Source organism: Serratia sp. H1w, assembly GCF_000633355.1.
In the GTDB taxonomy this organism is placed as follows: domain Bacteria; phylum Pseudomonadota; class Gammaproteobacteria; order Enterobacterales; family Enterobacteriaceae; genus Chania.
Genome location: NZ_AYMQ01000059.1, coordinates 1 through 81915 on the forward strand (window position 1 = coordinate 1; position 81915 = coordinate 81915).

Annotated in this window: 88 protein-coding genes and 2 pseudogenes; 45 read left to right on the plus strand and 45 right to left on the minus strand. The window is 54.4% G+C overall.

The features are described from left to right. Nucleotides 1-51 precede the first annotated feature (51 nt). The 28 genes from U869_RS0114885 to U869_RS0115020 form a co-directional block, all read right to left on the minus strand. Nucleotides 52-879, minus strand: coding sequence for a hypothetical protein (locus U869_RS0114885; protein WP_025121723.1), 828 nt, complete (start codon nucleotides 877-879; stop codon nucleotides 52-54). After that, nucleotides 876-3170: a phage tail protein gene (locus tag U869_RS0114890; RefSeq protein ID WP_025121724.1), complete on the minus strand. Its 2295-nt coding sequence runs from the start codon at nucleotides 3168-3170 to the stop codon at nucleotides 876-878. The genes U869_RS0114885 and U869_RS0114890 overlap by 4 nt, the downstream gene beginning before the upstream one ends. After that, nucleotides 3170-3376: a hypothetical protein gene (locus U869_RS0114895; RefSeq protein WP_025121725.1), complete on the minus strand. Its 207-nt coding sequence runs from the start codon at nucleotides 3374-3376 to the stop codon at nucleotides 3170-3172. Before U869_RS0114895 ends, U869_RS0114890 begins: the two co-directional genes overlap by 1 nt. 10 nt (nucleotides 3377-3386) lie before the next feature. Then, entirely contained in the window at nucleotides 3387-3620 is a 234-nt protein-coding gene (locus U869_RS0114900; RefSeq protein WP_025121726.1) for a hypothetical protein, read from the minus strand. A 10-nt stretch (nucleotides 3621-3630) separates the two neighbouring features. Beyond that, the gene (locus tag U869_RS0114905) at nucleotides 3631-4443 is read right to left on the minus strand and encodes a phage BR0599 family protein (RefSeq protein ID WP_025121727.1); all 813 of its coding nucleotides are present in this window, start codon (nucleotides 4441-4443) and stop codon (nucleotides 3631-3633) included. After that, nucleotides 4424-5617 (minus strand): hypothetical protein, encoded by a 1194-nt coding sequence (locus tag U869_RS0114910; RefSeq protein WP_025121728.1) that lies wholly within the window; start codon nucleotides 5615-5617, stop codon nucleotides 4424-4426. The genes U869_RS0114905 and U869_RS0114910 overlap by 20 nt, the downstream gene beginning before the upstream one ends. Continuing rightward, nucleotides 5617-8898 (minus strand): phage tail length tape measure family protein, encoded by a 3282-nt coding sequence (locus U869_RS0114915; protein ID WP_025121729.1) that lies wholly within the window; start codon nucleotides 8896-8898, stop codon nucleotides 5617-5619. Before U869_RS0114915 ends, U869_RS0114910 begins: the two co-directional genes overlap by 1 nt. A 37-nt stretch (nucleotides 8899-8935) precedes the next feature. Next, nucleotides 8936-9061, minus strand: a complete 126-nt coding sequence (locus tag U869_RS32780) for a hypothetical protein (RefSeq protein WP_255329588.1) — start codon at nucleotides 9059-9061, stop codon at nucleotides 8936-8938. Between the two features lie 53 nt (nucleotides 9062-9114). Then, nucleotides 9115-9582: a DUF6631 family protein gene (locus U869_RS0114925; RefSeq protein ID WP_369795074.1), complete on the minus strand. Its 468-nt coding sequence runs from the start codon at nucleotides 9580-9582 to the stop codon at nucleotides 9115-9117. Continuing rightward, nucleotides 9579-10340: a hypothetical protein gene (locus tag U869_RS0114930; protein ID WP_025121731.1), complete on the minus strand. Its 762-nt coding sequence runs from the start codon at nucleotides 10338-10340 to the stop codon at nucleotides 9579-9581. The genes U869_RS0114925 and U869_RS0114930 overlap by 4 nt, the downstream gene beginning before the upstream one ends. Further along, on the minus strand, nucleotides 10327-10536 hold the full coding sequence (locus U869_RS0114935) for a hypothetical protein (protein ID WP_025121732.1): 210 nt from the start codon (nucleotides 10534-10536) through the stop codon (nucleotides 10327-10329). Before U869_RS0114935 ends, U869_RS0114930 begins: the two co-directional genes overlap by 14 nt. Beyond that, nucleotides 10524-10970, minus strand: a complete 447-nt coding sequence (locus U869_RS0114940) for a hypothetical protein (RefSeq protein ID WP_025121733.1) — start codon at nucleotides 10968-10970, stop codon at nucleotides 10524-10526. The genes U869_RS0114935 and U869_RS0114940 overlap by 13 nt, the downstream gene beginning before the upstream one ends. Further along, nucleotides 10967-11491, minus strand: a complete 525-nt coding sequence (locus tag U869_RS0114945; RefSeq protein WP_025121734.1) for a gp436 family protein — start codon at nucleotides 11489-11491, stop codon at nucleotides 10967-10969. The genes U869_RS0114940 and U869_RS0114945 overlap by 4 nt, the downstream gene beginning before the upstream one ends. Nucleotides 11492-11502: 11 nt before the next feature. Next, nucleotides 11503-11724, minus strand: coding sequence for a hypothetical protein (locus U869_RS0114950; protein ID WP_029987802.1), 222 nt, complete (start codon nucleotides 11722-11724; stop codon nucleotides 11503-11505). Nucleotides 11725-11729: 5 nt separating this feature from the next. Continuing rightward, on the minus strand, nucleotides 11730-12668 hold the full coding sequence (locus U869_RS0114955; RefSeq protein WP_025121736.1) for a hypothetical protein: 939 nt from the start codon (nucleotides 12666-12668) through the stop codon (nucleotides 11730-11732). Between the two features lie 32 nt (nucleotides 12669-12700). Continuing rightward, complete coding sequence (locus tag U869_RS0114960; RefSeq protein WP_025121737.1) at nucleotides 12701-13063, minus strand: hypothetical protein; 363 nt, start codon at nucleotides 13061-13063, stop codon at nucleotides 12701-12703. Further along, complete coding sequence (locus tag U869_RS0114965; protein WP_029987803.1) at nucleotides 13060-14196, minus strand: hypothetical protein; 1137 nt, start codon at nucleotides 14194-14196, stop codon at nucleotides 13060-13062. Before U869_RS0114965 ends, U869_RS0114960 begins: the two co-directional genes overlap by 4 nt. Before the next feature lie 232 nt (nucleotides 14197-14428). After that, nucleotides 14429-14992, minus strand: coding sequence for a phage virion morphogenesis protein (locus U869_RS0114970; RefSeq protein ID WP_025121739.1), 564 nt, complete (start codon nucleotides 14990-14992; stop codon nucleotides 14429-14431). Further along, nucleotides 14992-16254 (minus strand): PBECR2 nuclease fold domain-containing protein, encoded by a 1263-nt coding sequence (locus U869_RS0114975; RefSeq protein WP_025121740.1) that lies wholly within the window; start codon nucleotides 16252-16254, stop codon nucleotides 14992-14994. Before U869_RS0114975 ends, U869_RS0114970 begins: the two co-directional genes overlap by 1 nt. After that, complete coding sequence (locus U869_RS0114980; RefSeq protein WP_025121741.1) at nucleotides 16244-17755, minus strand: DUF935 domain-containing protein; 1512 nt, start codon at nucleotides 17753-17755, stop codon at nucleotides 16244-16246. Before U869_RS0114980 ends, U869_RS0114975 begins: the two co-directional genes overlap by 11 nt. Further along, the gene (locus U869_RS0114985) at nucleotides 17752-19458 is read right to left on the minus strand and encodes a hypothetical protein (RefSeq protein WP_025121742.1); all 1707 of its coding nucleotides are present in this window, start codon (nucleotides 19456-19458) and stop codon (nucleotides 17752-17754) included. The genes U869_RS0114980 and U869_RS0114985 overlap by 4 nt, the downstream gene beginning before the upstream one ends. Beyond that, nucleotides 19458-20015: a phage protein Gp27 family protein gene (locus tag U869_RS0114990; RefSeq protein WP_025121743.1), complete on the minus strand. Its 558-nt coding sequence runs from the start codon at nucleotides 20013-20015 to the stop codon at nucleotides 19458-19460. Before U869_RS0114990 ends, U869_RS0114985 begins: the two co-directional genes overlap by 1 nt. A 1-nt stretch (nucleotide 20016) precedes the next feature. After that, the gene (locus U869_RS0114995) at nucleotides 20017-20313 is read right to left on the minus strand and encodes a hypothetical protein (RefSeq protein ID WP_025121744.1); all 297 of its coding nucleotides are present in this window, start codon (nucleotides 20311-20313) and stop codon (nucleotides 20017-20019) included. Further along, nucleotides 20310-20621: a DUF2730 family protein gene (locus tag U869_RS0115000; RefSeq protein ID WP_025121745.1), complete on the minus strand. Its 312-nt coding sequence runs from the start codon at nucleotides 20619-20621 to the stop codon at nucleotides 20310-20312. The genes U869_RS0114995 and U869_RS0115000 overlap by 4 nt, the downstream gene beginning before the upstream one ends. A gap of 110 nt (nucleotides 20622-20731) precedes the next feature. After that, entirely contained in the window at nucleotides 20732-21154 is a 423-nt protein-coding gene (locus U869_RS0115005; RefSeq protein ID WP_025121746.1) for a hypothetical protein, read from the minus strand. Continuing rightward, complete coding sequence (locus U869_RS0115010; protein WP_025121747.1) at nucleotides 21144-21875, minus strand: transglycosylase SLT domain-containing protein; 732 nt, start codon at nucleotides 21873-21875, stop codon at nucleotides 21144-21146. The genes U869_RS0115005 and U869_RS0115010 overlap by 11 nt, the downstream gene beginning before the upstream one ends. 2 nt (nucleotides 21876-21877) lie before the next feature. Then, a complete protein-coding gene (locus U869_RS0115015; RefSeq protein WP_025121748.1) occupies nucleotides 21878-22243 on the minus strand; it encodes a putative holin in 366 nt (121 codons plus the stop codon). Nucleotides 22244-22550: 307 nt separating this feature from the next. Then, a complete protein-coding gene (locus U869_RS0115020; protein ID WP_025121749.1) occupies nucleotides 22551-22877 on the minus strand; it encodes a hypothetical protein in 327 nt (108 codons plus the stop codon). 247 nt (nucleotides 22878-23124) lie between these two features. Between U869_RS0115020 and U869_RS0115025 the strand changes: the two genes are divergently transcribed. Then, complete coding sequence (locus U869_RS0115025; protein WP_025121750.1) at nucleotides 23125-23892, plus strand: DNA adenine methylase; 768 nt, start codon at nucleotides 23125-23127, stop codon at nucleotides 23890-23892. A 24-nt stretch (nucleotides 23893-23916) separates the two neighbouring features. On the opposite strand, the gene U869_RS30045 is transcribed toward U869_RS0115025, so the two are convergent. Together U869_RS30045 and U869_RS30685 are read right to left on the minus strand one after the other, a co-directional pair. Beyond that, nucleotides 23917-24354 (minus strand): zinc-ribbon domain-containing protein, encoded by a 438-nt coding sequence (locus U869_RS30045; protein ID WP_025121751.1) that lies wholly within the window; start codon nucleotides 24352-24354, stop codon nucleotides 23917-23919. A 427-nt stretch (nucleotides 24355-24781) separates the two neighbouring features. Next, nucleotides 24782-25168 (minus strand): helix-turn-helix domain-containing protein, encoded by a 387-nt coding sequence (locus tag U869_RS30685; RefSeq protein ID WP_071998242.1) that lies wholly within the window; start codon nucleotides 25166-25168, stop codon nucleotides 24782-24784. Between the two features lie 87 nt (nucleotides 25169-25255). On the opposite strand from U869_RS30685, the gene U869_RS0115040 reads away from it, so the two are divergent. The 17 genes from U869_RS0115040 to U869_RS0115120 all read left to right on the plus strand — a co-directional run bounded on the left by U869_RS0115040 (nucleotide 25256) and on the right by U869_RS0115120 (nucleotide 34581). After that, nucleotides 25256-25453, plus strand: a complete 198-nt coding sequence (locus tag U869_RS0115040; RefSeq protein WP_025121752.1) for a DNA-binding protein — start codon at nucleotides 25256-25258, stop codon at nucleotides 25451-25453. 65 nt (nucleotides 25454-25518) lie between these two features. Continuing rightward, a complete protein-coding gene (locus tag U869_RS0115045; protein WP_025121753.1) occupies nucleotides 25519-25827 on the plus strand; it encodes a helix-turn-helix domain-containing protein in 309 nt (102 codons plus the stop codon). An 11-nt stretch (nucleotides 25828-25838) separates the two neighbouring features. Then, the gene (locus U869_RS0115050) at nucleotides 25839-26792 is read left to right on the plus strand and encodes a hypothetical protein (RefSeq protein ID WP_025121754.1); all 954 of its coding nucleotides are present in this window, start codon (nucleotides 25839-25841) and stop codon (nucleotides 26790-26792) included. Beyond that, nucleotides 26785-26991, plus strand: a complete 207-nt coding sequence (locus U869_RS0115055; RefSeq protein WP_025121755.1) for a hypothetical protein — start codon at nucleotides 26785-26787, stop codon at nucleotides 26989-26991. The genes U869_RS0115050 and U869_RS0115055 overlap by 8 nt, the downstream gene beginning before the upstream one ends. Continuing rightward, entirely contained in the window at nucleotides 26988-27302 is a 315-nt protein-coding gene (locus tag U869_RS0115060) for a hypothetical protein (RefSeq protein ID WP_025121756.1), read from the plus strand. Before U869_RS0115055 ends, U869_RS0115060 begins: the two co-directional genes overlap by 4 nt. A 2-nt stretch (nucleotides 27303-27304) precedes the next feature. Further along, on the plus strand, nucleotides 27305-29092 hold the full coding sequence (locus tag U869_RS0115065; RefSeq protein ID WP_025121757.1) for a DDE-type integrase/transposase/recombinase: 1788 nt from the start codon (nucleotides 27305-27307) through the stop codon (nucleotides 29090-29092). A 9-nt stretch (nucleotides 29093-29101) separates the two neighbouring features. Further along, nucleotides 29102-30265, plus strand: coding sequence for an ExeA family protein (locus U869_RS0115070; protein WP_025121758.1), 1164 nt, complete (start codon nucleotides 29102-29104; stop codon nucleotides 30263-30265). Next, nucleotides 30266-30550: a hypothetical protein gene (locus U869_RS29430; RefSeq protein ID WP_025121759.1), complete on the plus strand. Its 285-nt coding sequence runs from the start codon at nucleotides 30266-30268 to the stop codon at nucleotides 30548-30550. It begins immediately after the preceding gene. Nucleotides 30551-30565: 15 nt separating this feature from the next. After that, on the plus strand, nucleotides 30566-30859 hold the full coding sequence (locus tag U869_RS0115080; protein WP_025121760.1) for a hypothetical protein: 294 nt from the start codon (nucleotides 30566-30568) through the stop codon (nucleotides 30857-30859). Further along, nucleotides 30859-31092, plus strand: a complete 234-nt coding sequence (locus tag U869_RS0115085; protein WP_025121761.1) for a hypothetical protein — start codon at nucleotides 30859-30861, stop codon at nucleotides 31090-31092. Before U869_RS0115080 ends, U869_RS0115085 begins: the two co-directional genes overlap by 1 nt. Before the next feature lie 23 nt (nucleotides 31093-31115). Next, nucleotides 31116-31640: a host-nuclease inhibitor Gam family protein gene (locus tag U869_RS0115090; protein ID WP_025121762.1), complete on the plus strand. Its 525-nt coding sequence runs from the start codon at nucleotides 31116-31118 to the stop codon at nucleotides 31638-31640. Next, nucleotides 31637-31822 carry a hypothetical protein gene (locus U869_RS0115095; RefSeq protein WP_025121763.1) on the plus strand — a complete coding sequence of 62 codons (186 nt, stop codon included), beginning with the start codon at nucleotides 31637-31639 and terminating at the stop codon, nucleotides 31820-31822. Before U869_RS0115090 ends, U869_RS0115095 begins: the two co-directional genes overlap by 4 nt. A gap of 126 nt (nucleotides 31823-31948) precedes the next feature. Then, nucleotides 31949-32731: a DUF2786 domain-containing protein gene (locus tag U869_RS0115100; protein ID WP_369795075.1), complete on the plus strand. Its 783-nt coding sequence runs from the start codon at nucleotides 31949-31951 to the stop codon at nucleotides 32729-32731. Between the two features lie 3 nt (nucleotides 32732-32734). Then, nucleotides 32735-33493 (plus strand): hypothetical protein, encoded by a 759-nt coding sequence (locus U869_RS32400; protein ID WP_025121765.1) that lies wholly within the window; start codon nucleotides 32735-32737, stop codon nucleotides 33491-33493. Beyond that, nucleotides 33486-33800, plus strand: coding sequence for a hypothetical protein (locus tag U869_RS0115110; RefSeq protein WP_025121766.1), 315 nt, complete (start codon nucleotides 33486-33488; stop codon nucleotides 33798-33800). Before U869_RS32400 ends, U869_RS0115110 begins: the two co-directional genes overlap by 8 nt. Next, on the plus strand, nucleotides 33797-34204 hold the full coding sequence (locus U869_RS0115115) for a gp16 family protein (RefSeq protein ID WP_025121767.1): 408 nt from the start codon (nucleotides 33797-33799) through the stop codon (nucleotides 34202-34204). The genes U869_RS0115110 and U869_RS0115115 overlap by 4 nt, the downstream gene beginning before the upstream one ends. Before the next feature lie 11 nt (nucleotides 34205-34215). Next, nucleotides 34216-34581: a Mor transcription activator family protein gene (locus U869_RS0115120; RefSeq protein ID WP_025121768.1), complete on the plus strand. Its 366-nt coding sequence runs from the start codon at nucleotides 34216-34218 to the stop codon at nucleotides 34579-34581. Nucleotides 34582-34689: 108 nt separating this feature from the next. On the opposite strand, the gene U869_RS0115125 is transcribed toward U869_RS0115120, so the two are convergent. From U869_RS0115125 to U869_RS0115160, 9 genes and pseudogenes are all read right to left on the minus strand, one after another. Next, nucleotides 34690-36288 (minus strand): fimbria/pilus outer membrane usher protein, encoded by a 1599-nt coding sequence (locus U869_RS0115125; RefSeq protein WP_025121769.1) that lies wholly within the window; start codon nucleotides 36286-36288, stop codon nucleotides 34690-34692. Between the two features lie 50 nt (nucleotides 36289-36338). Next, nucleotides 36339-37073 (minus strand): molecular chaperone, encoded by a 735-nt coding sequence (locus U869_RS0115130; RefSeq protein WP_025121770.1) that lies wholly within the window; start codon nucleotides 37071-37073, stop codon nucleotides 36339-36341. Nucleotides 37074-37144: 71 nt separating this feature from the next. Continuing rightward, the gene (locus U869_RS0115135) at nucleotides 37145-37720 is read right to left on the minus strand and encodes a fimbrial protein (protein WP_025121771.1); all 576 of its coding nucleotides are present in this window, start codon (nucleotides 37718-37720) and stop codon (nucleotides 37145-37147) included. A gap of 130 nt (nucleotides 37721-37850) precedes the next feature. Then, entirely contained in the window at nucleotides 37851-38354 is a 504-nt protein-coding gene (locus U869_RS29440; RefSeq protein WP_157834736.1) for a helix-turn-helix domain-containing protein, read from the minus strand. Nucleotides 38355-39062: 708 nt separating this feature from the next. Next, nucleotides 39063-41258: a TonB-dependent siderophore receptor gene (locus U869_RS0115145; protein WP_025121773.1), complete on the minus strand. Its 2196-nt coding sequence runs from the start codon at nucleotides 41256-41258 to the stop codon at nucleotides 39063-39065. Nucleotides 41259-41284: 26 nt separating this feature from the next. Next, nucleotides 41285-42613, minus strand: a complete 1329-nt coding sequence (locus tag U869_RS0115150; RefSeq protein ID WP_025121774.1) for a lysine N(6)-hydroxylase/L-ornithine N(5)-oxygenase family protein — start codon at nucleotides 42611-42613, stop codon at nucleotides 41285-41287. Further along, nucleotides 42610-44358 (minus strand): IucA/IucC family siderophore biosynthesis protein, encoded by a 1749-nt coding sequence (gene iucC / locus U869_RS0115155; protein WP_025121775.1) that lies wholly within the window; start codon nucleotides 44356-44358, stop codon nucleotides 42610-42612. The genes U869_RS0115150 and iucC overlap by 4 nt, the downstream gene beginning before the upstream one ends. Then, nucleotides 44355-45194 (minus strand): annotated as a pseudogene (locus U869_RS32560) (GNAT family N-acetyltransferase); the annotation flags it as partial. The pseudogene U869_RS32560 and the gene iucC, both read right to left, overlap by 4 nt. Beyond that, a pseudogene (locus U869_RS0115160) lies at nucleotides 45183-46871 on the minus strand (IucA/IucC family siderophore biosynthesis protein); the annotation flags it as partial. The pseudogenes U869_RS32560 and U869_RS0115160, both read right to left, overlap by 12 nt. Nucleotides 46872-47004: 133 nt before the next feature. On the opposite strand from U869_RS0115160, the gene U869_RS0115165 reads away from it, so the two are divergent. The 5 genes from U869_RS0115165 to hpxK all read left to right on the plus strand — a co-directional run bounded on the left by U869_RS0115165 (nucleotide 47005) and on the right by hpxK (nucleotide 52962). Further along, entirely contained in the window at nucleotides 47005-48231 is a 1227-nt protein-coding gene (locus U869_RS0115165; RefSeq protein WP_025121777.1) for an MFS transporter, read from the plus strand. 1 nt (nucleotide 48232) lies between these two features. Further along, nucleotides 48233-49111 carry a siderophore-interacting protein gene (locus U869_RS0115170; protein ID WP_025121778.1) on the plus strand — a complete coding sequence of 293 codons (879 nt, stop codon included), beginning with the start codon at nucleotides 48233-48235 and terminating at the stop codon, nucleotides 49109-49111. A gap of 294 nt (nucleotides 49112-49405) precedes the next feature. Further along, entirely contained in the window at nucleotides 49406-50248 is an 843-nt protein-coding gene (locus U869_RS0115175) for a MurR/RpiR family transcriptional regulator (protein ID WP_025121779.1), read from the plus strand. 192 nt (nucleotides 50249-50440) lie between these two features. Continuing rightward, a complete protein-coding gene (locus U869_RS0115180) occupies nucleotides 50441-51685 on the plus strand; it encodes an alanine--glyoxylate aminotransferase family protein (protein ID WP_025121780.1) in 1245 nt (414 codons plus the stop codon). After that, nucleotides 51682-52962: an allantoate amidohydrolase gene (gene hpxK / locus U869_RS0115185; protein WP_025121781.1), complete on the plus strand. Its 1281-nt coding sequence runs from the start codon at nucleotides 51682-51684 to the stop codon at nucleotides 52960-52962. The genes U869_RS0115180 and hpxK overlap by 4 nt, the downstream gene beginning before the upstream one ends. A gap of 97 nt (nucleotides 52963-53059) precedes the next feature. Here hpxK and U869_RS0115190 read toward each other — a convergent pair whose 3' ends face one another. Continuing rightward, a complete protein-coding gene (locus tag U869_RS0115190; RefSeq protein WP_025121782.1) occupies nucleotides 53060-53833 on the minus strand; it encodes an amidohydrolase in 774 nt (257 codons plus the stop codon). After that, nucleotides 53821-54981 (minus strand): pyridoxal phosphate-dependent aminotransferase, encoded by a 1161-nt coding sequence (locus U869_RS0115195; RefSeq protein WP_025121783.1) that lies wholly within the window; start codon nucleotides 54979-54981, stop codon nucleotides 53821-53823. The genes U869_RS0115190 and U869_RS0115195 overlap by 13 nt, the downstream gene beginning before the upstream one ends. A 100-nt stretch (nucleotides 54982-55081) precedes the next feature. Here U869_RS0115195 and U869_RS0115200 point away from each other — a divergent pair, with 100 nt between their 5' ends. The 3 genes from U869_RS0115200 to U869_RS0115210 are packed head-to-tail and all read left to right on the plus strand — an operon-like array spanning nucleotide 55082 to nucleotide 56921. Next, entirely contained in the window at nucleotides 55082-55696 is a 615-nt protein-coding gene (locus U869_RS0115200; protein WP_025121784.1) for a methylthioribulose 1-phosphate dehydratase, read from the plus strand. Next, the gene (gene mtnC, locus U869_RS0115205) at nucleotides 55693-56379 is read left to right on the plus strand and encodes an acireductone synthase (protein ID WP_025121785.1); all 687 of its coding nucleotides are present in this window, start codon (nucleotides 55693-55695) and stop codon (nucleotides 56377-56379) included. The genes U869_RS0115200 and mtnC overlap by 4 nt, the downstream gene beginning before the upstream one ends. Continuing rightward, nucleotides 56379-56921: an acireductone dioxygenase gene (locus U869_RS0115210; protein ID WP_025121786.1), complete on the plus strand. Its 543-nt coding sequence runs from the start codon at nucleotides 56379-56381 to the stop codon at nucleotides 56919-56921. The genes mtnC and U869_RS0115210 overlap by 1 nt, the downstream gene beginning before the upstream one ends. Nucleotides 56922-57062: 141 nt before the next feature. Here U869_RS0115210 and mtnA read toward each other — a convergent pair whose 3' ends face one another. After that, nucleotides 57063-58091 (minus strand): S-methyl-5-thioribose-1-phosphate isomerase, encoded by a 1029-nt coding sequence (mtnA, locus tag U869_RS0115215; protein ID WP_025121787.1) that lies wholly within the window; start codon nucleotides 58089-58091, stop codon nucleotides 57063-57065. A 143-nt stretch (nucleotides 58092-58234) separates the two neighbouring features. Between mtnA and mtnK the strand changes: the two genes are divergently transcribed. Next, nucleotides 58235-59434 carry an S-methyl-5-thioribose kinase gene (gene mtnK, locus U869_RS0115220; RefSeq protein WP_025121788.1) on the plus strand — a complete coding sequence of 400 codons (1200 nt, stop codon included), beginning with the start codon at nucleotides 58235-58237 and terminating at the stop codon, nucleotides 59432-59434. A 70-nt stretch (nucleotides 59435-59504) separates the two neighbouring features. Here the strand turns inward: mtnK and fadE are convergent, their stop codons facing one another. Then, nucleotides 59505-61952 carry an acyl-CoA dehydrogenase FadE gene (gene fadE / locus U869_RS0115225; RefSeq protein WP_025121789.1) on the minus strand — a complete coding sequence of 816 codons (2448 nt, stop codon included), beginning with the start codon at nucleotides 61950-61952 and terminating at the stop codon, nucleotides 59505-59507. A gap of 256 nt (nucleotides 61953-62208) precedes the next feature. Between fadE and lpcA the strand changes: the two genes are divergently transcribed. Next, complete coding sequence (gene lpcA / locus U869_RS0115230) at nucleotides 62209-62790, plus strand: D-sedoheptulose 7-phosphate isomerase (protein ID WP_025121790.1); 582 nt, start codon at nucleotides 62209-62211, stop codon at nucleotides 62788-62790. A 204-nt stretch (nucleotides 62791-62994) separates the two neighbouring features. Beyond that, entirely contained in the window at nucleotides 62995-63795 is an 801-nt protein-coding gene (locus tag U869_RS0115235; protein WP_025121791.1) for a class II glutamine amidotransferase, read from the plus strand. On the opposite strand, the gene dpaA is transcribed toward U869_RS0115235, so the two are convergent. Beyond that, on the minus strand, nucleotides 63733-64503 hold the full coding sequence (dpaA, locus tag U869_RS0115240) for a peptidoglycan meso-diaminopimelic acid protein amidase (protein WP_025121792.1): 771 nt from the start codon (nucleotides 64501-64503) through the stop codon (nucleotides 63733-63735). The two genes, U869_RS0115235 and dpaA, sit on opposite strands and share 63 nt — an antisense overlap. 545 nt (nucleotides 64504-65048) lie before the next feature. On the opposite strand from dpaA, the gene U869_RS0115245 reads away from it, so the two are divergent. The 10 genes from U869_RS0115245 (at nucleotide 65049) to U869_RS0115290 (ending at nucleotide 74550) form a co-directional block, all read left to right on the plus strand. Continuing rightward, a complete protein-coding gene (locus tag U869_RS0115245) occupies nucleotides 65049-66398 on the plus strand; it encodes a Na(+)-translocating NADH-quinone reductase subunit A (protein WP_025121793.1) in 1350 nt (449 codons plus the stop codon). A gap of 3 nt (nucleotides 66399-66401) precedes the next feature. Then, the gene (locus U869_RS0115250) at nucleotides 66402-67643 is read left to right on the plus strand and encodes an NADH:ubiquinone reductase (Na(+)-transporting) subunit B (protein WP_025121794.1); all 1242 of its coding nucleotides are present in this window, start codon (nucleotides 66402-66404) and stop codon (nucleotides 67641-67643) included. Then, a complete protein-coding gene (locus U869_RS0115255; protein ID WP_025121795.1) occupies nucleotides 67633-68427 on the plus strand; it encodes a Na(+)-translocating NADH-quinone reductase subunit C in 795 nt (264 codons plus the stop codon). The genes U869_RS0115250 and U869_RS0115255 overlap by 11 nt, the downstream gene beginning before the upstream one ends. Next, nucleotides 68420-69049, plus strand: coding sequence for an NADH:ubiquinone reductase (Na(+)-transporting) subunit D (locus tag U869_RS0115260; protein WP_021181926.1), 630 nt, complete (start codon nucleotides 68420-68422; stop codon nucleotides 69047-69049). Before U869_RS0115255 ends, U869_RS0115260 begins: the two co-directional genes overlap by 8 nt. Before the next feature lie 6 nt (nucleotides 69050-69055). Continuing rightward, nucleotides 69056-69652 (plus strand): NADH:ubiquinone reductase (Na(+)-transporting) subunit E, encoded by a 597-nt coding sequence (gene nqrE, locus U869_RS0115265; RefSeq protein ID WP_021181925.1) that lies wholly within the window; start codon nucleotides 69056-69058, stop codon nucleotides 69650-69652. A 15-nt stretch (nucleotides 69653-69667) separates the two neighbouring features. Continuing rightward, the gene (gene nqrF, locus U869_RS0115270; protein WP_025121796.1) at nucleotides 69668-70891 is read left to right on the plus strand and encodes an NADH:ubiquinone reductase (Na(+)-transporting) subunit F; all 1224 of its coding nucleotides are present in this window, start codon (nucleotides 69668-69670) and stop codon (nucleotides 70889-70891) included. Nucleotides 70892-70915: 24 nt separating this feature from the next. Beyond that, nucleotides 70916-71932: an FAD:protein FMN transferase gene (locus U869_RS0115275; protein WP_232785366.1), complete on the plus strand. Its 1017-nt coding sequence runs from the start codon at nucleotides 70916-70918 to the stop codon at nucleotides 71930-71932. A gap of 7 nt (nucleotides 71933-71939) precedes the next feature. Next, the gene (gene nqrM, locus U869_RS0115280; RefSeq protein WP_024483649.1) at nucleotides 71940-72167 is read left to right on the plus strand and encodes a (Na+)-NQR maturation NqrM; all 228 of its coding nucleotides are present in this window, start codon (nucleotides 71940-71942) and stop codon (nucleotides 72165-72167) included. A gap of 235 nt (nucleotides 72168-72402) precedes the next feature. Next, entirely contained in the window at nucleotides 72403-73461 is a 1059-nt protein-coding gene (gene dinB, locus U869_RS0115285) for a DNA polymerase IV (RefSeq protein ID WP_025121798.1), read from the plus strand. An 87-nt stretch (nucleotides 73462-73548) separates the two neighbouring features. Beyond that, nucleotides 73549-74550 (plus strand): MFS transporter, encoded by a 1002-nt coding sequence (locus tag U869_RS0115290; protein WP_025121799.1) that lies wholly within the window; start codon nucleotides 73549-73551, stop codon nucleotides 74548-74550. A 38-nt stretch (nucleotides 74551-74588) separates the two neighbouring features. Here the strand turns inward: U869_RS0115290 and pepD are convergent, their stop codons facing one another. After that, entirely contained in the window at nucleotides 74589-76049 is a 1461-nt protein-coding gene (gene pepD, locus U869_RS0115295) for a beta-Ala-His dipeptidase (protein ID WP_025121800.1), read from the minus strand. Nucleotides 76050-76386: 337 nt separating this feature from the next. Between pepD and gpt the strand changes: the two genes are divergently transcribed. The 6 genes from gpt to uraH all read left to right on the plus strand — a co-directional run bounded on the left by gpt (nucleotide 76387) and on the right by uraH (nucleotide 81825). After that, complete coding sequence (gene gpt / locus U869_RS0115300; protein WP_021805588.1) at nucleotides 76387-76845, plus strand: xanthine phosphoribosyltransferase; 459 nt, start codon at nucleotides 76387-76389, stop codon at nucleotides 76843-76845. Nucleotides 76846-77008: 163 nt separating this feature from the next. Continuing rightward, nucleotides 77009-78256 carry an esterase FrsA gene (frsA, locus tag U869_RS0115305; protein WP_025121801.1) on the plus strand — a complete coding sequence of 416 codons (1248 nt, stop codon included), beginning with the start codon at nucleotides 77009-77011 and terminating at the stop codon, nucleotides 78254-78256. A gap of 60 nt (nucleotides 78257-78316) precedes the next feature. Then, nucleotides 78317-78718 carry a sigma factor-binding protein Crl gene (gene crl / locus U869_RS0115310; protein WP_025121802.1) on the plus strand — a complete coding sequence of 134 codons (402 nt, stop codon included), beginning with the start codon at nucleotides 78317-78319 and terminating at the stop codon, nucleotides 78716-78718. Nucleotides 78719-78827: 109 nt separating this feature from the next. Then, entirely contained in the window at nucleotides 78828-79931 is a 1104-nt protein-coding gene (gene proB / locus U869_RS0115315; protein ID WP_025121803.1) for a glutamate 5-kinase, read from the plus strand. 9 nt (nucleotides 79932-79940) lie between these two features. After that, entirely contained in the window at nucleotides 79941-81194 is a 1254-nt protein-coding gene (proA, locus tag U869_RS0115320; protein WP_025121804.1) for a glutamate-5-semialdehyde dehydrogenase, read from the plus strand. A gap of 220 nt (nucleotides 81195-81414) precedes the next feature. Then, entirely contained in the window at nucleotides 81415-81825 is a 411-nt protein-coding gene (gene uraH / locus U869_RS0115325; protein ID WP_025121805.1) for a hydroxyisourate hydrolase, read from the plus strand. Nucleotides 81826-81915: the final 90 nt, after the last annotated feature.

An 81915-nucleotide genomic window follows, 5' to 3' on the forward strand; every position in this document is an offset into this window, starting at 1 on the left:
TCACCGACCGTCGTCAGAATTGAATAATGTTGAGTACCCATAACTGCTATCTCACTCTTTCGGTTTTGGATAAATAGTAATTATCTCGCCATTTAACGAGGCGGTATTATAAATAATCTCTGTTTGTGTTGTCACTGTAGCTTCTACTGGCGCGATGCTGGTTACTCGACCAAACCTGCCTAATTCATCATCCGCGGCTCTGGTTGAGTCCAACATTAAAACAGCATTTGTTTCCAGTCCTGCTAACGATGTGCTGTTATTAATCAGTGCCATTGACGAAATTGGGTCAAACTCAAGCTTATAGAGCTCAACCAATACTGGTATGCTGTTTTCGGCCAGATTGATACCCTCATAGCGCAACGCCAATTGCTCTGGTTTCTTCGTATACAGAGCCGTATTGACATTCCCTGCATAGGTATAAAACACGGATACAGGCTGCACGACAGGAGTCATCAAAAACTCTATGGTTCCAAATAGTGTATCAACGGTGTAGTCAACATCGACTTTCAACCCATCAATCACCAGACGGCGAATATTTGGATAGCGTAATGAATAACGCCCTCCTGCAACAACATTGGTTAATACTTCAGTCCAACGGCCACCCTCAGCTGCAACAACGTTACCTTGCAATATTACGGAAAGATTTTCTGGACTATGCTCATGCCAAACAGCACTCACTGAGCCTGATTGCTCGATAATATGGTACTGGGATACCGCCAGTTGACCACCAAAAGACTGTTTTGTAGTTTTGCGGTCAACTACCAAAGAGATAGTGAGTTCGGAAACATCACCGGCCCAGCGCCAATTTAATGAGGAGCCATCGTTGAGCCTGCGGGCTAAATACACTTTACCCTGGCCATAATAGTACGTTTCATTCATGGCTCGTCCTCTGGCTCTGGCGGCTCAATCGGAACGACGGGAATATACCAGCCACGCGGGAGAATAGCCTGGTAACGATACAGCGATTCTATGCCATCTCGTGTACTACTGAGCGTCAGGATATGCACAGCAGCACCGATGGTAATAATACCGGCTGACTCATACGGCAGTTCAACGCTCTCTTCTGTTGTCTCCAATGACCAAACGACCTCTGACGAGTCCTGGTGAGTGAGCGTAATGGTGTATGCCACGCCAGGCTCAGGACCAATGCTTCCTTCAGTACAATCAAATAACCGATCTGCCTGTAATACACGGTCACGGTGCGCATACGAAAGTACGTAGATACTTGCCCGCTCAACGACTGAAGGGTAGCTGATGCCGTTCACCCGAATATCGCCGGGTATATAGGGACGAAACTGGCGTTGGTTCATCTGTACACTGGATATTGGCGCTAGCGAGACATCCAATGTGGCAATACTGGTTCGAGTTAGCAGGCGCACGTCGACCGATTCGCCAGGCATGTATTCTTGGCCATCGGTTTCGACAACACTCCCCAAGTACCGCAGACGTGAGTTGGCAGCATGCTGGCGCGGTAAGGTATCTGCACAGCCACGGCCAACGATCAGTTTGCCAGTGGCCAGGTCAACGGCGTCAACGCGGACAACCTCATTATCAATGATGACTCCGCTGCCAATAGCGGGCGGGAACGTCATTGAAACATGCAGTTCTGTGTCCAAGGGGCCTGCCTCAGACAGCAATACGGCGGTGGCTGTCCAGTCGCCACGGCCCCGATCGGCAAACTCAGCACCGGCAGCGCGAGACTGCAGATGATAGTTGACTGAGAACGACGTCGGCGCGGTGGCCATCACCCCCAGATAACACGCTTCTGGACTGACGAACGACAGGTCAGCAGCACTCAGTGTTGCCGCCAGGCTGAAATACGGCAGCTCGACCAACTGCATATCGGTGACCGGTACTGCGGTTTTATCTGGCGGTGTCCAACCACTGCCTTGCTGGCCGCTGCTGTAGGATGTGGCCGGAAGCCCGAATACATCCTGCACCGCCGTGATGGTCAATGCCCCAGTGTCGGCCTCGTCAATCTTGCTGACGCGCAGCACCATATTGACGATGTTACGGTCGGGCAGCGACACCCGAAAACAGCTTGCCGGTGTTAGTTGGCCACCGCGCCGGTCAAACTGAATAACCAGGCGAGTTATCCCGGCAGAACCTACCTCCAGATCGCGCTGTGCGACCCTGGCCGCGAGGTCATGCGTCGGGATGGCCTTGTACTCAACGCTGCTGCTGATAAGTCCTACAGACTGGATGGAACCCAAGTTTTGCGCCCGGACTTCGCCGTCTGAATTGGTGACCGGGTCATGATAGGTCACCGTGATTTCATTAGCGGCAGTATCCGAACTGGTGCTGTCATCGTCCTGCACGGCGATGATGCCGTTGTCATAGGTAAACAAGGGTAGGTCATCCGGGTTGTAGTCATCGCGGATGAGTTTCAGCGTCGTCTTCCCCGTGGACAGGTCACCGTACTGGGCTGCACCGATATGGTCCAGCATCTGCTGGACGAATGTGTCCAGGCTGTCCTGGCGATTGTAGCGAAAACACAAACCAAACCCTTCGGCATAGAGTTGGTCAGCAGCATAACGGTAGCTGTCCAGGTCGAGATCTTCATTCAGCAACAACCCTCGGCCCCAGTCGCGATTGGTCGCGCATTCAACCAATATATGCGCCGGGTTCATCGCATGGATAGCCCGTAGATTAGCGATAACATCCTGTGTCATTTCGTCCTGGCCATCAATCTGAGCCTGCGTGTTCTCAAGACGTATCAGGCACTTTTCTGGGTACCAGACGATATCGCGATCCCACCCTTTAGTCGTTCGGCGATTACGATAAGCCCAGGGCTTTGGGCTGGCGCTGTAGCAACTGATCAACCCACTGAAGAAGGTAGTGACCATGCCACGAAACCCCGGAACCAGACCGGATAAGAGCTTCAGGACATTCGGGGTCGGTACCTGGTCGGCTTCCCCCATCGCGACTTCGAATATCCCTTGAATGCCACCTTCACCGCCTGTGTCGTCACCGCCAAACAGGTTCGGCTTATCGATAAATATGGAGGTGCTACTGGAAAGCTGCCCTTCATAACCTGCAAACACGGTCTTTTTATCCGCAGTAATAGCGACAATCTCATTGATTGGCCCACGCCCAAGACCCGCGTGGATATCCCAGGAATAGCGGTATCCAACCGTAACCTTGCCGCCACCACCTTTGCTGCCACCCATTATTTTGCGTCTCCGTTATCTGCCGCTGCTTGTGCCTGTTCAACAACGCGTATCGCCAGTGCATCGCCGGTGGCCATAAGAAGGTCTGACTCAATGCCTCCGTTAGCGATAAACGCTTCGACATCGAGGTTATAGCGGGTGAAGAACGAACGAAGCCCCCAGGCACAACCGCCAGCAGCGCGAATGTGTTCCATCGTGATCAGCATGTTGTGCTCCTTATTTGCGAATGGCGTCATAGCGATAGTTGCCATAACCGAGAACGAACCAGTCTTCTGTCCAGCAATCGCCGAAAAAAACGCACTGTGGGGTTCCCTCTGTTGGCTGTGGCATTTCCCAGTCATCTTCCGTGGCAGCTTCTGGCGTGGTGTTCTTGGGTTTCGGAGCCAAGGCTCGGCTAATCAGGTATGACGCCACGAGGGTGGCCACGAACTTGGCGACTGCAAACCACATAGTTACCTCCTCAGAACAGTTTGATAATGGTGTAAGGGCTTTTGCCTGGCATGTGGGGTGTCCCGCCGTAATTCAGGTGATTGGCGAACTTGGCTGCACAGACGTCGATTGTGCGGTTGCAACCGGGGTACAACGTCACCGCCTGACCAACGGACAATCCCACTGTGCCGCCAAGCAGCCCTATCTGGTTGCCGTTTTGCGCTTTCATTCCACGCCGCTCAATGACCCCATCGACAATCCACTCGATATAGCCCCCTGAGAAATGGTCTTCAGCCAGTCCGCCAGGCAAATTGACGGTCACACCGGCACCGTCCAGCGCCTGGATGGTTGCGCCAACGGCGAACTGTTGTTGATTGACTTTGCAGTTATGGTCGTAAAGGGCATAAGGACAGGCTCGGTTCCAGGTCAGACGTAACCCAACCTGGTTGAATGTGCTCGCCAGGCTGGACGTCAACATGCGGGCGCGATCAATGGCTTCGCGTTTCACTTCTTTAACCGTACCCACCCAGACGGTGCGGAACTCAGCAGCCGTATCATCAATATGAAAACGGTGAATGCGGATGCGCAGCGGGCTGCTGGGCGGGATGCCCCGGAACAGTTGCACCACTGCATTGTCGACCGGAGCGGTAATGTCCAGGCTGTTGCCACTACCGGCGCTCAAGCCGTTGTCGCTGATGGCGGTTTGCGTCCAAATATGGCCACCGACCTCGATATCACGGTCAGCATTGGTGTAGCGGTAAAACACCACATTGCCCCGGATAAACTCATAGAGCGTAACGGGACGGCCATCGGCGGTTGAATACTCAAACTGATTCCAGCTCATCTCTGATCCCCCTGAATGTGGTTGAAACGGTGGCTAGGCCATCGGCATCGGTGACGTGTTGCCAGGCAACTGAGTCGGACTCCTGGCGACACAGCGTCAGGTAAGAGATGGAAACGATTTGCTCCATGGCGACAGTGATGTGGGCACCGTCGAGCGCTAGGCGCTCGACGCCATAGTTGATGATGGCCACACCGGTGATCCGGCGATAGAGACAGGTGCCGTCAGCCAGCTCAATACGCAGATCACAACGGCCATTGACCACACCAAGCTCGGCGAACGCCGCATACTCGACCTCAATCATGCCGTTCGCCAGCCCAGAGGCCGGGGTAAAGTCGTTGCTGCCGCTGGATACCCAGATTGCCCGCTGACGGCCACGCAGGAAGTAGAACAACCGGCGCAGTGCTGCCTGTTTCTCACGCCCGACGGATACCCAGTGGTGGTTCATCAACGTGAAAGCACGACGGGCGGTGTCCGTGCGAACGGGAATACCGGAGCCGTTGTCCAGTTCTTGCAACAGTCGCAGGTATTGACCGGTAACCGGCTCGTTCCAGTCTGAGGTCGGTTCCAGCACCGGATGATTACGGTAAACGGGTAATGCCTGGATGCTGTCGCTGTTGGCGTTATGCTCGGTCACCCGGAAACGGATCTGAGCCGAGAACAGACTGTCGGTGTGCCGGGTCAGTGACGGCGGGTCGGTGAGCACTGCAGGGCGCAATGGATACACACAAGACCCTGCTGGCCAGGTCACCGGCAGCGGTGTAGCCAGGGTGATCGCTGACATTGAAATGCCGGTAACGATCGCCAGGCCAACGTCAGCTGACAGACCCAGACCAGACATCAGCAACACCGAACCGCCAACGGTAAAATCACGGCCCACGGTAGGAACGGTAATATAGGTAGCACCGGCTGGGTGATCGACATCCAGCACGGCCACATCGGCGAATACCGGCATGGCCCACTCGGCAGCACCGGCAATGAACAGGGCATTTTCAAACCGCTGCTTGTCGTTGTTACCAACCAGGATACTGAACTCAAAGATGCGCCGGGGAGAGAGACGGCGGGCAATCCGTTGCTCTGCACCCGTAGGTGATGGCAGAACGTCGGTCTTCCACTCCAGCGTTTCAGTGATGCCACCTTGCCAGTTCGGCTCGGCCAACCAGGGTAAACGGCTCATCACTTCATCCCCATCATTTGACGGATCGTAGGGGCGTTAGCCTGGAGGAATGTCATGGCTGCACGTTTACCGCTCAGGCTATTAAATCCGGCAGACATCGCATCACCAGCATTAAAGACCAATGTTTGCTGGAAAAGTGGTTGCTCAGGCACGGTAGCCGCCGGGCTAGCCGCTTTAGTTTCCGGCAGCGACATCGGTGCAGCAGCTACAGGCGCTGGAATACCAGCAAGGCCGCCAGTGGAATGGCGAACTCGCGGCATCCAGCCTTCCAATGCCGCCATGCCGTGACGGTTGAAGTCATGCAGGAAATCCAATGCGCCTTGCTGTTGCACCACAGCGGCTCGCGTCACGAACTCGTTGTTTGAGAGCATCGCCGGGATGGAATCACTGGTTGAGGTACCGGCCCCTTGAATATGGCCACCGTCGGCGGCAAACAACGTACCGATCATGCCCCCCATACCGCCCGATGACCCTATAAGGCTGGATGTAGCCATTTGAGCCAACTGCTGCGCGGCGATTTTAGCCATGCTGTCAACGATGCTCATCGCTAAATTACGCACGGCATCGGAGAGGCTCATGGTACCTTTGGCCAACCCGAGCAGGGAACTTTCGATACCGCTTTGCAGACCATCACGGAATGCAACTGTCAGTTCATTACCGGCCTGGTTGAGCTTGCCGAGTTGATCTTCCAACTGGCGGATCATCTCGCGGATTTTCTCGCCCGCTTCACCAGGTAGATCGGCCATTTCTTTCAGTTGCGGCAGGTAGGCTTTCACCTTGTCGCCAACTTCTTGATGCAACTCGATCAGCCGTTGACGTCCCTGTAGCTCGGACAGCAAACCACCTTGGACTTGCGCCTGGATACTGGTTTCTTGCTGGGCTTGGTAGGTGAACAGATCGTCGAGCTGCTTTTTCATGTCATCGACACGAATTTTTGTTTCGGTGACCGGCAACAGCTTGTCGAGCCAACTCAGCCCTTCGGTGTTACCGCTGGCCTCGAACTCGGTACGTAACTCGGCAAACTTTTCTTTGGCCTGCAGCAAACTGGCTCCCGCCGTGTCGCCGGTAGCCCGCATATATTCAAGCTGCAGTTGAACGTTCTGGGTCGCAAACTCACGGGCATTGATAGCGGCGTTCGCCGTTTCAGCCGCTTCACGTTGTGCTGCCGTTAAATTGCGGGTGGCGATCTCTTCTGCCCGGAGAGCTGCCGCACCCTCTGTACGTTTGGTCGCCTGCTTTACCAGTTGGTCAACAAACCGCTGGTTTTCGGCAAAGGATTGCTTGGTAGACGCAACACTGGCTTTAAGGGCTTTTTGCCGCGCCTCTTCTTCATCCAACAATTCAGCACGAACGCGAGCATCGCTTTGGGCTTCTTCCGTCGCGTTTTTTAACAACCCATGTTCGATTTCATACTCGACCTTGGCCGCATTGGTATTGGCAGTTTTGAGATCTAACTGGCGCTGGAGCTGCTCATTGTACTGTTTGGCTTTTTGCCCTGATTTATCCAAGGCTTTGGCATCAATATCCCACTGGCCGCCCGAGAAGTTGATACCGTCAGTAGACGTAACACCTCGGTCTCGCAAACCGCCTGGCCCCTCGCGAGTGCCTTCAGAAGCCCACATTTTCTGATATTTTTTCTGGAGGTTGTCCAGCGCCTCGGCTTCTTTGTCGGTCTCTGACTTGTTGTTGTCCCAGGTGCGTTTCATCGCATCCGATGCAGCGATGGCATCATCTTCAATCTTCTGCTGCTTGGCTTTTTCTTTAGTGATTTTCTCTTCAGCGACTTGCTTCTTCTCTAAAAGTGCCAAACGTTCTTTAAAAGGGGTCAATGACTCAGCATATTGCTGCCCACGAGCAGCAATTTCCATCTCACTGCCCGCAGCCGCGATCCTTGCTCTGAGCTCCTTGATTTCCTTCGCACGAGCTTCATATTCTGAATCCAAACCCAACGCGCCTGATACTTGGCCTTTTGCAGTTTGGATTGCCTCATTCATGCGGTCTTTAACGTTTTTCCAGCCTGCTGCCACCCAATTCAATTTCGTCTCAAGGTCGACCAAACGATCAGATGCGGCCTCTTTGTATTTTTGGGAGGCGAGTTCGATAGCATCTTCAGTGCGGCCCTGTTCCTCTAGTGAACGGATACGCTGATAGGTTTCAGAGTCTAACCAGTGGTATTGCTCGCTGCTGTTCCTGGCCCAGTCAGAAGCACTGTCGGTCATCCTGACGAACTCGGAAACCACCTGATCAGCTGATTGGCCAGTGAGTTCGGCCATCACTGATGCCGCTTGTGCGACTGACTCCAACGTTTCACTGGTAAACTTGCCACTACTGACCAGGCCATTGAGGATATCGCGCATCTGGCTGTAGTCGCCGGTCATATCACCACCGGCCTGCGCCATCAACTCCAGTTGGCCAGCGGTAACCCCGGCATAGTTGCCTGTCTGCTGAATGCTGGAATTGAACCTGTCCTGGTCGTCCATTACTGAGTAGATAGCCGCTGCTACACCGACCACGGCCCCAGCCGTGAGACCAAGCCCCAATCTAACGGGGGTGATGAGTGCAGGCAAAGCCCGCAAGCGAGTCCCAAAATAGTCGAGACCATCAAGCGTGGATTGCCAGTCACCAGAAGTGATCTCACGGATCAGCTCTGACAACTCACGCAACGCACCGGTCATGCCTGGTGCGTTTGCCGATGGGTTATCAGAAATTTCCCCTAACGCATCACGTTGAGCCTGTATCTTAGCCAGATAGTCATCAAACGAACCGGTATCAATCAGGCCAGATTTATAGGACTTACGCAGTTTCTCTTCTTGCGCATCCAGCTTGGCGAACGCTTTCGTGACGGGATCAATACTGCCCAGCAGGTTGTCCAGGTCTTTCTTCAGCTTGTCGACTTCTTTGGCATGGCCCTCAGCGGCTTTTGCTGCGGCTTCTTCAGCCTGTGCGACCTTCTGTTCCTGCTGGTACAACTCATGGCCACGCGCACTTTGCGCATTCCAGGCAGCGGTAACCTCTTCAGAGCTACGGGCCGCGCGCTGTGATTGAGACGCCGAGGTACTCAGTTCGCTGTTCAGTGTTTGCTGTGATTGCGCCTGTTGGCGGGCAGCTTCCGCTGCAGCGTTCTGGGCTACAACTGTCGATTGCAGTTGCTGATTGCTGGTTGCTGCGTTTTCCCCTGTTGCCTTAATTTCACCCGCCAGTGCTTCAAGGCTTTGCTTGGCCTCAGCCATATCAGCGGTAATACGTAACGCAAGATTGAGGGTAGAGTTTCCAGCGGCCATGACAGCACCCTATATAAAGGAAGAGAATTGCCCTGAGTTACTTTTTCAGGGCGTTGATACGTGTGTTGGCATCCTTGCCACCCTCAGACCCGGCATAGACATCCAGTATCCGGGCGATGCTGTCCTGGTTATCCAGATGCAACGCCTCCCGGTAATACAGCATCAACTGGCGATAGGTGTAGTGGGCGAGCCTATCCGGGTTGTGGCCTGCGCGGATCAGCGTGGCGAAGACTCTGCCAAATCCAACGGTTTCTTTAGTGCGGCCCGGATCGTTACTTGCCGAATGGCAGCACTCATAAAAAAACGCCGATTCGCCGTCCAGAACACATCGATCAGCGTCGAGCCCTCACTGGCGGGCAGACCGCGTACCCATTCAGATGGCTGGTCACAACTGCGGGCCAATAACAGCGGTAACGAATGTGCATGCTGTGCCAGAACATCCATCACGGCCTCAAACCCCGGATACTCGGACTGCATCACCTCCGCCAGGCTGGTAATGATGGGCTTCAGTTCGACATGCATGGCAAGCGAATCGTCCAGCGTGAACTCGCGCACGGTCAAGTGCGTGCCAGCGATGGTTACATCAATGTTGGGCAGCAGAATTGACACGTCATCACTGGCATCAGGTACTACCGCCACAGGTTTTGCTGCTGGCCCCCTCGGTCTTTTGGTTTTCCGGCTCATTCTGCAGGCTCCGCAACATGGATGATGCGACCAAAGCGGCTGAGTACCGGGTCAGCAGGGCGGTTGGTATCGAACAGCACACCCGCCGTTGTTTCCAGCCCCGCCAGTGAGGTATCGCTGTTGATCATCGCCAGCGCCGCTGCCGGGTCAAAGACCACTTTGTGCAGGATCTGAATGACCGCCGCCCCCCCTTCAGCCAGGTTGATACCGTCGAACCGCAGCGCAAGTGGCTCGGGTTGTTGGGTAAACATCTCGGTATTAGTGCTCCCGGCATAGGAATAGTTGACGGTCAATGGCAATGCAGCGGGGGCTGGCGTCTTCAGGAAATCAATCGCGCCATACAGGACGTCAATCTCGAAATCTATACCCGGTTCCAGAGTCCCGATTTCTACATCGCTGACGTTTTGATGTTCCAACGTGACACGGCTCCCCGCCTCAACCCCGGCAGGCAACGGTTCCCCCGTGACCGTACCGGCAGGGATCACCACTCGTTCACCGTAAAACACCAGCGCCAGGTTATCGGCAGAGAACTCATGCCAGGTCATGCTCACTGTGCCGTCTTTGCTGATGGGGAAACGACGAACGGTCATGCGCTGCCCAGAGTAAGACTCTTTGTGGGACAGGTTCTCCACTGACAGAGCCAGTGAGAGTACAGACACATCGCCGATCCAGCGCCAGGCCAGTGGCTTGCCGTAAGCGTCACGGCGGGCGAGGTAGACCTTGCCCTGGTTGTATTGATAGGTTTCAATCTGCGACATGATCGTCGTTCTCCTGCTTTGCTTTTTTGCCTGTCTGCGGTGCGGTCACGATGGGGCTGTGGCTCACTGCAGGTGGTGCAATACGTCCGCGCCGTTCAAGCCACTTGGCTTCTTCGTCACTGACATCGATGGTGTCACCCGCCGTAACGGGCTTCCCCTGATGGGTATGTGGCCCACTCAGTGTTACTTTTTGCATCTCATGCCCCCGATAACGTGGTTCACCATAAAGACATCCATCCAGACCAGGGTTCCAGCGTCATAATCCAACACATCGCCCTTCACCCATTGAATGCCGGTGGTGCAAAACTTGTTGGGTACCCAGCCAATCAAATGTTCACGCACGGTACTGATTAGCGGGTTAACCTGATGCGTCAACCCCTCGGCTCCCTGGCCATAGTTGCGAACTGAAATCGCTACGCCGATAACCGCTTCTGCAACTTGGGCACGACTACCGTTGCCAGGGGTACCCCGTTCCGGCCCCATCAGGACATAAGCGCCTGGCATCGCAAAACCTGATAGGTCGGTGACTTTGCCGTACTCCACAATGGTGCCGACCTGGCTGAAGGGTTGTGGGTCAATCGCCCGCAACCGCTCAACGACCAGGTTGATATCAAACGGGGCGCTACTCATTTGCCGAAGTCCCGCAAGGAGTCCATGCTGAAGGTGCGACCAGGGCCGGTAATGTTTGGGCCGCCCCCAGCCGCAGGCAGTGGATCTTCGATCCCCAAGCTGTAATCCCCCTTGACGACATCCCTCAACAGCCTCAATGCATCGCGATAGTCACGCACAATGGGGTCAGTCTTCTCATCAGTAATGCGATGAGCATGGAGCCGATAGCGGGTGATATCCAATGCCCACCCAGAGAGGATCGGCGGGATAACTGTCAACGGCAGGCGGTGGCCACGCTGGCGGAGAAAGCCATCAATCAGCGACTGCGCTTTCTCAACCGCTTCTCCGATGCGCTCAACGGCGGCCAGAGCAACCTCGACCTCAGCCGGTGGCCAAGGGCTGGTGTCTTCACCGCGTAATAGCGCATCCAGAAGCTCCGGGCGGGCAGGAGGCTTTCCTGCTTGCTGGGTCGTTTGAGAGAGTTCGACCGCACCAGGCCGTTCTGCAAGGTGCGCGAGCGTTACATACCAGGCCGTTGTCATGACACGCTTCCTCAAAATACGGCGGGTTTGGCTACAGCGCGTTTTGCTGCCATGAAACCCTGTTGCAAGTTGGTACGGGCGATGGCCAACCAGCGCGGATCGATATCCGGGTTCTCGGCCAGGCCATCCAGGTAATCACCGACCAGGTTGCCCAAGTCGGTGAGTTCCTCCATCGCCGCCAGCTCGGCATCGGTGAACTGGCGGTGGGAGCTTTGGGCTTTGATAACTTGCATGGTTTTCACTCTGCAATTGCGTTTTCGAAGAAGAAGCCCAGATCTTTTGCCGCCACAAGCTCTTTAAGTGACTCGCCGACGCGCACCATTTGGCCACCACGCATACCAATTTTGCCGTCAAACTCGGAACCCGAGATACGGTTGCCCCATTCGGCAGTAAAGCCAAATGTCGTACCACCAGAGGTGTCTGCCAGAGTATCGCGGTAGATAAAGGCAGCATGGTTGCCCCAGGCGCGAATGATATTGGGGTTCTTGCCCCTTGGAGCAGTACTAACAAAGGCTTCACCGATCAGGATTTTTTCCATTTCCAATAGATCGGCCAGGAACGGCAGCGGCACCATGCCTTTGTCACCCAACGTACCGTGGTAGGCTTTAACAATGGCAGGATGGCGACACAGGAGCGTTGCTACACGACGCCCAAGAATGCCGAGATTTGGGCGCATGATCACAGAGTCCAGCGCATCAGTGATCTGTGCGGCAGGATCGGCATCAGGGTGGCTCCATTGGTCTGTGCCAGTAAGAACCGTGCGATTTTTGGTGTCGTAACTGTTGCGGTTGAAAACCAATTTGGAGGTTCTCACTTCACGGCCCAGGGCGATCAGGTTTGTAGTTTGCTCAACAGCACGTCCCAATGGGTTAAAGTTCGGTTTGTTTTTGGCATTCTCAATGTCCGCCTGGGGAACGGGCGCATCCAGGGCGTTGTCTTCTGTCGCATCCGTGACTTCCTTCCCTGTGAACTCCACCTGGTTAGGCTGTGAAGTACGGCCTACCAATGTGTCAGGGACAGTGAATCCTTCAGCCAGATCAAACTTGGTGTATTTGAACGCCTGAGTACTCACTGGGACACGAGGTAATACTTCATCCGCAATCAATCGGCGGTTGCGATACGCAATGGTGATGGCCGTTAACTCAGCGTCAACGGGGAAAGGTGCAAATGTACTCATTGTTTCAGTCTCCAAACTTGTTAATAACGGGGTTATGCCACTACGCCTGGCACGATCCAGACAGACCCGATCTCACCTTCATCACCCGGCACTTCGGCATACCCGATGATGTAGTCCCCGCTGCTAGCCACAACAGCATTACCATCCGCATCCGCTGTCAGTGGTGCATCGACGGTCACAACACCGCCATAGCGCACATCAGCCAGCCCAGACTTGATATGGTCAGTTGGACGGCCATCATCGCTGTCGATAATGGTTGTGATGCCCAACAGTAATTTGCTGCCATCGATGGCCTGAGTGATCAGGCTTTCATCGGTGGCGCTGCGCGTGACGATGCTGTAAGACGCGATGGCACCTTCAGCACGACGTGCAATGGTTAATCCTGGAATATTCATTTCTTGGCTCCCCCTTTAACGTGGGCCATCGCTTCAGTCACAGAGATGTTGCGACCTTTTTTGGCTTGCTCATCCTGATAGTTCTGAGCGGCATCAGCCAAAGCATGACTGTCGGCAAAATCCAGCGCGTCGCCTTCAGGCTCTTGACCCGACTTCTCACTGAAATCGAGCAGCTTGGGCTTTTCGCTCAGCACCGAACGCAGCAACTCTTCCGGCGTTTTGCTAACGGTGGTTGAGCCATCGGCAAATGAAATTGGCTCGTTGGCCAAGCTGACAAGCAGCTCCACTACCGTGTTTTTTTGGCGTGGCAGCAGTTGACCCGCTGTGACCAGGCCATCGGCAAATGAGGTAATGTCAGTGCGGCGTTTTGCTGCGGCTGCGTCCTGATCCTGCTTTTCTTTAAGTTTGATCCTTTCTTCTCGGGCATCGAGGTCAGCCTGCCGTGCAGCGAGATCAACTGCTGCACTGGATGCACTCGGATCGATTTTTGACACATTGGACTCCTCGGCATACGCCAGTGGTGAGATTTGCGCATCTTCTGCGGCGCGAGCAGCAAGCTCCTCAACCGATTTGATGCGCCATTGGGGTAAAATCTGGTCGGCTTTTTCCGCGCCTTCCTTTTCAACCAGGTAGTCACGCAAGCCCCGGAACATGTCGGTCAGCAGCTCGGTTTCCCAGGGAATGGCAAACTCCAGCGGGGCGTCAGCCTCAGAGAACGACACATCCGGCAGACCTTTGATAGCCGGAGGCGTTGCGCCGAGAAAACCGACATGGCGCGGGTAGTAATGACCGGGTTTGGGGTTGCCTGGTGAATCTGGCAAATAGAGGGAAAGACTGCGCTTCTTGAAGCTGCCAGCATTGAAGGCTTCAGCAAAGTCAGCGTTGACCTGCTTGGGTTCGGTGTAGACCAGGCCATCACGTACTTCAAAACGAGCAGCCCAGCCATAAGCCGGTGCGGTGAGCTTCGGATGCCCGATCACAAACGGTGCTTCAGAAAGCGCAGGGTCGTAACTGCTGGCCAGATCAATGCAATCATCCAGCGTGAACATGACAGAGCGTCCGTCCATTGCGGTGTGGGTACCGGGTGCAAAGACAGCGAGTGTAGCGGTAGAGGTAGTAGTGGATTTTTGCATTTCGGTTATCGTCCATCACTGTAGATGGCGACATCGTAACGAGGGCGGTACAAACGGTAATTTATCCTCGGACTAAATTACCGACAGGGGGAATAACGACAGTGGGATCATTCAGGAGGGTGGAACATCACCGAGAGCCGTATTAGAACGTATTGTAATACGGCTTGGTGTTCACATTGGCCCCATCATGCCACTCAGGCTGATAGAAGTCACTACGGCGCGTTGGTGGCGATTACTGTTTTAGTGAACGCTGCAGGTAGTTTCTGGCCAGTTCGACCAGGCGATCCCCTTCCTGGGCCGAGACTCCCAACCATTCCCTGGCAGGTATAGTGATTTTGTAAGCAGGGAGCGTATGCCACTGTGCAAAGTCTGATTTTGATTTACGGACAAACCGGTTGTCACCAGCAGCAATACGATCCTGTTGATAGTACGCCTGCTGACTGCGTGCTGGCATCTCAATCGTCCCGCCAAACTGGTGAATGGCGCCATAAGGTCGGTCAGTGCCGAACAGCAGCTCCTGCGCGGCGATTTGCCAACGCAAGGTATTACGCAGTGGACCATCCAGCGTGAGGATTTTGTCCTGGTTCTTGCGCTTACGCTTTTTGTACCGTGCCGATAAGGGAGCCCACGGCGTACCATCGGGAGCCGTTTGGTCACGGAACCGCTGCTGGTGAAACTCCAGCAGCTTCTCGCCCATGTCTGACAATAGTGGTGTCGGATCGCTTAATGCTGCATGAGTGGCCAGCAGAGTGGATAACGCATCTTGATAATTAAACGTCAGTGTTGCACCGGCCATCAGTTTACCTCCCGTTGATAGAGTCTCACGCCCTGGCGCAATGACTGCAGCATCGCATCAGACGTTGACACGTTACCTGCCCAACCATCACGGCCCACTTCGAACACCACCGCCACCGGTTCTGCCTGACCACTTACCTGGAAACGGGCCAGATAACGGCGACGAACGACGGCCAGTTGCACGTCGGCCAGCCAGACTATCTGCACCCAAATCTCGTCAGGGGTTTGGATTGCCTGAGCAATCAGCGGCAATGCGGTGGCTGTATCAAACGAAGCTGACTCGGCATAGTCAGCCGGGTTACCGTCATTGCCCCAAAACATGCCCAAGCCTATCGCCAGGCGCTGGCCAACAGCATCGAGAAAAGCGGCTGCACGTGTGAACGACGCCTTAAACGACCCAAGAAACTCCTCAATGGCGTTGCCCTCCCAGTCTGGCTGCGTTACCGGTTGCGGCTCTGGCAATGGGTCAGGAGGGGAAATAGGCGAAGGCGCGGTGGGTAAAGGATCTAAAGGCGGAAGATGCTCTGGGGGCAACGGGCGACCACCACGCGGTGGCGGTACCTGGCCACTAAAGTTACGGCTGCGGCCAGGCGTATGTTCAAACCCTGGATCAATGCCTTCAGGTACCAAAACAGTGCGCGGGCCACCGGGGCTGCGCTGGCCAATCGTGCGCTCAACCCATTTGATCGGCGGCGCGGTGTCCGGGCCTGACTTGCCCATGCGCCGTAGGTCATCCTCGGTACGGGCGATAACGCTACACTGGCACCCCCAGGCGTTGATCGGGAAATGAGTTACCCACCACGGGTCGTCCCACCGCAAGATCATGCCGTTCCAGGCGAGGTGCTCCTCACGGGGTTCCTCGACCACATCACTATGAACATACTCCCAATAGGGATACGTTTCGCGCATGGCCATCAGCTGCTGAAAGCGTCCGGCCATGTAGCTGCTGCGCAGATTGGTCTCATAAATCACGCGGGTACGCCACTCAAACCCGCCGTTATAGCTCCAGCCGTAACGCGCGACGATACCTGAAAAGTCTTTACGGAAATCCTGTAGCGTTCGACCTTCGGTAATTGCCCTTTCTACCGCCTTGCGCAGGTCGGCCAACAGGTCATCACGATTGGCCCCGGCCACCATAAACTCATGGTCATGGGCTGCACCGTAGACATCTGTCCAGGCGTCGGTTTTGGTATTGAGCTTGCGCTGGAAAAAGGCAATCTGCTCGCTGAATGGCAGCGAACCATAGCCAACGTTACCGGCCATTGACTGCCTCCAGTAACTCATAGCGACCCGCCAGTGCTGCTGCGGACATCGCCTGTGCCAACACCTCGGCATACCGTTCGAGCGTCATGTCCGGCACCAATTTATCCAGGCCATCCCGCAAGGCTTCTAGGGAGTCCACATTGTTGACCAGTTCCTGCAACTGCTGCATCCACCCATCGGTGACCGGAGTCAATTCACTGTTCAGACGGATGGCCATCGCAGCGGGTGCATCCTCTGGGTGGCTATGCTCGGCGAATTCGCTTGGCTTGCTGCTTGCTAGGGCTACTGGTGCCACTGGCGGTGTATCACTGGTTGGCTTTGGCTCCCAATCGCCGCCATAGGTGTCTTTCACCTCAGCCAACGTTGGGCGATAGCCGGTGGTATCAGAGACTAACTTGTCACGTTCGGCGCGGGACTTCAGGTCTTCCGGCTCATCAAAGACGCGGGATACCTGGGGAACGGCTGCACCAGGGAAATTAAGTTCAGTCAGCCAGGTGGCGGGGCCACGGTTCCAGGACTCACAAATCACATCGCCATCGGATTTTGCAATGCTGGCCAGAATACCAGCCTGCAAGGACTCATCGCCGCCGATCCCTTTTGAGGCTCCGCCAGAACTGGAGATCTGCCCGACAACCACGCGCCGGATGGCTTCATTCATCGCTTTGTACATGGATTCATAATCCGCCGCACCAGAACGTGACGCAGACAACATTTCAAGGGCCATACCTTCAGGCATGACAACACCACTGTCGGTAGATATGGCGCGGGTCAGTGCCAGCAAATCGCGTTTTTGCTCTGGTGTTGCCCCTGGTGGATGTTTACCGGCAACCGTGGGCATACCGAACTTGTCCAGGAAGATCAGCCAGAACTTGATGTCATTACGTTTGAAGAAGGTGGGCCAGTACAACCAGTGGGCCAGGCCAAGGCCATACGGTTCATCATCATGGTCGGCCCCGGTCGCGAATGACCAGAAATAAGGCGCAGGGCAAGGTTCTCCGGTGAACATGTTGCCCGGCGTCAGCAACCGCAGTTCGCCCTTGGGCGTAAAACGAAACCGTCTGCGGTCTCTAACCTTGACCTCATCGATCCATAGCAGGTTGTCGCGAGTTCCATAAATCAGCTCAGACACCGCGTAACCGTAAAACACACCGTAGTGCATGAGCCGGGTGATACGGTCAAAGCCCAGTGCATCAATCTGGCGTTGCATGGCATCTGCAGCTTCGATATCAATCGGACGATCCCCACCGGCATCCACCTTGATCTCGCGGGAGATCAGCGCATCCTGGCGCTGAGTGAACGCGGATTTGACCTCATCATCACTCAGCACTTCACGGTAGATTTTTAGGTCTGGCGCGCCCCGATTCATCAGCACACTGTCATCGGCCAAGGCCAGGGAACCGACCCAGGGGCGTGTAATATCACGGCCATCGCCAGTAGTGGCAATTTCCTGACCCAGCACAGGGCGTTTAAACGCACCTTTAAGCTTCCCCAACAGACTCATATAAACCCTCCAAAATCATTACTGCCACGCACGGTACCGAAGCCGGTCTCCGTAAATTCGCCACCGTGACTTGAGCCATAGCCTGACAACACCCGGAAGATGTCACGCGCTCCGGTAGACTGGAATTCAATCTCGACAGCCAGATTTAACGTGGCGTAGTTTCCCAGGCAACCGGCGATGGCCGAGTCACCGTGCCGCACCAGTTCAGCGTCCTTCAGGTCTTTTTTCTCCAGCTTTGACACCATCGGTATACCGTCGATGGTTTCCACCGTCCGCAAGTCCTGGGCAATGTTCTCGTCACGCGGCAGGTCAATCATGTTGTCTTCAAACAGCCCAGTGAACTTCGGCATCCACACACCGTACCATGCCCGGTTCAGGCTGATCTCAGCGATACGCGGCCTGCCATAGCGGTCTGCGGTGTACTCGGCCAACACCATGCCAGGGCCAGTCGCATCGATAGCGCCCCCAGATTGGCGCGGCAAATGGTCGATAAACCAGAACAGGATCTGTTGCTGAAGGCCGGAAGGCACGTTGTTCAACTCAAGAGCGAACGGCACCACGCGGCGTAAGTTTTGGGTGATAGCGATGGGCCAGATCACCGAGAAGTGGCGGTGTCGGGCAAAATCCATGCCGAACACATGCCGCAGCGCAGGGTCGAGTGTGGCCATGACAGGGGCAAGGTTCTCCTCAATCCAGGCATTACCCCAAGATTCGCGCTCTCCCTCGCTCATATTAATAAAGTCATCATCCAGGGCAAGACGTATGACCGGGCGCTCTTCCGGCATAGCCCGCTCGATCCACACACCAGGAATACACACCCCGTTACCATCCCGGGGGATCACGTCCAGTTCCTCACGCATTGCTGCCTTGCGCGGGCCATAGGCATTGCGGATACGGCTGTACCAAAGGGCTTTACCTTCCGCAGTAGGTGCTTCACCTTTCATGACGCACTTGCGCTCATAGAGGCCATTCTCGACAGCATCATCAAAAGACACCCGAAAGACCTTGGCATCCTCACCATAACGGCCCGCCTCAATATCATTAACCAACTGATTGAAGGCGTTCGCTTTGCCATTATGGGTAGAAATGACACGGATTTGTCCGCCCCAGATCAGCAGGGCCGTTGCAGCATCCAGTACACCCTGGACGTTGGCATGGAATGCCGCTTCATCAATGACCACCAGACCCTGCAAACCACGAATGTTGGCAGGATTGGATGACAGCGCCACGATCTGAAAGCGGGAGGAGAAGCGAATGCGGTAAGCGGCGATATGTTTGATACGGCCAGATTCGTCCTGGTCTTCGAAGAGAAACTCTTCTATCTGGCTGACGCCTTCATTCTGGGCCTCAACGATCACCCGCGCAAAATGGGCACAATAGCCGATAAATTCCAGTCCCTTTTCTTTCGTATCCCCGATGTAATAGATGTTGGTACCGCCCGCTGATTTTCGCGCAGCAGCCAACGTGGTGTCATACAACGCCTCACCAAACGTGATGCCGGTTCGGCGACCCTTGGCAGCAACAACAATAGAAGCGCGCGTTTGGCACCATTCCACCTGATGCTTCATCAACACGGTATCAATCGTGGCCGAAAAATCTTCAGGAATTTCACGTACCGAGGGCGGTAAGTCTTCCCATTCAACCACCCGTACCGTCGAGCTGATGGGTTTGACTGTAGATGAGGGTGCAGGTTGTTTGGCCATCAGCTTCTGATCCCCAAGACTTTCTCGCGCCAGAACTGGAGTTGTGAATCCGACATCCCTTGAGCGGTAGCCACTTCCTTCAGATTGGCTTCCTGCTCACGCAGCTGCTGCTCGCGGGCCTCGCGGATCACGGCTGAACGCTCTTCACGACTCAGCTTGCTCCCCTGCAGGGTGTTCTTCATGGCCATGGAGAGTTGCAGCACTTCTTCCGTGTCCGGGGTGTCACCCTGGGCCGCGAACGCTGCAGACTGCACCAGCGTCATCACCGATTGCACCAGCAGCGTACCGGCCTTGTCGTCCGGGTTCTCGCCCAGGGCGCTGACGGCCATACGGGCCGCTTGTTGTTGGCGCTGCATCTGGTTCATGAACTCTTCAAAACCACCGGCTTTCTTATAGCGCCAAAGGGTACTGGTACTGAGTTCGGCGGCGGCATCAGGGAAATGTTCACAGATGTCGGCCAGCATCTCGGCCAAGGTCATGCTGTTATCACGCATCAGCTTGTCGATATGTTCCCTGGCATCAGTGGGCAACTTGTGAATGGTGGATTTACGGCCCATCTCAACCTCCCGCGCCTGGACGCTTCACCCCAGGAACGATGGCACGGCCAGCGGCCACATCAGCGCCTCGCGCTGTCAGACGAACGACCAGTACGGTACCGATATCCTCGGTGGAAACCAGCCCTTGCTCTTCTAACCAGAGCAACTCTGATTTGACCAGGTCACGGCTGGGGTTGTGGCCGTAACGCGTCAGCCCTTCAAAAATCACCGAGCTGTTAGACGTGTAGCCTGGCATTTCAGACAAGATGCGCAAAGTCACCAGGCGCATGTCTTCACGTAAAAAATCCTGGTATTTCATTTGCCACCTCGCTGCTTCATCAAAAAATCGTCAATTCTCTCAACACGTCGCGACATTGCCCCTAACTGGATGCCGATATTATTCAGTTGGGCCTCTGTTGCGCCGAGCTGGACCATCAGTTGGGCCAACTGCTGTTGGGTTGGCATCTGTTTGACACGCTCCTCCAGGGCAATAACACGGGTGCGCAGCTCCAGAACCTCGCTGTTGGTCGCCGCCTGTCGGCTGATAACCCAGGCATAGATACCAATAGCCACGGTCAGCAGCCACTGCACGGCGCTAAAACTAAAACTCAATTCTTCCAGGTTCATGATGTCTTTTGCCTATAAAATCGACCAGCTCGACATGACGGCCAGCACAGGTTGCGTAGATGTCGTACATCCGTTTCAGCGTGACGAACGCGGCATCCGCGCTATTGTCATCAGGGAGTGGCGGCACCGGACAGGTGACCGTTAATCCCGCCGGTAACAGCAGCGGTGGCGCGGTCACGGGCGGCGGCGAGTTGCTGCATGCTGTCGTCATCAAACACGCATTTAACACGGTCAGCAGCCGTTTTTTTGAGTGCATTCTTGATATCCCTCGTGGTCTGTTCATCGCGCTGTTCCTGCTCTGCGATGCGTTCAGATAGGCTGCGGTCTGCCTGTCTGACCCGTTCTGCTGCAAGATCCGCCGCCTTAGTGAATGAATTTAGTGCCTGTTTGCTGTCAGATAACTGGTTTTCCAGGCATTCCAGCTTGGCGTCACTCAGCCCTTCCTGGTAGCCATATTCCCGCGCAAATTCGACAGTGATGAAAAGCAGCGCAAACAGAACCGCTGCGATCAGTACGATGTACTTAACTTTCATGGCATACCCCCAGTCCCCATCCAGCATCGACATAGAGAGGTTGCCAGCGTTGGATAATCCGCTGCGGATAACCCCGGTTCTCTCGCCAGTTCGCTGCCGTTCGCCCGGCATTGACGGTCTCGACGTGCCCCCAGTAACGGGAGTGGTCGAGTCCCTTGGTCGAAGCCAGCTTGCGATCACGTTGCACCCAGCCCAGACCACCGTTGTAGGCAGACAGCACAAAGGCCCAGCGGTCACAATCACTGGCGGTACCCAGGATGCGATCCCAGTGCCACAGGTTGTAACTGACTAATGCCCGCATGGCCCATGACGGGTTGTACGGTTGGTTAGCCCCTAAAGATTTGGGGTAAACACCCGCAATCCAGTCACTGGTGGCAGGCATGAACTGCGCCAGGCCCAGCGCACCAACCGGCGAGCGAGCTGTCGCTTTCCATGTGGATTCCTGGTGAATTTGCGCAGCGAACAACGCTACCGGCGCGTCAAGCCCCCAGATGGCTCGGGCATTGCGCGTCAGTTCGCGTTGATACTGCTGCGCCTCCAGTGGGATACCTGCGGCTTTTGCCTGGGAAAAGAACCCGCCGCACCAGAGCAGCCAGGCTAATACCACCAGTTGCCCCAATCTCATCCAGAACGATAGCCGGATCGGTTTGCCATGCAGAATGGCGTAACCGACAAGCGACATCGCAGTCAGAACCATCCAGGTGATTTGCGGCCAATGCATAGTTAGAGCCCCATTGTTACGCCAATGACCACCGCCAATACGATGATGGCGCGGCGAAGCAGAACGGCAGCAAAGACCAGTTGGTAACCCGCGACAATCGGATATTCAACATCCTGAGTTCCCATGAATGGCGGTGTGGTTTTCCAGTCTTGAGAGAGGTAGCTGCCTGGGCTGGCATAGGGAAACAGGCCGCGATCAAGGTGATAACCCAGCACAACGGCAATCGAGACCAGGGCCAGCTTGTAAACCGTGACGCCGATCTGTGCCGGTGACAGAAACGCGATCAGCACCAGCAACAGAACGGCGGCAATGAGCCAGCTCAACAGGCGTTGGCGGCGGAAATTACGGTATTTATTCAAGAACGACATGGTGACTTCCTTAGTTGATGGTCAACAGAGGAATTCATTGTGCCGAGTGGTTTAGGGATTGTGATTTATACGCGGATAAAAGAGTGATAGAGAGGCGAAGCGTACAAGGGGATGGCCAACTAGCATGCGACAGCAAACCTGCTGGCGTCAATACGAGGATAAGAAAATGAAATCTAATGAGCAATCAAATACCAAGATAAAGTCTTTGCTGTCTTATGGTTATGACACTCCAAATAGTGCCAAAATTGAAGAGGCGAAAAAAAACTGCTAGCCGTTATCCAACAAGCATCAAGGACAAGATGAAGGTTTAATCCTTTCCAGCAGCACCGCGGAAAACCTCAGTCCAGAACTTTACTCTTGCTTTTTGAGCATCAACGATAAACCGATATTTTTCTTTAGATTCCTCATCTTGCTTTAATGAATCTAAAACGTGTGTTGACAGCATGTCCGCTACAATTTCATCCCATTTGTTCAGCCTCTCTTCAGCCGATACATTGGCAAATAATGACATGATAACCATATCATCTATGCCAACAATGGCCTCAAGCTTGGCGACACGGATTTGAAGGTCATTATTTGCAGATATCATGGTATTTAAAGAGTCAATAATTTCCTGTTGGACATCAGTAATCATACTGTCTATGCCTTATATTTATGTCTAAGAATCACTAAATAGCCCGTTTCTATCCCCGGATAGAATACCCCTCGCCATAACTCACGCAGTCTACCCCCGTAGCAAGAAAGAGCGACCCGCCCAGTGCGCTAACACCGGGCAGGCCGTCACACACAGAGATTGCCTGTGAGCAACCGAAGGCTCAGTCCGTCTCGCGAGACAGATCCAGCCTACTGCATTTTCATCATATGAAAAAGGCTTACAGTTCATGAAATCGACACCGATCATACCTTGGATAGGTGGCAAGCGCCGTTTGGCTAAAAAGCTCCTCCCACAATTCCCTGAACACACCTGCTACGTTGAGCCGTTCTGCGGCGCAGCGGCACTGTATTTCCTCAAAACCCCGAGCAAGGTTGAGGTGATCAACGACATCAACGGCGAGCTGGTGAACCTGTATCGGGTTATCCAGCACCACCTGGAAGCATTCATTCAGCAGTTCAAATGGGCGCTGGTCAGCAGGCAGATGTTTGAATGGCTGCAGATCACCCCAGAGGTGACATTGACCGACATTCAGCGAGCAGCCAGGTTCTATTATCTGCAGAAGCAGGCGTTCGGCGGCAAGTTAGAGGGGCAGACCTTTGGCACGGCAACGACATCACCGCCAAGGTTCAACCTGCTGCGTATCGAAGAGGACTTATCACAGGCACATATGCGTCTTGCCAGGACGTTCATTGAGCATATGGACTGGGCAAAGTGTATTGAGAAATATGACCGGCCCCACACGCTAATCTACTGCGACCCACCGTACTGGCAAACTGAGGGCTACGGAGTAGAGTTTGGGTTTGAGAACTACTCACGTATGGCCGAATTGGCAAGATCGATAGAGGGAAAAATGCTGATCTCGGTAAACGATATCCCCGAAATGCGTCACGTTTTTGCTGGGCTATCGATGGATACCGTGGATGTTCACTACACACTCAGGGGAGCCGGAAGAGATTCCGGCAGGCAACAAGAGCTTGTGATCAGAAATTGGTAGTTATTGGGTGGTCTCGCTGACCACCTAATCAAGCCCAGCAAATGATGGGGTTCTAACTCGCTCAACCTCATTGGTTGTTGTATTGATAATGCAACTTGCTGATGCCCCAACCAGCGCCCCATACTTGTTTTGTATGCGGAGTGTGAGGGGAGTCCATTCATACAATATTTTATCTCCGTATCTCTGGCCATCAATATCAGCTATGTCGATATTGTCAGGGTTTGCAGAGTCCATCTTGATCATCATTTTGCATAATTCAAGCGGTTCACGACTGGAACTTCCCGAACCGAAAATCCCCAAAAGTACAAAAAAACAGATAAAGATGCCGCCAAAAACCAATATTACCCCAAGACAACCTTTAAGATTTCCAACCGGCTGTTGTAATTTCACACCACAATGTGGGCAATATTTTGCCTTGTCTGAAATCTCGCGACCACATTCCTTGCAATCAACTAATGCCATGATCCTTCCTTAATATTTGGGAGATATACTGACCTATACAAGATAAAACTCATTTAAATATCTTTGAAATTAGCATGATAGTAAATGCGCATATAGTAGTTAAGACTAGCCCCGCAGTACGTAAAAATTCTGGCCCAACCCAATTAAGAACCAAGCCAAGAATCATAAAACCTGCAAGCACTTTCGCAATTCTAAGTGCCGAATTCCTTTTTTGATGCTGCTTCTTTGCAAGCTCTTGCCGAATCCTCTCCTGCTCAAACTGCGCTTCACAGTGTCTGCAGTACACTCTACCTGCTGTCAAATAGCGTTGTTCACAGCATGGACACGGTTCAGGACCTCGGTACTCATGATAATCGTTGCCCGCGATACGGTTACTATCCCCGCTGACATTGAATTTAGGCATTCATGACCCTCACACGACAACTAGTTATTTTTCATTGTAATCTCTGCCCGCAACCCGGTTTTTATTCCCCGAGATTATTATTTTACTACTGTTGGCTGTACCGGCTTGCAAGGCAGCAAGAGCGGCTGCTTTTACTGCTAAAGGAGCGGCGCGAAAGCTTCCCAGTAGCTCCTGTTCATCTGATGACAACTCTGGGATGTTGCCATCTCCAGTCAATAGCCAAGTTGGTTCAATATTAAACTCAGACAACAGGCGAAGTATAACCAACGCATCTGGTGCTCGCTCTCCAGACTCATAGCGAGATACGCTTTTACGTTCAATTCCTAATCGTTTCGCGAACTCTGTTTGAGACAAATTCCCCCTCACAGAGCGCACTCGTAATCCAATAGCTGCAAGATCTAAACTTTTCATTTGAACCCAATAGGTCTATTGACTATGTACCCAATCGGTCTCATAATCTATCACATAAATTACACATTTCTTCGGAGAAATGGAGCCATGCAAGTGAAGACCCCAGACCAAGTCAAACAACACTTCCGTCAAAATGGATGGACATTCAATCAATGGGCCATAGAAAACGGTTATAGCCCAACCGATGTTTACCGCGTTCTTAATGGCTTGACCAAAGCCAAATACGGCAAAGGTCACGAAATCGCCGTCAAGCTTGGGTTGAAACAGCCCGTGCAAGTTATTTGAGTTTTATAACACCGTTTTCAACAGTGTAACAGTGTTACGCATAGTAAAAAAAGGAGCTGACAACGATGGCAAAAACATCAGGAACTTCTTCATCAGCATCAAGAACCTTGAAAGTACTAAAAGCACTGAAGGGTCACACCATGACTGGCCTATCCAACGGTGAACTCGCCAAAACGTTGGACGTCTCCCCAGCCAATATCAGTCGCGACCTGGCCACATTGGTAGCTGAGGGGCTAGCCATACAACTTGATAATGGTCGATACGCACATAGCGTACAGATGCTGCAGATCGCCACGGCTCATGCCGAACATATAGCCCGCATGCAATCGCGGATGGAAGAAATCACACAGCGCATTACCGCTGGCTCTCGGTAAGGATAAGACTCATGGCACGTAAACCAACACCAACCTCTGAAATATTATCGGACACTCCGCTCAATCCAGACCTAGAAGCAACACAGAACCTAATTGCGACAGTAAATAGCCAGTTTACTGATGAAAGAGACCTTGTGAACCAGCTGCTGGGGCAGGTTCAAATGGCTAGGTCTTTTTCAAAATTTGCCGACGTCGTCAGTTTAGGCAAGCTTAAACACATCAAAGAAAGTAAAATTTATCAGTCACTTAAAGGTAAGAAAGGTATTGACTTTGACGGTAATGAAATTGCCGACGTCGGCACTTGGGATGGTTTTTGCCAAGCGCTCGGACTATCACGTTCAAAAGTAGATGAAGATCTCACCAATTTAACAGCGTTCGGTGAAGACGCCTTAAAACAACTGTCCGCTGTTGGCGCTGGTTACCGCGAACTGCGCCAATTCCGTCGCCTGCCGGAAGACCAGAAAAGCGCCCTGATCGAAGTGGCCAAAGAAGGTGACAAAAACGCTTTGCTGGAACTGGCCGAAGAGATGATCGCCAAACACGCCAAAGAGAAAGAAAACCTGGCTACTGACCTGGAGATCAGCCGTCAAACCCTGGCCGAAAACAAAAAGAAACTGAGCAAGGTTCAGGATGAAAAGTCCGACCTGGAAGAAAAGCTCCTCCGCCGCGTCAAGCGTGAAACCCCAGAGACTGTTGGTGCTGAACTGACCCAGGAGGTCAATATTCTGCAGCATGCCGTGTTGGCTGACCTCACCAATCTGGAAAGCGGCTTTACCAGCCTTGTGGACCATACCGAAAGCTCCGGCATCGCTCACGCCGGTTTTATGGCCGGGATGCTGGATGATATTGAAAACCAGATCACTGCGCTGCGCCAGCAGTTCAATCTGCCTGAGCACAAGCCGTTTGATCCACGCCCTGACTGGGTGAAGAACGGCCTGGCGAGTGAGGAGGCTGACAATGCCTAGTACGACCATCGTTGATAGCGTGGAGACGCTGAACGCTGCGCTGCTATGGCATGTACCCGATATGCAGCATGGTTTCACCATCTGCACCTATCACGGTGAGATCACTATCCGGGCGGAAGATGCCCAGCCTTTTGCTGCAGCTCTGGAAAGCCTGCTGCTGCAGAAAATCAATCAAATCCAGAAGGGGCAAGCGTCATGAATTCAAACAATAAAGTTGACCAGTTGCTACAGGAATCAACCCGTGCCAACGGCAAGCGCCTGCTGTCACGGGATGAGGCGGTGAGTTTGGCTGCGGTGGTCATCACACCAAAGCGCACCCCGGCAGAACAAGCGCAACGTGACCAATTCCTGGCAGCGGTGAAAGAGGCCAAGAACTGGAGCACCATGCTCACTTTTTACACTGAGCACGAAAACTGGTCTGAGGTTGAATTCCTGCTGGGGTTGTCTGACCGCGTTTGCGAAAAGCTGCAGGAAGCCTTCGCGCACACGAACCAGATAAACGGACATTAACCATGAGCCCAGCCCTTATCCAACGTTTAGTCGCCCTTGCAGACGCTGTCAGCGCGGCAGGTCATGGGGGCAAAGAAGCTATCTATCAGTCGGCCTGTAAGGAGTTGCAGATGTCCCGTTCAACGCTGCTGAAAAAGCTGAAGTCTGTACAGCCTGCAACCTCACGCAAAAAGCGTTCTGATGCAGGCAAGACGGCGCTGACTCGTGAAGAGGCGCTGGTGATATCCGGTGTTTGGCTTGAGTCTCGCCGTAACAATGACAAACGCTTGTATAGCCTGGAGAACGTGATCAACCACCTGCGTACCAACGGTATGATTGTCGCTGGCCGCATTGATGAAGAGACAGGGGAATTTATGCCTTTGTCAGTTGATGCCATCAGCAAAGCCCTGAAGGGCTACCGCTTGCACTATGATCAGTTGCAGAATCCGGCACCTGCGCTGGAGTTGGCCAGCCTGCATCCTAACCACGTCTGGCAGGTCGATGCCTCGCTGTGTGTGTTGTATTACCTCAAGAATCCCAACAAAAAGACCAAGGGGGATACTGGATTGCGGGTCATGGACAGGGAGGAGTACAACAAAAACAAACCCAAGAATCTGGATCGTGTTGTCAATGACCGCGTGTGGTCATTTGAATTGATTGACCACACCACTAACTGGATTTATGTCGAGTACCACTTCGGTGGCGAAAGCGCCGAGAACTTTTTGACGGTGATGATCAACGCCATGCAAGAGCGTGGTGGTGCTGACGTTCTCCACGGTGTACCTAAAATTCTGTATACCGACCCTGGCTCTGCGCTGGTCTCTGCCAGCCTGATCAATATGTGCCAGACGCTGGGAATTCAGTGCATTCAGCACAAGGCCCGCAATGCTCGCGCCACTGGGGCAGTCGAAAAGGCGCGTGACATTATCGAGTGTGATTTTGAAGCGGGTTTGCGGTTCGTCCGAGTCGATAACATAGATCAACTCAACAGCTTCGCCCGTTTGTGGCGCATGAACTACAACCGCACCAAGGTTCACAGCCGCTATGGCATGCCCCGTACCGATGCCTGGCTGAAGATTTCTGCCGAGCAGTTGGTGAAAGCGCCGCCTGTTGAGGTCTTCCAGGAGTTGGCCATCAGCGCCCCGAAAGAATGCAAGGTTACCGCCCAGTTGCGTGTCAATTTCCGGGCCAAATCTTTCTGCGTCAAAGATATCCCCGGTGCCTGTGTTGGCGACCTGCTGAACGTGAGTCGCAACCCTTGGCACGAGGATGAGGCTCGAGTGGTTATGACTGGCGAGGATGGTTTTGCGACCTATTACCCCATTTATGCCATTGCCAAAGACGACTGGGGCTACTCCGTTAACGCCTCTGTTATCGGCCAAGAGTATGGCCAGATACAGGACACCGACGCCCAGCGCAACCGCACCGAGGTTGAGCAACTTGTTTACGGCACCAACAGCCAGGAAGAGACCGACGCGGCCCGCAAGGCCAAAGCGCTGCCATTCGGTGGCCGGTTCAACCCCTACATGGAGATGGAGCAGGCCCAGCACCCTGAATACCTGCCAAAACGTGGCCAGGAAACTCAAGTACGCGCTCCACGTATGGAAGAACGCCCACTAACGCATGTTGAAGCCGCCAAACAGCTGCGTGAGCGGTTTACCGCTCAGGGGCTGGAGTGGCACAAACAGTATTACAGCCAGATCGTTGAACGGTTCCCTGACGGTGTTCCTGCTGAGGAACTAGAGACACTGGCCAGCGACCTGCAGGCAAAGCAACAGCGCGGTGGTTTTCGCGTCGTCAACGGTCAGTAAGGGGGGAGCATGCTGGTACTCAAGAGTTTAATGCAGGCCCACGGTATTGAGCAGAGCGCCATCGCGGCAGTCGCGCGGGTGTCTCAGCCAACGATATCTCAACTGGTTAATCATGCCGTCTGGCCTAAGCGTCGCACGGCGGAAATCCGCCAGTCTATCAGTGATTATTTAACAGGACGCGGCATAGATGCAGTGGCCGCTTTTGAAGTGGTGCGGGCAGCGGAGACCACCCGCACCGATGTCTCGCAACAGGCAAATGAAGAAGGAGACGACAATATGTTACTCGCAAAACAGGTGTTACTACCAGCGACCAAAAAGCATTTTGGTTTATTCCGCGACCCGTTCGCCGATGATGCCCTGCAGAGTGCCGATGATGTGTTTACCACACCAGACATTCGTTATGTGCGTGAAGCCTTATTGCAGACCGCCAAGCATGGCGGGTTTGTGGCGATAATTGGCGAGTCAGGTTCGGGCAAATCCACCCTGCGCCGCGACCTGATTGACCGTATCAACAGCGAACGAGCGCCAGTAGTGGTGATTGAACCGCACATTATTGCCATGGAGGACAATGACAAAAAAGGGAAAACCCTGAAAGCGGCATCCATTGCCGAAGCCATCATTAATACCCTGGCCCCGCTGGAAGGCATCAAACAAAGCCAGGAGGCACGGTACCGCCAGCTACACCGGGTACTCAAAGACAGCAGCAACGCCGGGTATAGCCACGTTCTGATCATCGAAGAGGCCCACTCCCTGCCGCTGCCCACGTTGAAGCACCTGAAACGCTTCTACGAACTGGAGAACGGCTTCAAAAAACTGCTCAGTATTGTGTTGATTGGCCAGCCAGAACTGGCTGACAAGCTGTCTGAACGTAGCATGGAAGTGCGCGAGGTCGTCCAGCGGTGCGAGGTCGTCAACTTACCGCCGCTGGGTATGCATCTGGAGGCGTTTTTGAAGTTCAAGTTTGAGCGCCTGGGCAAGCCGCTTGCCGACGTTCTCGACGCCAGCGCTATCGATGCCATCAAGGCCAGATTGAGCCACGATCTGGGTGGTAAAAGAGGGGTGATCAGCCTGCTGTATCCGCTGGCCATCAGTAATCTGACCATCGCAGCAATGAACCTGGCGGAAAAACTCGGTGTGCCGGTGGTCAATGCTGACGTTATTAAGGGGCTGTAGATGAAATACATCATGCTGCGCGTAGATAAGCCGATGGCCAGGGAAATACCGATTATTTTCCCTGATAACCTGGTACATGCGGATGTCGTCAATGCGATGCGGATGCTGGTTGCGTACCCAGGAATAGCGGATGCAACAGTCGTCTCTGCTGGGTATTGCAATCTCAACCTCAGCACTGAATGTTACGGCAAATCAGAGACCCTGGGTATTAGCTCTCGTGAGTCGGATGACAGCATTGTTATTAATACCTATGACTATACACACGGCCTTTTATTTACGGATTAATGGAGGCGTTTCGCTATGAATATGAGTCAAAACCTCACGGTCAATATTAATAGCATGTCAATTCAGATGGCGTTAGGTAGTGCAAGCCATGCTCTGACGGCAATGACCGCCATCGGGTTTACGGTTATCAGGATTGATATCGTTCAGCACAGCCGCCCAACGTTGGTTGTCCAGGCTGACAGTAATACGCTGCAATTGGTTAAAGACGGTAAGGCTGTGCTCTACTGTCATGGTTCTGATGACAACGGCCCTTTTAAAAAGTATCAGTGCCAAATGGGTAATTGTCGGATTGTTTGGGAGGAGCGGTAATGACTGAAAAAGTGAAAGTCAGCATCAGCGCTAATCAGCATATCCATTTAGATAAAACCGTCGAGATGGATAAGGCCGACTTTGAAAAATATCAGCGCATCTGTGCAGAAGGTATCGATCTGGATAGCCTTATCGGTGAAATAACCTGTAAATATGGTCTTGGTGTTCAAGATTGCTGCTATGAAAACGACCCAGAAGACATCACGTTCGAGTTAGTACCACAAACCAAGTAACTCATAATTAGAAGGTAAGCAAAATGGCTAAAGGTAAAAAGCGGCTTAAAGCTGCGGCGGCTCTGTACGTCGCTCAATCGAAAACTGAGGTAATCGATGGTATTAAAACCCTCGGTGACTTACAGCGTCAATTAACCCGCACCGAAACAGAAATGAATGATCAGATTGCGGCGGTCACGCAATATCACTCGCCCGAGATGGAGAGGCTGAAGGCTGAAATCGCCAGCTTCCAAACGGGTCTCCAGACTTGGTGTGAGGCGAACCGCAAGGAACTGACCCAGGACGGCAAAACCAAGACCGTAAACCTGACAACGGGTGAGATCGTTTGGCGCAATCGACCACCGAGCTGCACCATTAAAGGAGTTGAATCCGTCATGGAGGCGCTGAAGAAATTAAAACTTATTCGTTTTATTCGCTCTAAGGATGAAATTAATAAGGAAGCAATTTTAAATGAACCAGACGCGGTAAAAAACATTCCAGGCATCACGATTAATCGCGACCTGGAAGATTTTGCCATCATTCCATTTGAGCAGGAGAGCAGCGAATGAGCCTTTCTTGCAAAAGCTGTAAAAAAGAAGTCGATGATCTCGACTTTGAGCAGGCAAACATCATGCAAGGTAGCGACGATGTCTGGTGTGTTGATGTAATCCTGAAATGCCCGCATTGCGGGCAATCCTATAACACCTTTGTACCCACTGGTGACCTGGTGGCTATCGAACCTCAAGCGTAATTTAATCATGGCGCAAACCTGCTTTGTATGATTTGCGCCAAATCCAGTTTATTCGAATTGGAGTCATATCATGAATGTTTCACGCAGAGCTACATGGAGTAGCATCCTCATATTCTGTCTTTTATTTTGGTCATTACTTATTGCAGAGGTGCTTTATGGTTAATGAAATTAAAACAATTGAAATCAGCAGCACTGATAACGAGGTGGATCATGAATAACGAAAAGTACCTTGCTAAAATTAAAAAACTGCTGAATTTAGCCAGGCGCAGCACCAATCAGAACGAGGCGGCTAATGCCATTAGTCAGGCTCAAAACCTGATGCGGGCGCATAACCTGACTGAAACCGATGTTGATTTAATGGATATCGATGAATTCAGCAGCCAGGGTGCACCGACGAATGCGGTAAAAATCCCCGGCTATGCCGCCTCCTTGGCCAATATGATTTGCAGTGCGTTTGGCGTGCGCTGTTATCACACCTATAACGTCTCGCGCCGGGTGGTTGTTTTCTATGGCCCGAATGAACGCCCGCAAATAGCGGCATACGGTTTTGATGTGCTTTCCCGACAGTTAATGAAAGCCCGTAGCGAGTTCAGTGCCTCACAGCGCAAAAGCATCAAACGCAGCACCAAGATCAACCGTGCTGACCAGTTCTGCGAAGGTTGGGTGCTGGGTGCGCAACGGGTTATTGAAAATTTCATTGTCAGCGAGCCTGAAACAACGTTGATGACAGCCTATTACAACCGGCTAAAGAGCGAGTTTGAGCATAAAACCCTTGACCCCAGAACGGCAAAAAAATGTCGAGGGGATGATATTGCCAAATCTGCCGGGTACCAGGCTGGCCAGGAAGCTAAGTTGCACCATGCCGTTGATGGTTCTCAGCAAGAATATGCACAGATCGGGAGGCAATAAGTCATGAGATTCAAATTTAATCCACTAACATTTGAGCAGAAACTCGCCCTTCGTAGATCTGCAGAGGATTCTCTTAATGCAATGAATCCTCTCTGGGGGGAATTTCGTAAGGCAGCTACTGCACCAGCCATCATTTCATTGTTGGATTCGCTAGATGAGCAGGCACAAGAGCTGCATAAGGCAAAAATGGCTTTGGCCGATGCTGGTTGCGTGCTTGTCGAATGGAAGCAGCGCACAGAAGCAGCAGAGCAACTTTCTCAACAACTGCGACTGACCATCGACTCAATTCAGAGCCCAATAGCTCATGGCCAGGAACGTATTACAGAACTGGAGGGATTAGCTACCGATTTAGCAGCGAAATTACAAAAAACTCAGGACTCGCTGAAGTATGCATTGCTTATGCTCAGTGAAACCAAAATGTGTAACACAGAACCTGGTCAGAACCCCGCCATCGCTGCTGTTGTTGATGAACGTTTACGGCAAGTTAACGTTAAAGGCTGGACTCCAGAGCACGACGACGAGCATGTTAACGACGAAATAGCCGCGTTTGCTGCACTTTACGCCATGCCTGAAGCCTGTCGAGATTGGTCAGCGGAAGAAACAGGCTACGGCGAAAATTGGGCGGAAGCGATCTGCCCGAACGGCTGGGCTGCAAAATTTGGCGACCGCCGTCGTGAACTGGTTAAAGCAGGTGCGCTTATCCTTGCCGAAATTGAACGTTTAGACCGTGTAAGCAATGAAAAAGGTGAAAATCATGAGTAAGGTCACTTTTGTTGTCGATTTTCCCGATGGGCAAACTCCAACTGTTAGTGCTGGCATGGAAATTTTAGGCGGTCGTCTATGTTCGGTTGCCTGGTCAGATGCTACAACCGCCACAGCTATCGAATGGAACATTAATGATATTGAACCACCAATGCTCACTCGATTGCTCGTTACCACTATTGACGGGTATGTCGATGTTGATACCTGCTCATCTATTAGCGGCTGGTATCACAATGAAGAGGATGTGATTGCCTGGTCACACTTACCAGAACCCTATACTGCCCCTGATGGCGGGGAGGACTCATGAACCGGGCTAAAACCATCCAGTTGATACATATTGCCCGAAACAAACTGGAAGTATCCGACGATGCCTACCGCGTGATGCTGCAGAACCTGACCGGCAAAGACTCATGCAGCAAGATGGATGATAGGCAACTGGCCAACGTTCTCGCCCACCTGCGTGGTCGCGGGTTCAAGATTTCAGGTAAGTCTCGGGAAGTACCTATGGCTGACTTCCCTATGGGCCGCAAAATCTGGGTGCTGTGGCAAGATTTGGCTAAGGCTGGACTCGTAAGGGATAAGTCGCAGAAAGCCCTTGATGCCTGGCTGCTGCGGGAGACTGGCGTGGCTCAGTTAGTCTGGCTGCAAAAAGAGCCAGACAAGGCCCACCAGGCTATTGAGAAGCTTAAGCAGTGGTTGAGCCGTAAGTAGGCGAGGTCAGTATGAAGAGCGAGATGGAAGAAAAACGGCATTGGTTACTTACAGAACTGGCAGAGTATGTAACACTGGTCGCTCAGGAACACGGCCTGCCTACTGACTCTGCCGATCAGTTAGGCACTAATGTAGCTAATTTCATCTGTGAACATTTCGCCGGTCAATTGATTACATTTCCGCAGGACTATTTCTTCAAGTTGTCGGCGCGAGATCTTCAGATTTACGAGGATTGGCGCAAGAGGATGCCCTGGCAACAATTGGTCATCACATACGGCATGACAGAGGGTGGACTGCGTAAGGTGATCAAGCGTGTGGAAAAACGGATTCTGAAACGTTCACAGCCTGGCCTTGAGCTGTTCCCTGACGATGAGTAAAATTGAGGGCGGAATGAAATTTTTCCGCCCTTGGTTCTCTTTCAGTATGTGAAATACAATTACAATCTCCATTACGTTATTTCTCACTATTTGCCCGTATTTTTCGATTTATCTCGCTCCACCTACTCCATTTATCTCACTCCCTATCACCGTGGCGTACAGATTTCCCCAACCTTCGCCCAGCGGTTGGTTCAACGAAAGCGTAAACAGGCTGCGTTGGCGGCCATAGAGATCGCTTTGTTGATTGCGCAGGGCCAGATCGCGTAACTGTACTGCGTCGTTCAGGTTCAGATAGCCGTCGGTCGAAAAACGGTAAGCTGCCACGGACAGGCTGGTTTGGGTGGCGGGATACAGCTGGCTGAAACCAATACGATAGCTTTGCCCCGAGCGTGAAGGTTGGTTGGGCAAGCGGGTTCTCGCCTCGGTGACATCTAATGACAGTGCACCGATGGGCGTGTTCATGGCTCCTCCTACCAAGGCCGAAACGTATCCCTCGCTGGCAATGGCACCCGCGTAGCCAGTAATAAGATTACTCAGGCCCAACTGATAGGTCAGGCTGCCAAAGGCGGGCTTGTTCTCAAGCCCCGAACTATTAACCTTACCTGCTGCCAGTTCGTAGCGGCTGATGCCAGGCCGCAACATTTGCGCCACCGACGCATAAGGGACCGTAAAGGATCGGACTTGCCCATCAGCTTCTTCCACTCGCACGATCAATTCGCCACCATAGCTGGTGGGATAAAGATCGCCGATCTCAAATGGCCCTGGCGAAACCGTGGCGGTATAGAGGGTAAAACCATTTTGGGTGATGACCACTCTGGCATTGCTGTTGGCGACGCCGCGTACCACGGGAGCATAGCCACGCAGAGAATCCGGCAGCATGCGGTCATCGGAATAAAGCCGTAGCCCACGGAAACGCACGCCGTCAAACAGCTCGCCACTGGTGAAGGCATCGCCGAGGATCAGTTGGGAACGCAGCATGGTGATATCGCGGCCAATATAGGTCGAGGTACTTTTGTAATCCCCGCCATTTCCTTGCGAAGACCAGTTGATCGTACCGCTATTTCTTGCGCGCCAAGGGCCGACATTCAGGCCGTTACGCAGCCCGAGATAGCCATAGGTCTGACTATTATCCTGCTGTTTTGACTGATAAACGTTGGCATTGTAGTTGACGATCAGGGCGGTCAGGCCGTCTTCCCACAGTTTGGGATTGGCATAGCCACGCGGAACACGATTGATCAGTAATTGTGGGATCGACAAGGTCAGCTTTTGCTCTCCACCGTCAACGCTGGCGCTGGCTCCCGGCAACAGCTCGCTGAGCGAACCACAATAGCCTTCCTGTTCTAGCTGCTCCAAGTGCACCGCTGGGGTGAGCGCCAAGAGCTTATCTTCGCTCAAGTTGAGCTGTGCAAAGAAGCTGCCCGGATAGCAGGGCGTCGTCTTGCTGGTGCTGTCTGGCAGCAGTTTGAATTGGATCTTCTCGCTGCCGATTAACCGGGTATTGAGTTCGATCGAAATAGTGTAGATCCCAGGGATCATGACGTTGCTATGGCTAAATTGGGCGGGATCGAATTTCCCAACCTTACCGCCAGGGAAAAAACTGGGATCGAAGGTCACTTCTTCTGGACCTTCCGCTGCATAAGAAGAAGTGGCCGAAACCATGGCACAGTAAAGCAACCAGTTCAGCGCTGTGTTGTTACGTCTAGTCATAGCATCCTTGACGACTCAGATAATCCATCTTCCTGGAAATAGGGGCTGCGCTAACGGCTTAGCGGGTAAGTTTTTTCGATAAATGCGCCATAGTCATTAATCGCATTGGTCACCACGCTATTGGGCGATCCTTTAACCGTTTTATTACTGCGTTTTAGCTGGAAGGTTTGCTCAGAGAAGGGGGCAATCATGCCGCCATCGCTGCCCGCCACGCTGGCCTCCCCACGGCCTGGCAACAGTACCGAGGCGTAACTGATGTGGTATGGCGTCGGGTTTTTGCCGATTAATTTTTCCCCTTGCAGCTGCCAGCTCACCTGCTCCATGCTTTTCTCCGACAATCCTGGCAACGTTGCGGGGCGGTAAAACACCTTCAGGCGGTTGCGATAGGCAATGGAGATATAATTTTTTTCCGTTTTCGACTGGGGGGGAACTTCAAGCACGTTGATCCAATACAGAGTCTCACGATCGGTCGCGTGGTTAGCCATGGGGGTAGCGCTAATACGTAGGGTCTGTGCTTTGGTAGGTTCAATACGTGCGACTGGCGGCATAATCATAAAAGGCACGTCGCTATCTTCGGGGGCCGCATCGGCATTGCCTGCATCCATCCAGGATTGAACTAACAGCGGCAGACTGCTTTTATTTTGCAGCTTCAACGTCACTTCTTTGGCATCGCTTGGGTAGATAACACGAGTACCAGAAATAACGATGCTGGCATACGCAGATGAAGCAAAAAAAACGGCTGCGAGTGCCGATAATAGCAACCCATATTTTTTAGTGAAGGGCATAACAATCTCGTCAGTATCGCCATCGAAAAATGGCCCTGACGATCACAGGGCCAGAGAATTACCGCTAGAATTTATTGATAAACAATATTGTATTTAACGGTGGAAGCTACTTTACCTGCAGTTGCCGGAGCACCTACTGCAATATACTGACCGATATACTCATATACGGCGGTATTATTGGCGATGGTTTTTGGTGCGTGATTATTATTGCCTGAAAGAAGGTTGATTGCATTGTTGGTATCGCCGTTCAGAATCTGGATTTGAACGTTACTTGCAGGGTTGTTAGCCGCAGTATTTTTCAGCCAGCCGGTAACACTATCGATCGCTGGGCTGGTTGGGTCGAAACTAACGGAAGCAACTTTACCATTGGTACAGTTCAGATCATTTGGGCCACCCAACGTAATGTTGAAGTTTTTCGGTTTTGCCGTGGCACCCGCATTGCTTAAATCACTGACGTTGGCAGTGTCTAAAATGACGTCAACATCAATAGCGCCATTTGGAGTTTCACCGTTAATCAAGCAGGTTTGGTCGATAATCTCACCGGTGAAGTTGATGTTGCCGCCCGCTACGGTTGCGGCGGAAGCCGCAGTTGAAGCCAAGCCGCTCAGAGCCAGGGAGAGTGCCAGTACTAATGTGTTTTTTTTCATCTCAAATATATCCTTGTTAACTAAATTATAAATAACCCTGGCCTATAACGAAGCATAAGCACAGAGCCGTCATTTCACTATGACTGTGAAAATACTGCTCCCTGGCTGGTAAGAATAACAAGATGTTGGGTTATGTCGTTTTTATATACAGCGGCGTAATAGAGGCACCACGCAAAGTATAACCTTTGCCCCGCGATGCCTTGATAAAATCATTGGCAAGTCCAATCTTTTCCAGCCTGGACTTAAGTTCGGAAATAACCTGCATTAATCTGGTGGTTGACGAGGACAGATTATGATTTTCCCAAACTTGTACTAACAACTCTTGGTTGGAAACATAGCCGACGCTGGCATGTGCCAATAGATAGTTCAATAATCTCAGCATGGTTTCACGCAGTTTGAGATAGTTGGTGAATTCACCGTTGGGTTGATGGCTGCATTCGATAGTGTTATAGAGCTTGATGACTGAGCTCGACTTGATATCTACCTGATACTGGTCATCGATAATATAGCCAAACAGTGATAGGTTTTTCTCACCCACATTGATGATCCGCGTTGCCGCATATTTGACTTTTCTCTTGCTATCCATCACCAACTCCGTCGCATCCACTGCTGAAACTGTCCAAATATATTTCACATATCGGAACCGCTACCACCAAATATGAGTTTTAGACATATTATTATCTGAGGAATTAATGTCAATTCAGAAAACTAAAAAAATACGCAATCAAAAAAGAATTAAAATCTATATAAATATTATTTCATGGGTTTTTATTTTGTATTTATCCTGTTTTAGTGGTTGTTTTAAACTTAAACTCCATTACTGTAGTGATGCTAACTCATAAGCATAAAACTCTTTTTTTTAGCGTTAATTATGGTGTCATGTGTTGGTTTTATCTCTGAGCCATCACATTGGTGAAATTAAAGTTCAATAATTGGCTGTTTTACTATCCTCATAATTCGGACTATTCCCAGTGCATGGTTCTAGTGTTTTATAGTCGTATTCTCATTGCACTAGGATTTATCTTGTTGGTGTTACATGTAAGTAGATATTAAATATCTTTATTTTTATTTTCACTAAGGTTCTTTTTTGAGAAAAACAGGAATAATCTAAGTGTCAATGGAGGAGGGTGAAAACTAACTTTCTGTAAATTAAAAAGAGATAGGTTAGCACTAAGGTTGATGCAGGTGGTTGTACCGGTGATGACGACGAAAAAGGAGTGGTTGTTTTTATCTAGTTACCACGTCGCTTAGTTAATGGTTTTTTTCTAATATTGGCGGATCGCCATCCCTTCATGGGTTAAATCGCAGGCCGGTCAAGGCGATCCGGCCTGCTTAGATAAAATCAGAACAGAACCGAGTAGTTCAAACCAAAGGTACGACCACGGCCTTTATAGCTGTACAACTCCGGCGCGCCGTAGGTTGGGCTGTACAGGATTGGCGCACGCTGGCCCCAAACGGTGGTGTAGTCTTTGTCCAGCAGGTTTTCCACGCTGAAGCTGACCTTGCCTACCGGTAGTGCATAGCTGCTGAGCACGTCAATGGTGTTATAGCCATCGAGCTTGCGGCCTTGGCTGTCGGAAACGTCGAAGGTTTGCTGCGACTGCACGCGCACCGTCCAGTCACCCGGCGCCCAGTTGACGTAGGCGGTCGCTTTCGACGGGCTGGCGGTATCGACGGTCAGCTTCTCCCATTTGCCATCGGTTTTGGTTTCCGATTTGATCAGGTTGAAGGTCGCACCGGTGCTCCATTCGCTGTCATCGAAGAAGTAATCCACCGCGCCTTCCACCCCATAAATCCGACGTTTGTCAGAGTTCATGTTGATGGTCATGTCGGTTTTGTTGATGGTGATGGTCTTGTCTGACAGGGAATAGTAGGCAGCCACCTGGGTACGCAGGTTATCACCGGTGTAGCGCCAGCCCAGCTCGTAGGAGTCAACCTTGATGCCGTCCAGCTTGGAGTCGTTCACGTTGACGCTTTTTTGCAGCTGATAGTGGCCGTTCACCAGTTTATAGGTGCCGGAGCCGTAATACTTGGCCAGATCCGGGATCTCAAACCCTTGCGAGAAGTTGAACCAGGTTTGCTGACGCTCGGTCAGATGGGCCAGCAGGCCGGCGTTGAACAGCGCGTTGTTATAGTCGGTTTTACCGCCCGGCACCGCATCGGCAGAGGTGGCCAGACCGTTGGCGATCCCTTGTTGCTGAGCGTAGCCAACAAAATCATCCACCTTGTTCTCGGTGTACTGGTAACGCACGCCGCCGCTCAGGGTAAACATCGGGTCGATGTCGTAGCTGGTTTGCAGGAACGGTGCCAGGTTGGTGGTGGTATAGCTTGGGTAACGGCCAACGTTGTAGGCATTTTGCAGCGTCATGCCGCCAGATTGTTGGGCCAGCGCCAGGTTAAAGAACTGCTGGTTGGCGTTGAAGCTTTCATGGTCGGCATCGAAACCGTAGGTCAGCGTCAGGCCGTCGATCGGCTTGCTGTTCAGAGTCAGTTTGCTGCCGTAGAAATCGGTTTTCTGCTGTGAGGCACCAATGCTGGTCACCTTGCCGCCGCTCAGGGTTGGGAACGGATAGAAGGTCAGCGATTCGTCACGATAATACACCTGCGCTACCAGATCCTGGCCCCAGAAATCGGTGTTGGAGTATTGCAGGTTGATCAGATGACGCTCGGTGCCCGGGACACGATCCGAATCCAGATTGCCGCTGTTATAGGCCTGGCCGTTGCCGGTCACCGCCGAGAAGTTTTGCCCCAGATACAGGCCGTGTTTGCCGTCTGATTCGCTGTTGAAATATTGCGTGGTCAGTTGCAGCTGTTGGTGATCGTCGATATTGATGGTGCCGGTGCCCATCAGGTCGATACGATCGGAATATTGCAGGCCGGTCTGGGTGTTGTCGATCAGCACCTCATCACCTTTGCCGTCATACCAGCCGCCGTAACGCTGATAGGACACGGACAGACGGCCGGAAGCCTTATCGGTGCCGCCGCTGACCGCCGCCGCGACGTTTTCATCGTGATCGCTGCTGCTGTTGAAGCCGGTTTTGCCGCCAAGCTGCAACTCAACCTGCTTCTCTTCCTGGCCCTTCTTGGTCACGATGTTGACCAGGCCGCCGGTGCTGCCCCCGCCGTACAGCGAGGTCGCACCCGAGATCACCTCAATGTGGGCGATGTTGAACGGATCGATCGAATCGAGCTGGCGGCTGTCGCTGCGCGATGAGTTCAGACGTACGCCGTCGATCATCACCATCATCGAACGGCCACGCAGGTTCATGCCGTAGTTGGTTCGGCCCTGGCTGCTGACGTCCATGCCTGGGATCAGTTGCGACAGCACATCCTTGATCTCTTTGCCGCCCTGCACCTGCTGCTCAATCTCCTGGCCTTCAATCACCCAGGTGGTCTGTGCCATTTCCGCTACGCTGCGGTGTGAGCGGCTGGCGGAAACCACCAGTTGGTCATCATTTTTTTGTTCTTCTGCCCAGGCTGTTGGCACGAGCATAGCCAACAGGCAAGGGTTTAGTACCCAGAGGTGTCTGCGTTTCATTGTTGTACAAGCGTTCCCATGGTTAGTTAAAACTCGGTGTAGTTAAAGATGGCGCGTTCAGTCTGGGCGGTGACTGCCGCCTGCTGGCTACGCCATTGGATCACAGCCGGGGTGGACGTTAAGTCGAACTGATCGCGTCCTAATGCCCGGTTGAGAATTCGGGCCGAACGCCAGGCCATCAGGCTGAGCTGGGGTTCGGCAATGCCATGACTGTGCATACCGGCGTTGACGGCAAACAGGCAGTTTTCGTTGGGACCCTGCCATTCCAGGGTGAAATCCGGCGTGATGCGATACTCATCGTTGGCCGTGGTCAGCAGGCGATCGGCCAGCGGTTCGAGAAACGCTGGCCGATCCTGCTGATAGCCAGTGGCGAAGATCACCACGTCACAGTCGAAGGTTTCCTTGCCTTGATCGAGGTGGTGATGAGTCACCAACTGATAGCCATTACCGGACGCGTGCATCGCTGCCAATGAACGGCTAGGCAACAGGTGCGCCCAAGGCTTTTCGCGTAACACTTCAAAGCGGTGATACATCGCCTGATAGATCGCCAGCAGCGATCCGCTGGTAATGCCGTCCGAGGTCATCTTCTGCTCGGTCAACATGCGCTGTTTGGCGCTGTCGCTCAGGGTGTAGAAGCTTTCCACGTATTCCGGCGTGAAGTACTCATTGGCAAAGGCGGCTTCGTCCAGCGCGTTGTAATTGTTACGGCGCGAGATCCAGTTCAACTGCTTGGGCTGGCCCCACTCGGCGCGGAAAATATTCAAGAACAGGTCGGCGCCGCTCTGGCCACCGCCGATCACGGTAACGCGCTTGCCGGTCAGATCCGGGTTGCGCAGGCTCATTTCGCTGGCATGGAAGCAGCGATCGTTCTGTTCGCTGACGCAGTCCGGCAGCTTGGGGCGCTTGCCAATGCCTAAACAGAGATGGCGGGCACGGTAAACATCGCGCTGGGTGGTGACGACAAATTGGCGTTGCTGGTCGTCAAAATCCACGCTACGGATGTCCTGGCTGAACTCCAGCGTATCCAACCCGTTGGCCGCCCAATCGAGATAATCCGCAAACTCTTCACGGGAAACCGTGCGCTGCTCGGTGGTCAGAAAGCGGTAAAACTTCTTCCTTTTCACCAGATAGTTGAGAAAGCTGTAGGGGTTGGTTGGTGAAACCGCGCTGACCAGATCCTTGAGGAAGCTGGTTTGCATATGGCAGTCCGGCACCATCATGCCGGGGTGCCAGGAGAAGTGCGGCTTGCGTTCGAAGAACTTACTGTTAAAGCCGCTCACTTCACTGCCGAGGGCGGCAATGCTCAGATTGAATGGACCGACGCCGATGCCGATGAAATCGAGAGGCTGATTCATTGGGCAAACTCCTTGGAGACCAAATAAAGAGGGTTATCCAGATCTTGCAGATAGTTCGGCAACATGCGGCTGCCGCCATCCTGTTCTGAATAGGTGAGTTTCACCGGGTTGAGTACCACACGGATAATCTGTGGTTTGAAAAGGTCGAACAGGGCAAAGCGTTCGGCCAGCTGCGGGTGCTGCGCCATATAGCGCTCCAGCACCTGTGCCAGCACTTGATAGAAACGTGGTTCGCTGATGCCGCAGCCGCTCATCAGCGGCGAAATAAAGCGTAATACGGTGACGAAATGCCCGGTTTGCAGGTCATGGATCAGGTAATCGGCAGGCAGGCGCACCGTCACGTCTTTTACCACTTGTGGCAGTGAAGCGGCCTGTGGGAAGTCTTGATCCACCAGACGCATGTCACCCTGGAAGTCTTTTAACAGCACGCGCTGCGGCACATGGTCCTTCATCACCAGCGTGATGTTCTGGCCATGGGCGATCAACGCCACCCCGTAACAGCACATCAGGTGGTACATCGGGATCACTACCGCTTCGAACATCTGCGCCAGCCACGCTTCTGCGCTCAGGCCGGAACGAGCGATGTAGGCGGCGATCAGCGGTTCACCCTGATTGTCGGTTTCCATCAGCGTGGCCATCAGGATCGCCTGCTCGTCCGCTTGCAGATAACAGGATGGATTTTCACGCCAGATCACCCCGAGCATCTCTTGATAACGATAAGGAGCCTTGGACAGAGCCGCGTAGGTTGGATGAGCCAGATAGCCCGCCGCCGGTTCACCCAGGATTTGGGCTCCGCTGGCCTGCAAGGTGCTGTCGCTGGCGAAAATTTGTTGCAACCAACGTGAAGCCGCAGGCCCGGCGCTGATGTACTTACCCGGAATACCGCGATAGCAGGAAGTGTTGTAAATGGTCAGCGGCAGTTTGATATCGAAGGGCACGCGGCGACTGGTATTGGTCAAGGTGCGTAGCGACTGCTGAGCCAGATAGCGATCGCCAAACTCACCCAGTTCTACCAGCTCACCGCTGGCCAACTGCGGCAGGAAGTGCAGCGCGATTTTTTGTTGCCATTGCCACGGATGCAGCGGGACCGGCAACCAGTCGTTAGTTAACTTCAGTTCACGCCAATGGCGGTTAAAACGCTGACGTTCGTTCTCGTCCATGGCGCTGTTAAGCTGGTTTTCCAGCGGAAAGTCTTCATCAATGCACCAGACAAAGCTACTGCGTTTGGCTGCCACCCAGTGCAGTTGGAACTGGCCCTGATATTCCGGCGCGTATTGTTGCAGTGCCGTTAGCCCCCAACCGCGGCGACCCTTGTTGAAGACGAATTTAGGATGGCCAGCCAACAGGCATTGCAGCGCATCGGCATCCAGCGCAATCAGATCGCTGGCATTCATCCCGTGGCGAGCGGCAATCAGTTGCATGTCACCGCGCAGCGTGGCGTATAGATCTTCCAGGTGTTCGGCGATCTGTGCATCGTCCATCTTCAGCACCTGCGCCAACTGCCGCAGTGTTTGATCGGCGGCCAGCGGCTGGCGATCGCAGCTCAGGCTGTTGGCGTCGATGTGTAACCAACCCCAGATGCCGCGTTTGGCACTGAAACTGTAGGTCGCATCACCCAGCGCGATCTGCCATTGGCTGCCGTGTTCCTCGGCTTGCAAGGTTCGTTCATACTCCAGCTCCGCCAGGATTTTGGCGATCATCTGTAAGTTGACGCGTTGCCAGTCGGCGTAATCATGACGGTTCATACGTGGGCCTCCCGGAAGAAATCTTCACGCTGGTTCACGATCAGACGCGAACGCTTGTGCGGGAAATCGAACTCTTTCAGCGTGTTAAAACCCGCGGCAGGCAGATGGCGGAACAGCCGCTGATTATCTGCGCGCGGCTCGGCCACGACGCGAGTGGTACGGGGTTCATCCAGGTATAAATAGTGGGTCAGGCCGCGTAGCCAGCTACGGATGTACTGTGCGCCGCGCCAGTTATCTTCACCGACCAACATGTGCAGACCGCGGTCGAACGGCTGCCAGCGATAGTGGCGGCCAATGCGATCTTCGGGCGCCCAGTAAACCTCGAAATAACCAAAGGGCTGGTCGTCAAAGCAGCCCAGCAGCGGGTAGCAATAGCTGGAGTCCAGTTGGCGCTGTAAATAGGCGGCCTGCACCTCGAGTGGGCCGCTCATTTCCCAGAAGGCGTCGACACGGGGTGAGTTCATCCAACGGGTGAACTGCTCGGCATCGCGTTCCACTTCGGGCGTGCGGAAACTCAAGGTACGTTTGATTTGCGCATCGTAGCGGCGATAAACCTCGCCGCTTGGCCGTACCGGGCGTTGCGGAAACCACAGCTCGCGCTCGGCATCGTATTGCATCTGGCCGGAAGTGGTATGACGCTCGGCAACCAACCACAGTGGCAATTGGTAGAAGGTTTCACGGGCCAGATAGTCGCCATTAGCCTGGGAGAACAGCGCCAGAGCCTGCGGCTCCTCGCGCCATTCGGCATAGGGCAGGGCAATGCCACTTAACTGCGGGGCGGCGATCAGCAACTGATCCAGCGCCTGGATCAACCAGCCTGCCGGAATTGAACCCGGATCGACAATGGTGTTCTCATTGTGATCGTGCAGATAGCAGAAGAAGTTGCCCTTGCAGTTCCAATGTGGGCTGTCGAGTACATAGTCCAGGCACAGGGGATTTTTTGCTGTGTTACGCAGAACTGTTAACGCATCCCGTACTCGTATCATCAGGTTTTCTTCACTGTCGAACCCAACAGCCGCCATCGCGGCGGTTACCGCCAAGGTAGAATTCACCAGCAGGTAGTAAGGGAAGTAGCGCAACAGTTGCTGCTCACTGAAGCGGTTTTCCGCCTCGGCTTCACCGATCTCATCCAGCCACGGTGTGGCATCGCGGGTAAAACCGCTGCCCTGGCAATCGCGATACAGCATACCCACCGGCAAGTCTTGCTGCATTTCCACCAGAATGTTTTGTTGGTGGGCCAGCAATACCAGACCGTAGTCGGCTTCGGCGCTGAACAGCGGTAACAGCACCTGCTGGCAGTAAGCGTCGAGCCAGCAATGGGCGGCCTGTTGCAACGGCAAGTTCAGGCGAGCAGCCAGGCGACGGACTGCCGCTGCCAATAGACTGTCGCCGCCGTCAGGCGCGGCTTGTGTCAGGGTGACCAGGACGTTGGTTTGGCTCTCTGCCTGGCCGAACAGCAGGTTATCGCGCAGCGCCATCAGGCTCTCTTCCTGGATCACGCCGTCAGCGCAACGCAGTCCGGCCCAGCCATCTTCCTGCATTACGCGCATCGTTGGGTAACGGGCTTGCAGCTCCTGCCAGCGGGAGGTTTTTGCCAGCCGGGCCAGACGCATGCCGCGTTTCACTTCTTTCACCGACAGGGTACGCACCGAGTTGGTCAACCGTACGCTGAGGGAGAACTTGATCATGTCGCGGCTATTTGCCTGGTACAGCGAACGTGCAGAACTGGTGGGCAGCCAGCGTTCACCGGCCTCACCCAGATCGCTCAGCTTGTGCTGATCGACCAACTCGCGGCACCAGCTTTGTGCCAACAGGTAATCGGCTTGCCACGGGTGCATCGGCAGCAGCCAGACGTCATCGGTAAAATGGCCAAGCAACTGCGGCGCGTTTTCGGCGGCGAAGCGTTGCAGGCGCTGCTGTAACGTCAGATCCAGGCTATCGCCACACAGGTTGCGCTTATCTACCGCAAACCAGCGCAGGGAAAAGCTGCCCGCAAAATCTGGCAGGTAGCGCTGTGCCTGCTGATGATCGAAGGGTTCATGGGATTTCGGTGCCGGGTGGAAGGCATGGCCAGCTAATAGCCCCTGTTCCGCCTGGGCAAAATTCAGCGGCTGGTCACGTAGCCTTGGCCAGTCCAGCCGGATAGCGATCGCCTGTTGGGTATTGTCATGACTTTCCAGCACTCGCTGGCGAAAGCGCGCCAAAACGTCGTCACTCAGTTGACCCTTTATCGCTGGTTTGGCCAATAACAGCGTCACCAACTGCGCAAAACTCAGCGCTTCACCGCTGCCATTCAGGCGAGCCGGGAACTGGTATTGGTGATGCTGGGTTGGTGAGATATGGCGTAACGGAATGCGAATAAATTGGCTATCTGCCAGTGGGAGGTGTAACTGCGGCGATTGTTGGCTATCGGTTGCCGGAACTATGTGCCAGTCCCGGGTTTCACGCATTAGCGCGTTGAGGAAACATTGCGCAGCCACATCGGTTGCTGCGCTTGCTAACTGGATGGTCATGACCCTTGCCACTCTGGAGCGATTGAGAATGATTCTTATATCAATAGTTCTTATTATTACCAATCATCGCGTGATACAATTTTTCAATTAATCAAACATAAAATCATCATCTTCTTAACGGTTATTTTACCTAATGCGCTTATTTTCCACGTCAAAAATCGTTGCAATTGGTAATGATTCTCCTTCAAACTGGCCGCTGGCGTTTTGTGCCGGGCTATTGGGCATTGGGCAAAATGGCTTGCTGGTGGCATTACCGGTGTTGGTCAGTCTGACTCAGCTCTCGCTGTCGGTGTGGGCGGGATTGCTGACGCTGGGGTCGATGCTGTTTCTGGTGGGTTCCCCTTGGTGGGGGCGGCAGGCAGAAATCCGCGGTTGTAAGTACGTGGTGATTATGGCCCTGGCAGGTTACCTGCTCAGCTTTGCGTTACTGGCTTTGGCCGTGTGGGGGCTCGCTGCTGGCTGGCTACCGGAAATGGCTGGGCTGGGTGGATTGATCGTGGCGCGCATTATCTATGGGCTGACGGTGTCGGGCATGGTACCCGCCAGCCAGACCTGGGCGCTGCAACGAGCCGGATATGAACAACGTATGGCGGCGTTAGCCACTATCAGTTCAGGCCTGAGCTGCGGTCGTTTGCTCGGCCCATTATGTGCGGCCTTGGCGTTGTCTCTGCATCCGATGGCGCCGCTGTGGCTGATGGCTATCGCCCCGTTGATCGCACTGCTGGTGATTTGCCGCCAGCATAACGATCCTCCGTTGCCTGCGGTGGCACATCAGCAAAATCGCCTGCGGTTGACGATGGTGCCCTATCTGCTGTGTGCGCTGCTGCTGGCGGGGTGCGTCAGCCTGATGCAGTTGGGTCTGGCTCCGCATTTGCAGCAGTTGTTCAGCCATTCGGCGACGACCGTCAGCCACCATGTGGCGATCTTACTCAGCGTGGCGGCGGGTTGCACGTTGTTGGCTCAGTTTCTGGTCGTGCGGCCACAGCGGCTTACCGCGCCGCAGTTATTGATGGTTGCCGCCGTATTGATGATCGCGGGTTTGGGGCTGATGTGTACCACGCCGTTGGCGCTGTTTTACCTCGGCTGTGCGTTGGCTTCGTTTGGTGCCGCGATGGCGACGCCGGGCTATCAACTGATGTTGAACGATAAATTATCTACCGGTAAAGGTGCAGGAGCTATCGCCACCAGCCATACACTAGGCTATGGCGCAAGCGCGCTGATGGTGCCGGTAGTGAGCAAATTTTACGGTGAGTCGCAGTTGGTTGCGGCGGCACTGGTAGCCGCCGTCCTGCTGGGCGGCATTAGCAGCTGGCTATGGTGCCAGCATCGAATGGCAGACATTGCGCGGGAGAGTCAGTGATATGTCCGCAAGCTATCGCATCTTTGATCTTACCTTGAAGCACAAGGAAAACATTTCCCCTTCGCTGCTGCGCTGCGTGTTTACCGGCCCAGAGGTTCAGCGTATGAAGCTGGAAGCTCCCGATCAGCGTATCAAGTTGCTGTTCCCGGTAGCGGAAGGACAAAACCAGCCGTTGGCGAATAGCGACGATTGGTACCGCAACTATATGGCGATACCTAAGGAGCAGCGGCCCGTGATGCGTACCTACACGCTGCGGGCGCTGCGCGCTGTCGAGAATGAAATGGATGTGGAATTTGTGCTCCATGGCGTCAACGGTCCGGCCTCCGCCTGGGCTACGCATGCTGTTGCAGGGGATAAACTGCAAGCCGTGGCGCCCAATGCCGATTTTGCTGAGGATAGCGGCGGTTATGAGTGGGCCCCTCCGGCGCACACCCAGCAGGCGTTGCTGATTGCCGACGAAACGGCGCTGCCAGCAGCGATGGGCATTATCGAGCAGTTGGCGCAACAGGCTAACCCGCCGCGTGTGCAGGCTTTCTTCGAAGTCCCGGTGGCGGGAGATTGCCTCGATATGGCGAAATTCCCGTTTGCCGAGGTTTACTGGCTGCCACGGGATGTTGGACAACAGCAACTGCACGGAACGCTGCTGGTAGAGTCGGTGCGCCAGCGGGTTAACATTCCTGCCTCGGCACGGACCGCAGCGCAATCTCTGGCAGAAAACAGTTTGGGCGGGGATTTGCTGTGGGAGCGTGCCGAGGGGGCTAAAACCTTCTATGCCTGGGTGGCGGCAGAGTCATCGGTGGTGAAAAACCTACGCCGTTATCTGATAGGCGAACGCGATCTGGATCGTTCTACGGTGAACTTTATGGCTTATTGGTGCTAAGTGAGCCTGTTAAATTGCTGTATCTAATAGTGCTACAGTTGGAAGTTATACAGATCACCTACACGCCGTGAACCCGTCCCTGGGGGCTCGCAATCGCGCATCCATGCGCTCAACGGTCGGTTAACCTGCATAACTCCCAGCTGTCTCAGGCTTAATGTGTCGCGGTAAATTAAATCCCTTCCCCCTTCGCGGTCTGGTTTTTGAGCTTATAGGGGGGCCCTTATTTCAATACTGGCAGCCGCTTTGGCTGCTGTGTTATGTTCCGCTGCAACGAAAGTTACAGCGGGAGTAGCGATGAAACAGATTGATGAACGCCTGCGCAGCGAATATCCGCAATTGGCACCGCAAGAGCAGCGGGTGGCCGACTTTATCTTCGATCATTTCGCCGACCTGATTGGCTATAACAGCGCCGAACTGGCACGCCTGAGCGGGGTGTCCAAGGCCACCGTCAGCCGTTTGTTCAAGCGACTGGGTTATGCCAGCTATCGTGCGATGCGTGATGAACTGCGTACCCTGCGTCAAAGCGGTATGCCATTGACCGACAGCCGCGACGCAGTGCAGGGCAACACCTTGCTGGCCCGCCATTACCAGCAGGAAATGGCCAATCTGACGCACTGGGTGCAACAGATTGATGCGGCACAGTTTGGCGCGGTGATCGCAGCCATGGGGCAATCCCGGCGGCTGGTGTTGCTGGGCATGCGTAATAGCTATCCCGTCGCGATGCATTTGCGTCAGCAACTCATGCAAGTGCGCGAGCAGGTGCTGTTAATACCTCAGCCAGGCCAGACGCTGGCCGAAGAGCTGGTGGATCTGGGGCCACAAGACATGGTGGTGGTCGTGGCATTTCGTCGCCGTCCACGTCTGGTACGAGAGGTATTGCAACAGTTGCAGATCCAGCAAGTGCCGACGCTGTTGATCTGCGAACCGCAGGCCCAGGCACTGATCCCGTTGGCAAGCTGGCATTTGATGGCGCCGCTCGATAGCGTCTCGGCTTTTGATAGTTACTCCAGCGCCATGAGTTTGGCGAGCCTGCTGAGCAATGCGCTGCTGCATGACAGGTTGTCGCAAGGGCGGCAGCGTATTCATCAGGTGGCCGATCTGTTCAGCGATCTGGAGGAGTTGGAGCAGCGTAGCTGAATAACGACCGACTCATTACCAAGGGGCGCTGCATGCTGCGCCTTGATTGAGTCTTTAGTTGCAAAAAAATAATTTAAGAATCTTTTGTTTCATCCTCTCGCGCTTGGCGATAATCTAGCAATAGCTAAAATCCAGCCAGTTTCTGGTGTAGCCCTCTCCCAAACCAAGTTATTAAGTTGACAAGGAATGAACATGCTAGCTAACAGCCAATTCGATCAAATCAATCCTCCGCACCGCCTGCTGATGGGCCCAGGGCCGATCAATGCCGATCCGCGTGTGCTGCGTGCCATGTCCAGCCAACTGATCGGTCAATACGATCCGGCCATGACCGGCTATATGAATCAGGTGATGGAGCTGTATCGTGCGCTGTTCCGCACGCAGAACCGCTGGACGATGCTGATCGATGGCACTTCTCGTGCCGGTATTGAGGCGATGCTGGTTTCTGCTATCCGCCCTGGCGATAAAGTGCTGGTGCCGGTATTTGGTCGTTTTGGTCATCTGTTGTGTGAAATTGCCCGCCGTTGCCGTGCGGAAGTGCATACCATCGAAGCACCTTGGGGCGAGGTGTTCAGCGCCGATCGGATTGAGGATGCGATCAAGAAAGTACGGCCGCGCCTGTTGCTAACGGTGCAAGGGGATACCTCCACCACCATGCTGCAACCGCTGGCGGAATTGGGCGATATCTGCCGCCGCCACGGCGTCTTGTTCTATACCGATGCCACCGCCTCGTTCGCCGGTAACGAATTGGAAACCGATGCTTGGGGTCTGGATGCGGTGTCCGCTGGGCTGCAAAAATGCCTGGGTGGCCCTTCTGGCAGTTCTCCGATTACGCTTAGCCCGCAGTTTGAAGAGATCGTGCGCCGCCGTAAGTGCGTTGAAGAAGGGATCCGTACTGTCGATCACGCCGACGGTGATGACGAGATGATCTACTCCAACTATTTCGATCTCGGCATGATCATGGATTACTGGGGGCCAGAGCGCCTGAACCACCATACGGAAGCGACCAGCATGCTGTTTGCTGCCCGTGAATGCGCACGGGTGATCCTGGAAGAGGGGCTGGATAACACCATTGCTCGCCATAAGCTGCACGGCGCGGCGATGTTGGCCGGGATCCAGGGAATGGGGCTGGAAGTGTTTGGCGATATCGCCAACAAGATGAACAACGTGCTGGGCGTGGTGATCCCACAGGGCATCCATAGCGAACAAGTACGCCAGATGATGCTCAATGACTTCGCCATTGAAATCGGCACCTCGTTTGGTCCGTTGCAGGGCAAGATCTGGCGGATCGGCACCATGGGCTATAACGCGCGCAAAGACTGCGTGCTGCAAACTCTGGCCGCGCTGGAAGCGGTATTGAACCGTCTTGGTTTCGTCAGCCCGCAGGGGGAAGCGATGCAGGCTGCATGGAATATTTACGGCGCTGAACGCCAGGGATGATCGCTCAGGAGGCGGAGCAGGCCGCAGCCAGAGTGATGGCTCGCTGTGACGAACTGGCGGCAATCAGCAGTTCGCCTGGTCAACTGACGCGGGTTTACCTCTCCCCGGAACATCTGCGCGCCAACCAGTTGGTAGGGAACTGGATGCGTGAGCTGGGGATGAAGGTCTGGCAAGACGGCGTGGGTAACATCTGCGGACGTTACGAAGGAACGCAACCGTCTGCACCGGCGCTGCTGCTTGGCTCTCATCTGGATACGGTACGTAACGCAGGGCGCTACGATGGCATGTTGGGTGTGTTGACCGCGCTCGAAGTTGTTGCGTTCCTGCATAGCCGCAAGCGGCGCTTGCCGCAGGCGATCGAAGTGATCGGTTTTGCCGATGAAGAAGGGACGCGTTTTGGCATTACCTTGCTCGGTAGCAAAGGGATCACCGGGCAGTGGGCGGCAAATTGGCTGGCATGTACCGATGCCGAGGGCGTCAGTGTCGCCGAGGCTATGCGTGACGCAGGGTTGGATCCCGCGGCTGTGGGGTCTGCCGAGCGTGCACAGGACTCGATTTGTGCCTATCTCGAACTGCATATCGAACAGGGGCCTTGCCTTGAGGCTGCCGATCTGGCGCTGGGCGTGGTCACTGCGATTAATGCGGCTCGCCGTCTCAACTGTACCTTTACCGGGCATGCTGGTCATGCTGGCACTGTGCCTATGGAGCTGCGCCGGGATGCGCTTGCTGCCGCCGCTGAATGGATGGTGGCGGTTGAGCGGCTCACCGTGGAATGCGATCCACATGTCGTCGCAACGGTTGGTCAGATCGACAGTTTGCCGGGAGCTATCAATGTGATCCCTGGACTTGTCAGGTTATCCCTCGATATTCGTGGCCCGCAAGTTGAGCAGCTAGATACGCTGCTAACTGAATTATTGGCACAGGCGCAGAGCATTGGCGCACGTCGCGGGATCCGCTTCGACAGTGAGGAATTCTATCGTATAGCGGCCACTGCCTGTGACCAGAAATTGCAACAGCGTTGGAATGAGGCGGTGATGCAGGTGCAAGGGAGTTGCCTGAAATTGCCTAGCGGTGCAGGGCATGATGCCATTGCAATCGCCGCTCGTTGGCCGGTGGGGATGCTGTTTGTCCGTTGTGCTGGGGGCATCAGCCACCATCCCGATGAGGCGGTAACCCTCTCCGACGTAGCGTTGGCGATCCAGGCTTACTGCCAGGTTGTCGTGACCCCTCACCCCAACCCTCTCCCACAGGGAGAGGGAGCTGATCGGAGCACTTGATTAGTCTGTGCTACAGTGGGAAATATAGAAATATCAACGAACTCGATCGGTCCCCTCGCCCTTTGGGAGAGGGTTAGGGTGAGGGGCATCTGTTGACTCAATCGTGCAGTAAAAAGCTATCCGCATCACGCCAGGCAGGAAACGCCGTACGGTAGGTTTGCAGCGTTTCCAGCGAAAGCTCGGCATCCAGCCTTGCTGCCTGACCCGGTTCTGCGCTGGCCAAGCGTTCCCCCTGCGGGCTGACGATCAGGCTGTCACCGCTGTAGTTCAGACCGTTACCATCCTCGCCCACGCGGTTGCAACCCGCTACGTAAGTCTGGTTTTCAATCGCCCGCGCAGCCAGCAGCGTTTGCCAATGCATGCTGCGCGCAGCGGGCCAGTTGGCCACGTACAGAGCCAGATCGTAATCCTGCTGATAGCGGGACCACACCGGGAAGCGCAGGTCATAACAGATTTGCGGCAGGATACGCCAGCCGCGCCATTCGAAAATAGTGCGCTGCTTACCAGCCTGATAATGCAGGTGCTCGCCAGCCATACGGAACAGATGGCGTTTATCATAGCCATGCACCTTGCCGCCGGGTTCTACCAGCAGGAAACGGTTAACCGCTCCTTCAGGCGTTTTTAACGCCACGCTGCCCCCCACCAAGGCGTTGGTTTTCACCGCCCAGGTGTGCAGCCAGTCGATGACCTGCTGTTCTGGCAGCGCACTTTCCCCGGCATCCATGGCAAAGCCGGTGGTAAACATTTCCGGCAGCACAATCAGATCGCGGCCGGTAATTGCAGGCAGCAAGGCATCAAACTGACGCAGGTTGGCTTCACCTTGGCGCCAGACCAGCGGTTGCTGCAACAGGGTAATTTTTAGAGTCGACATAGGCGCTCCGCAGCGGTATCCAGCGTGGCATCTTGCTTGGCGAAGCACAGCCGGATCAGTTTATGGGGGAAAGGATCGGCACAGAAGACGGACAGCGGGATCGCCGCCACGCCTGCGTGCTCGGTCAACCAATGGCAGAAGGCAACGTCATCCAGATCGGAGATGGCGCTGTAATCGGCCAGCAAGAAATAGGTGCCTTCGCAGGGCAGAATTTCCAGTCTGCTGTTAGCCAGCGCCTGCACGAAACGATCACGCTTGGCACGATAAAACGCCGGTAATTGCTGCCAGTGCTCCGGCTCGTTGCGCAGCATATCGGCCAGTGCCAGCTGTGCCGGGGTATTGACGGAGAACGTCAGATACTGGTGAACCTTGCGTACCTCTGCGCTCAACGCCTCTGGAGCCACGCAGTAACCCACTTTCCAGCCGGTCATATGGAAGGTTTTACCAAACGAGGAAACGGCAATCGCTCGCTGACGCAGTTGCGGATGGGCCAGCACGCTGGCATGTCCTCCTTTGGCAAAGCAGATATGTTCGTAAACCTCATCGCTCAGGATATAGATCTCCCGATCGGCGATTGCGGCCCAGAGTTGCTGCATATCTTCAGCCGACCAAGCTGTGGCGGAGGGATTTTGCGGAGTATTGAGGATCACCAGCCGGGTGCGCGGTGAGAGCTGCTCGGCAAAGTGTTGCCAATCCACTTTGAAGGCCGGTGGTTGCAGCGCAATGCGTTTCAATACACCGCCGGAAAGTTGTACCGCCGGGGCGTAGCTGTCGTAGCTGGGGTCGAAACAAATGACTTCATCACCAGCGCGCACCAGGGCGCTGATCGCGGCGAACAACGCTTCGGTGGCACCGGCGGTGACGGTCACTTCGCTATTGGCATCCGGCTGCCAGCCATAAAGCTGGGCGGTTTTTTCCGCAATGGCTTCACGCAACGGTGCAGCACCGGTCATCGGGGCATATTGGTTCGCACCCTGGCTGACGTGCCAGCTCAGACGCTGTTTTAAATACTCCGGGCCATCAAAATCCGGAAAGCCTTGCGACAGGTTGATCGCCTGATGCTGCTGCGCCAGAGCGCTCATCTGGGTAAAGATGGTGGTACCGAGTTCAGGTAACTTGCTGGCTGGGATCGGGGCTTCGGTGCTCATTTCAGGCTAATTCTCCTGGCGCTTATGTTGCGAATAATATAGCACGATGTTAATGTTTGGCAATCAAGACGTTTAGATGGCTATCAGGAAGAATGACCGAATGACGGAAAACCCGCAATTAGATGCCTTATTGGCGGCCTGCCACTGGATCGGTGAGAAGGGCTGGTGTCCGGCGACCGGCGGCAATATGTCGCTGCGCCTTGACGAACAACGCTGCCTGGTGACCGAATCCGGCAAAGACAAGGGCAGCCTGAACGAGCAGGATTTATTGCTGGTGGAAACGGCGAACAACCATGTTCCCAGTGGCCGCACGCCTTCGGCAGAAACCGGCCTGCATACGCTGATCTACCGGCTCTATCCCGCGGTAGGTGCCATCTTGCATACCCATTCGGTCAATGCCACCGTGCTTTCCCGTGTGGAGAAAAGCGCTGCGCTGGTACTGCAAGGGTATGAAATGCAAAAATCCCTCAGCGGCCAGAAGAGCCATCTCGATAGCGTCAGCATCCCCATTTTTGATAACGATCAGGACATTCCGGCGCTGGCTGCGCGCGTAGCGGCTTTTGCCGAGGTAACGCCGTTGCAGTACGGTTTTCTGGTGCGTGGCCACGGCTTGTATTGCTGGGGCAATCAGGTGGCGGAAGCACGCCGCCATCTTGAAGGGCTGGAGTTCCTGTTCCAGTGCGAACTACAACGCCGTTTACTGGAGGCCAAATGATCCGCGCCATCGTCACCGATATTGAAGGCACCACCAGCGATATCCGCTTTGTGCATCAGGTGCTGTTCCCCTATGCCCGTGAGCGACTGGGGGAGTTTATCCGCAGCCATTATAACGACGCTGAAGTGGCGGCACCGCTGGCAGCATTGCGTGAAGAGATTGCCCAGCCGGATGCGGATAATGAACAGCTAATCACTGCGCTTTACCGCTTTATGGATGAGGATCGCAAATCTACCGCGCTGAAAGCCTTGCAGGGCATCATTTGGCGAAGCGGCTACCATAATGGCGATTTCCAGGGGCATCTGTACCCGGAAGTGGCCACACAGTTAGCCGCCTGGCAGCAGCAAGGGCTGACGCTGTACGTCTACTCTTCCGGCTCGGTTGAAGCGCAAAAACTGCTGTTTGGCTACAGCGATGCCGGAGATTTGCAGCCGCTGTTCAGCGGTTACTTTGATACGCACGTGGGGGCCAAGCGTGAAAGTGCCTCTTATCAGAATATCGCCCAGGCTATCGGTCTGGAGCCAACAGAACTGCTGTTCCTGTCCGATATCCATCAGGAGCTGGATGCAGCCCGGCAGGCGGGTTGGCATACCTGCCAACTGATCCGCGATGACGCCGATCCGCACAGCCAGCACCGGCAGGTTAACCGTTTTGATCACATCGAGTTAGGGGAGTTTGTCTGATGAGTGGATTGACCATTTTTAGCGATCAACAGCCGCAGCAGCCATTGTGGCAGAGCCAGGATGCGCAGGCTATCCAGCAGCAGTTAGCGCAGATTGGCGTGCGTTTTGAGCGTTGGCAGGCAGATCGCGAACTGGGGGACAACCCGCAGCCGGAAGCGGTGATCGCCGCCTATCAGCATGAAATCGACCGGTTGGTGGCAGAAAAGGGCTATCAAAGCTGGGATGTCATCAGCATGCGGCCGGATAACGCCCAGCGTGAAGTGCTGCGGGAGAAATTCCTGGCCGAACATACCCATGGTGAGGATGAAGTGCGCTTCTTTGTGGCAGGGGCGGGGCTGTTTTGCCTGCATCTAGAAGGGAAAATCTTCCAGATCCTGTGTGAGAAGAACGATCTGATCTCGGTGCCAGCCAACACTCGCCACTGGTTTGATATGGGTTCGGCACCCAGTTTCACCGCCATCCGCGTATTCGATAACCCGGAAGGTTGGGTAGCCCATTTCACCGGCGACAAGATTGCCGCAGCCTATCCAACATTAGATTGAGTCCATACAGCCCCTCACCCCAACCCTCTCCCACAGGGCGAGGGAGCTGGTACGGTGTCGTGGTCAAGTTTCGCGCTCGAACCAATAGCGAACTCGATCGGTCCCCTCTCCCTGTGGGAGAGGGCTAGGGTGAGGGTATCGTTATGCCAATGCCCGCTGAAAAACACCGTCGGCAACCTGCTCTGGCGTAATGACGCCGCTATCCAACACCCAGCCACTGATCAGCGCCGCCGGAGTGACATCGAATGCCGGATTGTAGGTTGGCGCGTTGAGCGGTGCCCACTGGCAGGAACCAAAGCTGCCGCTGACGCCGGTGATTTCCTCGGCTGCCCGCTGTTCGATCGGAATGGCTGCACCGTTCGGGCAGTGGGGATCGTGCGTGGTATGCGGGGCAGCAACGTAAAACGGGATGCGGTGATAATGGGCCAGCACCGCCAGGCTGTAAGTACCGATCTTATTGGCCACGTCGCCGTTGGCCGCAATACGGTCAGCGCCGACCCAGACGGCATCGACCTGGCCCGCAGCCATCAGGCTGGCGGCCATTGAATCGCAGATCAAACGGTAAGGAATGCCTAACTCACCCAGTTCCCAGGCGGTGAGTCGGCCCCCTTGCAGCAACGGACGAGTTTCATCGACCCACACCTGAGTAATCTTGCCCTGCTGATGTGCACGCAGCAGAACGCCAATTGCCGTACCTACGCCCGCTGTCGCCAGTCCTCCTGTGTTGCAATGGGTGAGCAGACGACTACCTGGTTTCACCCACTCGGCACCGTTATCGGCAATGCGATCGCACAAGATCCGATCTTCCTCTACCAGGCGCAGCGCTTCCTCGGTCATTGCGCTCGCCCAATCGGGCTGTGCCAACGCCTGCTTCATGCGGTCCAGATTGTTCATCAGATTTACCGCCGTAGGGCGTGAAGCGCGCAGCGTCTGCAACGCCTGTTCCAACTCGCTCTGCGACAGGCCACGCTCGGCCAGCAGGGCTAGTAACAGGCTGGCAGACAGCCCGATCAACGGTGCGCCACGCACACGCAGGGCACGGATATGCCCAACCAGTTCGTCCACGCTATCGCAGGGCAGCCAACACTTTTCCTGCGGCAGGGCTTGCTGGTCGAGGATCCACAGGCGGTTATCTTTCAGGTCCAGGCTGGTGGTGTTAAATGCTTGCATCGGTGGTTAAATCCTTGTGTCTTTCTTATTGCATCTGTGAACCCATTCTGCCAACATGACATCCGGATGTATAGACGTCCAAACGCTTTTGCGTCTAAAAATAAAAAAATCATCGCTACGGGAAAGAACAGAGGGGTTGGGGGATGTCACAATATCGTACGTTTACTGCTGCCGATGCCGTTGAATATGCGCGTCAATATGGGCAACTGGCCGAACCGCAGGCGCTGGTGAGTGCCGATGAGATCGGTGATGGCAATCTCAATCTGGTATTTAAAATCCGTGATGGCGACGGCGTCAGCCGGGTGATCGTCAAACAGGCGCTGCCGTACGTACGTTGCGTGGGGGAATCCTGGCCGCTGACGCTGGATCGGGCGCGTATCGAAGCGGAAACGCTACTGATCCATGGAGCGCTGTGCCCGCGCCACACGGTCAAGATCCTGCATCACGATCCTGAGCTGGCGGTGATGGTGCAGGAAGATCTCTCCGACCACCACATCTGGCGCAGTGAGCTAGTCAAAGGACGTTACTACCCGCTGGCTGCTGGCCAACTGGCGGAGTATCTGGCACAAACCCTGTTCCACACCTCTGATTTTTACCAGACCGCGCAGTTGAAAAAGGCGGAAGTCAGCCGCTTTACCAACCCGGAGCTGTGTCAGATCACCGAAGATCTGTTCTTTAGCGATCCCTATCAGGATCACGAACGCAACCACTTTGATGAGGCGTTGCTGCCGCAGGTACTTGAGCTTCGCAATGACGCGGCGCTCAAGTTAGCGGTGGCTGGGCTGAAACACCGTTTCCTGAGCAAGGCCGAAGCGTTGCTGCACGGTGATATTCACAGCGGTTCGATCTTTGTTGCCGAAGGCAAGCTAAAGGCGATCGATGCTGAATTTGGTTTCTACGGCCCTATTGGTTTTGATATTGGCACCGCAATTGGCAACCTGCTGCTGAACTATTGTGGTTTACCGGGGCTGTTCGGCCCGCGTGATGCGGCGGCCGGGCGTGAACAACGGTTGCAGGATATCCGTGAGCTGTGGCTGATCTTTGCCGACCGTTTTCTGGCGCTGTGCCATCAACATAGCCGCGATGCAACGCTGGCGCTGCCGGGCTATGCCGAGCAGTTCCTGCAACAGGTCTGGGCCGATGCGGTGGGCTATTGCGGCACGGAACTGATCCGCCGCACTATCGGGCTGGCTCACGTGGCCGATCTGGACAGCATTACCGATGCAGAAATGCGTGTCGAGTGCCAGCGTAGTGCCCTCAATCTGGGCCGTGTGCTGATCGTCAATGCGCCGCACATTGCCCATATTGATGCCTTGCTGGCGCGTATCCGCCAACACGGCTGAGGTTAACTCTGCAATGAAGAAGGGGCGATCCATTACGGTATCGCCCCTTGGCATTTACGGTCAGTGACCGTTATGCGGCTTCAGTCTGCTGCTGGCGTTTCTCCAGCTTTACTGGCTGTTGCGCCGCTAACGCGTCCGGCGCAAAGTCATCGACGTTAATCGAACGCAGACGGCTTTCTTCCGCTTTCACCAGGATCTTGGCTTCGTCGGTGCTGATTTTGCCTTCATCCAGCGCGCGTTGTGCCAGACGATCGAGGCGGGTAAACGGCAGGTTTTTACCGGCTTGTTTACACAGACGCTGGTGGATAGGTTCTGCGGCGATCACGTCCAACAACGCGGCTTCCAGCAGGCCAACCGGGTTATGCTCGCTTGGCGTCAGATATTGACCACGGCCAATGCGGCTACGGGTGGCTGAAGGCTGCTGAATAATCTTCGCCAACTGGTGATCCAGCTTATCCGAAGGTGCGGTGTGCACGCGGCCGAATGGGAACACGACCAGACGCATCGCCCCAGCGATAAAGCGGTTCGGGAAGTTGCGCAGCAGGTCATCCAACGCTTGCTCCGCCTGGTTCAGGCTGTCTTGCACGCCCCAATGAACCAGTGGCAGATCTTCCTTCTGACGCCCTTCATCCTCAAAACGTTTCAGCGTGGCCGAGGCCAGGTACATCTGGCTGAGTACGTCACCCAGACGGGCTGAGATACGCTCGCGGCGCTTCAGGCTGCCGCCCAGTACGCCCATCGAAACGTCAGACAGCAACGCCAGGTTGGCGCTCAGGCGGTTTAGCTGTTGATAGTAGCGGCGCGTAGCATCCTTGGTTGGCGTGCTGCTGGTGCGGCCGTTGGTCAGGCCGAGCCACAGGCTGCGCATCTTGCTGCTGCCAACGTGGCCGAGGTGGCCGAACAGTGCCTGGTCGAAGGTGTGCAGATCGTTGTTCTGAGCTGCCGCCATTTCGGTCAAGACGTAAGGATGGCAGCGGATCGCCCCTTGGCCGAAGATCATCATGGTACGGGTCAGGATATTCGCACCTTCCACCGTGATGGCGATGGGTGCGCCCTGATAGGCACGGGCCAGGAAGTTGGCTTTACCCAGCATGATGCCTTTACCGCCGGTGATATCCATCGCATCGATGATGGCCTGCTGACCGCGGTGGGTACAATGGTATTTGACGATGGCAGACAGCACCGCAGGTTTTTCGCCCTGCATCAACGCATAGGTGATCAGCGAAGCGGCGGCATCCATCACGTAGGTGTTACCGGCAATACGTGCCAGCGGCTCTTCAATCCCTTCCATCTTGCCGATAGAGATTTTGAACTGGCGACGAATATGAGCGTATGCACCGGTCGCCAGAGCGACAGACTTCAAGCTACCGGTCGAGTTGGATGGCAGGGTGATGCCACGGCCAACCGACAGGCATTCAACCAGCATCCGCCAGCCCTGACCGGCCATTTTTGGCCCGCCAATGATGTAATCGATCGGCACGAATACGTCATTACCGCGCGTTGGACCATTCTGGAACGGCACGTTGAGCGGGAAGTGACGGTTGCCGATCTCGACTCCTGGGGTGCTGGTTGGGATCAACGCACAGGTGATCCCTGGGGATTCGTTATCGCTCAGCAGGCGGCTCGGGTCATGCAGCTTGAAGGCCAGCCCCAGCACGGTGGCGATCGGTGCCAGAGTGATGTAGCGCTTGTTCCAGGTCAGGCGCATGCCCAGCACCTGTTTGCCTTCCCATTCGCCCATGCAGACGGTACCTACGTCCGGGATGGCCCCGGCGTCGGAACCCGCTTCCGGGCTGGTCAGTGCGAAGCAAGGAATTTCATCGCCACGTGCCAGGCCTGGCAGGTAGTGATCTTTCTGTTCTTCAGTGCCGTAATGTTGCAGCAGTTCGCCTGGGCCGAGGGAGTTAGGCACGCCGACGGTGATCGCCAAAATACCTGAGACACCTGCCAGTTTTTGCAGAACGCGCGCCTGAGCATAAGGGGAGAATTCCAGCCCGCCGTACTCTTTCTTGATGATCATCGCGAAGAAGCGGTGTTGTTTCAGATAGGCCCACAGCTCCGGCGGCAGATCGGCCAGCTCATGAGTGATTTGGAAGTCATCGGCCATGCGGCAGGCTTCTTCAACCGGGCCGTCGATAAAGGCTTGTTCTTCTTCTGTCAGCTTAGGCTGCGGATAGTTGTGCAGCTTGTTCCAATCCGGGTTGCCGCGGAACAGATCGCCTTCCCACCAGGTGGTCCCGGCGTCGATGGCTTCTTTTTCCGTGGTGGACATTGGTGGCATCACTTTGCGGAAAGCGCGCAGTGCCGGGGCAGAAAGCAGTGAGCGGCGCAGTGAAACGACGTTCAGCGGCAGCAGCACGATTGCCAATGGGACCAGCATCCAGTAAGTCCACAGGCCGATAGCGCCCATGGCTGCAGTATAGGCCAGCAGCAGCAGACTGCTGAGAGCCAGATTCACTCGGTGATAAAACACCACACCAATGAGTGCGAGGAAGATAACGATACTAAGAACCATCATAAGAAGCTCCGAAGTAGTAAGAGGTCTGACCTGTTGTGTATATCTAATGGTTTTAGTCCATACCACTTTTTTTATCAATGTATTTACACTTTAATTACAACTTAAGTCACAAACTGACAGCATCAATTGTCAAAAAACGTTCGGGTCGTTTCACACTAGCGTTGTTTGTGTCGCAATGCTTCTCGGTTTTTCTGCAATCCGTTACACTGCGAGACGAAAGATTGACGATGCCACCGCACAACAAGAGGCGATCTCTATGTACCATGATTTAATTCGCAGTGAACTGAATGAAGCGGCTGATACCCTGGCGAAATTCCTCAGCGATGATGCCAACATTGATAACATCCAACGCGCGGCAGTGCTGTTGGCGGACTCTTTTAAAGCCGGTGGGAAAGTGATCTCCTGTGGTAACGGTGGCTCGCATTGTGATGCGATGCACTTCGCGGAAGAACTGACAGGCCGTTACCGTGAGAATCGCCCTGGTTATCCTGCCATCGCGATTTCTGACGTTAGCCATTTGTCCTGCGTCAGTAACGATTTTGGCTATGACTATGTATTCTCCCGCTACGTGGAAGCCGTGGGTCGTGAAGGCGACGTCTTGTTGGGGATCTCCACTTCCGGCAACTCTGGTAACATCATTAAAGCCATTGAAGCGGCCCGCGCCAAAGGGATGAAAGTGATCACCCTGACCGGTAAAGACGGTGGCAAAATGGCTGGTAGTGCCGATGTGGAAATCCGCGTGCCGCACTTTGGCTACGCCGACCGTATTCAGGAAATTCATATCAAAGCGATCCACATCTTGATTCAACTGATCGAAAAAGAGATGGTGAAGGCGTAAATCAGCAATAAATGTAGGGCGTGGCATCAGGCTGCGCCCTTATACCCGTCGTATTTCAAGCTGCAGCGTTGTTACCTGCGTGCGTGAGCCCCAGTCACTTACCTTAAGTAAGCTCCTGGGGACACACGCACTTGTCGCCTAGCTGCAACTCGAAATTCATAGGGTATATATCTAATGTCAGTAGTCCTCAAGGGGTGGCAATCGATGTGTGAACTGCTCGGGATGAGCGCCAACGTACCAACCGACATCTGTTTTAGCTTTACCGGGCTGGTACAGCGCGGTGGCCGAACCGGGCCACATAAAGATGGTTGGGGCATTACCTTCTATGAAGGCAACGGTTGCCGCACATTCAAAGATCCCCAGCCAAGCTTCAATTCCCCTATTGCCCGCCTGGTGCAGGAATATCCGATCAAGTCCTGTGCCGTGGTCTCCCACATTCGTCAGGCTAACCGCGGTGAAGTGGCGCTGGAAAATACCCATCCCTTTACCCGTGAGCTGTGGGGCCGCAATTGGACATATGCCCACAATGGCCAACTGAAAGGCTATCGCCAGTTGGCAACCGGTAACTTCCGCCCGGTGGGGCAGACCGACAGTGAATATGCCTTCTGCTGGCTGTTACATCAGCTGGCGTTGAAATACCCGCGTACCCCTAGCAACTGGCCTGCCGTGTTTCGCTATATTGCGTTATTGGCCGACCAACTGCGGCAGAAAGGGGTGTTCAATATGCTGTTGTCTGATGGGCGCTTTGTGATGGCCTATTGCTCCACCAACCTTTACTGGATCACCCGGAGAGCACCTTTTGGCAAAGCCACGCTGCTCGATCAGGACGTAGAGATTGATTTTCAGCGGCAGACCACGCCAAATGATGTGGTCACGGTCATTGCGACCCAGCCGCTGACAGGCAATGAAACCTGGCACAAGATTGCACCAGGCGAGTTTGCGTTATTTCACTTCGGTGAGCGGCTTGCTGCGGGCGAATGGGTTGGTGTTAGTCTCAAGCGTTGAGGCATATTGCGTTGGCTGACCGCTGCCAATCACCGGCTGTGCCAACACATATTGGCCGTTGGCCACGCTGACCAGCGGCGGCTGACGGTTTTTGACGAAGTAGTCATAGCCCGGTTTCAACTGACGCCAGAAGCTGATGTAGGTCGATGAGCGGTGGCGTTGCAGGTTCTGTTCGGTCATGCGGAACGGATAAATGCTGATATCCACCCGGCTTTGCCCGTGAGCAAATGCCGCTTCAACGTAACGATAGATATCGTCCATATAGGCGTTGGTCATCGCGTAGCAACCGATCGATTTGCATTCCCCGTGGATCATCAGATAGGCGCCGGAATATCCCTGCGATTTATCGTAATCATTCGGGAAACCGATATTGATGGCGCGATAATATTTGCTGTCTGGTTTCAGATGGCGGGTATCGACGCTATAAAAACCTTCAGGGCTTTTGAAATCCCCTTCACGGCGTTTCGGGCCAAGCCCGCCGGAGAAGTTGCAGATAGAGAAGCTATTCACCAGGCGGAATTCGTTGCCCATCTTGGCATACAGCTCCAACTTGCGTTCTTCTTTGAATATCTGGATATAGACCGGCGAACCTAATAATTGCTGTGCAACCACGGGCGTCTGGGGAGCCGGGGCGGGTTCACTGGCGCTGCAAGCCGTGATCAGCGGCGTACAAAATAGCATCGCAAACAACAGCGCGATTTTGCTCATTATTGATTTATCCTGCTTATATTTATTTGCTGATATAGCTAACGCCACCAGCATGCCACTGACGAGTTACCACATTAAACCACGTCAGATTACCAGCGTGTTTTTTTTTCGCAATACGACAAGTGTATAAAAAAACTACAATCATCGGTAAAAGTGAAATGAGCCGCAGTTTTTAACGAATAGTGTCAAAGGATAACAGGCGGTTAATTGCATTTCCTCGACTCAGGTCACTAGATAGCACGGAAAAATTCCGTCGAAAATGTTAATATCTTGCCATGCTGCGTCGTTATTAATCGGTAATCAATGCGTGGATATTGTGTGAAATAGCATCAATACCGCCATCGTTTACAGCAATGTTTTAACATTCTGCAGTATTGGTTTACTCACCGGCCTGGGTGTTAACGGTCAGAGTGAATATTTCAAGTTGGGCATGAGGTCATCGTGTTCATCCTGAGTGGGCCAAGGCCACCTCATCATCCGGCATGGTCTGTGCCAGCCTCTGGGCGGGTAGGACGTGTGAAAATTTAAAACATCGTATAAATCCTATGATCAAAATAAGAAAAGGGTTGGATCTGCCAATAGCTGGGGCACCTTCGCAGGTGATCCAGAATGGCCCAGCGATCACCAAAGTGGCGCTGCTCGGCCAGGAATATGTTGGTATGCGCCCCTCCATGTTGGTACAGGTTGGCGATCGCGTTAAAAAAGGCCAGGCGCTGTTTGAAGACAAGAAGATCCCCGGGGTTTTCTTTACGGCACCGGCCAGCGGGCAGATCGCTGCTATCAATCGCGGTGAACGCCGCATGCTGCAATCGGTCGTCATTGAGATCGACAACGATGGCGAAGAGCAGGTAGAGCTGGCTTATTATCAGCAGGCTGACTTGCCGATGCTGGAGCGCCAACAGGTCGAAAGCGATCTGATCGCCAGTGGCCTGTGGACCGCACTACGTACCCGCCCGTTCAGCAAAACCCCTCATCCAGGCACCTCACCGCGCGCTATTTTTGTCAGCGCTATCGATACCCAGCCGTTGGCGGCCGATCCGTTGGTGATTATCAACGAGCAACTGGCGGCATTTAACGCCGGGCTGACGGTATTGGCACGTCTGACGGAAGGCAAGGTCCATGTCTGCCATGCGGCGGGCACGCGGCTGGATACGGCTGCCGGAGCACAGATTGGTTACAGCGAGTTTGCTGGCCTGCACCCTGCGGGACTGGTAGGGACGCATATTCACTTCCTGGAACCGGTCAGCCTGAAGAAAACCGTTTGGCATATCGGTTATCAGGACGTGATTGCCATCGGTACTCTGTTCACCACCGGCAAGCTGGATACCCAACGCGTAGTTGCTCTGGCGGGGCCACAGGTGGAACAACCGGTGCTGCTGCGTACCCGTTTGGGGGCCAGCCTGGATGAACTGACGGCGGGCCGTCTGAAGGCCGGTGAGAACCGGGTCATTTCCGGCTCGGTGTTGAGCGGCTTCCATGCCAGCGGCCCGAGCGCCTGGCTGGGTCGTTTCCACAACCAGGTTTCAGTGTTGCTGGAAGGGCGGGAGAAAGAGCTGCTGGGGTGGATCACGCCAGCGCCGGATAAATTCTCCATCACCCGCACCACGCTGGGCCATTTCCTCAAACACAAGCTGTTCGCTTTCTCCACCACCACCAACGGCGGTGAGCGTTCGATGGTGCCGATCGGCAATTACGAGCGGGTGATGCCGCTGGATATCCTGCCGACCCATCTGCTGCGCGATTTGCTGGCGGGCGATACGGACAGTGCCCAGGCGCTGGGCTGTCTGGAGCTGGATGAAGAAGATCTGGCGTTGTGCACCTTCGTTTGCCCCGGCAAGTATGAATATGGCCCGGTGCTGCGTGAAGTGCTGACCAAGATTGAGCAGGAAGGATAACCGATGGGCCTGAAGAATTTTTTTGACAAGATTGAGCATCACTTCACGCCGGGTGGCAAGCTGGAAAAGTGGTACCCGCTGTTTGAAGCGACGGCGACGGTGTTCTATACGCCCGGCACGGTAACGCGCGGGGCTTCGCACGTGCGTGATGCCATCGATCTGAAACGCATGATGATCCTGGTATGGCTGGCCGTGTTCCCGGCGATGTTCTGGGGCATGTACAACGTTGGCCAGCAGACTATCCCGGCGCTGCACCACCTGTACAGCGGCGATCAGTTGCAACAGGTGCTGGCAGGGGATTGGCATTACTGGCTGGCACAGATGCTGGGGGCCACGCTCGACGCCGATGCTGGCTGGATCAGCAAGATGGTGCTCGGTGCGACCTACTTCGTCCCGATCTACGCGGTGGTATTCCTGGTTGGCGGTTTCTGGGAAGTGGTGTTTGCGATGGTACGCAAGCATGAGATCAACGAAGGCTTCTTCGTCACCTCGATCCTGTTTGCCCTGATCGTGCCGCCAACCCTGCCGTTATGGCAGGCTGCACTAGGTATCAGCTTTGGTGTAGTCGTCGCCAAGGAGATCTTCGGCGGTACCGGGCGTAACTTCCTCAACCCGGCGTTGGCGGGGCGTGCCTTCCTGTTCTTCGCCTACCCGGCGCAGATATCTGGCGATCTGGTGTGGACGGCGGCTGACGGCTTTTCCGGCGCGACACCGCTGGCACAGTGGAGCGTAGGTGGAGCACATAGCCTGACCAACGTCACCACTGGCCAATCCATCAGTTGGATGGATGCGTTTATCGGCAATATCCCTGGCTCGATCGGTGAAGTTTCGACCCTGATGATCCTGATCGGTGGGGCGATTATCCTGTTTGGCCGTGTCGCCTCCTGGCGCATCGTGGCCGGCGTGATGATCGGCATGATCGCCACTGCGTATCTGTTCAACGCTATTGGCTCCGCCACCAACCCGATGTTTGCCATGCCCTGGTATTGGCATCTGGTGCTGGGTGGTTTTGCCTTCGGTATGGTCTTTATGGCAACCGATCCCGTTTCCGCCTCGTTTACCAACAAAGGGAAGTGGTGGTACGGCATCCTGATCGGCGTGATGTGCGTGCTGATCCGGGTGGTCAACCCGGCCTATCCGGAAGGCATGATGCTGGCGATCCTGTTCGCCAACCTGTTCGCACCGCTGTTCGATTATCTGGTGGTGCAGGCTAACATCAAGCGGAGAAAAGCACGTGGCGAATGAATCAAAAAATGACAGCTTTGGCAAAACGCTGCTAGTAGTGCTGCTGCTGTGTCTGGTGTGTTCTGTGGTTGTCGCGGGTTCCGCCGTCGGGCTGCAATCCAGACAGCAGGAACAGCGTCTGCTGGATAAGCAGCGCAACATTCTGGACGTGGCTGGCTTGCTGCAACCGGGAATGACCGGCGAGCAGGTGAAAGCGGCCTTTGGCAAACGCATTGAACCGCGCTTGCTGGATCTGGACAGCGGTGAGTTTGTGCCTGGCGATGCGACTTCCTTCGATCTGGCCGCCGCATTACGCAGCGATGCCAAGAGCCGGGCGTTGACTGCTGAGGAAGATCTGGCCGGTATCCGCCGCCGTAGCAATCAGGCTGAAATCTACCTGGTGCGCGACGAAAACGGCGCGGTGAGCAAGATTGTGCTGCCGGTCTACGGCACTGGCCTATGGTCGATGATGTACGCCTTTGTGGCGCTGGATGCCGACGGCAATACGGTGCGCGGGCTGAGCTTTTACCAACACGGTGAAACTCCTGGCCTGGGCGGCGAGATCCAGAACGCCAGCTGGCGCGCGCAGTGGATCGGCAAGCAGCTGTTTGATGACAGCGGCAACCCGGCCATCCGCATCGTGAAGGGCGGAGCGCGGCAAGGGGATATCCACGGTGTGGATGGCTTGTCCGGCGCGACGCTGACGGCCAACGGCGTACAGCATACGTTTAATTTCTGGTTGGGCGAGCACGGTTTTGGCCCATTCCTGCAGAAAGTTCGTGAAGGAGCGCTGAAAAATGGCTGATTCCAAAGAGGTTAAACGGGTCCTGTTGGGGCCGCTGTTTGACAATAACCCGATCGCGCTACAGGTGCTGGGCGTCTGTTCGGCCCTGGCGGTGACCACCAAGCTGGAAACGGCGGTGGTGATGACCATTGCGGTCACCCTGGTCACCGCGTTTTCCAGCTTCTTTATCTCGCTGATCCGTCACCATATCCCCAACAGCGTACGTATCATCGTTCAGATGACGATCATCGCCTCGCTGGTAATTGTGGTCGATCAGTTGCTGCGCGCCTATGCGTTTGAAATCTCCAAACAGCTTTCGGTATTCGTCGGACTGATCATCACCAACTGTATCGTGATGGGCCGTGCCGAGGCGTACGCCATGAAGTCACCGCCAATTGAGAGCTTTATGGACGGTATCGGTAATGGGCTGGGCTACGGCGTGATCCTGATCCTGGTGGGCTTCCTGCGTGAGCTGGTGGGCTCGGGCAAGCTGTTTGGCATTACGGTGCTGGAAACGGTACAGAACGGCGGCTGGTATCAACCTAACGGCCTGTTCCTGCTGGCGCCGAGTGCGTTCTTTATCATCGGCCTGCTGATTTGGGGATTACGTTCCCTCAAGCCAGCACAGATAGAAAAGGAGTAACCGCCGATGGCTCACTATATCAGCCTGTTTGTGCGTGCGGTGTTCGTTGAGAACATGGCACTGGCGTTCTTCCTGGGGATGTGTACCTTCCTGGCGGTGTCGAAGAAGGTCTCGACCTCGTTTGGCCTGGGGATTGCCGTCACCTTGGTGCTGGGCATCTCGGTACCGGTCAACAATCTGGTTTATAACCTGATCCTGCGTGATGGGGCGCTGGTGGAAGGCGTCGATCTGAGCTTCCTCAACTTCATCACCTTTATCGGTGTGATTGCGGCACTGGTGCAGATCCTGGAGATGATCCTCGATCGCTTCTTCCCGGCGCTCTACAACGCCCTGGGGATCTTCCTGCCGTTGATCACGGTGAACTGTGCCATCTTCGGCGGCGTGTCGTTCATGGTGCAGCGTGATTACAACTTTATGGAATCCGTGGTGTATGGCTTCGGCTCCGGCACCGGCTGGATGCTGGCGATCGTTGCCATGGCGGGGATCCGCGAAAAACTGAAGTATGCCGATGTGCCAGCCGGACTGCGTGGCCTGGGCATTACCTTTATTACCACCGGATTGATGGCATTGGGCTTTATGTCGTTCTCCGGCGTCCAGTTGTAAAGGCAGGAAGCATTTATGGAAATTATTTTAGGCGTGGTCATGTTTACCTGCATCGTGATGGTGCTGGCGTTACTGATCCTGTTTGCCAAATCCAAGCTGGTGAACACCGGTGACATTGCCGTTGAGGTTAACGGCGATCAAGACAAAAGCTTTACCGCTCCGGCGGGGGATAAGCTGCTCAATATGCTCTCCAGCCAGGGGATCTTCGTCTCCTCGGCCTGTGGCGGCGGCGGCTCCTGCGGCCAGTGCCGGGTGGTGATCAAAGAGGGCGGTGGTGATATTTTGCCGACCGAACTTTCCCACATCAGCAAGCGTGAAGCCAAAGAGGGCTGCCGTCTGGCTTGCCAGGTTAACGTTAAGCAGAACCTGAAAATCGAACTGCCGGAAGAGATCTTCGGCGTGAAGAAATGGGACTGCGAGGTTATCTCCAACGATAACAAGGCAACCTTTATCAAAGAGCTGAAGTTGCGTATTCCGGATGGGGAAGATGTGCCTTTCCGCGCTGGGGGCTTTATCCAGATCGAAGCGCCTGCGCATGAAGTGAATTATGCCGATTTTGACGTGCCGCAGGAATACCGTGGCGACTGGGATAAATTCAACCTGTTCCGCTATCGTTCGGTAGTAAAAGAGCCGACGGTGCGCGCCTATTCGATGGCCAACTACCCCGATGAGAAAGGCATCATCATGCTCAACGTGCGTATCGCTACGCCGCCGCCGAGCAACCCGGACGCACCGCCGGGCATTATGTCTTCCTACATCTGGTCGCTGAAAGCCGGGGATAAGGTGACGATCTCCGGGCCGTTTGGTGAATTCTTTGCCAAAGACACCGACGCCGAGATGATCTTTATCGGCGGTGGGGCCGGGATGGCACCGATGCGTTCACACATTTTCGATCAGTTGAAGCGCCTGAAGTCGAAGCGCAAAATTACCTTCTGGTACGGTGCACGCTCGTTACGCGAAATGTTCTACGAGGACGACTTCAACCATCTGCAAGAAGAGAATGAAAACTTCACCTGGCACGTAGCGCTTTCCGATCCGCAGCCAGAAGATAACTGGACGGGGTACACCGGCTTTATTCATAATGTCCTGCTGGAAAATTATCTGCGGAACCATCCAGCGCCGGAAGATTGTGAATTCTATATGTGTGGGCCGCCGATGATGAACGCGGCGGTGATCAAGATGCTGAAGGATCTGGGCGTGGAAGATGAAAACATCATGCTCGATGACTTTGGCGGTTAAATGCGAGCAGCGGGCGGCAATGGAATGAAGGTATGGATGATGGCGGCGGCGCTGGCCGCCGCAGTGTTGCTGACCGGTTGTAAACCGCAGCAGGAAAACCTGCGTGGCAAGACCATGGGGACCTCCTATTCGATCAGCTATCTCCCTGGGGAGGGGACGCCTTCTGCGGCAACGCTGCAACAGGAGATCGACAAACAGCTGGTGCAGGTCAACGATCAGATGTCGACCTACCAACCGGATTCCGAACTGAGCCGCTTTAACGCAAGCCGGGAAGTGGATAAACCTTTCCCGGTTTCTGCTGCCACCACGGAAGTGGTGCTGGAAGCGCTGCGTATTAACCGCGTTACCGACGGTGCACTGGATGTGACCGTTGGGCCGCTGGTGAACCTGTGGGGCTTTGGCCCGGAAGGGCGACCGGACAAAGTACCGAGCGCCGCCGAGCTGGAACAGCGCCGTAATTGGACCGGGATCGACAAGCTGGCGGTTGAGGGCAATGCGCTGGTGAAGCGTATTCCTGAACTGTATGTCGATCTCTCCGCCATTGCCAAGGGCTACGGGGTTGATGCGATTGCTCATTACCTCCAATCGCAGGGCGTCAAAAATTACATGGTCGATATCGGCGGGGAAGTCCGCACCCGCGGCCATAACGGCGAGAAGAAGCCATGGCGCATTGCCATCGAGCGGCCAACTGCCGGGGTGGAGAAGCAGGCGCAACTGGTCATCGAACCGGGCGAGATAGCGATGGCCACCTCAGGAGACTACCGTAATTACTTCGAACAGGACGGAGTGCGCTATTCTCATACTATCGATCCGTTCACTGGCAAACCGATCCGCCACCATCTGGTGTCGATCACGGTGATCAGCCCACTGTGTATGACGGCAGATGGACTTTCCACTGGATTGAACGTCATGGGGCCGGAGCGCGGTATGGCGTTGGCCAACCTGCTGGGGATCCCGGTGTTTATGATCGTGAAAACCGCCAAAGGGTTCGAAGAACGTTATTCCGACGCGTTCAAACCCTATCTGAAAAAAGCGTTGTGAGGCCGTTATGTTGACGATGTTTGCTGCATCCTTTGTGCTGTTTCTGCTGGTGGTCGGCGGGATGTCGCTGGGCTATGTGTTCAAGCGCAAAACCTTGCAGGGCAGCTGTGGCGGTATTACTGCGCTGGGGATGGAGAAAGTCTGCGATTGTCCGGAACCCTGCGATGCGCGTAAAAAGCGCATGGCCAAAGAAGCGCTACGCCGCGAAATGCTGGAAAAGCATCGTATTCTCTAGTCACTCAGGATCACAGCCCCTCACCCCAACCCTCTCCCAAAGGTCCAGCATCGTGGATTAGCCTTTGCTCCGTAGGGGCGCTGCATGCTGCGCCCGTGTTAAGGCCAGGTGCAGGTGCTAATTTGTGGTACGTTCGGTGCCCTCTCCTTTTGGGTGAGGGGGTCACTCGTCTAAACTCTCCATCTTGAGCTTTTAATAATTAGCTGTATACTTATACAGTATTATTGGAGGCTCGATGCGTAAAATCATTCATGTCGATATGGACTGCTTCTTCGCCGCAGTAGAAATGCGCGACGATCCCAGCCTGCGTGATATCCCGTTAGCGATCGGTGCCAGTGCCGATCGGCGTGGCGTGATCAGCACCGCCAACTATCCGGCGCGCCGCTATGGCGTACACAGTGCTATGGCAACCGCCACGGCGCTCAAGCTTTGCCCTCATTTGAAGCTGTTACCGGGGCGTATGGCGGCCTATAAAGAAGCCTCGCAGCATATCCGTGAAATTTTTGCTCGCTATACCTCGCTGGTAGAACCGCTCTCACTGGATGAAGCCTATCTGGACGTGACCAACAGCACCCAATGCAACGGCTCCGCCACGCTGATCGCCCAACAGATCCGCCAGGAGATTGCGGATGAATTGAACCTGACCGCGTCTGCGGGCATCGCCCCCATCAAATTCCTGGCCAAAATCGCCTCCGAGTTAAATAAACCCAATGGTCAATATGTGATCACACCTGCCCAAGTGCCAGCCTTCTTGCAGCAACTGCCATTGAGTAAAATTCCTGGCGTCGGCAAGGTCACCGCCAAACGGCTGGAAGAGGTGGGGCTAATTACCTGTGCCGATGTGCAGAACTATAATCTGGCCGCCTTGTTAAAACGTTTCGGTAAATTTGGTCGGGTGCTGTGGGAGCGCTGCCAGGGTATCGATGAGCGCGAGGTTTCCCCAGATCGTTTACGTAAGTCGGTTGGCGTTGAGCGGACGCTGGTCGAAGATATCCATGATTGGCAAGAGTGCGAAACGCTAATCGTCGAAAAACTCTACCCGGAGCTGGAAATGCGTTTGCGCAAGGTCAAGCCGGATCTGCACATTGCCCGGCAAGGGGTGAAGCTGAAGTTCCAGGACTTCCAGCAAACCACTCAGGAGCACGTTTGGCCGGTGCTCAATATTGAGGATTTGCTCAACGTTGCCCGTCAGGCCTGGCAGGAGCGGCGGGAAGGACGTGGTGTAAGGCTGGTGGGCCTGCATGTGACGCTGCTGGACCCCCAATTGGAGCGGCAATTGGTACTGACGTGGTGAGGTGAAAAACGAGTGTGTTTTATGCACTATCGCCGGTACAATCAACGCCTAATTTTCGGGTTAACCCCCAACAGGGAAGCAGTATCAATGGACACGACTCAGCAAAAGCTCGTAATAAAATGGACCTGGGCAGATCTCCAAAGCAGCTATCGGTTCTGGGGGCTGGTTTTTTATTTTGTGTTTTTCGCCTCTAGCCAATCGATCTTGAATATCAACTCCGCGCTGTATCTCAAGCAGTATACCGACCTGTCCTATTCGCTAATCGGTATTGCATTTTCAGCACAACAGGCAGGTTTTATTCTCGGCTTCATATTGGCCTGGATGGCTAGCCGAATGAAAACCTACTATCTGCTGTATTTGTTTAGCGCATTCTATCTGTTGGGCATCTCGCTGCTCTGTTTTTATTCTGACAACGTCTTTTGCCTGGTTGCCGGGGAGGTAATGATAGGGCTGGCGGTCGGCGCTATATTACTCACTATCCCTGCTTTTATTGGCGGTGCGGTTGGCAGTACAGAGGCTTTTGTCCTGGCATTTGGATTGATGGTGACGTTGAAATGGTTGAATAATATCTCTACTGCGCCTTTATCTGGCTGGCTTTGGGATAGGGATCTGTTGCTGGGAAATCCATCATACTTCTTTGCTGTGCTGGCCACCCCGATGATTATCGGCACATTATTGTTGTTACCGATAAAAGCACAGCTATTCAATGTGGCACCGCCAGTGCGTCAGGTAGCACCCATTGCACCGATATACCGCAATCCTGCCATTACCTTCCTGCTGTATTTTGTGCCGTTTTACAATATTTACTGGTTTGTACAGATCCATGCAGAAATCAGAAACTACAGCCAATCAGCGACGTTACTCACGCCAAGAGGGGCAGGATGGTCGGCTTTTGCTACATCCATTGTCACACCAGCAATTTTCTCCACGCTGAATGATAATCTGCGGACGATAATCGAAAGCCATGGACAGACGGCCAGGTATAAAACTTGGTTGATTATTCTGTTTGCTTTTCTGCTGCCGCCGGTGAGTGCTGCGCTGATACAGTCGCAGATGAATGAAATCAACGGTAACCTGGCCAACAGCTAACTATAAAGGGGCGCAGTATCATGCTGCGCCCGTCAATATTACCCGCGTTCAGGGATGGCTTTCAGCAGTGCGGTCAACAGCGTCCAGTATTGGCCCACGCTGGCGATATGCACTTGCTCATCCGGCGAGTGTGGCCCGGTGATGGTTGGCCCAATCGACACCATATCCATATTTGGGTAAGGCTTCTTGAACAAACCGCACTCCAGCCCTGCGTGGATCACCATGATGTTTGGCGTCTTGTTGAACAGCTTCTGGTAGGTTTCGCGTACCAGTTGCATTACCGGCGAGTGAGCATCTGGCTGCCAGCCTGGGTAGCCGCCTTTCGGTGCTACTTTGGCGTTGGCCAACTGGCCTACGGCAGTCAGCATTTCCACCACATAGTCTTTACCGCTGTCGATCAAGGAGCGGATTAGACAAATGATCTCGGCTTCATGCTCGCTGGTGGTTACCACACCAACGTTAAGCGAGGTTTCTACCACGCCTTTCACTTCGTCGCTCATGCGGATCACACCGTTCGGCGTGCCGTTGAGCAGCGCCACAAAGCGGCTCTGGCAGTCTGCGGTGAGCGCCTGCAAAGCGCTGGTGGCTGGCTCAAGCAGAACGGTAATGTTCTTCTCTTTGGCAGACAGCTCGTTTTGCAGCGTAGCCAGGAACTGTTGGCTCAAGGCCTTCAGCGCATCGGCTTTGGCGGCTGGGACAGCAACCACGGCAGAAGCTTCACGCGGGATGGCATTGCGCAGCGTACCGCCGTTCAGCTCCAGCAGGCGCAGGTCTAGCTCTGCCGTGTGGGCAAACAAGAAACGTGCCAGCAGTTTGTTGGCGTTGCCCAGGCCATGATGGATATCGGCACCTGAGTGGCCGCCTTTCAGCCCTTTCAGGGTCAGCTTCAGCGTTTGATAACCGGCTGGCAGCGCTTCACGTTGCAGCGGCAGGGTGGTGATGAAATCAATCCCCCCTGCGCAACCCATGTAGATTTCGCCTTCTTCTTCGGAGTCGGTGTTGATCAGGATGTCGGCTTGCAGCCAGTTTGGCTGTAGGCCAAAGGCACCGTCCATCCCGGCTTCTTCCGTCATGGTCAGCAGCACTTCCAGCGGGCCGTGCTCTACGCTGTCATCGGCCAGCACCGCCAGCGCAGACGCCATACCGATGCCGTTATCGGCACCCAACGTGGTACCGCGTGCCTTGATCCACTCGCCGTCGATATAAGGCTGGATCGGATCTTTGGCGAAATCGTGTACCGTATCGTTGTTCTTCTGCGGCACCATATCCAGGTGCGCTTGCAGCGCTACCGGCTTACGGTTTTCCATACCCTTGGTGGCAGGTTTACGCAGCAGAATATTGCCGACCTGGTCGCGCTCGGCATGCAGGTTCTTTTCTTTAGCCCAGTCGAGGATGTGCTGCGCCAGCGCTTCTTCATGGTAAGAAGGATGCGGGATCGAGCAGATCTTGGCGAAAATATCCCACAGCGGCTGTGGCGAAAGTTGAGACAATTCAGACACTATAAGTCTCCTGTGACAGCATTTTCAGCAGGGAGTGAATGCTGTGCGGTTAGGGTGAGTAGCTATCTGTGCTTCAGGCACGTAAGCCAGAGAATATCATTTTATTCTGGCCTGTGCGCGTCTCGTATGACGCAGTTTACCGGCTTGGGTTCCCCGTCTTACGGGCGCTGGCGGATAATCGCGATCTCAGTCACCACAAAGATAATCAGAGGAAAAACGCATCAATCCCTCGGTTCAACTGGTATTCATCGCGCGCAGTCTCTATAATCTCGCGCAACCTTTTTTCCCCCTGAACTACTGAGTAAGCCACATCTATTGCTGGCTGGGACACCATTCTATGAGCGAAAAATACGTTGTTACCTGGGATATGTTGCAAATGCAAGCGCGCAAACTGGCTCACCGCCTGCTGCCTGCCGATCAATGGAAAGGCATTATTGCCGTAAGCCGTGGCGGCCTGGTGCCTGCTTCGCTGCTGGCACGTGAGCTGAGCATCCGTTATGTGGATACCGTCTGCATCTCCAGCTATGACCATGACAACCAGCGCGAAATGAAGGTGCTCAAGCGCGCCGAGGGTGATGGCGAAGGCTTTATCGTGGTTGACGATTTAGTGGATACCGGCGGCACCGCGAAAGCGATCCGCGACATGTATCCGAAAGCCCATTTCGTGACCATTTTCGCCAAGCCTGCTGGCCGCCCACTGGTTGACGATTATGTGGTTGATATCCCGCAGGACACCTGGATCGAGCAGCCTTGGGATATGGCAGTGACCTTCGTGCCACCGATCGGCGGCCGCTAAGCTCCAGCCTCAAACGCCCGGCATCACCGGGCGTTGTTGTTTATGCAGTGGTTTCGTCAAATTCGGTAAATTCCCCGCCTTCTATCCCCAGAGTTAGGTACAATGGCCCTAGATATCCCGGCTATTCAAGCCTTGATGTAAGTCTCTGGAGGCTGTTGTTACCATGGCACAGGCCAACCTTTCTGAAGTACTGTTCAAACCCTCATTTAAACACGTCGAGACCTCGACGCTAGTCACGCGCGCCCATCATGCGGTCGGTGCCGATATGCACTCCGCGTTGGAAGGGGACACCGACGGCAACTGGTATCGCATGCTCAATCATCTGCTGTGGACCTGGCGCGGCACCGATCCGCTGGAGATCAGCGAAGTGTTGGCGCGCATTGCGGCCTCCAACGCAGAACATAGCGACGATCACCTGCTGGATACCGTGGTTGGTTACCGTAATGGCAACTGGATCTACGAGTGGGTACGTCAGGGGATGCAGTGGCAGCAGCGGGCGTTGGAGCAGAAAGATCCGCTGGTCGGCGGGCAGTATTGGCTGAATGCCGCCAACCTCTACAGCATTGCCGGTTACCCGCATCTGAAAGGGGATGAGCTGGCAGAGCAGGCAGAGGTGCTGTCCAATCGAGCCTATGAAGAAGCCGCATTGTTGCTACCGTACCAGCTTAAAGAGCTGGAGTTCGCCATCGAGGCGGGGAGTTCGATCACCGGCTTCCTGCATATGCCAGATAACGGCCAGGCACCGTACCCGACGGTGCTGATGTGTGGCAGCCTAGACACCTTGCAGACCGACTATCACCGCCTGTTCCGTGATTACTTGGCCCCACATGGCATTGCGATGTTGACCATCGATATGCCGTCTATCGGCTCATCCTATAAGTGGAAGCTGACGCAAGATTCCAGCTTCCTGCACCAACAGGTATTAGCACAGCTGCCTTCCGTGCCTTGGGTTGACCATACGCGCGTCAGCGCCTTTGGTTTCCGCTTTGGGGCCAACGTGGCGGTTCGCCTGGCTTATCTGGAGTCACAGCGCCTGCGCGCAGTGGCTTGTGTAGGGCCAGTAGTGCATAGCCTGCTGTGTGAGGCGAAATGCCAGGACCATGTGCCGGATATGTATATGGACGTGCTGGCCAGCCGTATGGGCATGTCCAACGCGTCTGACAGCGTGCTGAAAACCGAGTTGAACCGCTATTCACTGAAAACTCAGGGGCTACTGGGCCGCCGTTGCCCAACGCCGATGCTGTCTGCCTATTGGGAACGCGATCCGCTCAGCCCAAAAGAAGAGTCGCAGCTGATCGCGTCTTCTTCACTGAGTGGCAAGCTGATAACCATCCCGCGCACGCCGGTTTATCAGAGTTTCCATCAATCCTTACTGCAAATTTGTGATTGGCTAAGAGATAAAATGCGCTAACTAGTTGCTAATTTTTAACAGTTTGTTAAAAAGGGTGGACTACATTGTGGAGGTTGAGAAATGACGCTACCGAGTGGCCACCCTAAAAGCCGACTAATGAAACGCTTTGCCAGCCTGGGACCTTACCTGCGCGAAGGGCAATGTGAGAACGACCGCTTTTTCTTTGACTGCCTGGCAGTCTGCGTCAACGTTAAGCCAGTGCCGGAGAAACGCGAGTTTTGGGGCTGGTGGATCGAACTGCAGGCCGATAAATCTCGTTTCACCTACAGCTACCACTTTGGTTTGTTTGACAAAGATGGGCATTGGAACGAGGAAAAGATTAAAGATGCTGAAGTGAAAGAGAAGCTGGAAACCACGCTGCGCGTCTTCCATCGCCGCTTGGGTGAGCTGCTGACCACCCTGGAACTGACGCTGGCACCGGCCGATGATTTCATTGAGCAACCGATAAAACTCTCCGCCTAGATCATTTCCCCCGCATATTTACACCGAAATCGCGTTGTGCCTGTTGGCATAACGCGTCTCTCCTGTTACAACGTCATGCATTCCTTTTAACTCCAACGGCAGAAATATTATGAACGGCAGCCAGACATTGGTTGTGAAATTGGGCACCAGCGTGTTGACCGGCGGTTCGCTGCGTCTGAACCGTGCCCATATTGTCGAACTGGTGCGCCAATGCGCCCAGCAACATGCTGCGGGTCACCGCATTGTTATTGTTACCTCTGGGGCGATTGCTGCCGGGCGTGAACACCTGGGCTATCCTGAACTGCCCGCAACCATCGCTTCCAAGCAGTTGCTGGCGGCAGTGGGGCAGAGCCGGTTGATCCAGCTGTGGGAGCAGTTGTTCTCGATCTACGGTATTCATATTGGGCAGATGCTGCTGACGCGTGCCGATCTGGAAGACCGCGAGCGCTTCCTCAACGCGCGTGACACCATGACCGCGTTGCTGGACAATCGTATCGTTCCGGTGATCAATGAGAACGACGCAGTTGCCACGGCAGAAATCAAAGTCGGCGACAACGATAACCTGTCGGCACTGGCCGCTATCCTGGCCGGGGCCGATAAACTGCTGCTGCTGACCGATCAGCAGGGCTTATATACCGCCGATCCGCGCAATAACCCGGAAGCCGAATTGATCCGCGAAGTGCACGGCGTTGACGATGCGCTGCGTGCCATTGCGGGCGACAGCGTTTCCGGTTTGGGGACTGGCGGGATGGGCACCAAGCTACAGGCGGCCGACGTGGCTTGCCGCGCAGGTATCGATGTGATTATCGCCGCCGGTAGCAAGCCTGGCGTGGTAGCCGATGTGATCGAAGGTAACCCGGTGGGCACCCGTTTCCATGCGCTGGAAACCCCGTTGGAGAACCGTAAACGCTGGATCTTTGGTGCGCCGCCTGCGGGTGAGATCACCATTGACGATGGCGCGGTAGAAGCCATGATGGCCCGTGGCAGCTCGCTGCTGCCGAAGGGGATCCGCGATGTTAAAGGCGATTTCTCACGCGGTGAGGTGATCCGCATCCGCAATCTGGCGGGGCGCGATCTGGCTCATGGCGTCAGCCGTTACAACAGCGATGCCATGCGCATGATCGCCGGGCACCACTCGCAGCAAATCAGCGAGATCCTGGGCTATGAATATGGCCCGGTGGCCGTGCATCGCGACGATATGATCGTAAGTTAAGGAGTAAACATGCTCGAGCAGATGGGGAAGGCCGCCAAGCAGGCTTCCTGGCAGTTGGCGGTACTGAGCACGGCGAAAAAGAATCAGGTGTTGGCGGTGATGGCCGACATGCTGGAAGCTCGCAGCGAAGAGATTCTACAGGCGAACGAGCAGGACATGACGCAGGCGCGTGCCAGCGGGATGAGTGAAGCGCTGTTGGATCGCTTACTGCTAACTCCTGCACGTTTGGCGGCGATCGCCAACGATGTGCGCCAGGTTTGCCGCTTGAACGATCCGGTTGGCCATGTACTGGACGGCAACCTGCTGGACAGCGGCCTGAAGCTGGAGCGTCGCCGAGTGCCACTCGGGGTGATCGGCGTGATCTATGAAGCACGCCCCAACGTCACCATCGACGTGGCCAGCCTGTGCCTGAAAACCGGTAATGCGGTGATCTTGCGCGGCGGCAAAGAGACGCACCACACCAATCAGGCGACGGTGAAAGTGATCCAGCAGGCGTTGGAACAGTGCGGTCTGCCGGCGGCGGCGGTGCAGGCGATCGAAAGCCCGGATCGTGAGTTGGTCAATGAACTGCTGCGTATGGATCGCTATGTCGATATGTTGATCCCACGGGGTGGGGCCGGACTGCATAAGCTGTGCCGCGAGCAATCGACTATTCCGGTGATCACCGGTGGTATCGGCGTGTGCCATATCTATGTCGACGACAGCGTGGACTACGACAAGGCGCTGACCGTTATCGAGAACGCCAAGATCCAGCGGCCAAGTGCCTGCAACTCGGTTGAAACCCTGCTGGTTAACCGCACTATTGCCAACAGTTTCCTGCCAGCGTTAAGCGCGCGTATGGCCGCTGTTGGTGTAACTATGCACGCCAGCGATAACGCCATGCCGTTGTTGCAGGAAGGGCCAGCGAAGGTGGTGGCGGTTGCCGCAGAAGATTACGACGACGAATGGTTATCGTTAGATCTGAACGTGACGCTGGTGGATGATATCCATCAGGCTATCGACCATATTCGCACGCATGGCACCAGCCATTCCGATGCCATTCTGACGCGCTCGCTAAGCAACGCCGAGTATTTTGTCCGCGCGGTGGATTCCTCTGCGGTGTATGTCAATGCCAGCACCCGCTTTACCGACGGTGGCCAGTTTGGCTTGGGGGCCGAAGTGGCCGTCAGCACCCAGAAGCTGCATGCGCGTGGCCCGATGGGGCTGGATGCGTTGACGACCTACAAATGGATTGGCTACGGCGACGATTTGGTTCGTAGCTAAGCTCTAGATCTGGTTATTGCTACCAAGGGGCGCAGTGTGCAAATACTGCGCCCTTGTTGCTTCTGGCAGTCATGCAGCAAAAGGGGATACATCAAAAAATCTTTAGCATACGGTCCCCTTATCACGCCGTGGTTAACCAAAATATAACGAAAAGTTGAACATTTTTTTGGAAAATCAGTGCTACATTTTTGTTGTTTTTCATTAACCAACAGGCAGAAAAATGAACAAAATCACTGGTCTCATCTTTTTATCTTCCCTTGCGACGGTTCCGGCAGCATTCAGCGCTCCTCTGGGGACGCTCAGCGTGCATATATTAAATCAACAAACAGGTCTTCCCTCGCCGCATGTTGCAGTCATCCTGGAAAAACAGCAGGGCGACGGCTGGGCAACGTTGGCAAGCGCAAAAACCGACGATGATGGCCGCATCAAATCCTTGTTTCCGCAGGAGCAGGATATGCAGCCTGGGACTTATAAAGTGACCTTTAAAACCGGCGATTATTTCAACAGCCAAAAGTTGGGATCTTTCTTTCCGGAAATTCCGGTGCTGTTTACCGTGAGCCGGACCAACGAGAAACTGCACATTCCTTTACTGCTGAGCCAATATGGCTATTCAACCTACAAAGGCAGTTGAGCCCCAAGTTTTTTTGGAATGTCTTTCCTTAACTTCATTGTTAAGTGTCGGTATAGCCTGTCAGGCTATATATAGTGGCACACTGATACT

Bases quoted from the DNA above. Each gene is read 5' to 3' on its own strand.
- U869_RS0114905 (WP_025121727.1), bottom strand. From the start codon at position 4,443: ATGAGCTGGAATCAGTTTGAGTATTCAACCGCCGATGGCCGTCCCGTT.
- U869_RS0115055 (WP_025121755.1), top strand. From the start codon at position 26,785: ATGCCTAGTACGACCATCGTTGATAGCGTGGAGACGCTGAACGCTGCG.
- U869_RS0115065 (WP_025121757.1), top strand. From the start codon at position 27,305: ATGAGCCCAGCCCTTATCCAACGTTTAGTCGCCCTTGCAGACGCTGTC.
- U869_RS0115085 (WP_025121761.1), top strand. From the start codon at position 30,859: ATGACTGAAAAAGTGAAAGTCAGCATCAGCGCTAATCAGCATATCCAT.
- U869_RS0114925 (WP_369795074.1), bottom strand. From the start codon at position 9,582: ATGAGCCGGAAAACCAAAAGACCGAGGGGGCCAGCAGCAAAACCTGTG.
- U869_RS0115050 (WP_025121754.1), top strand. From the start codon at position 25,839: ATGGCACGTAAACCAACACCAACCTCTGAAATATTATCGGACACTCCG.
- U869_RS32400 (WP_025121765.1), top strand. From the start codon at position 32,735: ATGAGATTCAAATTTAATCCACTAACATTTGAGCAGAAACTCGCCCTT.
- U869_RS0115195 (WP_025121783.1), bottom strand. From the start codon at position 54,981: ATGAGCACCGAAGCCCCGATCCCAGCCAGCAAGTTACCTGAACTCGGT.
- U869_RS0115250 (WP_025121794.1), top strand. From the start codon at position 66,402: ATGGGCCTGAAGAATTTTTTTGACAAGATTGAGCATCACTTCACGCCG.
- U869_RS0115000 (WP_025121745.1), bottom strand. From the start codon at position 20,621: ATGAACCTGGAAGAATTGAGTTTTAGTTTTAGCGCCGTGCAGTGGCTG.
- U869_RS30685 (WP_071998242.1), bottom strand. From the start codon at position 25,168: ATGAAAAGTTTAGATCTTGCAGCTATTGGATTACGAGTGCGCTCTGTG.
- U869_RS0114975 (WP_025121740.1), bottom strand. From the start codon at position 16,254: ATGGCCGGTAACGTTGGCTATGGTTCGCTGCCATTCAGCGAGCAGATT.
- crl (WP_025121802.1), top strand. From the start codon at position 78,317: ATGACGCTACCGAGTGGCCACCCTAAAAGCCGACTAATGAAACGCTTT.
- U869_RS0114995 (WP_025121744.1), bottom strand. From the start codon at position 20,313: ATGAAATACCAGGATTTTTTACGTGAAGACATGCGCCTGGTGACTTTG.
- dinB (WP_025121798.1), top strand. From the start codon at position 72,403: ATGCGTAAAATCATTCATGTCGATATGGACTGCTTCTTCGCCGCAGTA.
- mtnA (WP_025121787.1), bottom strand. From the start codon at position 58,091: ATGCAAGCATTTAACACCACCAGCCTGGACCTGAAAGATAACCGCCTG.
- proB (WP_025121803.1), top strand. From the start codon at position 78,828: ATGAACGGCAGCCAGACATTGGTTGTGAAATTGGGCACCAGCGTGTTG.
- U869_RS0115120 (WP_025121768.1), top strand. From the start codon at position 34,216: ATGAAGAGCGAGATGGAAGAAAAACGGCATTGGTTACTTACAGAACTG.
- U869_RS0114955 (WP_025121736.1), bottom strand. From the start codon at position 12,668: ATGAGTACATTTGCACCTTTCCCCGTTGACGCTGAGTTAACGGCCATC.
- U869_RS0114945 (WP_025121734.1), bottom strand. From the start codon at position 11,491: ATGACAACGGCCTGGTATGTAACGCTCGCGCACCTTGCAGAACGGCCT.
- U869_RS0114980 (WP_025121741.1), bottom strand. From the start codon at position 17,755: ATGAGTCTGTTGGGGAAGCTTAAAGGTGCGTTTAAACGCCCTGTGCTG.
- mtnC (WP_025121785.1), top strand. From the start codon at position 55,693: ATGATCCGCGCCATCGTCACCGATATTGAAGGCACCACCAGCGATATC.
- nqrF (WP_025121796.1), top strand. From the start codon at position 69,668: ATGGAAATTATTTTAGGCGTGGTCATGTTTACCTGCATCGTGATGGTG.
- lpcA (WP_025121790.1), top strand. From the start codon at position 62,209: ATGTACCATGATTTAATTCGCAGTGAACTGAATGAAGCGGCTGATACC.
- U869_RS0115190 (WP_025121782.1), bottom strand. From the start codon at position 53,833: ATGTCGACTCTAAAAATTACCCTGTTGCAGCAACCGCTGGTCTGGCGC.
- U869_RS29430 (WP_025121759.1), top strand. From the start codon at position 30,266: ATGAAATACATCATGCTGCGCGTAGATAAGCCGATGGCCAGGGAAATA.
- U869_RS0115090 (WP_025121762.1), top strand. From the start codon at position 31,116: ATGGCTAAAGGTAAAAAGCGGCTTAAAGCTGCGGCGGCTCTGTACGTC.
- U869_RS0115130 (WP_025121770.1), bottom strand. From the start codon at position 37,073: ATGCCCTTCACTAAAAAATATGGGTTGCTATTATCGGCACTCGCAGCC.
- U869_RS0114950 (WP_029987802.1), bottom strand. From the start codon at position 11,724: ATGCAAGTTATCAAAGCCCAAAGCTCCCACCGCCAGTTCACCGATGCC.
- frsA (WP_025121801.1), top strand. From the start codon at position 77,009: ATGGCACAGGCCAACCTTTCTGAAGTACTGTTCAAACCCTCATTTAAA.
- U869_RS0115045 (WP_025121753.1), top strand. From the start codon at position 25,519: ATGGCAAAAACATCAGGAACTTCTTCATCAGCATCAAGAACCTTGAAA.
- U869_RS0115245 (WP_025121793.1), top strand. From the start codon at position 65,049: ATGATCAAAATAAGAAAAGGGTTGGATCTGCCAATAGCTGGGGCACCT.
- U869_RS0114970 (WP_025121739.1), bottom strand. From the start codon at position 14,992: ATGGCCGGTGCAACACTGACGTTTAATTATCAAGATGCGTTATCCACT.
- U869_RS0115150 (WP_025121774.1), bottom strand. From the start codon at position 42,613: ATGAATCAGCCTCTCGATTTCATCGGCATCGGCGTCGGTCCATTCAAT.
- U869_RS0115095 (WP_025121763.1), top strand. From the start codon at position 31,637: ATGAGCCTTTCTTGCAAAAGCTGTAAAAAAGAAGTCGATGATCTCGAC.
- U869_RS0114990 (WP_025121743.1), bottom strand. From the start codon at position 20,015: ATGGGCCGTAAATCCACCATTCACAAGTTGCCCACTGATGCCAGGGAA.
- U869_RS0115110 (WP_025121766.1), top strand. From the start codon at position 33,486: ATGAGTAAGGTCACTTTTGTTGTCGATTTTCCCGATGGGCAAACTCCA.
- uraH (WP_025121805.1), top strand. From the start codon at position 81,415: ATGAACAAAATCACTGGTCTCATCTTTTTATCTTCCCTTGCGACGGTT.
- U869_RS0115260 (WP_021181926.1), top strand. From the start codon at position 68,420: ATGGCTGATTCCAAAGAGGTTAAACGGGTCCTGTTGGGGCCGCTGTTT.
- U869_RS0115010 (WP_025121747.1), bottom strand. From the start codon at position 21,875: ATGCATTGGCCGCAAATCACCTGGATGGTTCTGACTGCGATGTCGCTT.
- U869_RS0114935 (WP_025121732.1), bottom strand. From the start codon at position 10,536: ATGCAAAAAGTAACACTGAGTGGGCCACATACCCATCAGGGGAAGCCC.
- U869_RS0115145 (WP_025121773.1), bottom strand. From the start codon at position 41,258: ATGAAACGCAGACACCTCTGGGTACTAAACCCTTGCCTGTTGGCTATG.
- U869_RS0115170 (WP_025121778.1), top strand. From the start codon at position 48,233: ATGTCCGCAAGCTATCGCATCTTTGATCTTACCTTGAAGCACAAGGAA.
- dpaA (WP_025121792.1), bottom strand. From the start codon at position 64,503: ATGAGCAAAATCGCGCTGTTGTTTGCGATGCTATTTTGTACGCCGCTG.
- U869_RS0114940 (WP_025121733.1), bottom strand. From the start codon at position 10,970: ATGAGTAGCGCCCCGTTTGATATCAACCTGGTCGTTGAGCGGTTGCGG.
- U869_RS0115080 (WP_025121760.1), top strand. From the start codon at position 30,566: ATGAATATGAGTCAAAACCTCACGGTCAATATTAATAGCATGTCAATT.
- U869_RS0115115 (WP_025121767.1), top strand. From the start codon at position 33,797: ATGAACCGGGCTAAAACCATCCAGTTGATACATATTGCCCGAAACAAA.
- U869_RS32780 (WP_255329588.1), bottom strand. From the start codon at position 9,061: ATGCTGTATTACCGGGAGGCGTTGCATCTGGATAACCAGGACAGCATC.
- iucC (WP_025121775.1), bottom strand. From the start codon at position 44,358: ATGAACCGTCATGATTACGCCGACTGGCAACGCGTCAACTTACAGATG.
- hpxK (WP_025121781.1), top strand. From the start codon at position 51,682: ATGATCGCTCAGGAGGCGGAGCAGGCCGCAGCCAGAGTGATGGCTCGC.
- U869_RS0114985 (WP_025121742.1), bottom strand. From the start codon at position 19,458: ATGGCCAAACAACCTGCACCCTCATCTACAGTCAAACCCATCAGCTCG.
- U869_RS0115125 (WP_025121769.1), bottom strand. From the start codon at position 36,288: ATGACTAGACGTAACAACACAGCGCTGAACTGGTTGCTTTACTGTGCC.
- U869_RS0114915 (WP_025121729.1), bottom strand. From the start codon at position 8,898: ATGGCCGCTGGAAACTCTACCCTCAATCTTGCGTTACGTATTACCGCT.
- U869_RS0114930 (WP_025121731.1), bottom strand. From the start codon at position 10,340: ATGTCGCAGATTGAAACCTATCAATACAACCAGGGCAAGGTCTACCTC.
- U869_RS0115180 (WP_025121780.1), top strand. From the start codon at position 50,441: ATGCTAGCTAACAGCCAATTCGATCAAATCAATCCTCCGCACCGCCTG.
- U869_RS0115020 (WP_025121749.1), bottom strand. From the start codon at position 22,877: ATGATTACTGATGTCCAACAGGAAATTATTGACTCTTTAAATACCATG.
- U869_RS0115005 (WP_025121746.1), bottom strand. From the start codon at position 21,154: ATGAAAGTTAAGTACATCGTACTGATCGCAGCGGTTCTGTTTGCGCTG.
- U869_RS0115070 (WP_025121758.1), top strand. From the start codon at position 29,102: ATGCTGGTACTCAAGAGTTTAATGCAGGCCCACGGTATTGAGCAGAGC.
- U869_RS0114900 (WP_025121726.1), bottom strand. From the start codon at position 3,620: ATGTGGTTTGCAGTCGCCAAGTTCGTGGCCACCCTCGTGGCGTCATAC.
- mtnK (WP_025121788.1), top strand. From the start codon at position 58,235: ATGTCACAATATCGTACGTTTACTGCTGCCGATGCCGTTGAATATGCG.
- nqrE (WP_021181925.1), top strand. From the start codon at position 69,056: ATGGCTCACTATATCAGCCTGTTTGTGCGTGCGGTGTTCGTTGAGAAC.
- U869_RS0114890 (WP_025121724.1), bottom strand. From the start codon at position 3,170: ATGGGTGGCAGCAAAGGTGGTGGCGGCAAGGTTACGGTTGGATACCGC.
- U869_RS0115040 (WP_025121752.1), top strand. From the start codon at position 25,256: ATGCAAGTGAAGACCCCAGACCAAGTCAAACAACACTTCCGTCAAAAT.
- U869_RS0114960 (WP_025121737.1), bottom strand. From the start codon at position 13,063: ATGAATATTCCAGGATTAACCATTGCACGTCGTGCTGAAGGTGCCATC.
- U869_RS0115210 (WP_025121786.1), top strand. From the start codon at position 56,379: ATGAGTGGATTGACCATTTTTAGCGATCAACAGCCGCAGCAGCCATTG.
- U869_RS0115165 (WP_025121777.1), top strand. From the start codon at position 47,005: ATGCGCTTATTTTCCACGTCAAAAATCGTTGCAATTGGTAATGATTCT.
- U869_RS0115275 (WP_232785366.1), top strand. From the start codon at position 70,916: ATGAAGGTATGGATGATGGCGGCGGCGCTGGCCGCCGCAGTGTTGCTG.
- U869_RS0115015 (WP_025121748.1), bottom strand. From the start codon at position 22,243: ATGTCGTTCTTGAATAAATACCGTAATTTCCGCCGCCAACGCCTGTTG.
- U869_RS0114965 (WP_029987803.1), bottom strand. From the start codon at position 14,196: ATGCAAAAATCCACTACTACCTCTACCGCTACACTCGCTGTCTTTGCA.
- gpt (WP_021805588.1), top strand. From the start codon at position 76,387: ATGAGCGAAAAATACGTTGTTACCTGGGATATGTTGCAAATGCAAGCG.
- U869_RS30045 (WP_025121751.1), bottom strand. From the start codon at position 24,354: ATGGCATTAGTTGATTGCAAGGAATGTGGTCGCGAGATTTCAGACAAG.
- proA (WP_025121804.1), top strand. From the start codon at position 79,941: ATGCTCGAGCAGATGGGGAAGGCCGCCAAGCAGGCTTCCTGGCAGTTG.
- fadE (WP_025121789.1), bottom strand. From the start codon at position 61,952: ATGATGGTTCTTAGTATCGTTATCTTCCTCGCACTCATTGGTGTGGTG.
- U869_RS0114885 (WP_025121723.1), bottom strand. From the start codon at position 879: ATGAATGAAACGTACTATTATGGCCAGGGTAAAGTGTATTTAGCCCGC.
- U869_RS0115135 (WP_025121771.1), bottom strand. From the start codon at position 37,720: ATGAAAAAAAACACATTAGTACTGGCACTCTCCCTGGCTCTGAGCGGC.
- U869_RS0115060 (WP_025121756.1), top strand. From the start codon at position 26,988: ATGAATTCAAACAATAAAGTTGACCAGTTGCTACAGGAATCAACCCGT.
- nqrM (WP_024483649.1), top strand. From the start codon at position 71,940: ATGTTGACGATGTTTGCTGCATCCTTTGTGCTGTTTCTGCTGGTGGTC.
- U869_RS0114910 (WP_025121728.1), bottom strand. From the start codon at position 5,617: ATGAGCCGTTTACCCTGGTTGGCCGAGCCGAACTGGCAAGGTGGCATC.
- U869_RS0114895 (WP_025121725.1), bottom strand. From the start codon at position 3,376: ATGCTGATCACGATGGAACACATTCGCGCTGCTGGCGGTTGTGCCTGG.
- U869_RS0115235 (WP_025121791.1), top strand. From the start codon at position 62,995: ATGTGTGAACTGCTCGGGATGAGCGCCAACGTACCAACCGACATCTGT.
- U869_RS0115290 (WP_025121799.1), top strand. From the start codon at position 73,549: ATGGACACGACTCAGCAAAAGCTCGTAATAAAATGGACCTGGGCAGAT.
- U869_RS0115200 (WP_025121784.1), top strand. From the start codon at position 55,082: ATGACGGAAAACCCGCAATTAGATGCCTTATTGGCGGCCTGCCACTGG.
- U869_RS0115175 (WP_025121779.1), top strand. From the start codon at position 49,406: ATGAAACAGATTGATGAACGCCTGCGCAGCGAATATCCGCAATTGGCA.
- U869_RS0115025 (WP_025121750.1), top strand. From the start codon at position 23,125: ATGAAATCGACACCGATCATACCTTGGATAGGTGGCAAGCGCCGTTTG.